Source organism: Streptomyces sp. CLV115, assembly GCF_038448545.1.
Lineage (GTDB): Bacteria > Actinomycetota > Actinomycetes > Streptomycetales > Streptomycetaceae > Streptomyces > Streptomyces sanglieri.
In genome coordinates, this window is sequence record NZ_JBCEWQ010000002.1 from 56,547 (window position 1) to 169,664 (window position 113,118).

Consider the following 113,118-nt stretch of genomic DNA (forward strand, 5'->3'; position numbering starts at 1 on the left):
CGTAGTCGATCCGCTCCCGCGGATTCACCGAGTCGTACGTGAATCCGTTTCCCTTCCCCGCGGTCGGCCAGGTGTCGGTCAGCCGCTTCGTCACCGAGGCGATCTCGTCGCTGTCCGGCGTCGCGTTGAGGTCGCCCACCAGCACGGTGGGAAGGCGGGAGCCGTTCACGATCGCGTTGATCGCCGCCACCTGCGTCCGCCGCTCGGCCTGCGAGGTGTCCTCCAGATGCGTGTTCAGGAAACGCATCTTCTTGCCCCGGACCATGAGATCGGCCTCCAGCAGTCCCCGCTGCTCGCCCGTCTCCGAACGGGGAAGGGGCGTATTGCGGGTGTTCACGATCGGGAAGCGTGAGAGGACCGCTGTTCCGTACCGGCGTCGCTGGTCGCCCGGCTTCTCCGGATCCAGGTCCAGGTTCGTGCCGTAGGCCAGGTGCAGGCCCAGCCGATTCGCGAGCCACTCCGCCTGATCGACGAAGTCGCTGCGCGAGCCGAAGTGCCGGTCCACCTCCTGCAGGCCGATCACATCTGCGTCCGACCGCCGTACCGCCTGGGCTACGTGATCCAGATTCAGTACATCGTCCGGATCCGCACCATGGTGAATGTTGAACGTCATCACCGTCACGTCACGTCCGGCCGCCGACGTCCGGGATGCCGCGGACGTCGCCGATGCCGTCCCGGTAGCGGCCAGAGCCGTCGCGGCGGTCAGGGCCGTCACCATGATCAACGCGCATCTGTTCCCTGCACGAGACACACCACACCTCCGAATCACACAGAAAGCGAACGCCAACTCACGGCGTTCCGAAGGTGGTTGAACATAACCGCGCTCAGTCAAACACTCAACTGGCGAATCGTTCAGAGATGACTGGTTCGCGGCCTAATGGCCCGATGGTCGGATATGAGTGGTACGGATTTTGTTCGCGCCGATCTCTTGACGGCGGGGCCCCTCACCCCGAACATATCCAAAGTCCTTTAATTAAAGGGTCTTTACTTACCCGGAGGCGAACTCTGTGTCCGAGCCGTTCCTGCCGTCCACCGACCCCCGCCGCCGCGCCGAGCGCGGGCTGGCGCGGGTGTCCGCGCGTCGGCAGCCGCCCGAGCGGACCAAGGCGAGCACGCTGGACAGCAGGGTCCACAACCGCGCGCTGGTCCTGGCGACGCTGTACCACCAGGGCGCGATGAGCAGATCGGAGATGGCGCGGACCCTGGGTCTCACGGCCCCCACGGTGTCCGCGCTCATCGCCGACCTCGAAGGCGACGGGCTCGTCGTCGACACCGGCCCCCGCAAGGACAGCCGACTGGGCAAGCCGGCGAGCGTGATGCGGATCGACGACGACGCCGCCCACATCCTCGCCCTGGACCTGTCCGGCAGCGAACACTTCAGCGGCGCGGTCCTCAACCTCCGGGGCGAGGTGGTGCATCGTGCCCGCGTCCAGTACGGGGACATCGTCGGCGAACGTGCCATCGGCCTGGTCCACGAGCTCGTCGGCGAGCTGGTGGACCTCGCACCACGTCGCATACTCGGCATCGGGGTCGGCTCGCCCGGCATCGTCGGCGACGCCGGAGTCATCCATCACGCCGCCCATCTCGGCTGGAGCGAACTGCCGCTCGCCACCCAGCTCTCCGAACGCTTCGGTGTGCCGGCCTACGTCGGCAACGACGTGAACATCGCCGCGCTCGCCGTACTGCGCTTCCGGAACGCCAAGACACAGAACCTCATGGTCATCACCATCGAGCACGGTGTGGGTGCGGGCCTGATCGTGGGCGGCGAACTCGTCGAGGGCGAGCAGTTCGCCGCCGGCGAGATCGGGCACGTGACCGTCGACGAGGACGGCGATCCGTGCATCTGCGGACATCGCGGATGCCTGGAACCACTGATCGACGCGGCCGAACTGCGCAAGCGCCTGGCCGGCCGCGACCCGTCCGAACACGACGGCGTACTCGCCGACGCGGGCCGGGCGCTGGGCACCGTACTCGCCCCGATCAGCAGTGTGCTCAACCTCAACGAGATCGCGCTGCTGGGCCCGCCGGATCTCGTGGAGGGCCCCTTCCTCGACTCCGCGGCCGCGGTGGTCCGGGCACGCACATACGCGCCCATCAGCGCCTCACTGGCGATGCGGTCACTCGCGGGCGACCCGGACCTCATCCTGCTCGGCGGAGCCAGCATCGTCCTCTCGGGCGAGCTCGGCGTGTGGTGAGACACGAACCTCTGACCGGCTGCCGGCCCCGCACCCGCTGTCCCTCCCGGAACGCCCTTCTCCCGGAACGCCGTCCTTCCGGAGCCTGCGATCCGGAGCCAGTTCCTCCCCGAGCCTGTTCTCCTCAGAGCACGCCCTTCTGAACCTGCCCTTCTCAGAACCTGCCCTCTCGGAACCCGCCCTTCTCGGGGCCCGTTCCCCAGGGCCATCTCCCCAGGAGTTTCCATGACGCATAAAGGCAAGCGGTACAGCGCACTTGTGGCCGTCACCCTGACCGCGGCCCTCGGCGCGAGCGCCTGTTCGGGGTCCGCGGGACGAGGTTCGGGTGGCGATACGAAGCCCCGGGCGGTCCCCGTGGTCAAGGGGGAGGGCAAGACCCTGACCGTGTGGGTGATGGACGGCGACTACTCCGACGCCACGCTCAAGGCGATGAACGAACAGTTCGCCCAGCAGACCGGCGCCAAGGTGAAGGTGGAGGTCCAGAACTGGGACGGCATCACCACCAAGATCACCACGGCGCTCGCGACCTCGACCCCGCCGGACGTCATCGACATAGGCAACACGCAGGTGGCGAGCTTCGCCGCCAGCGGAGGGCTGATGGACCTCACCCCGTACACCAAGGATCTCAAGCAGGGGCAGTCCTGGCTGGCAGGTCTCGAAGAGCCCGCGACGGTGGACGGCCGGCTGTACGCCGTGCCCTCGTTCGCGGGCGCCCGCGCGGTGATCTACAACAAGAAGATCTGGGACCGGGCGGGCGTGAAGTCCGCCCCCGCCACCTTCGACGAACTGACCGCTGCCCTGCGCAAGATACGCGCGGCCAACAGCGCCCCCGACTTCTCCCCCTTCTACCTGCCGGGCCGTTACTGGCACACCGGTGTGCAGTTCGTGTGGGACGCGGGCGGCGACATCGCGGCGAAGCAGGGCTCCGACTGGAAGGGGTCGCTCGGCTCCGAGGCGGCTCAGCGCGGCCTGAACGAGTACAAGCAGTTCCAGAACGAGTTCTCCGCACCGTCCACCCGTACCATCGACACGCTCAACCCCGACCAGACCCGGGTCTTCGCGGACGGCAAGGCGGCGGCGATGAGCGCCACCAACGCCACGATCGCTCTCATCAAGAAGGCCAACCCCGCCTTCAAGGAATCCGACCTCGGGACTTTCCCGTTCCCGGGCAGGTCCGGCAAGTCCCAGCCCGTGATGCTCGGCGGATCCGACTGGGGCATCGCTGCGAAGAGCGCCAACTCGGACCTCGCCCTGCAGTGGGTGAAGATCGCGACCGCACCCTCCGTACAGAAGCAGTGGGTCGCCGGCCACGACGGGTGGATCCCGAACAGCACGGGCGCGGTGAAGGCCGCCCGAGGCGAGGCCGACCCCCTGTTCCGGGGGTTCTTCGACGCGGCTCTGCGATCCAAGGCCACCCCGGCCGCCGCCGACTGGGCGGCAGTGGAGGGCAACAAGGACATCGACAAGGTGTTCTCCTCCATCGCCTCCGGCACCGGTAGCCCGGAGCAGGCCGCCGAAACCTTCGACAAGACGGTGGGCAAGGTACTCAATGCCCAGCACTGACCAGCCCGTCCGCGGCAACCCGAAGACGGCAGGCAACCCGAAGGTGTCCCTTCCGGACTCCACACCCGGGCCCGCCGCCGATGCGCTGCCGCGGCGCCGCGCCGGTGCCGGAACCCGCGCCGCGGCCGCACGGCACCGCGGACCGTGGGTCGCGTGGTGGCTGCTGACCCCCGCCGGGCTGGTGATGCTGGCCGTCACCGTCGCACCGATCGCCTTCCTCGTCTACGCGTCGTTCACCGACTACGACCAACGCTCCCTGTTCACCGGTGCGTTCGATGTCGTCGGCACCCGCCAGTACACCGACCTCCTGTCGCAGCCGGAGTTCTGGGACGCCCTGATCCGGACCGTTGTGTTCACCGCCGCGATGGTGGCGGGAAGCGTCGCCGTGGGAGCAGGCGTCGCCCAACTCCTCACCCGGCTGGGCACGGCCATGCGCATGACCGTCACCGTCGTCCTCATCCTGGCCTGGGCGATGCCGACAGTCGCTTCGTCCCTCGTATGGAAATGGCTCTTCCAGCCCGGCTACGGAGTGGTCAACTGGCTGCTCACCCAGACCGGCCTGTTCGGCGACATGACCAACACCGACTGGTCCAACAGCGCGCCCCTTGCCTATCTGTCCATCTGGCTGCTCATCGTCTGGCAGGCCGTACCCTTCATCGCGCTCACGCTGTACGCGGCCCTGAGCCAGATGCCGGGAGAGTTGCAGGAGGCCGCCCGGCTCGACGGGGCCGGTGAATGGCGCCTGTGGTGGTCGGTCACCCTCCCGTTCCTGCGCCCGACACTCACACTGGTCACCCTGATGTCGGTGATCTGGGACTTCAACGTCTTCAACCAGATCTGGCTCATCTCGGCCGGGGGGCCCGACTCCGCGACGACCACACTGGGCGTCTTCGCCTACAAGACCGCCTTCGTGGCATTCCGGGTCGGCCAGGGCGCGGCGCTGTCCGTCATCACGACCATCATGCTGCTTGCCGTCACCGCCCTGTACATCCGACGCCTGCTGCGTTCCGGGGAGGACCTGTGACCAAGCTCCGCACACGCGGCACCCGTTCCATCGCGACCCGGGGCCGGCTGCTCAGCAACAGCATCGCGATCGTGTTCTGTCTCGTGTGGATCTTCCCCGTCTACTGGATGGTCAACACCGCGCTCAAGCCCCGCGCCGAGGCGATGACGGCGACGCCGCACTTCTGGCCCGGCTCACCCACCCTGCACAACTTCGATGTCGCGCTCAACCGGACGGGGTTCTGGACGAACCTGTGGAACAGCCTGCTCGTGGTCGGCGGAACAGTGATCATCGCCGTCGTGCTCGGCCTGTTCGCGGCGGCCGCGGTCTCGCGGTTCCGGTTCCGGGGCCGGCGCACCGTCATGGTCGCGATCCTCGTGGCACAGATGCTGCCGGGCACAGCCCTGCTCATCCCCACCTTCCTGGTCTTCAACGAGGCCGGGCTGCTGGGCACTTACACCGGGCTGATACTCGCCTACCTCGCGCTGGCGCTGCCGTTCTCGATCTGGGTGATGCGGGGATTCTTCGCGGCCATTCCCGTAGAGATCGAGGAGGCCGCCCGCCTCGACGGAGCCTCGACCTGGCAGGTGCTCTGGAAGATCCTCTTCCCGCTGGTGCTGCCGGGCGTGATCGCGTCGAGCATCTTCGCGTTCATCGCCGCCTGGAACGACTACCTGATCGCCTACACGTTCATGAAGGACCGGGGCCAGTACACCCTGCCGGTGTGGCTGGCATCCTTCACCAACCCCGCCAGCGGAACCGACTACAGCGCGCAGATGGCCGGTTCGGTCATCTTCTCCCTCCCGGTGGTCGTGTTCTTCCTCCTCATTCAGCGCAAGTTGGTCTCCGGCATGTCGGCCGGAGCAGTGAAAGGATGATCCGCCCGATGTTCCTCCCTCGCCCCACATCAGTACAGACCGACAACGGCGAGTTCGTTCTCGACGCCTCCACCGCGATCACCGCCGCGCCGGAGCTGCGTTCCACAGCCCGCTGGCTGCAGTCGGTCCTGCGGCCCTCCACCGGCCTGGACCTGCCGTTCCTCCCGCACCCGCCCGAGGCTCAGCAGGCGATAGACCTGCGGCTGGGCGAGGGCCTCGGCCCGGAGGCGTACCGGCTCCGGGTGAGCTCCGACGGCATCGTCGTCGAAGGCGGCGACCGGGCCGGCGCCTTCTACGGATGCCAGAGCCTGCTGCAGTCGCTGCCCGCAGAGGTCCACCGCCGCTACGAGGTGGCCGGGGTGCGATGGGCGGTGCCCGCCGTACGTGTCGAGGACGCGCCGCGGTTCGCCTGGCGCGGCACGATGCTGGACGTGGCACGCCACTTCATGCCCAAGCACGACGTGCTGCGCTTCCTCGATCTGATGGCCATGCACCGCCTCAACACACTGCATCTGCACCTCACCGACGACCAGGGCTGGCGGGTGGAGATCCTGCGGCACCCGAGACTCACCGAGGTAGGTGCGTGGCGGCGAGAGTCCCCGCTCGGCGCGCCGCCCGAGGCGCCGGGGGACGGACGGCCGCACGGCGGCTTCTACACCCAGGACGACATCCGCGAGATCGTCGGATACGCGGCACAGCGGCACATCACCGTCGTCCCCGAGGTCGACATACCCGGGCACTCCCAGGCCGCGATCGCGGCCTATCCCGAACTGGGAGTCGGCGGCGAACCGGCGGAAGTGTGGACGCGTTGGGGCGTCAACCCCCGCGTCCTCAACACCGAGGAGTCGACCGTCGCCTTCTTCCGCGACGTCCTCGACGAGATCATGGACCTCTTCCCCGGCCCGGTCGTCGCAGTGGGCGGCGACGAGTGCCCCACGACCGAGTGGAGCGAGGACAGGCGCACCCAGGAGTTGATGCGCGAACGCGGGCTGCGCCACGAGAACGAGCTGCGGTCCTGGTTCGTACGGCAACTCGGCTCACACATCACATCGCGCGGACGCCGTCTGCTCGGCTGGGACGACCTGCTGGAGGACGAGGTGCCGGCCGGATCCGTCGTCGCCTCCTGGCGCGGCATGACCGGTGCCGTCACCGCGGCCCGCAGGGGCCTGTACGTGATCGCGTGCCCGGACGACCAGGTGTATCTCGACTACCGGCAGTCCGACCGGTCCGACGAGCCGATCCCCGTGGCGGTGCCCGTCACAGTGGAGACGACGTACGGATTCGACCCGGTTCCGCCCGAGCTGACGGACGCGGAACGCGAACACGTCCTGGGCGGCCAGGCCAACATCTGGACCGAGCACATGGACTCGCCACGGACCGTCGACTACTTCGCCTTCCCCCGGCTCTGTGCCGTCGCCGAGGCGCTGTGGACCACCGGCGAGCGTCGGTACGAGGAGTTCCGCGGCCGCCTGGACCACCATCTGGCCCGTCTGGACGCCGTCGGTGTGGAGTACCGCCGCGAGACCGGCCCCCTGCCGTGGCAGACCCGTCCGGGCATCGTGGGGCGGCCGTCGACGCTCGCCGAGCGGGAGGCGTTCATCGACGAACTCGTGGCCGACATCAAGTCCTGACCCCCGCGGTCCACAGGGCATCGACGATCCGACCGGCGGCTTCGGCAGAGAGGAGGCCGCCGGCAACGCCGGTACCGCCGAAATCACCGGTCGCCCCGGGCCCGGCTCCTTCACTCACGTCCGCGTTCCGCGTACGACCGGAGCCGGGCTCACACGGTGGTCCGGCCCACCGGGAGGCGGGCGGCGGCCAGGGCGGTCACCTCCTCCCGTGCCGAAGCCAGCGAATTCACCGCCAGCGGTTGCTGGTGGGCCAGATGCGGCACCACTGCGGCCATCGTCAGCTCGGCGCTGACGAAGTGGATGTTCTCCTCGGCCACGCCCTGCTTGCCGAAGTAGGCCCGGAGGTAGGGCGTCTGGAAGTCCCACGCCTCCTGCGGAGTACCCGGGCCGTAGGACCCGCCCCGCGTTGTGATCACCACAACCCTCGTGGCGTGCAACAGGCTTTTCCCGGTGTCCGGGTGCGTGAACACGCCGGGGAGTCCAACCCGGTCGATCCACGCCTTGAGCAGGGCGGAGACCGAGAAGTTGTACATCGGGGCACCGATCACGACGGTGTCGGCAGCCAGCAGCTCGGTGATCAGCGGGCGGGTCAGTGCCCATTCCCGTTCCTCCGCCGGGCTGCGGATCCATGCGTCGATGTCGGCCGGGGAAGGAAGACCGTTCCGCTCCAGTCGCCGCCCCAGCGTGCAGTAGGCCGTATCCAGTGGTGGGACCGGATCGGCGGCCAGGTCCCGGTAGCGACAACGGTCTCCGGCACGGCCGTGCTCAGCGCGCCAGGTCTCGGCGAACAACGCGGTCAGTTCCCTGCTGACCGAATCACCGGAGCGATCGGCACTGGAATCCAGATGCAGCAAGGACGTCATGGGAGTCTCCTGTCACCTCGGGCTGCTCGCATTCGTCATAGTGGTGACGAGTCGGGACGAGGAAAGGTGACCGGTGAACGAGTGCGACGGGCTGGCCGAACACTTCGAGGCGCAACGCGGCCGGCTTCAGGCGGTGGCCTACCGGTTGCTCGGCTCACCGAGCGAAGCCGAGGACGCCGTGCAGGAGGCGTGGCTGCGTCTGGGCCGGACAGACGTCGGCGCCGTGGACAATCTGGCCGGCTGGTTGCGGACAGTGGTGACCCGCATCTGCCTCGACATGCTGCGCGCCCGCACGGCACGGCGGGAGGACCTTGCCGAACAGCAGGTGCTCGATCAGATCTCGGAGCCCGTTCAGGGCAGCCGGCCGGAGGACAGCGCTCTGCTGGCCGACTCGGTGAGCCGTGCGCTGCTCGTCGTGCTGGACGCCCTTGAGCCCGCCGAACGTGTTGCCTTCGTGCTGCACGACATGTTCGCCGTTCCGTTCGGCCAGATCGCGCCCATCCTGGAGCGCACTCCCGTGGCCACCAAGAAGCTCGCCAGCCGCGCGCGCCACAAGGTGCGGGGCGTTCCCGCGGTCCCGGCGGATGAACTCGACCGTCACCGCCGGGTCGTCTCCGCATTCCTGTCGGCCGCTCGGGCCGGTGATCTCGACGCGATCCTCGCGGTGCTCGCACCCGACGTGGTGCGCCGCAGCGACCCCGCTGTGCTGCCCCCCGGCGCGGCCGCCGAGCTCCGTGGCGCGCGGGCCGTGGCGGAGGGGACCGTACTCCTCGCGCACAGGTCGCGTCTCGCGGAACCGGCCCTGGTCGACGGCAGGGTGGGGCTCGTGGTGGCTCCGGGTGGCCGGTTGCTGATCGCGATCACCTTCACCGTCGAGAAGGACAGGATCGCGGCGTACGAAGTGATTGCGGATCCCGACCGCCTCCGCCGCCTCGACCTGGCCGTTCTCACCGAGTGCGGTGTCGACGCCGAGCTCCGGCACCGCACCGGCCGCCGGTAGGGGGACGGCGGACCGGTCAGTGCGCGTTCTCGGTGGGCCGGATGCCACGGGGGATCCAGGCCCAGGCCGCCGCCGCGGCGACCAGGGCCAGAGCGGATCCGATGGCGAAGGCCGGTGTCATGCCGTGGGTGAAGGCGCGGGCCACCTGTTCCAGGAGCGAGGCACCCTGGGCGCCACCGATTTCCTGGGCGGCATGGGCTCCCTCACCCACCGAGTCGTGTGCCGCCGCCGGGGCGGAGGCCGGCAGGCTGCTTCGGTACAGGGCGCCGGCCAGGGAACCGAGCGAGGCCACCCCGAGGGCAGCGCCGAGCTCGTAGCAGGTCTCCTCGATCGCGGCCGCGCCACTGACGTGCTCGTTGGGTGTGGCGGCCATCAGGGTGACCGAAGCCACCGTGGTGGCGAGCCCGGCGCCGAAGCCGATGAGGGCGAGGGCGGCCGCCATGACGGGGTACCCGAGGTGATCGTCACCGTCCTGGGCCAGCCAGGGCAGGACCAGTCCCGTGGCCATCAGGACCAGGCCGGATGCCATCACATGACGGATCGGCAGGGCACGCATGAGTGCCGGGGCGAGCAGGGAGGTCACCACCAGGGCCAAGGGTGCGGGCAGCACCCGCAGTCCCGCCTGGAGAGGAGAGTAGCCCTGTGCGTACTGGAACCACTGCGTGAGCAGGAACAGGACTGCGCCGAGCGCGACCATGCCCAGGAAGAGGACCGTGGCCGAGACGCTGAAGGCACGGCTGGTGAACAGACGCACATGCAGCAGGGGGTGGGTCAGGCGTAGCTGACGGCGCACGAACAGGGTCAGGACGACGGCTGCGAGCGCCAGCAGCAGCCAGGGCAGGGGCGAGGCGAGCCCGCTCTTGCCGAGCTGCTTGATACCGGCGGCCAGGGCGATCATGCCGACGATGGACTGGGCGACGCCGGTCCAGTCCCAGCGTCCGGCGCGCGGCGCGAACGATTCGGGCAGGAACCAGGCACCGAGGGCGATGACGGTCAGCGCGATGGGCACGTTGAGCAGGAAGGCCGACTGCCAGCCGTAGTCCTCGACCAGTAGCCCTCCCACGACGGGGCCAAGCGCCATGCCGCCTCCCATGACCGCTGCCCACACCGCGTAGGCGAACGCCCGCTCGCGGGCGTCGGTGAAGACGTGCCGCAGGATCGACAGCGTGGTGGGCATGATCGCGGCGCCGCCGACGCCGAGCAGCGCGCGGGCTGCGATCACCTGCCACGCCTCGGTGGCTGCCACGGCACCCAGCGAGGCCGCCGCGAACAGTGCGAAGCCGACCAGCAGGAGTCGCTTGCGACCCCACCGGTCGCCCAGCGCACCGGCGGTCACCAGCAGTCCGGACAGGGCGAGCGCGTACACATCGATGATCCACAGCTGCTCCACGGCGCCGGGCTGAAGATCGGCGACGAGCGAGGGGAAGGCGACGTTGAGGATCGTGGTGTCCATCGCGATCAGCAGCAGGCTGCCGGAGAGGATCGCCAGGACTACCCAGCGGCGCGCGTGCACACGGTCTGCGACCGGGGTCACGGCGGGGCGGGACATTGAGACTCCAGAGGGTTGAGTAAGACTTGTGAGTCTTAATTGAGACATCAATGTATCACTGGCGCTGCGCTCGGACAATGGGCGGTGCTGCCGGACGCGGCTCCGGCCGGGCAGAAACCGCAGCAGCCGGCCGTGTGTGCGTCGAATCGCCCGCCTCGGCCGAACCGTCCGGTCGACCTCCAGGTAGGCTCGCCGGTCATGTCCCTATCAAGACTTGTATGGATCACCCCGCGCAGGGTGACGGCTGCCGCCGTCCTGGTCGCCGTATTCGCATCAGGCTGGTACCTGGGGCAACCGGTCCGGCTTCCGGCGTGTGACGCGCCGATGAAGACCGTGCGCTACAGCGACTACCTGGCGGCCGACGGTGTAGGGGACTGCGACGAGAAGCCGCGACTGCTGGCCTGGCTCACGGGGAATCTCCGCTGAGGGCAGGAGATGTGACGGCCGTGGTGGCGACCTGCGGGCGTCGGTGTCGGCGTTGGCCTCGGCAGTGGCAGTGGCAGTGGCAAGAGTTGGCCTGCCTGGGATCCAGCGGCCCTGGGGCGGCCCTCGTGCGGCCTGCCGGTCGGCCCGACGGCCTGGCGAACACACCGGACTCGCAGGAGGCCGGACGATCTGCGGGGCCTGTTCGACAACCTCGCAACGGGCGTCGTCCGGCCGACCGGCGGCGGAATCGTGCCGCCCGTGCTGGTGTCCACCGTCGGTGCCGACGAGGCGGTTCATGCGTTGGGCAGGACCGCGGCCGGTCGGCGCGGTCCTCCGGGAGCGGCACGCGGGCCAATGCGAAAGCAACCCGCTCAAGGGGCGCCGTGATGGGGCGGCCCGCCACGGCAAACCGGTCGTCCACTGCGAAGTGACCGGGCCGGTAGCAGTCGGCAATGAATGGCTGCGATCATTTGCCGTCCATGCGACTAACGGGCCTCACCGCTCTCCGCGTTGAATGCCTGAGCCACGGCGAGACTGTCTTCGTAGACATGGTGACGGGTGACCAGACCGTGCTCGACCGTGAGGTGCAGCGCGAACCGCGCACGATACGCGCGCCCGGTGGGCCGGGCGGTTTGGCGGATCTCGCCGAGCACGACCGCATCATTGCCATCGACGAGGATGCGCTCGACCTCGGTTGCCTCCTGCCCGGGCACATGGTGCTCCGCGAGTTCGCGATAGTGAGCCGCGGCGTCGCCGCGTGTGCGCCGATGCCGGATCCAGGGGGTCGCGGCGCGGCCGTGTTCGGACTCCGGCCAGTCCAGCTTCCAGTCGCCCCGCTCGGCATAGAGTTCGGCGATGCGATCGGGGTCGCCCTCGCCGATCCGACGCAGCAACTCCTCCACCACGGAGCGCGTGGTAGTGGGTGTGTCCAAGGGCATGGCCGTTCCTTCCGTTGCGGAACCGCGCATCGACGCGGAGAGATCACATTCTTTCCAGCCCTGAGGCCTTCGACGATTACCTCCCGGGTAATGGCCACCCCGTCCGATTTCTGCAACAGCCCTGGTGCCATGGCAGGTAAGGCCCGCTGCCGCCCAGTCTCCTGTGGCGGGCGCATCGGCCGATGTCCGCAGTCGACCGGCGAGGCCGAAGCCGACGGCAGGGAAGCCCGGCCCGCCGTCCGGCGCAGCGTGTCATCGCCACCCGTCCCGACCTGGTGAACAGCGATGCGGCGTTGGGCGAGCCGGCCTGGAACTGAGGCAAGGGCCACGCGGACGAGGCCGCGAGCCGGCGGGGTCGGAAAGGTGTTGTGATGCCGATTCGCTCGTTGATACGAATTGGGGATGCTTGCCACTGAAGCATTTGATCCCATGGACCGCCTGCTCGCCGAGCGAGCCTGCGAGCGTCTGATCATCGAGTTCGTGCACAGGCTCGACCTCGGCGACCCCGGTGAGGTGGCCGAGTTGTTCGTGGACGACGGGGTCTGGGAGTGGGCTGAGGGAGACCGCCGGATCCAGGGCCGTGACGCGCTTCGCTCGTATTTCGCCGGCCGGCCCGCCGGCCGTCTTTCACGCCGGATGTGCACGAACATCCTGGTGACCCTCACATCCGGGTCGACAGCAACGGCGATCACCTACTTCACGACCTACCGCGTCGACGGACATACCAACGGCTTCGAGCCTCCGCGGATCCCCACACAAGTGGGCCACTACGAGGACGCGTTCCTCAAGGTCGACGACGTTTGGCTGCTCCGTTCCCGTTCCTTGTTCCTGGCATTCGCCGGACCGACCGAGAGCCTTGAACCGGCCACCAAGTCGCAAGTTCAGCCTGGCGACGAGCGTGGGTGAACCGGCGGAGCCCGGGGGAGCACTCGAAACTTTACACATTTAGATGTGGGTGTTAATTTTGTAGCCATGCCGAAGGTTCCCTCCTCCCAGCTCGTCCTTGACGCCGCCTACCGCTGCTTCTGCCGCAACGGATACCGCCGCACCACGGTCTCCGACATCGTCGAAGAAGCGCAGATGTCGCGCCCGACGGTCTACAAGTACGTCGGGAGCAAGGAAGAAGCGATAGTCAAGGTCGTCCGGTCCCGGCTGGAGCAGGCAGGCGTTGCATCGCGCGCGGCCGCCGAGTCGGCGGGCACGCCCGAGGAGAAGGTTCTCGCCGTGCTCACGGTGAAGCTGGAGGTCGCCATCCGGCTCTGGCAGGACAGCCCCTCCCATGCCCACGAGCTGCTTCTTGCGGCCACCGCCCAGGCGCCCGACCTGGTCACCACCTACACCGACGGCCTGGCCGTACTCCTGACATCAGCCCTGGCGGAGGTCGTGCCGGACACCGCGCGGCAGGCCGCCGCCGTCCTGCTCACCTTCACCCGGGGCCTGGAGGACGACCTGCGCGACGCCGACGCCGTGCGCGGCGAACTCGCCGCCGGCGTGCAGATGATCACCCGCGGGGCGCTCACCCGCTCCACATCCACCCCGGCCTGACCTCACAGGTCGGACCCTGCCGAAAGGCGCCCCCCTCGTGAACACCACCCCTGCCCCCACGTACTACCGCGCCCAGCAGGCATGGCGCGACCTCCAGGAGTTCCTGCCCGAGCGGCTGCGTCTGACCGACGCCACCGCGCCCGAGGAGGAGTTCTGGGAGTGGCACGGCCACCGCGTCCACCTCGACCGCTACCGGAATCCCGACGCGAAGGCCAAGGTCGTCCTCCACCACGGGGTCGGAACCAACGGCCGCCAGATGTCCCTCATCCTCGGCGCCCCGCTCGCCGAGCGCGGCTTCGAGACCGTGGCCCTGGACAACCTCGGCTACGGCCTCACCCAGGTGAAGCCCGGAACCACCCCCTCCTACGACGACTGGGTCGACCTCGTCGTCGACTTCCTCGCCCACGAGCAGTCCCGCGACGACCGCCCCATCGTCCTGTACGGACTGAGCGCCGGCGGAATGCTCACCTACCACGTCGCCGCCAAGGCCCCCCGCGGCACCCTGCGCGGCATCGTCGGCATGACCTTCCTCGACCAGCGCAACCAGCAGGTCCGCAACGAGACCTCCCACGACAAGCTCACCGCCCGAGCGGGCGTCCCCCTCATGGGCCTGCTCGCGAAGACACCGGCCGCCTCCGCCAAGTACCCCATGAGCCTCGCGTCCAAGATGTCGGCGCTCGCCAACGACCCGGACGCCATGAAGGTCCTGATGAAGGACCGCACCTCGGCCGCCAACTGGGTCAGCGTCCGTTTCCTCGACAGCTACGCCACCTACACCCCCGCCGTCGAGCCGCCCTGCTTCGACGCCTGCCCCGTGCTCCTCACCCAGCCCGCCGAGGACCGCTGGACCCCACACCACCTCAGCGTGCCCGTCCTCTCCCGCATCACCAAGGTCCCTGTCGACACCGTCATGCTCGACAACGCCGGCCACTACCCCCTCGAAGATCCCGGTCTCCAGCAGATGGAGGACGCCGTCGCAGACTTCGTCACCGGAAACACCGCCTGACCCGAACGGCCCCGCCCGTCGGCCCCGAGCCATCGGCGGCTGAAATCCGCCGGGAACGTGCCCATCAGCAAGACGCCCCACACGCGCTCTGCCCCGCCGCCCTGCGCCGGTGAACGCGCCCTGCTGGAAGCATGGCTGGGTCTTCACAGTGCGGCCCTCGCCCCGAAGCGCTCGGGCCCGGGAGACGATCAGCTGCGACTCGCTGTGGTGTCACCGTCGTTGATGACACTGCTCAGTCAGGAGACACGGCCCAATGACCTGAGTCGGAGCCTCGTCGGCACTATGGCGACGACATCACGGACCTTGTCGAAGAACAGTGGCTCCGTGGACCCCTCGAAGGCCCGAGCCCGGTGCGGGACGAGTGTGAACGCCCGCCGGATCTGCGGGCCCGGCGACTGGGGCCTCCCCGTGGCCGCCACCATCGACCTGGTCGAGCGACGCTCTGACCAGGGGTGATCAGCGGCCGGCGCCGCGGTGTCGGTGGTATTTCGGGGCTTGTCGGTCGGATGTCGGTGGGGGCCGGCACCTTTCGAGAGGTCCGGCCGGATGCCCATCCGGCTGTGGGTCCGGGATCCAAGGAGCGCATATGACGATCACTGTCCGACCGGGCAGCACCATGATGTTCACCGGTGATTCGATCACCGACTGCCAACGGCTGGAGAGCGAGGACGGTCTCGGTTTCGGCTACCCGCTGCGCGTCGCGGGCGAGTGGGGACTGCGGCATCCCGATCGCCCGGTGACCTGGCTGAACACCGGGATCAGCGGCGACAAGGTGATGGACCTCGAAGCCCGCTGGCAGGCAGACGTACTCGACGCGCGTCCGGACGTGGTGTCGATCCTCGTCGGGGTCAACGACATGGGCTGGCACACGCTGGACCCGAAGGGGTACGTGATCCCCGTGGAGGAATTCGCGGCGGGCTACGACCGTCTCCTCGCGCCCCTTGCCGAGGCGGGCACGGAACTGATCCTCATCGAGCCGTTCCTCCTGCCGATTCACGGCGTCGTGGAGGCCGGTGCCATGCGCATCGGAGAGGAGGAGCGAAAGGAATGGCGTACCGATCTGGACCCGAAGATCCATGCCGTGCGCAGACTCGCCAGCACCTACGGCGCGCAACTGCTCGCCGCCGACGCCATGTTCGCCGACCTCGCCGCGACGACCGGACCGGAGCACTGGAGCGCGGACGGCGTGCACCCGACGCCGGCCGGCCACGCCGCACTCGCGGCGGCCTGGCTGCGCCTGGTCACGTGATCGGCCTCGTGACCACCCGCGAACCGCAGGTGTTCACGGCCCGCCCCGGCGGGCAACCGCAGTCCGGGGCCGTCGCGGTCCGATCGCCGGGAACCGTCCGGCGTACGGGCCGCGACGGACGCGGCCGGAACCGACCCGCGCACCCCGCGTCGCCGAGACGCATCCCCTTGCCCCGGCCGGCGAGCAGACCCATAGCATCCCCTGTCATGGCTACAGTGATCCTGACCGTCGGGCTGGCGTTCATCGGCTACCTGGCGACCTACCTGAACGGTCTGCGCCTTGCGCAGAGGCAGGCCCGACTCGCGCGCGTCAATCAGCAACTGAGCGACTTCTACGGGCCGTTGTTCGCCCTCATGGAAGCCAACAGCCGCACCTACGACACGTTCTCCGAGAGGTACGCCCGCCCGGACGGTCGTGACCCGTTCCGACACGACACGCCACCCACCGATCAGGAGCTCGCGCAGTGGCGCACCTGGGCCACCACCGTCTTCATACCGAACATCAAGACCATGCGGGACGTGGTGGTGACAAGGGCCGACCTTCTCATCGAGGAGGAGATGCCCCAGGCCCTCCTCCAGCTCTGCGCCCACGTGGCGGGCTACGAGATCACGGCTGCGCGATGGGCCCAGGGCAACTACGAAGAGCACCTGTCGCTCATACCCTTCCCGGGGCGGGACCTCAAGGAGTACACCTGCGACAGGTTCACACGGCTGAAGAGCGAGCAGGCGCAGTTGCTGGGACACACTCGTACCGGCGGCGGAAACCGGTGGACCCGCCTCGTCGGGCGATGAGACGCAACTTCCGTACCCGTATCCAGGGTGGGCGGGCGCCGTCTCGTGCAGCGCCGGACGACGCCCCACCCCGCTGTCCGGTCAGACGCTGCCGGTCCCGGCAACGAGTTCCTTTGTCATGAAGACTCGGCCGGCCCCCGGCGGATCGCAGGGAACCTCTCCCAGGAGCCTCCAGCCCTGTTTCCGATAGAAGCCGGGGGCCTGGAAAGTGATCGTGTAGAGCACGGCCGCGCGGCAGCCGCGGGCGCGGGCCTCGTTCTCGGCCTGTCGAAGGATCTCCCCACCCAGTCCGCCGCCACGAAGCCCAGGGGGCAGGAAGAAGAGGTCGACGAAGAACAGCCCGAGCGAGGTGCGCCCGGTCAGCCCGCCGATCACCTGATGTGTCTCGGGATCACGGACCAGCACGGCGAGCGGTCTGCGGTCGTCGATTCCCGTTCTCTCGGTGTTGAACCGGTCCAGTGCTTCGGAGATCACCGCGATGTCCGCAGGCATCGCGGAATCGGTGACCACGAGATCTGTCCGGGGCGCCGGGCACGGCGGCACGCTGACGGGCGGGTCGGACGCGGGCATGGTTCCTCCGGTGTGTGAGCGCAGGCGGCGCGCCTCCGGCCCAAGGGCGCCTCGGGCATCTGGTGACGCTAAGGCGTGGACGCTTCGACGGGCGTCGAACCGAGGTCAGCGACAATTGCCGGCATGGATACTCAGCGCGCAGGTCAGGACGTGGGCGTCGACCTGGCTGCCGTGGCCGGGCTGCTGGCCGACGGGACCAGGGCGGCCTTCTGCCTGGCCCTGCTCGACGGCCGGGCATGGACCGCGAACGAGCTGGCACGTCATGCCGGGGTCGCGCCCTCGACCGCGACGTCGCATCTCAACCTGCTCGTCAGCGGCGGACTCCTGGCCGAGGAGCGGCACGGACGCCATCGCTATGTGCGAGTGGCCGACCACCGGGTGGTCGAGCTGATCGAGGGCCTGGCCGCGCTTGCCCCGCAGCGGACCGCCCGACCGCGTTCACTGTCGGCCTCCGGCCGTCAGCAGGCACTGGCCCGTGCGCGACTGTGTTACGACCACCTCGCCGGAACCGTCGCGCTGGCGATCACCGACGCCATGGTCGGGCGTGGCCTGCTGGAGTGGGGGCCCGAGCCCGGGCTGACCAGCGGGGGAGTGTCCTGGCTGGCCGAGGTCGGCATCACGGGTCCGAGTGGCTCACGCCGCCCGCCGGTGCGTGCATGCCTGGACTGGACCGAGCGCCGGCCCCACCTGGGCGGCGCGGTGGGTGCCGCACTGTGCAGCCACGCCCTCGCCGTCGGCTGGGTCACAAGGATCGGAACGACGCGCGCGCTCGCCGTGACCTCCACCGGCCGCCGGGCATGGAACGACTACTTGGGCCTGCCGCCGGAGCAGCTCGGCGCAGCGGGCTGCTGAGCGAATTCACTCGGCCGGCGTGCCGATCCGCAGGCGGTTGCCGTCAAGGTCCTGAAGCTCGATCTCACGTGCCCACGGGGCGTCCTCCACGTGTACGCCGAACTCGGCGGCGACAGCTTCGACATTGTGGACACGCATGTACACCAGCGTGTCGGGGCGGGCGTCGCCCGTGTGTTCCGACAGGAACAGCCGGACCTGGCCCCGGGCGACCTCGACGAACGCGGGCAGTCCCGCTTCGAAGCGATGTTCCCACTGTTTGGTGAAGCCCAGACGGCCGTACCACTCGACCGCCGCCGCAGCGTCCTCGACGCGAAGAATGGGGATCACTTGCTCGTCCATGTGCCCATCGTCCCAGGCCGGTCCGGCGAGGCGGGCACCGCTCGGTCCGGCACCCGGCCACAGGTGGTCCGCCGGTCCGGGCGGCCGGCGGGCGTCAGCCGCCCGCCGGCGGAACCCGGTACTCCCGTTGCCCGGTCCGCGGTCGGAACTGTCGCGCCTCAGCCGTATGTGCACACCCGCATGGTGGCGGGGTGTCCTGAGCGAAGCTCCCGCGCAATGCCGTATTCACCGCACCCGGTCGAGCACTGTCTTGAGGCGAACACCCGGAATTCGCCCGGACTTTCTTGGTGTCGCCGCCCGTGATCTCTCACCGGAGCCGGAGCCGGATCCGGAGCCGGAGCCCGATGCGCGGATCAGTCCGTCCGATGACATGCCGCAGCGGAACGCGGTGCTGACCGAGCCTTCAGTGACGGGGTGTGATCGTGTCGACCCAGTCGTCGACGCTGACGACGTCCGCCCACTGTGGGAACAGCCTCTCGGTGAGGAACCGGTGCACCTCCGGGTCGGTGTCCAGACAGGCGTCGGCGAGGACAGTGAGGCCGAAGTCCAGGTCGTTGGCCTGGCACAAGGTGTGCAGCACCACGGCGCTGGTGGCGATGCCCGTGAGAACCAGGCTGTCGATGCCGTGCGCCCTGAGCACCACGTCGAGGTCGCTCCCCGAGAACGCGCTCGCTCGTCTCTTGGTGACCACCACCTCACCCGGCCGTGGCGCGACATCCGGGTGGATCTCGGTGCCGGCGTCGCCCTCGACATGGAGTCCGGCTCGCGCGACGGCGGTGAGAGCCCTGTTGCGCGGGCTGACGTCCGGAAAGCCGGGGCGCAACGCGATGACTACGTAGATGACGGGGACGTTCGCAGCCCGGGCGGCGTCGATTGCCCTGCGCAGACGAGGCAGGTACCCCGAGCCGTCGTCGGCAATGTCGACGACGGCTCGCTGGACATCCATCACGAGAAGGGCGCTGGTCATTCGATCTCCAGGAGCGACATCGGTTCGGCACTGAAGTGGGACGGGTCCACCATGCCCGGGTAGTGCGCGGTCGCGGGCATCGTGGCAGTCTGCCCGCCGGGGGCGCGTTACACCAGGCGGCCCGCCAGGGTGAGTTGGGCCGGCACGTCCGAGGGGTTGCTGGTCGCGCATACGGGGGATGGCGGCGCAGCAGGGGCCCCCGCCCCGGCCCTTCCGATGCGGTGATCCCGCCCGAGTGCTCGGGGCCGCCGTCGTCATCGGGATTGGGGACGATCGTTGCGGCGGCGGCGCCTTCTCCTGGCTCCGAACGCGCTCCACGAGAAGGTGGCGACATGTCCCCACCCTCCCTCGGGCGCGGCACAGGCCGGTCTTCAGTGATCGGTGCCGTGTCCCGTGCCATCAGTGCAACGCCACCCATCCGGGCCTCTAACTCACTTTCCGCCCAAGCCACTTGAAAAAATTTCTGCCGACGTCGAGCCGTTTCCGCAGTTCACTGGAGTGCAGATGGGTCTAGACCACTAACGAATCGGAAAACTATTTACCGGGCACGCGTTCTCGTGGCTCAATGTGTCGTGTTCGCGTCAAACGGACGCGCGTAGATCCCTCTGTGGGAAAGCGCACGGCCGACTCCTCCTGACCGGATGCACGCCGACCTTTCTGTTTGCCGCGTCGCACCGTACCCGCGCCGGCGCGCTGAGATCCACCGCACCGAAGGACCACTCGGAACCACTGAATCTCACCCCCCACCAAGCAGGAGGAAACCTTGTTCCCCAGGAACCGTTCCCCCAAGTCCATACAGCAAAGACTCACTGTGGCAGGTGTCCTCGGCACGAGTGCCGCGCTGACTCTCAGCCTCATGTCGGGTACCGCCTCCTCGGCACCACTGTCGTCGGACAGCGCAGTGCCGCAGGGCAAGGGCTACATGGGCGTGGGCTACGTCCAGGACCGCAAGGACTTCAAGCCGGACACCCGGCAGCTCAAGCTCGACACCACGCCGGATGCGAACCTCCTGGCGAACCCCGTGGGCATCGACATCTCCAGCTGGCAGGGCGGCATCAACTGGGGCTCCGTCCGTGGCGCGGGCATCGAGTTCGCCTGGATGAAGGCGACCGAGGGCACCACGTACAAGGACCCCACGTTCAGCGCCAACTACCTGGGCGCCTACAACGCCGGCGTGATCCGGGGCGCCTACCACTTCGCGCGGCCCGACGTGTCCGGCGGCGCGGCACAGGCGGACTTCTTCGCGAGCAACGGCGGCGCCTGGTCCCGCGACAATCTGACGCTCCCCGGCGTGCTGGACATCGAGGGAACCTGCTACGGCAAGACGCCCGCGGCCATGCAGTCCTGGATCCTCGACTTCTACAACAAGTACAAGGCCCGCACCGGCCGCGACATCGTGATCTACACCAGCGCGAGCTGGTGGAACTCCTGCACCGGTGGCTGGACGGGCATGTCCGCCAGGAGCCCGCTGTGGGTGGCCCACTGGACCTCCGCGGGCAGCCCCAGCATTCCGCAGGGCTTCCCGTTCTGGACCGTCTGGCAGTACACGTCCACCGGCTCGGTGAGCGGCATCTCCGGGAACGTCGACCGCGACCGCTTCAGTGGCGATCGCTCCCGCCTGCTGGCCCTGGCCAACAACACTCCGTGACGGCGGGCCCGAGCGCGCGGTGATCACCTCCGGGGACCGGTGACCCCGGCGTGTTCGGCACGGCGGGCCGGAGCAGACCGACCGACTGTCTGCTCCGGCCCGGATCGCCGGCCGATGGTCCGGGCCGGGCACAACGACAGTTCACGAAGGAGAAAGTCATGAGCTCCACACCACATCCCCTCAGCAGGCGCGGCGCTCTGCTCGCCGGAACAGCGGCCCTGGCCGGCGGGATGGGGCTGGCGGGCCGTTCGGACGCGGCCGTGCGCATTCCCGAAAGAACGCGTACCCCCCTGCCCGCTCCGACCCCGGAACAACGCGCCGGACAGTGCGTCATCCACTCCTACCCGGGGCTCACACCGCCGGCCGGGCTGATGGACGCGATCAGGCAGGGCCGTACGGCCGGGGTGATCTTCTTCGGGGAGAACATCGAGAGCCTGAGCCAGATCGAGGGCGTCGTCCGGGAGATGAACGAGGCGAACGCCTCCGCCCCCGTGAAGGCCCCGCTGCTCCTGATGACGGACCAGGAGGGCGGCATGGTGCGCCGCCTGCCCGGTGAGCCCGTGCTGTCGGCGAAGGACGTGGGCAGTGCCACCGACCCGGAGGGACAGGCGGAGTTCACAGGCAGCGGTGCGGGCATGAACCTCGCGGGCGTCGGGATGAACGTCAACCTGGCGCCGGTGCTCGATGTGTACCGGCGGGCCGGCGACTTCACCGACCAGTACGAGAGGTCGTACAGCAAGGACCAGGATGCGGTCGGCACATGTGGCTCGGCCTTCATCACCGCGCAGCAGAACGCCGGAGTCGCGGCCACCGCCAAGCACTTTCCCGGCCTCGGACCCGCCTCCGCGAACCAGAACACCGACCTGGGGCCCGTCACCCTCACCACGTCCGTGTCCACGCTGCGCAGCGTCGACGAGGTGCCGTACCGTGCGGCGATCTCGGCCGGGACCAAGCTGGTCATGCTCTCCTGGGCGGTCTACCGCGCGCTGGACGCCGACCGGCCCGCCGGCCTGTCCCCGACCGTGGTCGGCGAGCTACGGAACCGGCTCGGCTTCCCGGGCGTGACGGTCACCGACGCGCTGGAGGCCGGGGCGCTTCGGGACTACGGCAGCACGGCGGAGCGGGCTGTGCTGGCAGCCGCGGCCGGCATGGACCTGATCCTGTGCTCGGCCCGCGACGTCGCCCAGGGGGAGGAGGCGGTGACCGCACTGGGCGAGGCCCTGGCGGCCGGCACGCTCGACGGTGCGGCCTTTGACGCGGGAGCCGCGCGCGTCAACGCCCTTCGCGGCAGCCTGTCCTGAGCGGTACGACACCCTTGCCGGTCCGGTCCCCTCGGTGACTGGCTCCGGAAGCACCACGAACTCCTCGCACGAGGCCGTCGGAAAGCGGGGGCCGAGGGGAGCCGTGGGTCCGCCCGTGGGGGCCGGGTGGTCCGGCAACTGCCCACAGGGCCTAACGTTGGTCCATGCTCAAGATGCCGTCACGGGTCGAACTGCGCCCGCTCACCCTCGCCGACCAGGACGAGTTCTGCACGCTCGTGCGGGCCAGTTCCGAGCTGCACCTGCCGTGGATGCGGCTGCCCGCGACCGCGGAGGAGTTCCAGGCCTGGATGCGCCGCTTCGACGACGGCAGCAACCTGGGCTTTCTGGTCCGTGTCCGGGATTCCGGCGCAGCAGCCGGCATGGTCAACATCAACTCGATCATCCGGGGTCGCTACCAGGGCGCGTCCATCGGCTATGCGGCCTTCGCGCCGTCCGCGGGGTACGGGTACATGACCGAGGGGATCGCCGCCACCCTGGAACATGCTTTCACCGACCTGCGGCTCCACCGGCTGGAGGCCAACATCCGGCCGTCGAACAAGGCGTCCCTGGCCCTGGTCCAGCGGCTTGGCTTCCGCTACGAAGGGATCTCACCCGCATACCTCTACATCAACGGGGGCTGGCGGGACCATGAACGCTGGTCCATCACCGCACCGGACCCCTGGACTCCCGATCCGTCCCTTCCGGAGGTCTGAGCCGCACGGCGCTGCCCGCGAAACAGGCTGTGGCCACGAGCAGCGTCCTCGGAGCTGTTCCTGCCTTTCCCGCGCCGGCCAGACCCTCCGGGTGACCTGCACCTCCCGTGCCCCCCGGCTGCAACCCGGCTGCGAAGCAGGCGCATCATCGACCGGCCGAGTTCCAGCCGTGCGAGGCGGGGATCCCGTTTAATGCGTCTCTACTCGCAACGGGGAGGTACGGCCCATGAGTTCAGCAACGCCGCCCGACGACGGAGCGCCACCTCCGCCGCCACCGCCTCGGCCGCCCTCGCCACCAGATCCCGGGCCGCCGACGCCGGGACCGAGACGGATCGGTGAGATCGCCGCGCTTGTCTCGGCCATCACGGCTGTCATCGGTCTGCTGCTGGGGTTCTTCGGCCTGCCGACCGTGGTGAACTCTCCGACGGCCAGAACCGTGACAGTCACCAGAACCGTCACGGTCACCGCCACCCCCACCGTCGAGACACCGCCCGGGAAGCCGGCCGACGAAGACCCAGCACAGTCGCCCGCGCCCGCTCCGCTGCCGTCGGGTGAAGTCGCCCTGAGCGATCTCACCCCTCTCGGGGACTATCCCGACGACGAGTCCGGCCTCCGGACCGTGACGCTGGGAGGCAAGTCCTACTCCAACGCGATGGTTGTGAAATACCCCTGCCAGCCCGGCACCGAGTACAGCATCAACCAGAGGTACAAGAAGCTCGTCCTGACCGTGGGGCTCGACGACAACGCCGTTGCTGTGAGCGGGAAACTGGAGGTCATCGGGGACGGGAAGACCCGCAAGAACATCATGCTGGAGGTCAACAGGCCGCAGACCGTTTCGGTGGACATCGCCGGTGTGGTCAAGCTCGGCATAGAGGCCGACATCAGTGAGGGCAGCTCCTGCAACGACGAAGGAGTCGTGGTCGCGTTGGGGAAAGCGGTGCTGATGTCCTGATCCCGCCGGGGTGAACCGGGCGCAGCAGCTGCGCCGGGCGTCCCGTGCCGCCGTGACCTGACACCCCTTGCTCTGTCGCGGGAGCCGATTCGCCTGCGTCCGGAGGACGTGAAGGCGGCACTCGAAATCATCGACCTTGACGGCTAACACTGTTAGCCATATCGTGGCGCCACTTGGTGGACGGCGTTGGTCATGCCGGCCGGCCACGATATGAGGGGGACACAGTGAACACCGTGACAGTCAGCAGCACTTCGGGTGGCAACGTCTTACCCCCGACCCGCCGGGACGCAATGCGGATCGGCGGCCTTCCCCGCCGGGGCATCGGCGGCCGCCGGAGATGCGCGGGAGCCCTCGGCCGCCGCCGGTTGCGTGTTCCTTGCCGGGCCGGGCACATTCCGACGACATTGTGCGAAGCACACTGCGGGAATCGCGATCGAGAGGGTGGTCCGGCGTGACTGACCGCGCACAGCAGATCATGGCCGCTGCCCGGGAACTGCTCGACACCGAAGGCCCCGAGGCGTTGTCGATGCGACGCATCGCCGCGAGTGTCGGCGTCCGGGCGCCATCTCTGTACAAGCACTTTCCCGACAAGGCCGCTGTCGAGGCCGGGCTTCAGGCGCAGGGGATGACCCAGCTGGCGGAGGATCTGGAAGCGGCGGAAGCCGAGATCGGTGCTGAACCGCCGCTTCTCGTGCTCGCCCGCGCCTACCGGCAGCACGCACTCGACGGCCCGCATCTCTATCGCATCACCCACACCCAGCCGCTCGGCCGCACCGCCCTTCCCGACGGACTCGAAGACCGTGCGGCCATGCCGCTGGCCCGCGCGGTGCACGGCGACATCGACATCGCACGCTCGTTCTGGGCATTCGCGCACGGCATGGTCGTGCTGGAGCTCGACGGCCGCTTTCCGCCCGACGCGGACCTGGACGCGGCGTGGCGCACCGGCTGCGCTGCGTTCGCCCAGGCAATCCAGGACAAGACCAGAGGAGGGGCAGCATGACCACGGTCTCCCGACAGCCTGCTTCAGGCGTCACCGTCCGCGTCGCCGGATACACGCATGCCGCGGCCTGGATCCTCGGGCTCGTCGTCGCCTGGGGAGCCACACCCGAAGCCGGCGACACACGGGCCGCCATCGCGAGCGCGTATGCCGACAAGCCGGTCGAGGCCATGGCCCAGGCGCTGCTCGTTCACGGTGTGGCAGGGGTCGGCCTGGTGGTCGTCGCCACCGGACTGCTCGTCCGGTCCCGCCGTATCGGCAGTGCCGCGGCCCGCTTCGCCGGTTGGGCCGGAGGAGTCGCGGGGGTGCTCGCACTCGTACAGCTCGTCCTGGAACTGATAGCCGTGTCTGGAGCCGATCCGGCGTCACCGGGCAGAACCGGTGCACTGTTCGAGGCGGTCCAACGCGCGGACGGAGTCAAGATGTTCGCGCTCGCGGCGCTCGCGGCGGCCGCCTGCACGGCCTCGCGGCACGCCACGCAGCTGCGGCGTTGGGAAGCCGTCATCGGCTGGGTCCTCGCCGTTACGATCGCTGTGTCCGGCATCGGGTATCTGCTCCTTTCCACCGCCTTGACCCCGGTGGCGTACGTTTCACTGCCCCTGCTGCTGATCTGGATCGCCGCACTCGGCTCAGCCCTCGGGCGTCGGCCCTGAGACCGGAGTTGCGGTGCCGGGACCTGAGCCCGGGCCGGGCAGCGCAGTGGCCACCGAATTCGCCTGCCTTCCCAGTCCTTCGGCCGGGGTCCTTCACAGCGGCCCGGCTCCGCTGAGGCGGGTACGCCTTCCGCATCATCCGGGCAGTTCCATTCGGGCCCGCCGGTGGACGGCTGTACCACGTGATCGCCTGCCCCTATGCGTACTTCGGTGAACGCGGCAGCCGATCCGAGCCCTGTACGTGCGGGAGGGCGGGCCCGGCATCCGGGGCGCCATCGCCTTGGGCGGGATCGGTGCGTGATCGGCTGCCGCCGAGACTCTGCCCTCGGGGCAGGAGGACTACTTGAGTACGGTGTGCACCTGGTCCGCGACGGCTGGATCCGTCAGCAGCGCGTTGTGCTTGAGGCAGCCAGTCTCAACGTTGGCGGCCCCGTCCAGCATCGTGCTCGTGGTCGGAACGATCTGCTCGTCACAGCCGGAACGGAACGTCGTGTACCCCGTGGGTCCAGGTGTCGGGTCCGCTTCGTTGAGGTGCTGGACGACGTACGATCCGGGCGTCATGTCCCGGCACCCCTGGTCCCAGAGAGCGCAGAGATAGCCCAGGCTCGTGCCGTGATTGGGGCCGGCCAAAGACACCCAGTTCCGGACGGTGGTCCCGCCACCCCCGAACTTGATGTACCAGCGGGACGGGAGGCTGCCCAGGCTGTGCGCGACGATGTCGACCTGCTTCGCGCCGGTCTCGTCGAGCACGCGGCTGACGTAGTCGGCCAGTCGGGCACCCAGTACCTCGTTGGTCGACAGCGATGTGTCGTAGTCCCAGGCGAAGAAGCGGCTCTTCGGATCACCCGCGGACTCGAAGCGGCTGATCATCGTGGTCCAGACGCCCGAGTCGCTGTTGCGGCCGTGCACGAAGACGACCGGCGTTTCGGTGGACGCCGTCGGGGCTGCGACGGCCGGTGCAGACAGTGCGAGGGCGGCGACGAGCGCCGACGCGGCGGCGAGTGCTGGATGACGCATGAAGAAGTCTCCTGCTCTGAGCCGACCTCCTGGCCGGGCGGACTGCATGGTCACAACGAGTCGACATGATGGGGGATGCGGACTCCCGATGGAACCGTGATGCACGACCCGATGCGTCGGCACACCCTCGGCGAGGGCACTGTCCGGAACGGCCGGCGCTGTCGACGGAGACCCGGGCGCCCGCTCAGCGAAAGCCAGATCGCTCTGCGCTCACCCAAGATCGGCATCCGGCGTGAACAGGACCGATCCGCAGCCCTGTTCGCCCTCGCCGCCGAGCCTTCCGCCGCTATCCTCGCCCGGATGCTCGGCGGCCACATCCAAGTCGCCGTCCAGCGGCGGAAGGCATCCGGCGGCGACTGGGCTGCCTACGCAGACGAGATCAGCTGCCGAGAGAAGGACTGATGAAAGCCTCCATAGCAATCGCGCAATTTCCCATCACCTGGGACATCGAGCAAAACCTCGCAACCATCACCTCGCTCCTTGCAGACGTCCAAGCAGGTGAGATCGTCGTACTCCCCGAAGGTGCGCTGTCCGGCTACGGCGCCGACCTCTCAGCCCTCGAACGACTGCCGCTTTCGGTCCTCGCGCGCGCCATGGACCGCCTCGCAGAGCTGACGCAGCGCAGAGCCATCCACCTGTTCTGCGGCACGTTGCTGTTCGAACGTGGTGCTTGGAGCAATGCCGCCCTCTACTTCTCTCCGGACGGCACCCGCTGGACCTACCGGAAGATCAACCTGGCGATGAGCGAGCGAGGCCAACTCAGTGCCGGCTCCGAGCTTTCGACGCTCCCGATCCAGCTGGCGAGCGGGCCCATCACGCTCGGCGTCCAGATCTGCCGGGAGATCCGTTTCCCCGAGCAATGGCAGCATTTGGCCGACCGCGGAGCACAAGCTTTCATCTACCTCACCCATGCGGCCAACCCCTTTGAGCCCGCAGGGGTCTGGCGGAGCCACCTCATCAGCCGCGCAGCGGAGAACCAACGGTTCGTCCTGGCAGCCAACGTGGCAGATCCTCGCCAGCACTGCCCCAGCATGGTCATCTCACCGAGAGGGGAGGTCCTCGTCGAGGCGAACTCCGACGAGACCACCGTAATCAGAACCACGATCGACCTTGACGAGTCCGCCAATTGGTACCTCGGCCAGCGCCGACGAGACCTGTTCAAGTCGAGCTGTCCAGATCGGACAAACGTATAGCAACGCGACGGGGGATCCCTGCGGCCGGGCGTTCCGGGAGTTCCAATACCCGAATCCACCATTGGTCATCTGGCCCAAGGACGCCGGGGATGCCGGCCATTGCTGACAACGCCGTCCGCGCCACCGGCACACCCACGGAACGCACCAGCCCTGAATACCCGTGGTCGCCGCGAAGTTGCACCATCTATGCTCCAAGCCATGCGCACTGTGTTCGCATTTCCAGCAGGTGAGCGAGCTGAGACGGTCGCCTCACTCGATCGGCACCTGCCCCGGCAGCGCGATCCGTGGACTTGGGACGGCAACCTCTACATCGAGATCGACGACGAACAGACCGGCTGCCTCTTCTCCGACTGGGACCCCGACGATGTGGCGATCCTCGAATCGGCCCTCGGGCACCATCCCACCTGGGCAGTCCAGATCAACATCTCTGGGCGGATCGACGGCACCGCAGAACTTCGCCAACTTCTGGCGGTCCTGCTGAAGCACGGAGGCTTGGCGACCGACGACTACTCCGCCCACCCCTGGACACTGCAGGAAATCGAGTCCGGGGCAGTGAACGACGGTCTACGCTTCTTCGACTTTCGTGCCTACTACGAACTCAACCGCAAGTGACAACACTCCTGCGACTCCCTGCTCGAACAGTGGAGCGACATCGCCGCGGAGCTGGAGCAAGAAGGCTACTCGGACTGCGCACCCGAGTTCCACAACAGCATCTGGTGCCGAAGTGCCCTCGCCGAGGTCTGGCCGCTGCTGCCCCCGCGCGTCCGGTCGATCAGGCAGCCCGAACTCGACCGCATCGACGAGCAGTATCGCCAGTCCACAGTTCCCTGGCCCGGCCGGCCCGAGGAAGGGGCCGGGTGGTGGAACCGGCGGGTTCCCCGTCGCCCGGAGGTGGAGACCTCGGAGTACCGCGAGGGAGACTGGCCCCTGCAATCGTGTTGGCTGGCGGCACCGAACTGTCAGTATCACGGGCGTCCGCTCGGCCGTAACAGGGAGTTAAACGTGCAGGACATTGATGTCGACCCCGTTGCCCACAATCGGGCAGCCTGGGACAAGTGTGTCGAAGAGGGCAACGAGTGGTCGAGGCCGGTGAGTGCCGAGGACGTCGAGCGTGCCCGCCGGGGCGACTGGTCGATTGTTCTCATCGGGCGTGAGCCGGTCGACCGCTCCTGGCTGCCGACGGACCTGACCGGCAAGGACGTGTTGTGCCTGGCCTCCGGCGGTGGCCAGCAGGGTCCGATCCTCGCCGCCGCAGGGGCGCGGGTCACCGTATTCGACAACTCACCCCGCCAGCTCGGCCAGGACCGGATGGTGGCGGCGCGCGACGGACTTGAGCTGCGTACCGTGCTGGGCGACATGAGTGACCTCGGCGCTTTCGGCGACGCCGCATTCGATGTCGTATTCCATCCGGTCTCCAACCTGTTCGTACCAGACCTGGCACCGGTGTGGCGTGAGTGCTTCCGCGTCCTGCGACCGGGCGGAACCCTGCTCGTGGGCTTCCTCAACCCCGATGCGTACCTGTTCGACCACGAGGCGCTCGACGAGCGCGGCGAGCTGATCGTCGCGCACAGGCTGCCGTACAGCGATGTCACGCAGTACTCCGCCGAGGAACGCGCCACGAAGTTCGGCGCGGATGCCCCTCTTGAATACAGCCACACCCTCACCGACCAGATCGGCGGGCAACTCGCCGCGGGGTTCGTCCTCACCGGCTTCGCGGAAGCGCCGCACCAATCCAACGCATCCGCTCCATACATGTCGAGTTACTTTGCGACGCAGGCGGTCAAGCCGGGCTGACCCAGCCGTGGCGCCGGGCGGGACGCAGCAGTGTCTCCGAATGGCCGAGTGGAGCGCTGCGCGGGCCCGACCCCACTGACTTCGCCGAGCCACGATCGTTGGGCCGGACAATTCTCCGGGATCATCGACCAGGCCCCGGCCCTTCCCCCTGGAGCACCGGCGCGGCCCGCTCCCGCCCGGTGGCCGCTCCGTCGCCGGGCGGGAGCGAAGCGGCCACGCCGGGCCGGGCGCCGGGGGCGCTATTCGCCGTGTTTCTCCAGCAACTGCTCGGGCACGAAACCGGCCGCCGCGAGCCGTTGCCACAGCTCGCCCGGGATCGGGAAGCGGGCGGCCGCCGCGTTCGCCGTCACCTCGGCCGCCGAACGGCAGCCGAGTACGACCGAGCCGACGGCGTCGTGCAGCAGCGGGAACTGGATCGCGGCCGCGGGAAGCGGTACCTCGTACGCCTCGCACAGCGCCCGGCACTGCCGTGCCCGCTCCAGTGTCTCCGCGGGCACCGGGCGGTAGTTGAACATGGCGCCGGCGGACGGGTCGGCCAGCAACCCGGTGTTGAAGACGCCGCCGACGACCACCGCCGTGCCCGTTTCGGCGCACAACGGCAACAGGGTCGTCAGCGCCTCGTGGTCGAGAAGCGAGAAGCGGCCCGCGATGAGCACCACGTCGACCTCGAACTCCGCCACGTACGAGGCGAGCGGGGCGCTGTGGTTCATGCCGAATCCGATGGCCCGGACCAGCCCCTCGTCACGCAGCTTGCGCACCGCCGGATAGGCCGTGCGGCGTATCTCGTCCGGGTAGTCGTCCGGGTCGTGCAGATAGAGGATGTCGACGTCGGAGCGGCCCAGGCGGGTCAGGCTCGACTCCAGGGACTCGCGGATGCCGCGCTCCGTCCAGTCGGTGATCACCTCACCGGGTGAACCGTCCGGCCGGGGGCGCAGCAGCCAGCCCGTCTTGGTCGAGATCACCGGGCCGCTGCCGTCGGACGGCGGCAGCAGGCGGCCCAGGCGTTGTTCGGCGAGGCCGTGTCCGTAGCGGGGTGCGGTGTCGAAGTACGTGATCCCGGCCTCGGCGGCGGCCTTGAGGGTCGCGGCGGCGTCCTGCTCGCCGACCTCCTCGAAGAGCCCGCCCAGGGGGGCGGTGCCGATGCCGAGGCGGGGCAGGGCGAAGGGCAGCCGGCTTGTCGCGGCGGTGTCGGTCATGCCGTCTCCCACGGGGAGGAACAGGCCGCGCGGCTCGCGCGCAGCGCCATGGTCAGGGTCAGCCGGATCCTTGAGTCTCCGGGAAGGACGACGCGGCAGTACGGTCCGTCGACCGGCTGCTCGGGCCCGTCGTCCATGCGGACGGTGGCCACGTGGTGCTCGGCGAACGACCCCGCCTGCACCAGCAGAGAGCGTGCCGCACCGCCGAGGTTGACCAGCTCCACCACCGTGTGGTCCGGGTTGATGTCGGTGACCAGCGCGGCGACGTCCTGCGGCAGGCCGGGGCGGCGGGACTCCGCGTCGTGATAGCGCACATGCAGGTGGGCGAGGCCGCCGTTGTAGAGGACCTGCGGCGAACCGGTGGTCAGCTGCAGCAGCGCTTCCGTCACCACCGGGTTGAGGTGCTGCCAGTGGTGGATGTCCAGGGCGTCGGGGCCGACGGCCGGGTCGACGGTGTCGTTCTCGATGGCCTCGACCCGCTCGGCGCAGCTCGCGAGGGCGCTGCGCAGCATCCGCTCGGGGAAGTGCGGGTTCCGGCCGTGCAGGAATTCGTACCAGGGTTCCTCGTGCCCGGCCTCGTCCTTGATCCGCTGGGTGTGGACGGCGGTCCAGTCCCAGCGGGACTCGGCACGCAGGTGCTCGATCCGTTCCCGGTCGGCCTGATCGCGGCTGAAGTGCCACAAGGCGAGCGGGAGTTGGCCCGGCATGACGGTGAAGTCGAACCAGCCGGAGTCGTTGTGCCGCTGGGGCACCATGAGAGTGCGCTCGGCCGGCATCTCCCGCAGGTGCGGCTCCCAGCGTTCGCCGAGGGTGCCCATCTGACCGGCGCCGCGCTGCTCGGCGTGGCGCAGCACCGCGTCGAGCGGATTGCGGGCGAGGTCCAGGAAGCCCCGGTCTCCGGTGAGGAGCGTGGCGTTGGCGGCGCCGATGACGGTCGCGCTGCCTACCGGGGACAGCCCGTGCGGCCACGACCAGCCGTAGTGGCCGCCGTACCAGCGGCCCTCCATGTACTCGCCCACCACACCGCTCAGGCCGACGTTGTCGGGCACCACATCGCGGCCCGCGAGCCGCTCCTGCCACACGCCGACGTACTCGGCCACCCAGTCCGCGTAGCGCTGCTCGCCGCTGAGCAGGAAGGCGTTGGTGGCCAGGCCGGTGGCGGCGAGGTTCACGATCGTGTCACCCCGGCCCATCCGGTCCCACATCGCACGGCCGTACGCGCGGGCACGATCGGGCGAGGAGGCCAGATCGTCGAAGGACGTGACGTCGTCGAACCCGTCCAGCGGCAGGCCGTAGGGGCGCAGGGCCAGGCTCCACGGGAAGTACGCCTCCTCGTCGCTGAATCCGAAGCGCGGGCCCGCCGAACCGTTGTGCGGGGCGCGCAGGAGGCGGTGTTCGGAGTCGTAATTGGGACCGCCGGGAAGGTAGAAGTCGGCGAAGCGAACAGCCAGTTCACGCAGCTCCGGGTCCTGCGGGTCTGCCAGGCACAGACCGTAGAAGAGGAGCAGTCCCTCGCCCTGGTGGAACCAGTCGTAGCCGCGTTCCAGGCCCTGGTCGAGCATGCCCATCCCGGTGAGCTGGGCGGTGACTCCGCGCCAGTGGTGCCGGGCAGCGGTCAGCAGGTCCGCGCTGCCACCGAGGAGATAGAGCGTGGGCCAGTTGAAGAACGGCTCGTAGAAGTCATCGACGCCGTCCCGGCCGTCCATGCCCTGCCCGAGCGTGTCGCGGAAGACGAGGCGGCCGTCGCCCTCGGTGTAGCGGTCGGCGAAGAGCCGCCATGCCTTGTCCTGGAAGGCGAACAACTTCCTTTCCAAATAAGCCCACTCGGGGACCTCACCGACGCGCCGGGTCGCGGTCAGCAGAGGTCCGTGCGCCTCGCCCGTGCTGTGCGTGTCGCCGGTTCGTTCAGGCCTGAGCATCCAGAACACCTGCACCCTCGTCATGTACGGATTGAACAATCGCCCATCGATAGCCGATAGTTAGACTCATGGGAGGGGAGCCGAAGTGTCAATACTTCGGAGCGGCCCCGACAGGCCCGAGGAGGAGGCGCACCGTGATCGACTGCCATGTCCACCTGTGGGATCCGGCCCAGGGATTCCCGTGGATCCGACCGGGCGACGAGCACCATCGCGCCTTCGACGAGGACGACCTGGAACAGTCGGGCGCGGGTCTCGACCTCGCCGGAGCGGTACTGGTCGAGGCGTCGCGCGGCGATGCGGGCGAGACGCTCGCCCTGCGCGAACTGCGACGGCGCCGCCCGGACCTGGTCACCGGGTACGTGGCCAATCTCCACGTCCATGGCGCGGACGGGCCCGATGCCTTCCGTGCCACTCTTCAGCAGCTGGGCGACTCCCGCCCCAACGGGATGCGGATCGGCGGCTCCTCGTGGACGGATACCCCCGAGCCGGCCCGCGGGCTCGTCCCGGTGCTGGCCGAAGCGGGAGTCGCGCTGGAAGTCAATCTGCATCGGGGGGCGTTGACGGCGGCCGCCGACATCGGATCCCGGCATCCCGGGCTCACTCTCGTCGTCGACCACCTGGGCAACGCCCCGGACCTGCGCACACCGGAGGCTGGGGAGTGGTTCCGCGACGTCGAGCGCGCCGCCGCGAGCCCGAACGTGGTGGTGAAGATCTCCGGGCTGCTCACCCAGCAGCACGGACTCCCGCCGCAGCGCATCGCGCACATGGTGCGGCACGTCGTCGACACGCTCGGGGCCGACCGCTGCCTCATCGGCTCCGACTGGCCGATCTGCCTGCCACGCGGCTCACGGGCCGACTCGCTCGCCATGTCCCGGATCGGGCTGTCCCATCTGGCGGCCGATCAGCTCGATCGCGTACTGCATACGAACGCGGTCCGGGTGTACGGGCTCGGCGGCTGAGTCCCCGTGCTCGATGCGCGTGTGGCCGATCCGCATGTCGCCGATCTCCGGGTGGCTGATCTGCATGTGGTTGACGTCCGTGTGGTTGACAGTGCTCGAACGCCCCTGCTTCGATTCCCTCGATGATCGATAGGCGATGATCAGTGACCGACTTCATCTCGCCGAGACTCGGTCCCCACCTCCGCGGAGAGGCCCGATGGCACATTTCGAACCGGCCATGTGGCTGTCGATCGGTAACGGCCAAATGACTGGCAGCTGGAAACCTCGATGTGACTCCATCGAGAGAAGACGGGCGCGTATCATGTCGCAACTGACGTGCCCCAGTGCAGGATTGGGTATTCATGGCATCTAATGCGTCGGGTGGATTCGTCTCCACGCTGGCCACCAACAAGGACCGGTTCCGCAAGACCCTGATCTCGGACCAGGTGTACGAACTGCTCCGCCAGGCCGTCGTCGAGGGCGATCTCGCGCCGAACGACCGCGTGGTCGAATCGGAGATCGCCCGGCGGCTCGGCGTGAGCCAGGCTCCCGTGCGTGAGGCGGTCAAGCGGCTCGCGCGCGAGGGCCTGTTCACGCACGTCCCGCGACGCGGTCACTTCGTCGTCGAGATCTCCTCGCAGGACGCGGAGTACGCACGTCAGGTCCGCGAGCCGCTGGAGGGCCTGGCCGCCCGGCTCGCCACCGAGCACATCACCGAGGAACAGCTCACCGAGCTCGACGCACTGGTCGAGCGGATGCACGAGGCGGTCGCCGCCAACGACGTCAGCGGCTTCCGCGACGCCGACATAGAGTTCCACACCCTGGTCAGCCAGTACGCGGGCAATCCGTTCCTGGCCCGGATGTGGGAGGTCATCGAGCCGAGCCTGCGCACCCTGCGGGCCATCTCCGACCCGCTCTTCGAAGGCGACTGGTGCGCGATGGCCGACGAACACGGCCGGCTCGTCGGCCTGCTGCGCTCCGGGGAGCCCGACAAGGCGGCCGCGGCCTTCGCCGACCACGCCGCCGGGCGCGGACCCGTCCCGGATGCCCGGGAGGCCAAGAAGCCGCGCGGGAAGGCCACGGCGGCGAAGGGGACCGCGGCCGGCCGGACGGCTTCCGGTAAGACCGCGGCCAGGAAGAGCGCGGCCGTGAAAGCGGCGGCCAGGCCGAAGGCGGACTGACCGAGCGGCTGTGGGCCCGGTCCGGAATCCCGGACCGGGCCCACAGCCGTTTCGCGGTTCGGCTACCGACGGGCCCCGGCGGCCCATGCGGGTGCCCCGTACTGGTAGGCGCCCAGACTCGGAGTCGCGTCCGTGGAACCGTCGTTGATCCCCGGCAGCGGAATCGCCTGATTGCGTGCGGGCGACTCCGCGGTCAGCCGGTAGTCGTGGTTCGCCGCGTCCACGAACAGCGGATCGACGCCCGTGGGCAGATTGTTGGAGAGCACGAGCCCGCCGTCGGTGGCGCCGTCCAGGCCCCGGATCGTGCCGATGTTGTTGTAGATCCTGGTGCCGGTCGACTGCCCCGGCTCCTTCACATAGAACAGCGTCATTCCCCCGGTGTTGTTGTAGACGCTGTTGTCGTGCGAGCCGGTGCCCAGACCGTTGAGCATCACCGTGCCCTCCCGGTTGCCCCAGCCCACGTTGTTCGCGATGACCAGATCGCTCTGGCCGTTGTCCGCGTAGACACCGGAGATCCCGAACGTGGTGGAGGTCGTGGCCGGTGCCGGGTCGTGCAGTACGTTGTGGTCGATGGACGTGCCCATCATCCAGGCGCTGCAACAGGTGTAGATCGCGGCGACGTCCAGGCTCATGCGGGCGTAGCCGGAGATGTCGTTGTACGCGATGAGGTCCTTGCCCGGAGCGAGGCCGCTCACCTCGTTCCACTGGAGATTGATCCCGCTGCGGCCGACGCGGGAGATCGTGTTGTGCGTGACCGTCTGGCTGTTGCCCTGCACGGCGACGCCCGCCGCGTAGGTCCCCATGTAGTCGACGTCGTGGATCACGTTGTCCGTGGCGGTGTTGTTCTGTCCGCGGAGCGCGATGCCGTTCCCGGCGCTCAGCGCCAGATCACTGTTCACGATTCTGTTGTGGGTGCCGTCGAGGACGATGCCGCTGTCGCCGACGCCCCGTGTCACGGTGCTGCCGCAGTCCGTCGCACCCCGGGTGATGTCCGTGTAGTGCGACAGGTACCGGCCGTTGATGCCGTCCAGAGTGACGCCGGTGCTGGAGGGACCGGTCTGGACCGTGGTGGCGAACAGGCCGATGCCCGCGATCGTGGTGTGACTGGCGTTCGTCAGGTCGAAGCCCAGGGTGCGCCGCTTGGCCTCGACGGTGTGCGAGTCCGGGTCGTCGGTGCCGTACAGGTACAGGCGCTTCGCGGTCGGGTCGTAGAACCACTCGCCGGGACGGCCGAGTTCACCGATCTTCCCGGAGAGCGAGTACCGGGTCTCCTTGGGCACCACCTTGTGCACGCACGGGGGCGCCGCGTCCAGTGTCACCGAGCCGGCCGCGGAGCTCTTCACCGTGGTGGTGGCCGAGACGTACCAGTAGCCGGTGAGGGCCCGGGCACCGTCCCAGTACCCCGCCGGGCGGGTGAGGTCCGGGTCGGCGATGGTGGCGTCCGCGCTGCCCGCACCGGCGTACTGGCGCGCGGGGTCGAGCAGGTCGAGGCCGGGGTACGGCCACTGGGCCTCGATGTCCATCTTCTTGTCGGTGAACACCTGCACCGTGGTCACGTCCGTGCCGAGGTCGACGGCCGTGCTGTAGATGTGTCCGGCCGCCACCGCGTCGCTGAACTGCGACTTCGCGGCGAACGGGTCGGACTTGGCGATCTCGGTGACGTCGGCGGCGGTGACCGGCTCGAATCCGCCGATCCGGGAGGCACCGCTCACGGTGACTTCGGCCCCCGGAGCGGCGCGGTACGTGATCGGCAGTTCGGCGGTGCCGGAGCGGGCCGGCACCACGGTCTCCTCGTACGTGCCGGACAGGACCAGGCAGGTATCGCCCGGCACCATCACGTCCGCGCACTTCTGGATGTGCCGGAACGGTGCCCTGGGATTCTTGCCGCCGGCGGTGTCCTGACCGGACGGCGAGACGTAATACGTCTTGCCCGTCCGGAACTTGACCGGTTGTGCGGAGGCCGGCTGGCCGGCCACCACCACGGTCAGGGCGGCGAGCAGAGCGGCTGCGGACCACGGTCCCCTGCGGGAGCGTGGCATCCATCTACTCAGCACTGCGCGATCCTCTCTCTTGTCTCGGCTCTCTCGGACGGAATACACCGGGGCCGGCCGTTCCACCGCGACCGTGCACCGGCTGCTCATCCCTTCACCGCGCCGACGGTGAGACCACTGATGATGTGGCGCTGCATGTAGATGAAGAAGATGACGACGGGGGCCACGGCGAGCAGAAGGTTCGGGAACACCTTCGTCAGGTCGGTCGAGTACTGGCTGATGCCGGCGTAGATCGCCGTCGTGACCGTGTAGTGCCCGGAGGACGGGCTGAGCAGGATCTGCGGCGAGACGAAGTCGTTCCAGATCCCGATCGAGTTGAGGATCAGCACCGTGACGACCGCGGGGCGCATCAACGGGAAGATGATGGACCAGAACGTGCGGTACCGACCCGCGCCGTCGATCGTCGCCGCGTTGTCGATGTCCACCGGAATGGTGCGGATGAAGCCGACGAACAGGAAGATGCTCACCGGCAGCGTGGACGCCACGTCGTGGGCGACCAGACCGGTCACGGTATTGGCCAGACCCACCTCGCGCAGTACGTAGATCACCGGGATGATCACGGCGGCGCCCGGGATGAACGTGCCGGCCAGGAAGTACAGCAGCACCAGCTGTGTACGCCGCTTGAGGCTGCGCGCGATCGCGTACGCGGCCGGGCCCGCGAGCAGGATGCACAGCACGTCCACGACCACCACGAGGAACAGCGTGAAGCCGTAGCCACCGATGACGTTGAACTGCGGGCTGTTGATCGCCGCCGACATGTGCTCGAAGGTCAGCCCGCTCAGGGGGACCGAGAACGGGTTGTCGAGGATGTCCTGCTGCGACTTGAACGCGTTCACCACGAGCAGGTAGATCGGCACGATCATGACGAGGAACAGCACGCCGAGAAGGGCCCACCGCACGGGTGAGCGCGGTTCCTTGTGCTCCGAACGCCGCGAAGCGACACCGCCCCCGGTCGGCGCGGCCTTCGGCCTGTCGCGGACCTCTGCCTCTAGTACGACCACCACCGGCTCCTAACTAACCTGTCGCAGCTTGGTCTTGACGGTTGCGCAGCGCCGTCACGAGGAGGGCGAGCACGGCGGACACCACCATCAGGAACACTGCCTGCGCGGTCGCGTACCCGACCTTGGTGCCCTCGAAGGACCGGGCGAGAATGAGGTACGTGAACGTCTGGGTCGACCCGGCCGGCCCGCCACCGGTGAGACTGACCACGATGTCGTACGCCCGGATCAGCCCCACCAGGTTCAGCACCGTCGCCACGGTGACCACGGGGGCGATCATGGGGATCACGATCCGGAGATTGATCTGCCGCTTGGAGGCGCCGTCGATCGCGGCGGCCTCCAGCAGCTCGGCGGGCACCGTCTGCAGGGCGGCCACGAACAGGACGACGTTGAAGCCGAACCCGGCCCACACGATCACCGCGATCAGCGAGATCAGCGCGAATTTCTCGTCGAAGAGGAATCCGAGCGGTTCGATGCCGAACTTGGCGAGGGTGTTGTTGATGGCGCCGTTGGTGCCGAGGATCGCCGCCCACAGGTAGCCGAGGATCAGCGCGCTGATGACGTGCGGGAAGTAGGCGACGGCCCGGAAGAAGGAATTCGCGCGGGAGCGGCCCTTGAGGGCCAGCGCGTACACGAGCCCCAGGCCCACCATGAGGACCGTGCCGACCACGGAGATCAGACCCGTCACGTACCAGGCGTCCGACGAACTCGGGTCGTCGAACAGATGCTTGTAGTTGTCGAGCCCGGTGAACGCGGCGGTGGAGAAACCGTCCCAGTCGGTCAGGCTGAGATAGATCGCGACACCCACCGGCACCACGGTCATCAGGGTGTAGAGCAGTACGGCCGGGCCCATCATCCCGAGGGAGATCGCCGAGTCCCGCAGCCTCGCCCGGCGGCGCTGCTTCAGTCCTGCGTTCAGCTCTGCGAGTTCCACCACTTGTCCAATCCGTCGGCCGCGTCCGCGGGGGACGAGCCCGTGTACAGGGACTGGATCTGCTTGTTGAGCTCATCGCTGAACCCGGCGATCGGCTGGTTCTTCCCGGACTTCACGATCACCGACGGGGCCTTGTCCAGGACCTTCTGCACGGACGAGCCGAGGCTGGACATCGGGTATGTGAAGCCCTCGCGGAGATTGGCGTCGGAGGCGAGCTGGCTCTTGATGGCCTTCGGGTCGGTGGTCGCCCACTTCACGAACTCGATCGCCTCGGCCCGGTGGCGGGACTTGTTCACCACGACGTACGGGTTCGAGATGTTGCCGAACTGGCCGGACGGGTAGGCCCCGTCGGTCGGCATGGTGAACACACCGATCTCGTCGCTCTTCTTCGCGGCGTCGGCGGCCGGCACGAAGTACGAACCCATGATGTACATCGCGGACTTGCCGTTCAGGAACGCCGTCTGCCCGTCCGCGTAGGTGAGTCCGAGCCCGCTCTTCTCCAGATAGCCCTTGTCGATCCAGCTCTTGTAGTGCTCCAGGTAGGGCAGATAGTCGCTCTTGGCGAAGGACGCCTTGCCGTCGTTGCGCTTGGCCGTCCACCCGGGGTCGGCAGTGAGCACACCCGCGTCGGCCATCATCGAGAACTGCGCCCCGGTGACCCACTGTCCGGACGTCTGAAGCGGCTTGTAGCCGGCACCCTTCAAGCTGCCCATGGCAGCGGTGAACTGATCCATGGTCCGGATGCTCGTGGCGTCGATCCCGGCCTTCTCGAACGCGGCCTTGTTGTAGAAGACGAGCGACTGAATCTGTTCGCCCACACCGACCACGTATTGCTTGCCGTCGATGGCGTACTGGTCGGCCAGCGGAGTCTTGGCGGTCCACGGCTGGTCCGACAGGTCGGCGAAGAGCGACGCGGTGTCGGCCGTCGGTGTGATCTGCTGGGCGACGTCCGGTGGGTCGCCGGCGGCCAGGTCCTGCCTCAGCTTCGCGTCCGCCGAGATGGTGCCGGTCAGTTCGAGCTTGACCGTGACACCGGGGTGGGACTTCTCGTAGGTGTCGAAGAGATCGTTCCAGTACTTCTCCGTCAGGTTCGGCGTGATGTTCACGATGACGCGGAGGGTCGTGCCCTCCGAGGCCTGGTCGGACCCGTTGCCACAGGCGACGGCCGATGCCATCACCAGAGGGGCCAGGGCGAGTCCGCAGGTTCGACGCCACATTGCTTTCATAGGGACACGCTCCGTTGCGTAGTCGTGAATAATCGATAGCTGGTGTTCAGCCGCAGAGTTCCCGGTGGAGCAGTGGCGGGAGGGGGTGCGGGCGGTCATCGGTGCGGGCCGCCCGGCGGGGTGGTGCGATGCGGTGGAGGCGGGGAGAAGCCCTCGCCTCCGTGACTATCGTCTATCGATTGCTGATGCTAGGGGTGGCACTCCGCATCTTCAAGAGTGCTGCGCCAAACCTCTGAGTTCGTTCTTCCCGGACCTGCCGGCCTCGTCGGCGATCAACCACCTTACGGTCACGCTGCCTTGGGTGCCCGGATGGCGGACCGTGAGCGTGATCCGGGTGAGGTGGTCTCCCCAACTCGCGGCCAGCAGCGGGTCGTCCAGCTCCTTGCGTACGACGGAGGCGTCGGCGTCCCGGGGATTCCAGCACATCACCAGCCCGCTGCCGTCAGGTGCGGTGGCCGTGGCCCGGCCGTTCCCCAGCTCGACGAGCCCGGCCAGCACATGATGCAGGGCCACGTTCTCACCGCACCCTTCCCACCGGTCCTCGACGCTCACATGCGCGGGAGTGCTTCCGTCGGCCCGGACCAGGCGCACCGCTCGGTTCCATCCGGTGAGGCTTCCACCGGGATAGGCGCCGGCGAGGTCGGCGGTCATCCCGCTGACGTCGCGGCCGAGTTCGACGCGTACGTCCCGGGCCCGGTGCTCGGGACCGGGCTGCTGTGCCACGCCGGGCTCGGGCACGTTGTGCCAGCCGCTCTGGAACGGCCAGGCGGCGTAACGGTCGGGCCCGAAGGTCTGCGCCGTGTACGTGGGCCGGCCGACGTCCACCACCAGGGGCCGGCCGTCGGCCGCCACCCAGTACGAGCCGACGTCGAGGTGGTTGTGGTGTTCGCCGTTGTGACCCGCCTTCACCGCCAGGGTGAGCCCGTCGGTGCTGCCCGCCGTCTCGCGGGCGACCAGGATCTGCAGCCGCGGCAGCCAGGTCTCGTGGGCCAGCCAGGGCGTGGAGGTGTCCGGTGCGTCGGCCGTGAGGGCCCGGCACCAGTCCTCGTCCGACAGCGCGGCCAGCGCCCGCCCGAGCCCGGCACGCGGGGCTGCGGCGCTGTGCTGCCGGCGTGCTCCGGCCAGGGCATGCGCCACCGTCTCCGGCTGTCCGAGTCGCCTGCCCCAGCGGAACGGGACCTGCCAGGGCTGGTCGGCGGTCGGCCGGGCCGGAGCGTCGCCCACGTTCACGTACCAGTCGGCCCCGAAATGCATGCGCTGCGGATACCTCGACAACTCGCCCAGAAGCGGGAGCCGACGGGCATCGAGAGCGGAGCCGCCGACACCGGCGAGCAGATCGAGGATCTCCAGCAGCCGACAGGCCCCCACCCACCAGTAGGCGATGCCCTCGTCGATCCCGCCGTCGTCGGGAAGCGTGGCCACATAGTGGTCGAGTCCCTCGACGACCAGCCGTACGAGGCGGGCGCGCCGGGCGTCGTCCGGGCAGAGCAGCAGCGCGGCGGCGAGCACGGCACTGTGAATCCACGGGTTCCAGTTGTTGGCGCCGCCGTCCGCTCCGATCCAGCGCCAGTCCCGGCGTCGCTCGAAGGGCAGCAGCACCCGCCGCTCCACCTCGCGGCGCAGCCTGCGCCGCAGGCCCGGCATCCTGCGGTCGAGATGCGGCCCGAGGACGTGGTCCGCCCAGGCGAACAGCGAGGCGACCTCGGCGGCGCCCAGGTCGAGATACGGCTCGTCCGGATCGGGCACGAGTTCGCCGCGCTCCGCCGCGAAGCGCTCGTGCGGTGCCCAGCACCAGGTGCCGGCGTCGGCGAACGAAACGAGCCCGTCGATCGCGGCATCCAGATACGGGCAGGCCCCGGGGGCCTCCCCGGCATCGGCCGACTCGCCGGTGAGGACGGCTGACAGGGTCAGCAGCGACACCCGCTCCTGGAGACCCCAGGCCGCGTCCTCGTATGCGCTGCGGTCACCGTCCCGGAAGGCGCGGGCCCATGCCCCTGCCGTCAGCCGGGGCTCCGGCCGGACCGACTCCCGGGCCGCGTCCTCCAGCACCCGCTCCCGTACCGCCCCCGGGACCGCGTCCCACACGGCACGGCAGGTGACATCGGGCACCCCCACCCGCCCGGCCGGATCGACGAGCAGCCGCTCCAGCTCCCGGCCACCGTCCGGGCCCAGCACCGCCGAAAGGCGCTCGCTCAGCGGTTTCACCACCGGGATCACTCCTCCCCGTCCAGCACCAGCTCGATCACCGGGAGCAGCACGTCGGGCCGGGCGACGGGGAGGGTCAGGGTGAGCGTGCCCGCCGGCTGGTTCGGCGGCGCGAGGTTGTTGTGCTCGTGCCGCGCGCCGTCCATCTCGTGGAAGCGGATCTCCGAGCCGTCGTGCAGGAGCTGGGCGTACCGTACGCGCCCGGCCAGTCCCGGCAGATGGAGGTGTTTCAGGGGCCAGGCCAGCAGGTGCAGATAGAGACGGGTGCCCGACTGCGTGTACAGGGCGTTGGCGGGCGCCTCGAAGGCGCTCGGCCCCGCACCGTGCACGGACCGGGCGTGCAGCTCGGTCCACTCACCGATGGCGCGGAGCGTGGCCCGGGCCCGGGGGTCCAGGGCGCCACGACCGGTGGGCCCGACGTTCAGGATGAGGTTTCCGCCGCAGGCGACGGACTCCACCAGCATGCGGACCAGCAGCGCGGGGTCCTTGTAGTCGTGGTTGTCGCGGTCGTACCCCCAGGAGCCGTTGAGCGTGTGGCACGCCTCCCACATCACCCGCTCGCCGCCCCGCTCCAGTGGCCGGTCGGGCTGATACTGCTCCGGGGTCACATAGTCGCCCGGAATGCCGAGCCTGTCGTTGACCAGAATGCCCGGCTGCAACTCTCGTGCAAGGCCGAGAAGTTGCTCCGAGCCCCACTCCTGCGGACCCTTCTCCGGGTAGGTGAAGTCGAAGAAGAGCAGGTCGATACGGCCGTATCCGGTGAGGAGTTCGCGTATCTGCCCCTCCATGTACTTCCGGTAGCGCGCCATGTCACGGGGCTCCTGCCGGGCCTCGGTGTTCCGCAACGGGTGGTGCTCGTCGACCGTGAAGTCGGGGTGGTGCCAGTCGAGCAGCGAGTAGTACAGGCCGACCCGCAGACCCTCCGCGCGCATCGCGTCGACGAACTCGCGCACCAGGTCACGGCCGGTCGCGTGCATCGAGGTGTACTCGGAGAGCGCCGATCCGAACAGGCAGAATCCGTCGTGGTGTTTGGCGGTCAGCACCGCATAACGCATCCCGGACTCCCGTGCTGCACGAGCCAGTTGACGGGCGTCGAAGAGATCGGGATCGAACCGGTGCAGGTAACGGTCGTACTCCTGCTGCGACATGGCCTCCCGGCTGCGCACCCACTCGTGCCGCGCCGCCAGGCTGTACAGGCCGAAGTGGACGAAGAGCCCGAAGCGCGACGCCTCGAACCACCCGGTGCGGACAGTGGAACCAGCGGGATCGGCGGAAGCGTGGGTCACGGACGGCTCCTGACGCATTGACATCACTAATCGATTGGCTGTTATCTACCATCGATAGGCGATGATGTCACTGGCGTTGCGTGCTGCGTGCACGCGGAGAGGCAAGTGCATGAACCCGATTGGGGATCAGGAAGCACCGTCGACCGGGGCGACCCGCATCAACGAGACGGAGGAGACCCGTACTTATGAGTCGATGCGAGCGCCGGTCCACACCTCGGCCTACGTACGACCCACCTCACGGATGGTGGAGGCCCTCAAGGACGTGAGCGCGGCGACCGCCTGTGCGAAGCTGCACCAGATGGGCATCACCCGGACGTTCATCGACGGCCCCGTGCCCCTGCACCGTGAGCCGGATGTCAAGATCACCGGCGGAGCCGTGACGCTGGAGTTCCTGCCGCAGCGCGAGGACATCTTCAACGGCGCGGAGCAGGAAGACATCGAGCGCAAGACCCCGCTGTGGGGCGTCCTCGAATCCATCCGGCCCGGCGACGTGCTCGTGGTGTCGGCCCGCGGCAGTCACTTCACCGGCTGCCTCGGCGACATGCTCGTGCGCTACTTCAAGCTGCGCGGCGGCGCCGGGATCGTGGTGGACGGACGGGTGCGGGACGCGGCCCGGGTGCGCGCCCTCGGCGTACCCATCTGGTGCACCGGCGTGACCCCGCACTACGCCTCGCAGACCGAGCTGTTCCCCTCCGCGTTCAACGTGCCCGTCGGCGTCGGCGGTTCCCTCGTGATGCCGGGCGACCTGATCGTCGCCGACGAGGACGGCGCCGTCGTCGTCCCGCAGCAAAACGCGATCCCGCTCGCCGAGGACGCCCTGCTGCACCAGGACCGGGAGGAGTTCGCCCGCCGCCGCCTCGACGAGGGCGCACGGCTCTCCGACTACTACCCCCTCACCGGCGAGAGCCTGACCGAGTACCTGGCCGCCCGCCCCGCAGGCGACTGAGCCCCGGCCGGCCGCCCGGAACCGCTGCTCCCGCGGACGGTGCCGGGCGGCCGGGGTCGAGCGCCTCTGGCTGTGCTTCGATGGATCACCCGATCGACCAGGAGAAGCCGTGCCTCTGCGGATGAAGTTGGACGCGATAACGCTGGACTGCCCTGATCCGCCGGCCCTGGCGGCGTTCTGTCACCAGGCCACCGGCCTCGAACTGCATCCTGAGTCGAACGCCGATTTCGCCGGCCTCAGCCAAGCGGACGGACTTCTCCTCGGCTTCCAAAGAGTGGACGACCACCGAGCTCCGAGCCGGCCCGGCCAGGCCGTTCCCCAGCAGCTTCACATCTGCTTCAGCGTCGGGGAGGACCTGGACGAGGTCGAGGCCCGGCTGCTGGAACTGGGCGCGGGCAAGCCGGAGTTCCAGCCACACGACGAGGCCGGGGCGCGCGTCTTCACCGATCCGGCCGGGCATCCGTTCTGCCTGGTCAGAAGCTGAACCCTCGGGCTCGACGACCCTTCCCGGTGCGGGGTGGACGCACACGAGCGCAGAGGGCGAGGCAGTGGGCGGCCCGTGTTCCTGCCCGGCGGCGCGGGTCAGCGTCCGGTCGAGCCGTCGATCAGTTCGCGGAGGATGTCGGCGTGTCCGGTGTGGCGGCCGGTCTCCTCGATCATGTGGGCGAGTGCCCAGCGGACAGTGGGTGCGGGCCTGCCCGGCCGGGAGCGGGGGAGCGGTGCGCCGGGGTCGACGCACCTGTCGAGCACCTCGTTCGCCGCGGTGACCGATTCCCGGTAGCGGGTGACGACGTCCGCCGCGGTGTGCGAAGGGGAGGCGTGGAAGGTCGCCGGCCAGTCGGTGATCCGGGCTCCGAGGAACGTCGCTCGTTCGACGCACGTGAGGTGGTTGAGCAGGCCGAGAAGGTTCGTGCCCGACGGCACCGCGGCTGTTCGGACCTGGGGTTCGGGGGCGCCTTCGACCTTCGCGGCCAGCGAGTCCCGCAGGTAGTCGAGGAACCCGCGCAGAACCTCGGTCTCGGTGTTGCCGGTACGGGGCGGCGGTGTGTCGGGGCGGCGGATGCGCCGGGAGGAGGTGTCCATGAGGTCTGCCTTTCGAGGACCGCGCCCTGTTCAGACGGTGCGGCGGATGATCAGGACATGGTCGGTGACCTCGGCCGTACGGCCGTCCGGGCCGGTCGCGGTCCGTGTCCGTGCGTCGGCCATCTCGACCGCCCAGGTCTCCGGGTCCAGGGACAGGTCCGCAGCGACCTCCTGCGGGGCCGGGTACCGGACATCCGGGTCCTGGTCCCACGACCACGGGGCCGTCGATCCGTGGTCCACGACCAGCAGCCGGCCGCCCGGGCGCAGTGCGTGCGCTGCCGCACGCAGCAGGGCCGCCCTGTCCAGGTCCAGGGGAGTGTGGAGGTAGTGGGCACAGACGAGATCGAACGCGCCGTCGGGGAACGACCGTCGCAAGTCGTGCTGCTGCGCGGAGAGCCGGTCGTCGGACAGGCCGTTCGTGAGGGCGAGGCCGCGGAGTCGTTCGACCGCCACGGAGGAGACATCGACGGCGATGACACGCCATCCCAGGCGGGCGAGCCACAGCGCGTCGCCGCCGGCGCCGCACCCCAGGTCCAGCACATCACCGGGCGGCAGGCCGATGACTGTCTCGGTGAGGCATACGTTGGGCCGAGGATCGACGGCCGCCGGGCGGGCAGCGTAGACGTCATTCCAGAACTCGACCACGTCGGTGGTGCTCATCAGGGCTCCTTCTGCCGGGAACGAACGCTCGGCAGTCTTGCCGGGCATCCCCGAGCCGGCACGGAAACTTGCGGTTTCGGCAAGATGGTGTGATGGAACGTGAAACGGAGGACGTACTCGGCGCCGTCGGAGCCCGGTTGCGCGCGTTGCGCCGCGAACGCGGCATGACCCTCGCCGGTCTCGCCGAGGTGACTGCGGTGTCGCAGAGCACACTGTCCCGGCTGGAGAGCGGACAGCGCCGGCCGTCTCTGGACCTGCTGCTCCCGCTGGCCCGGCTCTACGGCGTGCCCCTCGACGACCTCGTCGGTGCGCCGCGCACCGGTGACCCCCGCATCCACCTGAAGCCGATCCGTCGCTTCGGGATGGTCTTCGTCCCGCTGTCACGGCGGCCCGGTGGCATGCAGGCGTTCAAAATGATCATTCCTGCCTCGCCGGCCCTCCGCGAACCGACGCCGCAGACCCACGAAGGCTTCGAATGGCTGTACATTCTCAGCGGCCGCCTGCGGCTGCTGCTCGGTGAGCGCGAACTGACCCTGACACCCGGTGAGGTCGCCGAGTTCGACACGACGCTCCCGCACTGGCTGGGCAGTGCCGACGGCGGTGCGGTCGAAGCCCTGATCCTCTTCGGACCACAGGGGGCGCGTGCGCACCTGCGCGTGACGCCCGACCGGACGCCCCAGTGCCGCGACGGGCAGTGAGCTCGGCGAGCGGACGGGCCTGTCCCCGACCAGCCCGCAGCCTCGCCCCGGGCCGAGGCCCACACCGATGCGAGAGGCAGCGGGCAGCCTTTGCCTTCATGGGCCCGACCGGGACGACATCGCCGCCGATCCTGAACGACGGTCCGACGCTCCGGACGGCGCGGCCCAGGTCCGTCTGTGTCTCACGGACCGGGGACCTGCTCGATCGATCCGCTGCCCGTGCGGGACGGCATGCGGTGTGTCACCGATCGTTGCCGATCCGCTGCTTCACAGCTGCCGGACGCGCAGCACGCAGGTCAGCATCGGAAGCGTGAACTCGCCGTCGGTGGTCTCCGGCCGGCTCGCGAGGTAGGCGCGGATCCGGCCCAGCACGGCCTCTCGTTCGGGGGCCGGCATGACGAGCATTCCCGCCCTCGTCGCGAGGGTCGCGACGAGTGTGTCGGCGGTGCGACGCTGCCCGTGCGGGAACCCGGCCTGTTCCGGCGAGCGGAACCGGGCCGCCGCGCCGGTCCTCGGAACGTGCATGCGAGCCGTTTCGGCGCGCCAGCCGGTGGGCGTGTCACGGGGGCCGATCGCCGCGCTCCCGCCGACCCGGGCGAGCCCGGCAACCCACTCGGCCCGGTCGTCCATGACGTTCCACAGGCCGGCGAGGACGCCGCCCGGTGCGAGGACCCTGGCGATCTCCGGGCCCGCGACCGCCATGTCGAACCAGTGCATGGCGTTGCCGGCCAGGACGGCATCGACGGAGCCGTCCGGCAGCGGAATCTCCTCCGCGCTACCCGGCAGCGCACGGACAGCGGGCAGCGAGCGGCGCAGCCCGGTCAGCATCTCCGGGTCGGGTTCGACCGCGACGACCTCTGCGCCCAGCGCGTCCAGCGTGGCGGTGAGCTTGCCGGTCCCGGCGCCGAGGTCAAGCACCCGCGGGCCGGGCGCGGGCCCGAGTGCCCAACGCACCGCGGCCCGGGCGTAATCCGGTCGGTGCTCGTCGTACGCGATCGCCGCCGCGCCGAACGACGAGGCGTGAAGGAGTCGTTCGTCGGCATCCATGCGACGACCGTATCGGTGCGGTCGTCGGCCCACTGCCCCGCCTCACCGGCCGCACTCACGCCGTCACTTGCTTCCCCGGCAACCGCACCCGGGACCGGACCCGGCCGGCGTGCTGCGGTGCCGGCGTCCGGGTGGTGCCCCTCGGGGACTGTCCAGGGTCGTGATCAGGGTGATCACCGATGGGCAAGGGCGGCCGCGCACAGCAGAGTTGGTGACGCAGTCGAGCCCCAGTGCCGCTCCGGAGGAATCTTTATGCGTATCCGTCTCGCCGTCACCACCCTCGCCCTGGCCACCGCGGTCACGGCGGGCGCGGTGCTGCCCTCGGTCGCCGCCGCGCCTGCGGCCGGCACCCCGGCGCCCGCGGACCCCACCGTCCAGGACGTCCTCGACCGCCTGCCCGACGGCGTCGTTGCGGGCGCGCTGATCAGGCGGGACGGCGTGGGGGCCACCGCCGGACCGGTCACCGCCGACGCGCATTTCCGGATCGGCAGTGTCACCAAGGCCTTCACCAACACGGTGGTGCTTCAACTCGTCGCCGAACACCGGATCGGCCTCGACACCCCGGCGCGGCGGTACGTCCCCGAGGTGCTGCCCAAGGCGTTCCACCGCGTCACCGTGCGCCAGCTCCTCGACCACACGAGTGGTCTGCCCAAGCCTGCCCCGACGCCCGGCCCGGCCGACGGACCCGGATGGCAGCTCAGGTCCGTGACGCCAAAGGACTTTCTGCGCGACTCGTTCGCCGAGGCCACCGGCGCGCCGCCCGCACCGGGATCCGTGCAGCAGTACAACGGGCTCAACTCGTTCGTTCTCGGCCTGATCGTCGAGAAGGTCACCGGCCGCTCCTACACCGACGAACTGGAACGCAGGATCATCGGGCCGCTGCGCCTGCGCCACACCGGGCTGCCCGCCCCCGACGACCCGACGATCCCCTCACCCCACGCCCAGGTGTACGTGGACGGGCAGGACGTGACCGAACAGAGTCCGTACCCGTGGGCGGAGGGCGGCATGATCTCCACCGCCGCCGACCAGGACCGCTTCGTCACCGCGTTGTTCCGGGGCCGCCTGCTCCCGCCCGCCCAGCAGAGGCTGGTGTTCGCCGTGCCGAGGGCGAAGAACGCCGCCACCAATGCCAACTGCCCCGGTCCGAAGGCCTGCTACAGCATCGGCGGGCTCATGCGCCACCGGCTCTCGGACGGCCGGGACGTCTGGGGAAAGACGGGTTCCCGACCCGGCTGGGACAACGGGTTCTTCGCCACCCGCGACCTAGGACACCGGTTGGTGTACTCCCTGAACCCGACGGGGGCCGGCAATGACCTCCCGTACATCAAGGCGCTCGTCGAGGCCGCTCTTGCCGACTGACGGCCCAACCGTCCGTCCGGACTGTGCGTCGATCAGCTCGCGCACCAGTTCCGCGTGCCATTCGACGTACTCGACACCCGCTCCGTCCGCATGGCGGGCGTAGAGGAACCGCCCTGTCGGCCCGGCGGTCGCGGGAGTGGTGATGGTGGCGCCGGCAGACTCCAGGGTCGCCTGGAGGGCGTCGAGATCATCGACGACCACGGTGGCGGAGGCGTGACTGTACTTCGCGCGTTCCCCGGCCGGCCCGGCGATGACGAGGAAGTCGCCGATCGCGCAGAGGCCGAGCGTGTGAAACGTCATCCGCAGGTGGGACCGCTCGCCGGTGAGCTGCTCCAGCAGTGGCAGCGCACGGTCGAGGTCGTCGGTCCACAGGCGTGCGTAGGTCTTGAGGATGGTCATGGTTGTGCCCCCATCGGTCTCTTCCGGTTACTCGGGAACCGTAGGTGAGTACGCTCTGACGTGGAAGAACGCACTTTTCGGTGAGAGAGGCACCTGATGGAGAGCGAGCAGATCAGGCGTGCGTCCGAGGACGCGAACGTGATGCGCGCCGATTCCCTGGCACGTGAGATCTTCTCGGGGGTGGCCAACAAATGGGCCCTGCTGATCATCAATGTCCTGGGGGCGCGGACGCTGCGGTTCACCGAACTGCGGACCGAGGTGGAGGGCATCAGCCACAAGATGCTCACGCAGACACTGCGCGGGCTGGAACGCGACGGGGTGGTGCACAGAACCGTGCATGCCACGGTGCCGCCCCGCGTGGAGTACCGACTCACCGAGGCGGGCGGGGCGCTGCGGGAAACGGTCAACGGGATGTGTGCCTGGACCCGCCGCTACCTGGACGAGATCGAGGCCGCACGGCGTCGCTTCGCCGGGCAGGACCGTGGTGACACTGGGGACCGGCCGTCTGCATGAGGCCACGCCTGCTGTCATGAGTGCCCGTCCGGCACGCCTGCCGTGGCCGCGGTCCCGCCCTTCGTCCGGGCCACGGGGGGTGTGCGGCCTCGCTGCAGGCCCTGGATACACTCGCTCGTATGGCCGAATCGTCCCGTAATGGCGCGAGCCCCGGGATGTGGCGGCGCGAAACGAGCACTGTGGTGCGCCGGGCCGCGGCGCGTCCGGGGCAGGCGGTGGCGCCCTTTGCCATCCTCGCCGAATCGCAGGTTCCTTCCGTTCCCACCGAGTGGGCTCCGCACGCGCACCAACTGCACGAGCTGGTCTGGGTGCGCGGAGGAACACTGACGTCCCGTGTGGAGGACCGTGTCTTCACCGTGTCCGAGGGATACGGGCTGTGGATGCCGGCCGGCGTGGTGCACGGGGGACGGGCGACGGCGGGTGTGCGGTTCCACGATGCCTTCTTCGCCCCCGAACGCACGCCGTTCACGTTCGAGGGGCCGACCGCGATCACGATGACGCCGGTGCTGGAGTCCTTGCTGGCCCATCTGGCCCGCACGGATCTCGAAGCCGCGGCCAGGGCGCGGGCGGAGGCGGTGGTGTTCGACGTGCTCCAGCCGGCGGAGCGCCAGTTCGCGTTGCAGCTGCCCGGCGACTCCCGGATCGACGCGATAGCCGAAGCCCTGCTGGACGATCCCGCCGACTGCCGCTCGCTGGACGAGTGGGCGCGCACCCTGGGGATCAGCGACCGTACGATCGCCCGCGCGTTCCGCCGGGCCACCGGGCTCTCCTTCGCGCAGTGGCGGCAGATGCTGCGCGCCCACCGGGCACTGACGCTGCTCTCCGAGGGCTTCGATGTGCAGACCGTCTCCGACGTGCTCGGCTACGCACAGCCCAGTACCTTCATCGCCGCCTTCCGGCGGGTCATGGGGGCCACACCGGGGGCGTTCTTCGTCGCGGCCGACGAATCCCAGGACGGTGTCCGGAATCCCGTATCGGGTGTCCAGAACTCCTGATTGCCGACACGGCGAGCGGAAGATAGCCTTCCCTTAGTTAGGTAACCCTTAGTTGTTGCTCGCCGTGTACGTCCGTTCCGGATGCCGGGGAGTCCGCGGCCCGGCCGGCAACGGCCGGACGGAGGGTGCCGCAGTCGTTGCCCCTCCAGTCACCCGGACCCACCGATGTTCACAAGCTCTTCCCGGCGCGCCGTTCGGCGTGCCGTCGACCCCGCGTCGCCCACGGCCACCCTCAACGGTCATGACCTGGTGCTGCGGTACGGCGGGACGCCGGTCGTCCACGGCGTCTCACTGACCCTGGAGCCCGGTCGTGCGACCGCTCTGGTGGGACCGAACGGCAGCGGAAAGTCCACACTGCTGCGCGCGCTCGCCCGACTGCACCCGGTGGAGGACGGCCGGGTGACGCTCGGCGCCCGTGACGGACACCCCGAACGCGCGGCGGCCCTGCTCAGCGCGCGCCGGTTCGCCCGCGAGGTCACCCTGTTCTCCCAGTCGAGGCCCGCGCCACAGGGGCTGACGGTCTCGGAGGTCGTGGCGTTCGGACGACACCCGTACCGACGCCGCTTCTCCGGTCTGTCGCCCGACGACCGGAGCGCCGTCGACCACGCCATGGATGTCACCGGCGTGCGCGACATGGCCGACCGGCCGGCCGGGGAACTCTCCGGCGGGGAGGTGCAGCGTGTCTGGCTCGCGGCCTGCCTGGCCCAGGACACCGGCGTCGTGCTGCTGGACGAGCCGACGAACCACCTGGACCTGCGCTATCAGATCGAGACGCTCGACCTGGTGCGTGACCTCGTGGAGGAACACGGCGTCGCGGTGGGCATCGTGCTGCACGACCTCGACCACGCCACCCGCGTCGCGGACACGCTGGTCCTCATGCGCTCCGGCCGCGTGTACGCGGCGGGCGCACCCGTCGATGTCCTCACCGCGCAGAACATCGGCGAGGTCTACGACATTCGCGTCGAGGTCGAAGCGGACCCCCGCACGGGCCGTCTCCGCATCGACCCGATCGGGCGGCACTCCGCACGGAGCGGCGCATCGGCCGCTCCGGCGAATCGCTAGAAGCCGCTCCACCGAATCAGCCGATCCACCGAATCGCCAGCAATCCGCTGAATCACCAGAAAGAGGATCCTCAATGAATCGTGCCCGTCGCCTGGCGGCAGCAGCCGCCACAGGGCTCGCCGTCGTACTCACCTCAACGGCCTGTGGCACGACCAGCGTCGAGAAGACGACGGCCGCCGGAACCGCGGCGTCGCCCTCCTCGAAGAGCTGCGCCGGGGACACCACCACGACGTCGACGAAGCCGGTGTCCTTCAAGGACGGCGTCGGCCGGCAGGTGAAGCTCGACAGGCCCGCCAAGCGGATCGCGGTCCTGGAATGGCAGCAGATCGAGGACGCGCTCACCCTGTGCGTGACCCCCACCGCGGTCTCCGACGCGAAGGGATACAGCACCTGGGTGAGCGCGGAGAAGCTGCCCGCAGGGGTGAAGGACATCGGCACCCGTGAGGAGCCCGACCTCGACACCCTCTTCGCGACGAAGCCCGACCTCGTCGTCGTGGAGGCGTTCAAGGCCGAGGACGAGATCATCAAGAAGCTGGAGAAGCGCGGCGTGCCGGTGCTGGCCACGCTGGGGGCGGACCCGGCCGACCCGATCAAGAACATGCAGAACGTGTTCAGCATGATCGGCAAGGCGACGGGGCGCACCGAACGGGCCGACCAGGTGCTCAAGGAGTTCGACGAGCACCTCGCCACGGCCAAGAAGCAGGTGACCGCCGCCGGTCTGCCGACCAAGGACTTCCTGTTCTTCGACGGATGGCTGCAGGGCGGCAACCTCACCGTCCGCCCCTACGGCAAGGGAGCCCTGTTCACCGCGATAGGCGAAGAGCTCGGTATGACCCCCGCATGGACCGACGACGTCAACAAGGCCCACGGGAACGGCGGTGTCGATCCCTCCTACGGCCTCGCGCAGACCGATGCCGAGGGACTCACCGCGATGGGGAAGGCCAACCTCTTCTACGCCAACGACGAAGGAGCGGGAGGATACGTCGCGGCGCTGGAGAAGAACCCGATCTGGAAGTCGCTCCCGGCCGTGAAGGAGGGCCGCGCGCACGCGTTCCCGGCACGGGTGTGGGGCGCGGGCGGTCCGCGCTCCTGTGAGCAGGCGATCGACGCGTACGTCGACGTGCTCGAAAAGAAGTGAACACAACACCCGAAGTGAACACAGAGCAAAAGGTGAACACACCACCAGCGGTGAACACACCACCAGCGCTGAGCACACCGCCGGCACCGGCCCCCGGACGGAAACCGCGCCCGCGCACCGGCCACGGCGCCGCCGGCGCGGCCGTCCTGGCGCTCCTCCTCGTCGCGGTGGCCCTGGTGGGCATGTGGCATCTGACTCAAGGGACTTCGGGCGTGGGCGTCCGGGATCTGGTGCGGTACTTCGCCGGGGACGGGGCGAACACCGGCGGGGCACCGGTCGGCGAGATCTTCACCGGATCACGCCTGCCGCGCCTCCTCGCGGGTGTGGCCGTGGGCTTCGCCCTCGGCTCCGCCGGCGCACTGCTGCAGTCCGTCACGCGCAACACGCTCGCCTCCCCGGACACCCTCGCCGTCACGGCCGGGGCCTACTTCACGCTCTCCCTCGTCGCGGCCTTCGGCCTCACCGTCCCCCTGTGGGCGTCGGGCGCCGTCGCCTTCGCCGGCGGCCTGCTCGCGGCGGCGCTCGTGCTGGCCCTCGCGGGCCGGGCCTCCGGCACCGCGGGCACGCGCCTCATCCTCGCCGGATCGGCGATGGCGATGGCCCTGGACTCGGCGACCGCGATGCTGCTCATCCTGTTCGAACAGAACACGACCGGCCTGTTCGCCTGGGGAAGCGGCTCGCTCGCGCAACTGAACATCGACGCGTCGGTACGCGCCTTCCCCCTCATGGCCGCGGTGCTCTGTGTCGCCCTGGCGTTGTCCAGGAAGCTGGACGTGATGGGTCTCGGCGACGACGCCGCGTCCTCCCTCGGCGTGCCGATCCGTACCACCCGGGTGATCGCCGTCTTCTGCGCGGTGCTCCTGACCAGCACGTCGGTGACGCTCGCGGGTCCGATCGCCTTCGTCGGACTCGGCGCCCCCGTCCTGGCCCGCCTGATCGCGGGGCGGGTGAGGGCGCTGCGCCGGCACCTCCTGATGGTGCCCGCGTCCGGGCTGCTCGGTGCACTGCTCATCCTGCTCGCGGACGCGTTCCTGCGCGCGGTGCAGGGTGCCGGCGAAGCCGCCTCCATCCCCACGGGCGTACCGACGGCGCTGCTCGGCGCCGTTGTGATCGTGGTCCTCGCGCTCCGCCTGCGCGACACGGGCGGGCTGCGGCAACCGCCGCGCGCACGGGTCGCCACACGGTCACGCCGGTCGTTCCTCCTCGTGGTGATCGGCGCCGTGGTGCTCCTGGCCGCGGCGGCCCTCGTGGCGACCCTCGCGGGGAGCCTCTGGCTGCGGACGGGGGACATCGTGCTCTGGGGCCGGGGGCTCGCCCCGGACCTGATCGGCCAGGCGCTCGACGACCGGGTTCCACGCGTGGTCGCCGCGGTGCTCGCCGGCGCGGCACTCGGACTGTCCGGATGCGCCGTGCAGAGCGCGGTCCGCAACCCGTTGGCGGAGCCGGGCGTGCTCGGCATCACGGCGGGTGCCGGTCTGGGGGCGGTGACCATCGTGACATCGGGACTGTCCGGCGGACGGCCGTTGCTCATCGCCGCGGCGGTGACGACGGGGCTCGCCACGTTCGCGGTGATCGCCCTGCTAGCCTGGCGCGGCGGCTTCCTGCCCGACCGGTTCGTACTCATCGGCATCGGCTGCGGGTACGGCCTCAGCTCCGTCACCACCTTCCTTCTGCTGCGCGCCGACCCGTGGAACACACCCCGGATCTTCACCTGGCTCTCCGGCACGACCTACGGGCGCACACTGCCCGATGTCGTACCGGTAGCGGCAGCGCTGGCGCTCGCGCTCCCCATGCTGCTCGGTATGAGACACCGGCTCGATCTGCTCGCCGTCGACGAGGACACCCCGCGCGTGGTCGGCGTCAGGCCGGAACGCACCCGTTTCGCCGCACTGGCGATCGCCGCGGTGCTCGCGGCGCTCAGCGTGATCGCCGTCGGAGTCGTCGGCTTCGTGGGGCTCGTGGCCCCGCATCTCGCCCGGTCGCTGGTGGGTTCCCGGCACGGCCGCGTGATCCCGGTCTCGATGCTGCTGGGCGGACTGCTGGTCTGCGTGGCCGACGCCCTCGGCCGCACTGTCGTCGCGCCTGCCCAGATGCCGGCGGGCCTCATGATCTCCCTGGTCGGGGCGCCGTACTTCATCTGGGTGCTCCGAAGGTCGCGCGCATGACACCGGGCGCCCAGCCCGGTGCCGGGGTGCCGACGCCCCGCCCCTCACCCCCTTCGCCCCGTCAAGGAGTGCCGGAATGCCGTCCCGTCAGGACACGCCCGTGAAGAGCACCGTCGTCCCCTTCGATCCCGCCGAGCCGCCGGACCGGTTGAAGCGGCTCGGACACCACGACGTACTGGAACGCTGGCGCGGGGTCGACCGTTCCGCCCACGCCCCCCGCATCGTGGCCGTCGTGGGCGACGACGAGGACTGGACTGCCGCCGCGCTCGTGACGGCCCGCCCGCACACGGCCTATCTGAAGATCGTCGATGCCGTCGGCGACGTGCCGGCAGCCGTACGGGCCGTGGTCGCCCACGCACACGACCGCGAGCTCGCACAGGTCAAATGGGAGGGGTGGACGGTGACTTCCGAGGTCGCCGCCGCTGCGGGCTTCGCCCCGTTGAGTCCGCCGCTCGCGCAGCCGGAGGCGGCGAGCGGGCCCGCTGCCGGCCATGTGCGCTGGCTGCACGACGAAGCGGTCGACGAACCCCCGTACTACGCGCAGACGACCCACTTCACCTGCGGCGCCGTCACAGCCCTGGTCGCGCAGGCGCACGCGGGGCGGCTGCCGCGGGAATCGCTCGACCGCCCTGCGGAGCTGACACTGTGGCGCGACGCGACGAACTTCCCCGCGTGCGAACCCGTCGGACTGGGCGTCGCCGTGCGCCGGGCATGGCCGTCGTCCCCGGTCACCGTCTCCCTCGACACGGACCGGCCCGTCCTGCTCGGCCACTACCCGCAGGACGAACAGGAGTGGCGTGCCGTGCTCCAGGAGACGTCGCGGGCGGAAGCCGGACGGGTCGGCGTCCCGATCGACTCGCGTCATCTGCCCATGACGGCGATCCGGAGCGCGCTCGGCCGACGAGAGCATGTGCTGCTCCTGGTCTCGCTCGCCGAGATGCAGGGCTTCGACGTACCGCACTGGGTGCTCTGCCACGGCGCGGTGCCGGGCGCCGTCGTGATCGAGGACCCATGGACCAACACCGCCGCGGGTGACACCTGGGTCGACGCCCACCTGCTGCCCGTCCCGCCCCCGTCGCTCGACGCGATGTCGACGATCTCGCCGGACGGCTTCCGGGGCGCCGTGATCATCCACGGCCCGGAGCGGCACACCACACTCCCTCCCGGGCAGGACGGCTGAGACGAAGGCCGCCACAGGGCCGGCGCCGACCCGTTCCGCTCCCCTTTCCCGCGTCCTCATGTGCGATCGATGTGCGGTCGACGACATGGACTTGTCGCGTACATCGGTTCCGAGCAGTCTTCCGTGTGACAGCGCGAACGCGTGTTTCTCCAGAGGAGAGGATCCATGGCTGCCCCCATGAGAAAGATCAGCCGCAGAACCGCACTCGGGCTGGGACTGGCGGTGGGAACGTCGGCCGTCGCGCTTCCCGGGGCCGCGGCCGCGAACCCGCACGGACCGGCCGGAGCCAGGCGCGCGCGGGCGGTGTCGACGAAGACGTTCACCGCCGACCACTCGACGGTGCTGCGCAATCCGCTCAACGGCTGGGTGCTCTACGGGGACACCTCGTTCCCCGACGACTACTGGACGGCACGCGACACCATCGACGTCCCCGGTGTCGAAGGCACCGTCCGCGCGTCGGACTACGCCTCGACGTTCTACCTGCGGATCGCCTGGTCGCGGCTGGAGCCGTCGGAGGGCGTATACGGCTGGGACACCGACGAGGACCTGAAGGCCGCGATCGCCACCGCCCGGAAGCGTGGGCTGCGGCTGGCGTTCCGGGTCGTCGTGGACAGCCGGGACAAGCCGTACGGTTTCACACCGGACTTCGTACGGGGCGCCGGCGCGGCCGGCTACGAGACACAGACGGGCAGCAGGACCGTGTGGTCCCCGTACCCGGACGACCCGGTGTTCCAGGCGAAGTACGCCGCTTTCGTGAAGGCGTTCGCGAAGCGGTTCGACGATCCCGCAACCGTCGACTTCATCGACGGCTACGGCCTGGGCAAGTGGGGCGAAGGCCACACCATGAGGTACGTCGACCACGCCAACCGCGAGTCGGCGCTGCGCTGGATCGTGGACCTGTACGCGGACGCGTTCACCCGCGTCCCGCTCGCCATCAACTACCACCGGCTCATCGGCGCCGAGAAGGACTGGGGCGTACCGGACGCGGACAGCGAGCGGCTGCTGGACATCGCCGTGGACCGGGGATTCATGCTGCGGCACGACGCGTTCGGCATGACCACCTACTACGGGGACTGGGAACGCGCCTACGCCGAGAAGTGGCGCCATCGGCGGCCGATCCTGATGGAGGGCGGCTGGGTGACGACACAGCACAACTACACCGTCGACCCGCGGGGGTACGAGACCGTCGCCGACGTCCGGAGGGGCGAGTTCGACGATTCCGCGGAGGCCCGCGTCAACGCGATGGACTTCCGGATCGGCGAGACCCTGTCCTGGTTCACCGGCAGCTTCGACCTGGTGAAGAAGGCCGTCGCCGAAGCCGGCTACCGCCTGTACCCGACGACGGTGAAGGCACCGGCGCACGTCGTCGCCGGCGCCACCGCCGAGCTGCGCCACGACTGGACCAACCTCGGCTGGGCCAACCTGCCCAACGACCTGCCCCAGTGGAAGAACAAGTACCGGCCCGCCCTGGCCCTGCTGAGATCGGACGGCACCGCCGCACACGTCTTCGTCGACGGCGGTTCGGATCCGTCCGCATGGCGCAAGGGAGCCGTGGCGAGCCACACGTTCCGGGCACGCCTGGCCGGGGTGGCCAAGGGCCGCTACCGCTGGGGCGCGGCGATCGTCGATACCACGCGCGGCAACGCCCCGGGCATCGAACTCGCCGCGAAGGAGGCCACCGAGGGCGGCTGGCTGGTGGTCGGGGACGTCACGGTCCACTGACCCGGGAACGCCGAACGGCCTCCGGACGACGCGCCGGAGGCCGTTGCGCGTGGCGAGCCGCCCCGTCCGGGCGTGCGGCTCAGGCCTGGACCGCGAACTCCTCCGGCCGGATCGGGTCGAGGAGCATACCGGTGGCCGTGAACGCGAGCGTCTCGCGGATCGCGTTCGCGGCCAGCCGCCGCAGCTCGTTGCCCATCGAGCCCGCGATGTGTGGCGTGATGAACGTGTTGGGCGTCGTGCGCAGCCGTGCGCCGGCGGGAAGGTGCTCGGGCTCGGTGACGTCCAGGACCGCGGCGATGTCCCCCCGTTCGAGACGGTCGGCGAGCGCCTCCTGGTCGACGATCGCGCCGCGTGCGGTGTTGATGAAGGTGGCTCCCGGCCGCAGGCGTTCGATCAGCGTACGGTCGATCAGGCCGCGGGTGGCGGGCAGTAGCGGCGCGTGCAGCGAGACGATGTCACTGCCCGCGAAGAGTTCGGCCAACTCCACACGCCGCACACCGAGTTCGGCGGCTTCGCCGTCGTCCAGGTACGGGTCTGCCACCACGATGCGTACGTCGTAGTCCCGCAGCCGCTCGATGACCGCTCGGCCGACCCGGGAGGCCCCGATCAGCCCGACCGTGATGCCGTGCAGGCCGACCTCGGGCCAGTCCTTCTCCAGGTCCACCGGCCCGTCGTCGCGGCGCAGCGACTCCGCCGCGGTGAACGTCCGCTTCGCGGCGAGCACGATCATCGCCACCGTGTACTCGGCGACCGGGACGGCGTTGGCCGCGGTGCTCGACGTGACCGCGACGCCCCGCGCCCACACCTCGTCGTCGACGACCGGGCGTACCGTGCCCGCCGAGTGCACCACCGCACGCAGACCGGGCAGCAGGTCGAGCCGCCGGGCGTCGAGCGGGGTGGTGCCCCAGCCGGTGAGCAACACCTCGACACCGCGCAGCAGTTCGCGGTCCTCGGGCACGTCCGGGTCCAGCGGACGGTCCGCGAGGAGCCGTACCGTGCCGGACTCGTGCAGTGCCGAGAGGTCGGCCGGGCCGAAGACCCGCCGGAAGGTCGCCTCGGGCATGGCGAACGCCACGGGGACGGCGCGGCGCGAACCGGATACGGGCGCGGGCTTCGGTGCCGATGTCATGGGGGTCCTACCCTTCGGGAGTGGTCTGTTCCGGCCGCTCACGGCGCTCATGAAACGCCGGGACCCGGACGACGGCTCGATCGGCAGCCGAGAACGGCCGGGCACGGCCCTCGTCACCTCGTTCGCGGGGCCCGTCGAAGAGAGACCTCCGGCGGACGGTGAGCAGCGCTGTCCATGCCAGCCCCTGGCCATGTTCGATGTCAAGATCCGCAGAGCGATCGCTCATCAAACGAACATGCCGGCGAGCGGAGTTCAGCGCGGCGGCGCGGACGAATCCCGCACGGTCAGCGTCGGGGCGAGGGTGATGTGCCGTTGCGCGAAGGGCCGCTGCCCCGCCGCCGAGATCCGTTCGAAACAGGCGGTCGCGGCGAACCGGCCGACATCGTGTTTCGGCGGTGCCACCGCCGTCAACGGCACCGCCGCGAGCTTCGCGACCTCGTCGTCGTAGGCCACGACGGAGAGGTCGCCGGGGATCTGGACACCCAGGTCCATGGCCGTGGCGACGAAGTCGAGCGCGTAGTGGTCGGAGTGCACCAGCACCGCCGTGGTGCCGGTGGCACGGCAGCGGTCCAGGAAGGCGCCGGTCTGCCCGGCGATGCCGGAGGCGGCGTCGATGATCTCCACCGGCGCGTCGTCGGCCAGCCCCAGATGCCGCACGGTCCGCCGGTGACCGCTGAAGAGCTGACCGGTCGTCGGGGTGTCGAAGGTGGCGACGCCGATACGCCGGTGGCCGAGGCCCGCCAGATGACGGACGGCCGTCGCGGCACCGGCGTCGTGGTCGCTGCGCACGGACTCCAGGGTGTAGCCGACGGGCGCCTCGGCCACGGCCCGCTCCACCGCGATGACCGGCATCGGCGCCGCCTCCAGTCGTTCGAACGTCCGGTAGGCGTCCGCGACGGTCGTGGTGACGAGCAGACCGTCGACCCCGCCGGCGATCAGGCTCTCGATCTGCTGCCGTTCGTGGTCCGCGTCGTAACCGGACACCCGCAGCACCACGCGTCCGCCCAGCGCGGTCGTCCGCTCCACCACGCCGCCGACGATGTTCGGGTAGTAGTAGCCGGGGTCGGGAACGATCAGGCCGAGCGTGTACAGGGCGCGGCCGTCGTCGGCGACCGTCCGCGGGACCGGCCGGGAGACCATCCCCCCGGTGGGGTCGGTCTCCACCGTCACCGCGCCGCCGTGCACGCGCCGCAGCAGTCCGCGATCGGCGAGTTCGGTCAGGTCACGACGGACCGTCATGGCGGAGATGTTCTCGCGCGCCGCGAAGTCGGTCACCAGCAGACTGCCGTGTATGCGCAGCTCCGCCAGGATGCGGTCGTGGCGTGGGTGCAGGTGCATCGTCGCCCCAATGTTTGATTGATGTTCGGATGATCGCTCACACTTGACCGTCATCGTAGGGCCAACTCAGGATGACCAGACCGCTCGCGACGAGCACCGGCCGGCGCTGTACGGGACAGCCGGCCCATCCCGACTCCGCCCACCGCAACAGTGCGTGGAGCCACGTCTGTCAGAGGCGAAGGAGCCACATGGGCACGACGCTCGAAGCATCTGCTTCAGCCGCGGGGAGCAGACCGTCCGGGAAAGTGAAGACGACACGGAAGACGTCGTTCGTCGCTCGGCTGCGTCGTGACAGCCCGCTGCTGTTCATGGTGATGCCCGCGGTCCTGCTGCTGCTGTCGTTCATGTACCTGCCGTTGCTGGGCAACGTCATCGCGTTCATGGACTACCAGCCGTACATGTCCGTCGGCGACAGCCCCTGGGTCGGCCTCCACAACTTCCAGGTGCTCTTCGAGGACCCGGCGTTCTGGCGGGCGACGGGGAACACCCTGCAGATCACGTTCCTGCAGATCGTGCTGTACTTCCCGGTGCCCATCGCCCTCGCCCTGCTGATCCACTCGCTCACCCGGCCGTGGCTGCGGGCAGCGGTGCAGTCGGTGCTGTACCTGCCGCACTTCCTGTCATGGGTCATCGTCGTCGGCTTCTTCCAGCAGTCCCTCGGCTCGGGCGGCGTACTCAACCAGACACTGCGGCAGCTCGACCTGACGACGATCGACGTGATGTCCGACCCCTCCACCTTCAAGCTCCTGCTCACCGCGCAGGTCGTCTGGAAGGACGCGGGCTGGGGCGCGATCATCTTCCTCGCCGCGCTCGCGGCGATCGACGACTCGCTGTACGAGGCGGCGGCCATCGACGGCGCCGGAACATGGCGGCGCTTCTGGCACATCACACTCCCCGGGATCCGGCCGATCATCGTCCTCCTGCTGATCCTGCGGCTCGGCGAGGCACTCAACGTCGGATTCGAGCAGATCCTGCTCCAGCGCAACGCCGTGGGCGCCGACACGGCGGAAGTACTCGACACCTACGTGTACTTCCACGGCGTGATCGACGGCAACTGGAGCGTGGGAATCGCGGTCGGCCTGATCAAGGGAGCCGTCGGATTCCTCCTCGTACTCGCGGCGAACAAGGCCGCGCACCGCCTCGGCGAGCAAGGAGTGTATTCACGGTCATGAGCACCATCGTCCGCCCCGCCTGGCAGGGCAAGCCGAAGCCCGTCGCACTCGCGCTGAAAGCACTCGCGGTCGTGCTGGCGTTGGCCGTGGTCCTCTTCCCCTTTCTGATCGTCTTCTCGACCAGTGTGTCCGACAGCGAGTCCATCACCGAAGCCGGCGGATTCGTGCTCTGGCCCGACTCCTTCACGCTCGACGCGTACACCCAGGTCTTCGAGGGCGGCGTCGTCACCCGGGCCGTCGTGGTGTCGACGCTGGTCACCCTGGTCGGCACGGCGATCAGCCTGACGACGACCGTGCTCGCGGCGTACGCGCTGAGCCGCCGCGGCGCGCTCTTCCAGCGACCGCTGCTGACCTTCGTCCTCGTCACGTTCCTCTTCACCCCCGGGATGATCCCGCTGTATCTGGCGGTGAAGGAACTCGGCCTGCTGGACAGCTACTGGGCACTCGTACTGCCCACCGCCTTCAGCGTGTTCAACATGATCGTCGTCCGCGGCTTCATGATGGGCATCCCGCAGGAACTCGTCGACAGCGCGAAGATCGACGGCGCGGGGGAGTTCCGCATCCTGTGGAACATCAGCCTGCCGCTGTCCCGCGCGGTGGTCGCCGTGGTCGGCCTGTTCTACGCGGTGAGCTACTGGAACGCCTTCTTCAACGCTCTGATCTATCTGAACGACAGCACGAAGTGGCCCCTGCAACTGGTGCTGCGCACCTACGTTCTCCAGGGCTCGGCCCTCGTCGACTCCGGCGGTGACCAGACGGCCCCGCCCGCGCAGTCCGTGCAGATGGCCGTGGTGCTGATCGCGATCGTCCCGATTCTGCTGGCCTACCCCCTTGTGCAACGCCATCTCACCAAGGGCGTCCTCACCGGCGCCGTGAAGGGCTGAGACAGCACCGCCCGGGCGCGCACATCACCGGTACACGTCGAAGGAGACGCACGATGAACCGTTCCACCCCGCCCGGACCGAGCCGGCGCCATCTGCTCAGAGGCGCGGCCCTCGGGATCGCCGCCCTCGGCACGGGGCAGGCGCTCGCCGGCTGCTCGGGCTCCGGCGCGGACGCCGCGGTGTCCACCGACATCGCGAAGCTGCCCGCCTACGTCCCCATCACCAAGGGGCCCGTCCCCGACCTCAAGGGCAACGGCACCGTGCAGCCGGTGTACTACCGCTCACCCGCCGAGAGTGCGCTCTTCCGGTCGGTGACGGGGAAACCGGGTTCCGGCGGGAAGACCTCGGCGTTCGTCGTCACCTACTACTCCCCGCCGCCCGCGGCCAACAGCTACCTGTCGTACATGGGCGAGCAGGTGAACACCACCTTCGACATCCAGCTCGTGCCGGGGGACTCCTACGCGTCCAAGTTCGCGACGATGACGGCCGGCGGCGACCTCCCCGACCTGGTGCAGTTCCTCACCTTCGCGCCGCCGCAGGGATACCCGCAGCTGCTGCAGGCGAAGTTCCAGGATCTGTCCGAGCACCTGTCGGGCGACAAGGTCAGGAAATACCCCAACCTGGCCAACCTCCCCGAGGCTTCGTGGGCGAGCGCCCGCATCAACGGCCGCATCTACGGAGTACCCGAACCGCGCCCGCCGTTCGGCAGCATCCTCGTCTGCCGCCCGGACATCATCGAGGAACTCACCGGGCAGGAACCCGCACCGAAGAACGAGGCCGACTTCACCGCGCTGTGCAAGGAGGTCACCGACGCCAAGGCCAACCGGTACGCGATCTGCGGGCAGGGCGGCGCCAACGGCGTCGAGTGGGGCTTCGACATCATCGGCGCCGTGTTCGGCGTACCGAACGGCTGGAAGCTCGACGGGGGAAGGCTCGTCAACAAGTACGAGACGGACGAGTGGATCCGGACCATCAGCTACATCAAGAAGCTCCGCGCGGCCGGCTACTACCACCCGGACACCCCCAGCCTGGAGAACTCGCAGGCCAAGACCTACCTCGCCAACGGGACCGTCCTGATGCACATGGACGGCATCTCCTCGCTGCTGGACACGACCCTGCCCAGGGGCGTGGTGCTGGGCGCCGTCGTCCCGTTCGGCTCGGACGGCGGCAAGGGCGCCAATTACCAGGGCACGTCGAGTTTCGGCTTCACCGCCTTCAGGAAGGCGGGCCGGAAGAAGATCGAGGAACAGCTCGGCATCCTCGACTACCTTGCCGCGCCCTACGGTTCCCAGGAGTACTTCAAGATCCGCAACGGCAAGGAAGGCGTCCACTTCACCCGCGACGGCGACGACGTGGAACTCACCAGGGCGGGCCGGACGACGGTCGAACCCAGCGGCCTCTTCCGCGTCACCGAGGGCCCCCAGGTGCTGACCAACCCCATCCGGATCGACGAACAGCTCCGGCGCTCCCACGCCTGGCAGGTCGCCACCCAGGACATGCTGGTCGAGAACCCCGTCCAGGGGCTCTACTCGCCGGCCGCGTCGCGCTCGGGCTCGGCGACGAGCACCCTCAACGACACCGTCAACAGCTACATCCTCGGGCGCGCGGACCTGAACGCGGTACGGTCCGCGATCTCCTCCTGGAAATCCGCCGTCGGGAACACCGTCCGCAGGGAGTACACGCGACAGCTCGACAAGCAGGGAAGCCGCACATGACCTCCGCACCCTCCTTCCGCTCCCGGCTCACCCCGGACGCACGGGCCGCGCTGCGCGTCCGGGCGTGGTCCCCGGCACCGCCGGTGGACGACCGCCGCGCCTGGGCACACCTCGGCGAGCGCGACCGCGCGGCGCTGGCCCGCGCCGCGGCCGACTGGCGCGACAGGGCGGCACGGGACGTGCCGAGTCTCAGCGCCTGGGCGGCCTACAGCCGGGACGGCGACCGCCGCCCCCACGAAAGGACCGAGCACGCCCTTCTGGGACACCTCGCCTCCACGGCGCTGCTGCTTGCGGCGGACGACAGGGACGAGGACGCCGTCGCGCTCGGCGACGCCGTCTGGCGCCTGTGCGAACTGTCCGCCTGGTGCCTGCCCTCCCACTACGCGCTCCCCGGTACGGGGCACCGCCCTTTCCTCCCGGAGCCGGGCCGTGACGTTCTCGACCTCGCCGACGCCTACACCGGCGCGCTGCTCGCCTCGGTGGACGCCTTCGCGGGGGCACGTCTGGAGGGTCTCTTTCCCGGTATCCGCGGCCGCGTCCACCACGAGATCCGGCGGCGTGTACTCGGCCCCTGGGAGAGCGAGACGTACTTCTGGCACGGCGTCGACGCGCCGCCGAACAACTGGGCCCCCTGGATCGTGTCGAACGTCCTGGTGTGCGCGGCGGTGACCGAGCCTGACCGCGACCGGCTGGAGCGGACCGTCGAGCGTGCGCTGGTGATCCTCGACCGGTTCCGCGCCGGCTACGACGAGGACGGGAGCTGCGACGAGGGCGCCACGTACTGGTGGTGGGCCGGCGCGACCCTCTTCGAGGCCCTGGACCTGCTGGAGGAGATCACCGACGGCGCCTTCGAAGGCTTCACCGTGCCCCCGGTCGCGGCGATGGCGTCGTTCCCGGTGGACATGCAGATCGGCCCCGACACACAGGTCAACTACTCCGACGGCTCGCCCGCGCTGCCGGAGAACGCCAACTGGCACCTGCTGGCCCGGTTCGCGGCCCGTGTCGGTGACCAGGACGCCGTGCGCCACGCGCGGTGGATGGGACGCCGCCACCCTCTGCGGTTCGACGGCCAGCTCGCGCCCCTGTTCCGAAGGACCCTCGCCGAACTCCGGTCCCCGGACTGGGCGTCGGCGGGAGAGGCGGCACCGGGCATGCCGGCCTCGCGGTATCTGCCGGGCACCGAGATCGCCGTCGTCCGGGAACACGGGGCGTCCGCCACCGGTCTGTTCGCCGCCGCGAAGGGCGGCCACAACGACGTGAGCCACAACCACAACGACGCCGGCGGCGTCATCGTCTCCCTCGACGGCGAGCCGGTACTCATCGACGTCGGCGTGGGCGTCTACCGGCGCGAGACCTTCCAGCCCGACACCCGCTACACGATCTGGACGATGCGCAGCCCCTGGCACAACGTGCCGCTGCCGGACGGCGTCGAGCAACGGCACGGCAAGGAGTTCCGGGCGAGGGGCGTCACCTTCGGGGACGACGGCACCGTGGCCCGGCTGCGGATGGACCTCGCCCCCGCCTACCCGCCGCAGAGCGCACTGGTGCGCTGCGAGCGGTCCGTCGAGCTCGACCGCGGGCAGGGCGCCGTACTGCTCCGCGACGACTGGACCTTCGAGGCGCCCCGCACGATGACCCTCGTCCTCATGACGGCGCATCCGCCCGTCCCGCACCCGCGCGGGCTCCGGGTCGAAGCCGCCCTGCTGCGGGCCGACACCCAGAACTTCGAGGTCCGCACCGAGGCGATCGACCTGGACGACGACAGACTCCGACGGGTGTGGGGCGACCGGGTGTACCGCACCCTCCTCGTCCAGCGGGAACCGTCCACCCGCGCCGGTCACGTACTGCGCATCGAACGAGCAGAGGCGGCATGAACCACACGGCAACCGGTGCGATCGAACCCGGACGGCTCTTCCACGACCAGCACGGCCGGACCGCACAGCTCCACGGCATCGGAATACTGCGCCTGGGCGACCGCTTCTGGGCCTGGGGCGAGGACAAGCGCCGCGGCGGCACCTTCTCCGCGATCGCCTGCTACTCGTCGCCCGACCTGGCCACCTGGCGGTACGAGGGAGACTCCCTGACGGCCGGCCCGGGCGACCTCGCCCCCGACCGGGTGGTCGAGCGGCCGAAGGTACTGCACCACGCGGCCACCGGCCGGTACGTGATGCTTGTGCACATCGACTCCGCGGACTACACCGACGCCCGGGTCGGCTTCGCCGTCGGCGACCGTCCCGCCGGACCGTACGAGTACCGGGGCAGTGTGCGGCCGCTCGGCCGGCTCAGCCGCGACATCGGTGTACACACCGAGGAAGGCGTCGGCTACCTGCTGTCCGAGGACCGGGACCACGGGCTGCACATCTACCGGCTCACCGACGACTACCTCGCCGTGGACTCCCTCGTGTCGACGACCCTCGCGGACCACGGCCGGCACGGCTACGAATCACCCGCCCTGGTACGCGTGGACGGCACCTACTACCTGTTCGGCTCCGACCTCACGGGCTGGACCACCAACGACAACCGGTACACGACCGCCCCCGCGCTCACCGGCCCCTGGGAGCCCTGGCGGCTGTTCGCCCCCGAGGGCTCGGCGACCCACGACTCGCAGATCAGCGCGATCGCGACGGTGCACGGCACCGAACGCACCAGCCACGTCTACCTCGGCGACCGGTGGCTGCCGGACCGGCTGGCCGACTCGCCCCCCGTCTGGCTGCCGCTGCACATCGGCGGCGGCCGAGCACACCTGGAATGGAGCGACCGTTGGAGCATCGACACCACGACCGGCAACATTTCCGGGCAGGACGGACCGGCCCGCCCGCGCCGGAGCACCGCCACATGACCGGGGCACCGCCCCCGCCCCCCTTCGCCCTGCCGCCCCACGACCACGCCCGCTCGCCGCTCACCGGCTGGACCCGCACCCACTGGGAGACCACCGGCCTGTGCTGGCTCGACCACGTCCGACGCCACGACAGCCCCGGCGGAGCCCTGCCGCGGCTGCCCGGCCGGGTCACCCCGGACGGTGAACGCCGCGAGAGCATGGAGACCGTCGGCCGCTCCTTCCTCCTCGCCGCACCCCTGCTCACCGGCACCGACGAGAGGACCGCTGAACCGCTCGCCGAGCGCTACGCCCGCGCCCTGCTCGCCGGCACCGAGCCGGAAGGCCCCGAAGCGTGGCCGCGCGGCGTCACCTGCCGCGCACCCGTCACCGGCGTCACCAACTCCATCGTCGAGGCCGCAAACATCGCGTTCAGCCTGTACGTCAGCCGCGACCGCCTCTGGGACCGGTTCACCGCGCCCGAGCGCCACCGCGTCGCCGACTGGCTCAGGCACCACGCCCGCCTGGAGGTGTGGCACAACAACTGGCAGCTCTTCCCCGCGATGGCCGAGGCGTTCCTGCGTTCGGTGGGGGAGGACACCTCCGGCTGCACGGGCGAACGCAATGTGCGCCGCGTCGAGTCCTGGTACCTGGAGCAGGGCTGGTACACCGACGGCCCCGAGCACGCCATCGACTACTACAACGCCTGGGCCATCCACCCCTACCTGTGGGCCTGGTACCGGATGACGGACCGGGTCACCACCCCCGAGGGCGACCGCCACCTCGAACGCCTCGGCGCGTTCGTCACCTCCTGGGCGCGGACCGTCGCCCCCGACGGGTCGATGTTGCACATGGGACGGTCGCTCAGCTACCGCACCGCCGCGCTCGCCGCCCTGTGGTGCGCGGAGATCTCCGGCGTCAACCCGCTCCGGCCGGGCGCCACGCGGCGCCTCGCCTCCGGGGTCCTCGCCCGGTTCGTCGCCCACGGCGTCGGCATCGACCGCCCCCTCGACCTGGGCTGGTACCGGCCCTACGAGCCGATCGCGCAGAGCTACAGCGGCTTCGGGTCGGCCTACCTGGCCGGGATCGGCTTCCTCGGTCTCGCCCTCGCCCCGGACGCCCCGGTGTGGACGGCCGCGGAGGAGCCACAGCCCACCGAGACCGACCGCGGCACCCATGCGATGCCCTCGCTCGGCTGGCTGCTCACCACACAGCGGGACGGCATCGTCCGGCTCACCAACCACGGCAGCGACCACTGCGAGATCCCCGTCGAACCGACCCGCCCGGACCCCGACGACCCGCACTACGCCAAGCTGGCGTTCTCCTCCCACACCGCCCCCGGCACCGGCGCCGCCTGGCAGGAGAACATCGACTCCCACCTCGCCCTCGTCGATGCCGACGGCCGGGCCAGCCGCCGCGGGGCGATCAGGGCGATGCGGGTCGACGGCACGATCGCGGGGTCGGTGCACCTGCCTCAGATCGACGGACGGCAACTGCCCGGCTGCGCGGTCGTCTCCGTCTCGCTGCCGGACGGCGAACACGAGGTACGCGCCCACCTCGTGCGCTCGCCCGGCGGACGGACGGTCCGCGAGGGCGGCTGGGCCGTCGCCGACGACGTACCACCGACCGCGCAACTCGATCCGGAGGCCCCGTCGGCGACCGTGACGACCACCGGGGGCCTCACCGCACGCGTCACCGGTCTCCACGGCTACGACGACGCCCGCGCGTTCGGCTACCGGGACGCCGACGCACTGGGCCGCTGCGCCGCCGTCCCGGCCCTCTTCGCCTCCGCCCGCGCCGGCGACACCGTGCTGGTGAGCCTGCACACCCTCACCCGTACCGCCACGGCAGCCCCGCCCGAACCGCCCGCCGTGCGCGTCGACGGAACCCTCGTGACGGTGACCCGGCCCGACGGCATCCGGAAATCCGTCGATCTCGCGGCCTTCGTCCCCTGGGACGGACGCCTTCCCGGGGTATGACCCCCGACGCGACCCCGCACCCCGGCCGATCGCAGACCGGGACAGACCGTACGGAAGGCATCATGCGCTCCGAACCGACCGCCTCGATCGTCCATCTGCGCGCCAGGACGGTGAGCGTCGTCGTCGACCTCGGCGACGGCCGCCTCCCGGAGATCGTCCACTGGGGCGCCCCCCTCGGTGACCTCGACGACGCCACCCTCACCGCCCTCGTACGCGGGGCCGTCCGCGGCGTCGCCCCGAACGGCCCCGACCGGCCGGTACGACTCGCGGTCCTGCCCGAGGCCGGCGAGGCATGGCTGGGCCGACCCGGCATCAGCGGCAGCCGCTCCGGCGCCGACTGGTCACCCCTGTTCACCACGGAACCCCCCGAGACGACCGAACGCTCCCTGCGCGTCCGGGGCACGGACACCGCCGCCGGACTCTCCGTCCTCGTGGAACTCGAACTCGACGAGGAAGGACTGCTGCGCACCCGCGCGACCCTGGGCAACACCGGCACCGACGACTTCCAACTGGACGACCTGAGCCTCGCGTTGCCCCTGCCCGCACGCGCCCGGGAAATACTCGACCTCGCGGGCCGCTGGACCATGGAACGCACTCCGCAGCGGGCACCCCTGCGGGTCGGCGCCTGGGTCAGGGAGAACCGGCGAGGCCGCACCGGCGCCGAATCGCCCCTGGTGCTCTCCGTCGGCACACCCGGGTTCGGCTTCGCCGCCGGCGAGGTCTGGGGCGTGCACGTCGGCCACAGCGGCAACCAGCGGCACTACGCGGAACGCCTCGCCACCGGCGACCAGGTCGTGGGCGGAGGCGAACTCCTGCTGCCGGGCGAGATCGTCCTGCCGCCCGCCGGGAGCTACACCAGCCCCTGGCTGTACGGGGCCTACGGGGACGGGCTCGACGCACAGGCCGCTCTGTTCCACCGCCATCTGCGGGCATCGCCCGCACACCCCGGCTCCGCGCGGCCCGTCACACTCAACGTGTGGGAAGCCGTCTACTTCGCGCACGATCTCGGCGTACTCACCGAACTGGCCGACATCGCCGCGTCCGTGGGCGTCGAGCGGTACGTCCTGGACGACGGCTGGTTCCGCGGGCGCCGCTCCGACCGCGCCGGACTCGGGGACTGGACCGTCGACCCCGAGGTGTGGCCCGACGGACTGCACCCACTGATCGATCATGTCCGTTCCCTCGGTATGGAGTTCGGCCTGTGGTTCGAACCCGAGATGGTCAGCACCGACTCCGAGCTGGCCCGCGCCCACCCGGAGTGGATGCTCGGCACCGGAGGCCGGCTGCCACTGCCCTCCCGCCACCAGCAGGTCCTCGACCTCACCCACCCCGGAGCCTTCGCCCACGTCCTGGACGGCATGACCGCGATCCTCACGGAGTACGACATCGCGGCCGTCAAGTGGGATCACAACCGCGACCTCGTGGATGCCGGGCACGGGGAATCCCGGCGGCCCGGCGTACACGCCCAGACCCTCGCCGCGTACCGGCTCATGGACGAACTGCGCCGCCGATTCCCGGCGTTGGAGATCGAGTCGTGCTCGTCCGGCGGATCGCGCATCGACCTGGGCGTGCTCGAACGCACCCAGCGGGTCTGGCCGTCGGACTGCAGCGACCCCCTGGACCGCCAGCGGATCAACCGCTGGACCACACAGCTCGTACCGCTCGAACTCCTCGGCACCCACATCGCCTCGCCCCGCTCCCACACCACCGCCCGGACCCACGACCTGTCGTTCCGGGCGGCGACCGCCCTCTTCGGACACATGGGCGTCGAGTGGGACCTGCGGGCGGCCGACGAGCGGGAACGCGATGAGTTGCGGGAGTGGTTCGCGCTGTACCGCGCCCGTCGCGGCCTGCTGCACACCGGGCGGCTCGTACGGGAGGACCCGTGGGACGACAGCCTGCAGCTGACCGGCGTGGTCGCCCCCGACCGGAGCCGCGCCCTGCTCTCCCTCGCGGTGACCGGACGCTCGGAGGTGGTCCGGCCCGGCCGGTTCACCTTCCGCGGCCTCGACCCGGCCCGCCGGTACCGGATCAGCCCGGTGCGAGCGGAGACGAGCGGGCCACCGGAATCCGGGCCGGAGTGGTTCGGCACCGATGCCCGGGGCGTCGTCCTCACCGGCGCGGCACTTGCCCACGTCGGACTCCAGTGCCCGCCCTCGCCCCCCGAACAGGTTCATCTGTTCGACGTCACGGCCGTGGACGCCGCGACGGACACGACCGCGTGACGCCAACGGGCCGGCGGCGAAAACGCCCCGGCCCGGAGCCGAGGAGCCCCGGCCCGGAACACCGCACGCGCTGCCGGACCCCACCGCCCCGGCAGACCTGCCGTCCCGTGATGTGCGGATCCGCCAGCTGTGCACCACCGGCCGGGCCGGTCACCGTCCGGCCCGCAACCCACCGTTGAACCCGAAGGGACACCGAATGCCCACATCCCGGTTGTCACTCCAGCTCTACTCCATGCGCGACGCGCTCCACGCCGACGAGGACGGCACCCTGGCCCGCCTCGCGGAGATCGGGCTGCGCAACGTCGAAGTGTTCGACTTCGTCCACCGCCCACGGGAACTCGCGGACGCCCTCGCCCGGCACGGGCTGACCGCGCGCACGGGGCACGCCGCCATCGCATCCCCCGACCAGAGCCCGGACACACTGCGGCGGACGTTCGACGCAGCCCAAGTGCTGGGCCTGGAAACGGTGTTCGAGCCGATGGTGCCCGCCGCCCGATGGGCCGAGGCACGGGAGATCGACAGGACCGCGTCGCTCCTCAACGAAGCGGCCGCCGTCGCCGCCGGCCACGGGCTGAGCGTCGGCTACCACAACCACTCGCAGGAGTTCACCCCCACCGTCGACGGTGTGAACGCCTACGACCGCTTCGTGGACCGGCTGGACGCCGAAGTGGGGCTGGAGGTGGACGTGTACTGGGCCTCGGCCGGCGGCAGGGACGCGGTCGGGCTGCTGCGCCGGCTCGGCCCCCGGGTGCGTGCGCTGCACATCAAGGACGGCGCCGTCATCGACGACCCGCACACGTCCGGCGCCCCGTTCGACGTGGCGCTGACCCGGCAGGTGCCGGCGGGGCAGGGCGAGATACCGGTGGCCGCCGCCCTGGCCGCCGCTCCCGGCACCGCGTGGGCGGTCGTGGAGTTCGACCACTACGCCGGCGACATGTTCGAGGGCGTGGCGGGCTCCGTGGCGTACCTCAACGAGAAGGGAATCGTCTGATGAGCCCCCGTACCGGTCCGGTCGGTGTCGGCATCATCGGCGCCGGCAACATCAGCGAGCAGTACCTCGCCACGCTCGGCCGGTTCCCCGACACGGACGTGCGGATCGTCGGCGATGTCGCACTCGACCGCGCCGAGGCCCAGGCCCGGCGGCACGGTGTCGGTGCGTGGGGGAGCGCAACGGACGTACTCGCCCACGACGGCGTGGAACTGGTCGTCAACCTGACCGTTCCCGCCGCTCACGCCGACGTCAGCACGGCGGCCGTCGCAGCGGGCAGGCATGTGTGGTCGGAGAAGCCCCTCGCCGTCGACCCGCTCGAAGCACGTACTCTCCTCGACCGGGCGGCGGCGGCCGGACTGCGGGTGGGAGTCGCTCCCGACACCGTCCTCGGTCCGGGTGTGCAGACGGCGCGCCGGGTGATCGCCCGCGGGGACATCGGCGCCGTGCTGTCGGCGCAGACCTTCATGCAGACCCCCGGCCCCGACGCCTGGCACCCCGACCCGGAGTTCCTCTTCGCCGAGGGGGCCGGTCCGCTGTTCGACATGGGCCCCTACTACCTGACGATGCTGGTCTCCCTGCTCGGGTCCGTCACCCGGGTGTCCGCCGTGGGCTCCACCGGGCGCGGGATCCGCACCATCAGGACGGGAGACCGCGCCGGTACGGAGTTCGCCGTCGCCGTCCCCACCCATGTCTCGGCACTCGCCACGTTCGAGAGCGGGGCGAGCAGCCAGAGCGTCTACAGTTTCGACTCCCATCTGGTCCGCAGCGGCGTCGTGGAGATCACCGGGACGGAGGGCACCCTGGTCGTACCCGACCCCAACACGTTCGCCGGGGACGTGCGGATCACCCGGGGACACTCCGCGGACGGCGAGCCACAGTGGGAGACGGCCGAGACCGTCGGCACCGGGTCGGGCCGCGGACTGGGGGTACTGGACATGGCCCGGGCCATCCGCACCGGTGAGCCGCACATCGCCACCGGAGACCTCGGCCACCACGTCCTGGACGTGCTCACCGCCATCGACCGGTCCATCGTCTCCGGAGAGACGGAACACATCGGCAGCCGGGCCGGAACCGTCCCGCTCGTCCCGCCGGACCGCGACCCGTACGCGGCCACTCTCTGACCCGCACGGCCCGCGCCGCCCGCCGGCGCGGGCCACGGCCACCGTCCGACGGCTCGACCGGTGAACGGGTTCGGGAGCGGGCGGAGTGAGGAGCGCACGACGGCGTACGGCAGAATCCCACTGTGGCGTCTTCGGAGGGCTTGGCCGGACTGGAAGCGAGCACGGCGGCGCTGTCCACGCCGATGAGGGTGTACGTGCGGGCCGGGCGGTTCGCCGAGCCCGACCCCGACCTGCCGGAGCTGGCGGCCCGGATCCGCGGGCTCCTGGCCGCGGTAGCGGCGGACGAGCCCTGGCAGCGCTTCCTGACCGGATACACCCCGCCGTCCGCTCCGGAAATCTGCGCCGCTCTGGAGCCGCTGGAGACGCACGGTGCCGCCCCGTTCCTGGCCCGGGTCGCGACCGTCGACCTGGTCTGGCCGAGCCACCGGCACCTGCCCGCGGAGACCGCCGAGCACGCGGCGGCCCAAGTGGTCTCCCTGCTCGGACCGGAGGCCGACTGGTGGACCAACCACGACGTCGGCTGCGGCGCCGTGAACGGGCTCACCCCGCTGTTCGACAGCCTGCTCGCAGGGACGAACGGTGAACACTTCGTGCTGGCCCTGCAGATCGCCGACGACTGAGGCCCCGTCGAGCAGCAGTCGTGCGGCAGCCGTTCGGCGTCCTGCGGCCCAACCGTGCGCAGCGACGGCGGTGGCGCCGCGGACCCCGGACTTCGAGGGTTCAGGACATCCGCTCCACGAGGTCGCCCATGAACCGTTTGCCGCCGCCGACCACCTCCGCCGATCAGCTCTGCGCAGTGGGCCGGATCACGATCTCGTTCACGTCCACGTCGGCGGGCTGCCCGATCGCGTAGGCGATGGCCCGCGCCACCGCCACGGGGGCGATCGCGACCTCGTCCCGCATGCGTGTGATGTCGCCGCGGACCCGGTCGTTGCTGGACGCCTCGGCGAAATCGGTGGCGATCAGACCGGGCGAGACGGTGGTGACCCGAAGGCCGGCCCCGCCTCCTGCCGCAGACCTTCGCAAATGGCCCGCACCGCGGCCTTCGTGCCGGCGTAGACGGCCATCGCCGGCACGACGCGGTACGCGGCCGTGGACGCCGTTGTGACGAAGTGGCCGCCGCCCTGAGCGCGGAACACGGGGAGGGCCGCGCCGATGCCGTTCAACACGCCCTTCACGTTGACGTCGACCATGTGGTTCCACTCGTCGGTGCGCAGGTCGTCCAGCGGCGAGATGGTGCCCACCCCGGCGTTGCCGACCAGAACGTCGAGCCGCCCGAAACGCTCGCCCGCCAGGGCGACCAGCGCATGGAGATCGTCGATCCGGGTCACGTCCGTACAGAGATGAACGGCCTCACCACCCGCCCTCTCGATCCGCGCGGTCAGCTCCGCCAACCGCTCGGTGCGACGTGCACCCAGAACCAACCGGGCACCGCGCTTGGCCAGCAGCAGGGCGGTCGCCTCGCCGATCCCGCTGCTCGCCCCGGTGACGGCCACGACCTTGCCGGTGACACCTGACATGACGGCTCCTTCCACACTGCCGCTGATGTATCCCTGCCGTTCCTGTCGACGGCAAGAGCCAGTGTGAGCCGGCGTTAATCTGGTATCCAGAGTCGGCTTATTCTGGAATCAAAGGTGGTAGTGCCATGGCGGAGAGCGCCCCGCCCGACCCTCAGGAGCGGCGTCGCGAGCTCGCGGCCTTCCTGCGCAGCCGCCGTGAGCGCATCACCCCGCGCGAGGCGGGCCTGCCGTCGACAGGCCGGCGCCGCACCCCGGGGCTGCGCCGCGAGGAGCTGGCCCTGCTCGCCGGGATGAGCGCCACTTGGTACACGTATCTGGAGCAGGGCCGGGACATCCGCGCCTCGGACCAGGTCCTGGACGCCCTCGCCGACGCCCTGCGCCTCGACGCGCACGAGCGCGACCACCTCTTCCGGCTCGCCGGACGCTCACCGGCCGCCGGGGAACCGGGGCCCGAGCCACTTCAGCCGGGAGTGGCCGCCGTCCCGCTGCTGTTGCAGCCACATCCCGCGTACGTGATCGACGGCACGTACGACGTGCTGAGCCGCAACCCGGCCACGGAAAAGGTGTTCCCGGGGCTCGTCACCGAGGACGGGCGGCTGCCCAACTTCGCGCGCTGGGTGTTCTTCGAGCCGCGCGCACGGGAGGTCCTGGTCGACTGGGAGCCCGAGGCACGGGGGCTGCTCGCGCGGGTACGCACCCTGGCCGGCGCCCGTCCCGGGGATCCGCGCTTCGGGCGGCTGGTCGACGAACTGCACGAAGGCAGCCCCGAGGTGCGGGCATGGTGGCCGCAGTTCGAGGTCGAGCCACGCAGGGGCGGGCACAAGCGGCTCCGGTCGCCGGACGGCGACGTGGTCACGTATGCCTACACGGCGTTCCATGTGGCTGGACGGCCGGAACAGACGCTCGTGATCTACGTGGCGCCGGAGCCCGGGCCATGACGAATTCCCGCGCAAGGGGCCGGACATGACACCAGAACCGTCCGGTGCCCACAGCAGTCACCGAACTCAAGTCGATCGGACGAGCAGTTGAGCCGCTGCTTCTGTTCTTCTGCCGACAGGTATCAGTCCTGCTCGGCCAGGTCCTGCTCCAGCGCGTGCGCCGCGGCATCCAGCGTGGCGACCAGGGGCCGGAGACTGCGCGCGTCGTAGCGCACGCTGGGCAGCGACACCGACAGGCCGGCCAGCGCGGTGCCGTCCTGGCCGCGCACCGGCACTCCGACGGCGACCAGACCCCGCTCGGACCGTTCCCGGTTGACGGCGAACCCGTTGCGCCGCAGTCGTTTCAGCTCCGTGCGCAGGCGGGCGAGGTCCGGGCGGTCGGCCGGACGGTCGCGGTAGCGCCCGGGGGCGTACACCTCGTCCAGTTCCTCGTCGGAGAGGTCGGCGAGCAGGAGCAGACCTGCCGTGGTGCGGTGCGCCGGGAACACCATGCCCTCACGGGAGCCGACCCGCAGGGCCTGCCGGCATTCGACGCTGGCGATGAACCGGGCCGTGTCCCCGGTGCGCACGACCAGGTTCGAGGTCTCCTCCAGCAGGTCGACGACCCGGTGCAGATGGGGGACACCCCTCGCGCGCAGCCGCGAGACCGAGGACTGTGAGTGCGCGGCGAGCTCAAGCACCGGTCCGGCGCGGTAGACACGGTCCTCGTCCTGCATGGCGAAGTCCCGGTAGACCAGCATCGCCAGGATCCGGTGGGCCGTGGACCGGGCGACACCGAGACGCTCGGCGATCTGCGAGACGGTCGCGCCGCCCTCCATCTGCAACATGGCCGCCGCCCGCAGCGCGTGATCCACGCTGGCGATCGGGTAGGGCGGCGGGGTCTTGAGCGGCTTGTCCATGGTGTCCCTCCGATTCTGCTCTCCAGAATCCTCATGTTCTCCCATCGGAAGCGGACGCACGCTGATGCCGTGACTGAGACCTCCATGACCCAAGACACCGACACGGGTTCCCCGGTCCGGCTCCAGGCCGTATCAGCGAAGGGGCAGCCCGAGGTCACTCCGGCACTCGAAGAGCTCTACCGGGGCTTCGAACAGGAACTGCTCGTCCCGCTGTGGACCGAGATCGGCGACCTGATGCCGGCCCACCCGCGCACGCGTGCCGTGCCGCACCTGTGGCGCTGGGAGCGGCTGCGGCAGCTGGCGGACCGGGCCGGCGGCCTGGTCCCGTTGGGCCGCGGCGGCGAGCGCCGGGCCATCGCACTGGCCAACCCCTCCCTCGGCGGCAGCCCCTTCGCCACCCCGACGCTGTGGGCGGCCATCCAGTACCTCATGCCGGGTGAGGACGCCCCCGAGCACCGGCACACCCAGCACGCCTTCCGCTTCGTCGTCGAGGGCTCGGGCGTGTGGACGGTCGTGGGCGGCGATCCGGTGCCCATGAACCGTGGCGACTTCCTCCCGCAGGCGGGCTGGAACTGGCACGCCCACCACAACGCCACCTCCGAGCCGATGGCCTGGATCGACGGTCTGGACATCCCCTTCCAGTACGCCACCGAGGCGCAGTTCTTCGAATTCGGCCGCGACGAGATCAGCGCCGCCGAGCGGATCACCCCTGAGCGGTCGCGCTCCGAGCGCCTCTGGGGCCACCCCGGTCTGCGCCCGCTGTCGGCCGCCCCGCCCACGCCCGGCAGCCCGCTGCTGTCGTACAAGTGGGAGTACACCAACGCCGCCCTGGCCGACCAGCTTTCGCTGGAGAAGGAGGGCTGCGGCGGCACGGTCGAGCCCGGCCACGCCGCGGTGCGCTACTCCAACCCGCACGACGGCACCGACGTCCTGCCCACGCTCCGCGCCGAGTTCCATCGCATCGCCCGCGGCGCCGCGACCGCGCCGGTGCGCGAGACCGGTTCCTCGGTGTACCAGGTCTTCGACGGGTCCGGGGTGGTGACCGTCGGCGACAGGTCCTGGACGGTGACCCGCGGAGACCTGTTCGTCGTCCCGTCCTGGGAGCCGTTCACCGCCCGGTCCGAGGCCAGCACTACCGACTCCGACGAGGGCGCCCTCGACCTCTTCCGTTTCTCCGACGCGCCTGTGTTCGAGGCGCTCCGGCTCAACCGCACCCAGAAGGACGCCTGACCATGAAGCTCGCCACCATCCGCACCTCCGCCGGCACCCGGGCGGTCCGTCTCGACGGCGATCGCCTCGTCGACCTCGGGTACGCCGACCTCGGTGAGCTGTTCGCCGAGGCCGACTGGCAGGCCAGGGCTGCCGCTGCCGCCGGCCCCACCCACCCCGTCGAGGGGGCCGACTTCGCGCCCGTCGTGCCCGCCCCGTCGAAGATCATCTGCGTCGGCCACAACTACACGAACCACATCAAGGAGATGGGCCGGGAGCTTCCGAACCACCCGACCCTCTTCCCGAAGTTCGCCGAGACCCTGCTGGGCGCGGGCGACGACATCGTCAAGCCGGCCGAGACCGATGCGTTCGACTGGGAGGTCGAGCTGGCCGTCGTGATCGGCGAGCGGGTACGCCGCGCCGACGAGCAGCAGGCCGTCGCCGCCATCGCCGGCTTCACCGTCATGAACGACATCTCGGTGCGCGACTGGCAGTTCCGCACCATCGAGTGGACCCAGGGCAAGATCTGGGAGGCCACCACCCCGGTCGGCCCCTACGTCGTCACCCCCGACGAAGTCGGCGGTGTCCGTCCCTGCCTCAAGGTGAGGACGGTCGTCGACGGGCAGGTCATGCAGCAGGACGACACCGGCACGCTGCTGTTCGACCCGGTGTTCCTGGTGCAGTACATCTCCACGGTCATCACCCTGAACCCGGGGGACATCATCGCCACCGGCACCCCGGCCGGCGTCGGCAACGCCCGCGACCCCAAGGTCTTCCTCCTCCCCGGCAACACCGTGGTCACCGAGATCTCCGGCCTGGGCGCCTGCACCAACAAGGTGGTCGGGGCATGACGGACACCGCACGGACCCTCGCCGACTCCCGAGCGTGGGCCCGCACCGGCACGAAGCTGGTGCTCGCTGCCGTGGCAGACCTGGACGAGGCCGGCTTCTCGGCCGACAGCGCGCTGCCCGGATGGACCCGCAAGCACCTCGCCGCACACGTCGCCGCCAACGCCGACGCCCTGTGCAACCTCGTCCACTGGGCGGCCACCGGCGAGCGGACACCGATGTACGCCTCCGCCGGGGAACGCGCGGCAGGCATCGCCAAGGGCACTGCCCTGTCGGCCGGCCAGCTGCGGTCCTGGCTGACCGCATCCGCGCACCGGCTCGCCGACGGGCTCGACCGGCTCACCGACGAGCAGTGGCAGCACCGGGTCGTCACCGCCCAGGGACGTACCGTCCCGGCGACCGAGCTGCCGTGGATGCGCTCCCGCGAGGTGTGCGTCCACGCCGTCGACTTCGCCACCGGTACCGCCTTCACCGACCTGCCGGACGGCTTTCTGGCCGCACTGGCCGACGAGATCCGGGACAGGCGCGGACTTGCCGGCCTGCCCGACGGACCACTGCCGGAGGTCACGGCCTGGCTGGCCGGTCGCCCGCACTCCCTCGCCGACGCTCCCGAGCTCGGCCCGTGGCTCTGAGGAGTTGAGTCATGTCCCATCCCGAACCTGATGTGATCGTCGTCGGCGGTGGCATCGGCGGCCTCGGCGCCGCCCTCGCGCTGACCCGCCAGGACCTGAGCGTCCTCCTGCTGGAACGCGCCCCTGCCTTCGGCGAGGTCGGCGCCGGCATCCAGCTCGCGCCCAACTGCACCCGCATCCTCGACGACTACGGTCTCCTGCAGGAGGCCAAGGGCCTCGGCGTCGTGCCGGACTCCATGGTCATGCGCGACGCCGTGGACGGCGAAGAGCTGACCCGCCTCGACCTGCGGGACCTGGAGAAGCGGTACGGCTACCCGTACCTGGTCATCCACCGCAGCGACCTGCACGGCCTGCTGCTGCGCGCGTGTGAACGCGCCGGTGTCGAGCTGATCACCGACGCGCAGGTGACCGCGTACGAGAACACCGAACGCGGCGCGTGCGTGACCCTTGCCTCGGGCCGGACCCACGAGGCCGGTGTGGTGATCGCGGGCGACGGGCTGCACTCCGTCGCCCGCAAGCTGCTCGTCGACGACGAGCCCGTCTCCTCGGCGTACGTCGCCTACCGCGGCACCGTGCCCGGCGAACTGCCGCAGGTGCGGTCCCTCGACCTGAGCGAGGTCGTGGTGCATGTCGGCCCCGCCTGCCACTTCGTGCACTACGGCCTGCGCGGCGGCGAACTGCTCAACCAGGTGGCCGTCTTCGAGTCGCCCAAGGCGCTGGCCGGGCAGGAGGACTGGGGCACACCCGACGAGCTCGACGCCGCCTTCGCCGGGACCTGCGACTTCGTCCGGGACGGCCTGCCGTTCATGTGGCGGGACAAATGGTGGCGGATGTTCGACCGCGATCCGCTCATGAACTGGGTCCACGGCCGGATCGCACTGCTCGGCGACTCCGCGCACCCACCGCTGCAGTACATCGCGCAAGGCGCGATCATGGCGATCGAGGACGGCTGGGTGCTGGGCGAGCACGTCGCCCGCAATCGGGCCGCCGACGGTACCGTCGACTGGGGCACCGCCCTCGCCGCCTACGAGGCGGTCCGCCCGGAGCACTGCCGCCGCGTGCTGAGCACCTCCCGCGCATGGGGCGAGCTGTGGCACCTCGACGGGACGGCTCGTGAGCAGCGCAACGTACTGCTGCGCGCACGCGACACCTACGACTACTCCTTCGTCGACTGGCTGTACGGCCCGACCGCGCTGACGCCGGACGAGGAGCCGGAGATGTTCACGCCGATCCCGCTGTCCTCGGCGGACGTCGCGGCCCCGTCGTCGGCCGCGGGGGGCGGTGAGGCATGAGCGACGCCTGCCTGTCCGCGTCCGGCCCACCGGCGAGCACGCCGGCCACGACCGTCGACCGGCCGGGCGGCTTCGGCCCGGCCGCGGCGATCGCCGCCCCGCGCGCCCGGGACGACGGCTTCGATGCCGACCTCGTCCTGCCCGCCGACGGTCCCGCCCGCGACGAGGGGATACGCCCCGGCACCGGCCCCGGGAATCCGGCGGCCCCGGAGCCGTCGTTCCGCCCGGACACGACGATCACTGCGGGCAACGCCGCCCCGCCGGGCGACGCGGTGGACCTGCTCGACTGACTCGACCGGGCTGAGGCCGGTGCCGTGGGCGAAAGACACACGGCACCGGCCTTCCGGCTTTCCGGCCCGACAAGAATTCACGCGATGCGTGTGCTCGCGACTCGGTACGTGCGTCGGTCGAGCGGTGGCACATCAGGGTCGCGGCACGGCGGCTCTTCGGCAGGCGCAGAAAGAGATGACGTGCCGCTCGCGTCCGGCGTCCGGACGTGAGCCGGCGTCCGGCCGGCACCCGTCGGCGCCGCTCTTGGGGCGCGCCGGCCATGGCGGAACCCGACGGCGTCGCCCAGCACGGGGGAGCTGCCGGCCGGCAGCCCGGGCGCGAGCACACGGCAGAACGCCCTGCGCAAGCTGTGGGAAAGGCCCGCGCGGCCCCGTGTCATGGGGGCTGCGCGGGCCGTCGTAGTGGCACAGGGCCCGTCGAGCTCGGTGGCCGGTCGGTTCCGTTGCCGCAGGGTCAGTTGTTCACGATGAAATCCGCGACGAGCCGGTTGAACTCGTCGGCGTGCTCGATCATCGCCCAGTGTCCGCAGTGGTTGAGCAGCACCAGCCGGCTGTCCGGGATGTTCGCCAGCAGGTAGAGCGAGGTCTCGAACGAGACGACACGGTCGTCGCGTCCGTGGATGAGCAGCGTCGGCACCCGGATCGCCGGCAGCAGCTCCGGGTCGACCCACTTCGGGAGGGGCGAGCCCTTCGGCAGGCCCTCCACGTAGTTGCGCAGGTGCTCCGGGCGGGCGAGTGCCGCGTCCGAACGGGCCTGGCACAGCTCGGGGGTGGCGAACCGGGCTTTGTCGTAGACCATGATCTCGACGAGTCGGCGCATGTTCTCCGGACCGGCGTCACGGTAGGCCTCGATCAGCACCTTGAGCCCCTCCGAAGGGCCGCCGCCGGCGCCGAAGAGCGTCGGGATCCGGCCCACCGGCGGGCCCATCGTGACCAGGTGCGAGATGCGGTCCGGGTGCTCCGTGGCGAGCCGCAGCGAGGTCTGACCGCCCATCGAGTTGCCGACGAAGGCGGCCTTCTCGATGCCGAGGGCATCCAGGAACTGGACCGCCGTCGCGACATGGTCGAGCTGGTCGACGACCGCGGGGTCCGACTCCCCCCAGCCGGGCATGTCGACGGCGTACACGTGGAAGTGCTCGGCCAGCGCCTCGATGTTGCCGGCGAAGTTGCTCCATCCGGTCGCGCCCGGCCCGCTGCCGTGCAGCAGGACGACGGGGTGGCCGGAGCCCGCCTCGTAGTAGCGGAGTTTCCACTCGCCGGCCTGGACGGTGCGTGCGATGGAGTTGGGGTCGAGGGTCATCAGTGGGCCTCTCCGTGCGGGTCGGGTGCGGCGGCGAGCAGCTGGGCCACAGCTCCTGGGGCACGGTGGCCCCAGCTGTTCAGCCGGTCGAGCGTCTTCACTTCCCACGTCCGGTCGTCGATGATCAGCCCGCCCCAGCCGAACTCGACGCTGAAGCCCGAGGGCGTGAAGACGTAGAAGCTGAACATCTGGTCATTGGGATGCATGCCGAGGGTCATCTCGAACGGCTGCTTGGCGTCCATGCACCGGTCGTAGGCGACGCCGACGTCGTGGATGTCGGTCACCTCCACCATGAAGTGGTGGGTCTTCTTCGGCGATGGCAGCTCCCCGAAGGCAACGCTGTGGTGGCGGCCGTTGCAGTGCAGGAAGATGAGGTCGGCGAACACACCCGGCGACATTTCCTCGATGATGATGTCGCTGATCTTGAAGCCGAGCAGATCCAGGTAGAAGTGCAGGTAGGTCTCCCGCGGTACACCGTGCGCGAGGAGTACCTGGTGGCCCGCGCCGCCGGCGCCGGTCACGAAGGTGCCGAGCAGTTTCCCGGACTCGAACGGCGTCGCAGCGTCGGCCAGACCCGTGACCAGTTCGATCCGGTTGCCCATCGGGTCCGCGGTGACGAAGATCCGCTCCACCTTGCGGGCGGCGGCGAGATCGGCGTCGCCCTCGGCGACCTCGATCCCGGCGGCGCGCACCTTCGTCACCAGCGCGTCGAGCGCGACCGGGTCCGACACCTCGTAGCCGGTGACCGCCAGGTCGTCGGCGGGCCCCTCCGTGATGATCCAGCGGTGCGCCTTCTCGTCGGTGCGCAGTGTGAAACCGTCGCGGGTCTTCTCGCCGATCTGCATGCCGAGCAGTTCGATGCCGAAATGCTCCCATTCTGTGGTGTTGCTGACTTCGTAGACGACGTAACCGAGTTCCTTGACCCCGGACATGTGTCTCCTCCTCATCCTCTTCCGGCTTCTTCCCAGACCGGCGGGCGCGGTCCGAGCTGTCTCAGGCGGGTACTGCAAGGCCGCTGGTGTCGGCCGCGGCGACGAACCTGTCCGGGCGCAGCGCCACGGCGCGGGCGCCGTACCGGCGCAGCCACGTGAGGAGGACCTCGTCGAGGTCGACCAGTTCGTCGGCCCCCTGCGTGTGTGCCGCCCGTGGGCGCACCGCGACATAGCGGGCGCCGAGGGCGTCCCAGCCGGCCTTCTCGCCGGCCGTCAGCAGGCTCGCGGGGTCGAAGTCGTCCCCGAGCAGGACGAAGCCGTGTCCGAGCAGGTCGTCCAGGCGTGTCATCCGGCCCCGGGCGTCGCCGACGACCGGCTGCGGGACCATCCGGCCGACGATGCTGCTGTCGCCCACCGGGCCCCTGAGCCATCCGCCCATGAGTGACGGCGGGGCGTTGAGATCCGACGCCATCCCGGTCTTCTCCTGCTTGATGACCCGGCCCAGGTCGACTGCGAGGTCGGTGTAGAACGTGGCGTTGGGCCGCCGCTCCGCCTCGTAGGTGTCGAGCCAGCTCTCGGGCAGCTCGCCCTTGACGACGCGGGCGAGTTTCCAGCCCAGGTCGTGGGCGTCACGTATTCCGGTCTGCATCCCGGCGCCGGCCCACGGCGGCATCAGATGGGCCGCGTCGCCGGCCAGGAACACCCGGCCCCTGCGCCAGGTGTCGGCCATCCGGACATGGTGCTTGTAGAAGGCGTGCTGGTGGATCTCGACGTCGTCCGGTGTGACGCCGAGGGCTTCGAGCAGCGGCCACACGTCGGCGCCGGTCGTGTAGTCCTCCGGGGTCTCGTCGGGCTTGAGCGGGATCTCCCACCGGTGGTTGCCCGCGGAGAGCGCGATGTCGACGACCGGGCGCTCCTTGTCGGACCAGAAGGTCAGGACGTCGCGGTCCGGCCACCAGCGCTTGACCCGGCAGTCGATGACCACCCAGGTGACGTTGCCGGTGTCGCCCAGCAGCGTGCAGCCCACCCGGCCGCGGGTCGCGCTGCTGCCGCCGTCGGCGCCGATCGCGTACCGGGCACGTACGGTACGGGTCTTCCCCGTGGTGGTGTCCGTCGAGGTCACGGTGACCCCGTGGGTGTCCTGCTCGACGGCGGTGACCTCGGCGCCGTAGTGCACGGTGATGCGGTCGCCGTACTCCCGGGCCGCCTCGCGCAGCTCGGCCTCCATCGTCGGCTGATAGATGTTGTAGGCGCGGGCACTACGGCCCATCACCGACTCCGGGTGATCGACCCGCATGATCTCGGTGCCGTCGTAGGTGACCCAGCGCAGTGCCCGCTGGGGGTCGATCTTCTTCTCGATCCGCTCGTCGATGCCGATGTTCTGGAAGATCCGCATCGTCCAGTCGTCGACGGTGACGGCACGGGCCCGGGTGTAGAGATCCCGGTCCCGTTCGAGGGCCACGGCGGAGACGCCGTTGCTGGCGAGAGTGAGTGCGGCGATCACGCCGGTCGGGCCGTACCCGACGATCGCGACATCCGCGTCGTAGCTGTGGGTCATGTGATGACTCCGTTGTCCCATCCGCACTGCGGTGCGGAAGTTTTGGACCGATCGGTCGGTCAATATCTGGCGAGGTTAACAACGTTTTGCGGCGATGTGTCAAGGGTCGAATGCGTGACGGAATGCCCTCGGCCCGTGGGAGGAGCCGCAGGACGGGCCGGCTTCAGCGACCGTCCCGGGACGGTTCCGGCCGGGCCGGCGGGGAGCCCTTAGACTTCCGTGGGTGCAGACGTCCGCGCAGCAGGCGCACACCGGAAACCGACGTGGCCGCCGTTCGCGGCAGGAGATCCTCGAATCGGCTGCCCGGGTGATGGCCGCCCGGGGGTACGCCGGCACATCGATGTCGGCGCTCGTCAAGGAATCGGGCCTGCCGAAGAGTGCGTTCTACTACCACTTCGACTCCAAGGCGGGGTTGCTGTCGGCCGTCATGGAACAGGGGGCGCACGGCTTCTTCGAGGCCATGCGCGAAGCCCACCGAAACCCTCCGCAGGGCGGCACCCCACGCGAGCGGCTCGGCTGGTACTTGGACAGAACCGGCGAGGTCCTGGAGAACCGGGAGGACTTCCTGCGCCTTCTCCTGGTGCTGGTGATGAGCCACGAGGCGGCCGAGGCGCCGGAGGCGCTGCGGACCGTGACATCCGTCCGCGACGAAGGGCGCGCCTACATGCGCCTCATGATCCGCTCGTCGTTCATCGACGAGGGCGAGGACATCGCCGACACCGTCGGGGGCGCCCTCTCCCACTTCGGCATGGCCGGGTTCGACGGTTCCTTCGTCTCCCTCCAGTCGAAGGACGGCAAGCCGGTACGGGAGTACATGAGGGAGCTCGCCGATGCGCTGGCGGCGCTGGGCGAGGCCCTGATCGCCTCCCGCTGAACGAGGGGCCCGGCCCCCGCCGCACGGTCAGGCCGGCCGGGCCGGGCGCCCGGCCGCCAGCGTGAGCGCGATGTCGACGATCATGTCCTCCTGACCACCCACCAGCCGGCGCCGCCCGCACTCCGTCAAGAGGTCGCGGACATCGACGCCGTACCGTGCGGAGGCCGCCTCGGCGTGGCGGAGGAACGAGGAGTAGACGCCTGCGTACCCCAGGGTGAGGGTCTCCCGGTCGACGCGCACCGGGCGGTCCCGGAGGGGGCGGACGATGTCGTCCGCCGCGTCCTGGAGCCGGAACAGGTCGCAGCCGTGCTCGATGTCCGAGAGGTTCGCGACCGCGATGAACGCTTCCAGCGGGCAGTTGCCCGCCCCCGCGCCGTGACCGGCCAGCGAGGCGTCGACTCGACGGACGCCGTTCTCGACCGCGACAACGGAGTTGGCGACCGACAGTGACAGGTTCTCGTGGGCATGGATACCGATCTCGGTGCCGTCGTCGAGGACGTCCCGGTAGGCGCGTACGCGCGCGGCCACGTCGCGCATCGTGAGCCGGCCGCCGGAGTCGGTGACGTAGACGCAGTGCGCGCCGTAGGACTCCATGAGCTTCGCCTGCCGGGCCAGTACCTCGGGAGACGCCATGTGGGAGAGCATCAGGAACCCGGACACATCCATGCCGAGTTCGCGCGCCGCGGCGATGTGCTGTGCCGAGATGTCCGCCTCGGTGCAGTGCGTCGCGACCCGGACGGAGCGGACTCCGAGGTCGTGGGCGCGCTTCAACTCGTGGAGGGTTCCGACGCCCGGCAGCAGCAGCGTGGTCAGACGGGCACGCTCCAGCACGGAGGCCGCGGCCTCGATCCACTCCCAGTCGGTGTGCGACCCGGGGCCGTAGTTGACGGACCCTCCGGCGAGGCCGTCGCCGTGCGCGACCTCGATCGCGTCGACACCGGCGCGGTCCAGCGCGGTGACGATGCGCTTGACGTCCTCCGGGGCGATCCGGTGGCGTACGGCGTGCATTCCGTCGCGCAACGTAACGTCCTGGACGAAAATCGGGGTGCCCATCAGCGGCCCGCCTTCCCTGCTGCGATGCGCTCCGCGACCTGAAGGCCGGCGGAGGTCATGATGTCGAGGTTGCCGGCATAGGCCGGGAGGTAGTGGGCGGCGCCTTCGACCTCCAGGAAGACCGACACCTGATGGGTGGGCGGGGGAGTGCCGGCGGTGGCCAGGAGCGTGCCGACCGGCTGGTCCGCGGGTATCTCGGTGATCTGGACCTGTTGCTTGAGCCGGTATCCGGGTACGTACGCGGCGACGTCGGCGGTCATCTTCGTGACCGAGCGCCTGATCTCCTCCTGAACCGCCGGCTCCGGGGCCGTGACGAGGCAGAACACCGTGTCCCGCATCATCAGCGGCGGCTCCGCCGGGTTGAGGATGATGATCGCCTTGCCGCGGCGCGCCCCGCCGACCCGCTCGATGGCGGCCGACGTGGTCTCGGTGAACTCGTCGATGTTGGCGCGGGTGCCTGGGCCGGCCGACTTCGACGCGATCGACGCGACGATCTCGGCGTACTCGACGGGTACGACGCGGCTGACCGCCGCGACGACCGGGATCGTGGCCTGGCCACCGCAGGTGACCATGTTGACGTCGGGCGCATCGAGGTGCTCGTCGAGGTTGACGGCGGGCACCACGTACGGCCCGACGGCCGCCGGGGTGAGGTCGATCAACCGCTTTCCGAAAGGGGCCAGCTTGTTCGCGTGCGCCTCGTGCGCCTTGGCCGAGGTCGCGTCGAAAACGATGTCGATCTCGTCGAAACCGGGCATCGCGATCAACCCGTCCACACCCTCGTGCGTGGTCGGGACGCCGAGCCGCGCGGCGCGGGCCAGGCCGTCGGAGGCGGGGTCGATCCCGACCATGGCACCCATCTCAAGGTGCTTCGCCCTCCGCAGCACCTTGATCATCAGGTCGGTGCCGATGTTGCCCGACCCGACGATCGCGACCTTGGTCCTGCTCATGAGTCCTCTTTCCCACTGAAGCCGACCGTCACGGCACCGAAGCCGGACAGGGTGGCGGTGACGGTGTCGCCGGGGGACACCTGCCGCATCGGACCGAGCGCGCCCGACAGGACGACCTGCCCCGCGCGCAGCGGATCACCGAGGTCGCGGGCCTTACGGGCCAGCCAGACAACGGCCTCGACCGGGTCACCAAGACAGGCCGCGCCGGTCCCGGCGGACACCTCCCTGCCGCCGACGCTCATCGACATCACGACGTCCACCGGCTCGGTCTCGTCGAGGGTGCGCCGGCGGGCCCCGAGCACGTAGGCGCCCGCGGAGGCGTTGTCGGCCACCGTGTCGCCGAGGCTGATGTCCCAGCCGGCGATCCGGCTGCCGCAGATCTCCAGCGCGGCAACGCCGTACTCGATAGCGTCCCGGACCTGAGCGGTGTCGAGCGGGCCGTCGGCCAGGTCGGCGCGGAGCACGAACGCGATCTCCGCCTCCACCCGGGGCTGAAGGATCCGCCCGGCCGGGATCGTGCCGCCGTCCGCGTATGCCATGTCGTCGAAGAGGACTCCGAAGTCGGGCTGGTCGACGCCGAGCTGTCGCTGCACCGCCTCGGAGGTCAGGCCGATCTTGCGGCCGGTGATCCGGGCGCCGCCGGCGAGGCGGCGTTCGGTCAGCGCGGCCTGGACGGCGTACGCGGCAGCCGGATCATCCCGGCCGATCAGGTCCCGCACGGGCGCACAGGGCTTGCCGGAGGCGGACGCCCCGGCAAGCCGCGCGGCCGCGGCGGTGATGTCGGACTGGCTCGCAGCGGCGAGCCCTTGGTTCTCGGTCACGGCTTCACTGTGTCCCCGGGGCACGCACCCGAACCAGCGTTTCGTCTCACTCAGCGATACGCTGGCGGCATGGCGGAAACAACCGGTCTGGACACCGTGCTCGGCAAGGCGGTGACGATCCTGCGGGCGTTCCGGCCCGATGACCGGGCGGTCAGCCTCGCTGAACTCGTACGACGCACGGGCCTGCACAAGGCGACCGTGCACCGCCTGTCCGGGGCCCTGGTCGCCAACCGTCTGCTCGACCGGACCGACGGCGGCTACCGCCCCAGCGGCGGCCTCTTCGAACTGGGCATGCTCGCGGCGCCCGAGCGGAGCCTGCTGGAAGTGGCGATGCCGTTCCTCCAAGACCTGTACGAGCGCACCCACGAGACCGTCCACCTCGGAGTGCGCGAAGGGCACGACGTCGTCTACGTCGCCAAGATCGGCGGGCACCGCCAGGCCAGGGCCCCCTCGCGCACCGGGGGAAGGATGCCGCTGCACTGCACCGCCGTCGGCAAGGCACTGCTCGCTCACGCCGACGGCGAGCTGCGTCAGGAAGTCCTGGCCGGGCCGCTGGAGCGACGCACCCCGCACACCGTCGTGGCACCGGGCGCCCTGCGCCGCCAGCTTCGGCAGATCACCGAGACGGGCGTCGCGTTCGAGCGGGAGGAGTCGACACCCGGGCTCGTCTGTGTGGCCGCGCCGGTGCTGGGGCTCGGCAACGAGGCGCTCGCCGCGATCAGTGTGGCCGGGCCCACCGGGAGATTCCGGCCCGACCGGTTCACGACGCAAGTGCGGGCGGCGGCCACCGGGCTCAGCAGCACACTGATCCGGCGCAACATGCTGAGCTGAGTCAGCACGGCTCACTCACCCGGTGAACCCCCGGCACTGCACCACGCGTGTTGTGCCGGTTCGCGGGTCGGCGTGGACCGCCGCACCATCACGACGGGCGCCCGCCCGCCGAATCGAGCGCTGCGGGGAACACTCCACCCACGGGCTCGCCGTCACCTCCCCAACACCTATGAGACGCGGCTGAACACGAACTTCGGCAAGCACCGTCCGAACCAGGGTGGCGCCACCGCCACCGCCACCGCCACCGCCACCGCCACCGCGACCGCGATGGCTGCGGCCATGGCCATGTGCGTGGTCGTCGGAGGGGGCCTGCCCACTCGGGTCGGGCCTCTTCAACGTGTCTGTTGCGCCTTCATCGTGGTTCTGCTGTTCCGGCAACTCTGCGGGCACAGTGTGCCATTGAGCCCGCGTCGCACCACCGAATCGAACGCCCGTCTGGTGAAAGCCGTGTGGCGGTCCGCCACTTCAGGTTTACTCGCGTCATGAACAATCGGACATCCTCAGCGCACAGCACCGGCCTGCTGACCGACAGGACCGTGATGATCACCGGAGCGTCGAGCGGCATAGGCGAGGCCGCAGCGCGGCTCTTCGCCTCCGAAGGCGCGGCCGTCGTCCTCATGGCCCGACGCGAAGACCGGCTCAAGGACCTCGCCCACGAGATCGAGGCATCCGGCGGACAAGCGGCCTGCAGTGTCGGCGACGTGACGCGGGCCGACGACGTCGAGCGCGCCGTCGCGACGGCCGTCGAACGCTTCGGCAGCCTCGACGGAGCCTTCAACAACGCCGGCTACGCCGGATCCACCTTCGGCCGATCGCACGAACTGCCGGAAGAGGACTTCGACCGCATCATGGATGTCAACGTACGCGGGACATGGAACTGCCTGCGCCGTCAGATCCCCGTCATGCTGGACGCCGGCCACGGGACGATCGTCAACACCGCCAGCTCGGCAGGGCTCATCGCCACCGGCGCACCATCCCCCTACGTCGCGGCGAAGCACGCCGTCCTGGGCCTGACGAAGGCCACGGCCGCCGAATACGGGGCATACGGCATTCGCGTCAACTCCCTTGTTGTGGGCACCACCCGGACCGAAATGATCAACGCGGCGGTGACGGCCGACCCGGCCCTGGAGGAGGCATTCGTCGCACGCCAGATACAGAAGCGGATGGCCGAGCCGCAAGAGGTGGCGGAAGCGGCCCTGTGGCTGCTGAGCGACCGCTCCTCATTTGCCACCGGCAGCCATGTGGCGGTGGACGGCGGCATTCTGGCCATCTGAGCGGCGCAAGGGGTCCGGGGCAGCCGACGCCGCCGGGTTCTGGCTCAACTCGGTGTTTGCGCCGTGAGGCGCCGTGACATTCAGGTCGCGAACACGTGCCGCACCGGGTTCGAAGAACGGGAAGCGTGCGACCGCTCGCGGCTGCGGCCGTCTTTCTGCCCGGCCCGCCCCACCCCGGCCGGGAGCAGGAGCGGCGCCGCGGTTAGGGTGCGCGGGTAGGCCAATCACCCCGTCCTGGAGGCCCCGCACCATGGAGCCGATCCTCCCGAACCCGGTGATCCGCCGTCACCGCCGAGCCCTGCAACTCTGCTTCGCGATACCCGGGCTGTCGCTCGCCACGTGGGTGACCCGGACTCCCGACGTCCGGGACCGGCTGGGGGCCTCCACCGCGGAGATGGGCCTGGTGCTGTTCGGCATGTCGATCGGCTCGATGCTCGGCATCCTGGTGGCCGGCGCCCTGGTGGCGCGGTTCACCACCCGGCCGGTGATCCTGGCCGGCATGGGCCTGGTGCTGGCCGGCGTGGGGACGGCCGCGCTGGGCGCGGCGGCCGCCTCAGCCCCGACGGTGGCTGCCGGTCTGCTGTTCATCGGCGCAGGCATCGGCCTTTCCGAGGTCGCCAGCAACGTCGACGGGGCCGTGGTGGAGGGGGAGTTCGGCCGACCGGTGCTCCCGGCGCTGCACGGCTGCTACAGCCTCGGCACTGTGATCGGCGCCTGCCTGGGGGTGGCCGGTGCCACCGCCGGCCTACCGGTGTCCTGGCACCTGGCCGCGGTGCTGCTGTTGGCGGCCGGTCTGTTCGCCCGCGCGGTGCCGGGTCTCCGCCCCGGCCTGGGCCGCCCGGAGCCGATCTCCTCGGGGTTCCCGGCGTCCCCCGGGGCGGGGCCGGCACCGGTCGGCGGTTCCCGGAAGCGCGGGCTGCTGCTGGACCCGCGGCTGCTGATGATCGGCGGCGTGGTGTTCGCCGTGACCCTTGCCGAGGGCGCCGCCACCGACTGGCTGCCACTGCTGATGGTCGACGGTCACGGCATGCCGGCCGGCCTCGGGTCGGCGGTCTGCGCGGGGTTCGCCGCCACCATGGCGGTCGGCCGCTTCGCCGGCGGGCCCGTGGTCACCCTGTTCGGGCGGCCCGCGGTGCTCGGCGGCGGCGCGCTTCTGACCGCCGTGGGCATCGCCCTGGTGTCCTTCGCCGATGCCCCGGCAGCCGCAGCGTGCGCCGTGCTGCTCTGGGGGCTCGGCACCTCGCTCGGGTTCCCGCTGGCGCTCTCCGCGGCCGGCGAGTCCGGCCCGGACACCACCGCCCGGATCGCCCTCACCTCCCGGATCGGATACGTGGCACTGCTGACCGGCCCGCCGCTGCTGGGCTTCCTCGGCGAGCACCACGGTCTGCGCGCCGCGATGTTGCCCGTCCTGCTGCTGATGCTGATCGCGGCCGTACTCTCGCCCGCCACCGCCGCTGGTGCCACTGTCCGCGGGCGCGCCGGCCGTACGGCCTGACCTGCCCGCGGACGGGGCGTCGGCCGGTCGTCGGGCAGAGCGCCCCGTTCGGGCGCAGCGGCCGGGTTCGGGACACGCTCGCCCTGCGGTGGCTGAAGCCCGGGGGCGTGCGGTACGGGCGGGCCTGACGGCTTTCGCCGTCCCCGCCGGTCTCACCGCGGGCGCTCTTGCATCGGCACCTTTGCCGGCCGCCGACCATTTGACGGAATGCACTGGCAAGGGCTCGGCGCGTGGGCGGCCGCAGCGGAGTTGAACATGCTGGTATCGCTTCCGCTGTTCTTCGGCGAGGAAGTGGGCCGGCAGGGCCACCTCTTTCCACCCCTCGCGCAGGACGGCACGGGTCTCAAGCCGATACGGGCGTACGTAATCACCGGCGCGGCGTTCGCCCTGTGGCACCTGCCCGCGCTGCTGACGGGCGGACAGTACCCAGGTCGCCCCTGGTATGTGTCGGTGCTGCCATGCTGGTGAGGTGCCTTCTCGTCCTGCCGGTCTTCACATGGCTGCGACCGCGCTCCGACTCGGTCGTACCCGCCACTATCGGCCATGCGTTCGTGAGTTCGGTGAGTGTCGATATGGTCGCGAGGTTCGCCGATTCCAAGGCAGCGCTGGATCCCCCGCACAGGAGCATGGCGGGTAGGCCCGGCTGCATTGTCACAGGCGCATTCGTCGCCTTCCTGGTGTCGACCGGTCGACACCGGCCGTCCTTCTACCCGGCGCGTGAGATGTCCCGGTCAGGGAATCCATCACTGCCCGCCCGCCGAAAAGCTCTTCGGGCTCGCCGTCCTGAGAGAACCGCAGGACGGTGTTCTGGCTCACGCCGAGTTGCCGGACCTCCCGGGGGCGATCCATCCCAAAGCCTCTGACCTGCAGCTTTCTGAAGCCGAATCGATGACGCCGGAGGAATCACCGCGAGATGATCCGGGGGCGAGAGCCGCTCCGCCTGCCGCCTCGGTACTGTGACTTCGTATGACCGACACCGAGATCGAGATCACCCCAGACCTGGTCCGCGACCTGCTGCGGGAGCAACACCCGGACCTCGCAGGGCTGGCCATCCGCGAGGTCGCGGGAGGCTGGGGCAACCAGATGTGGCGCCTCGGGGACGAGTTGGCCGTGCGCATGCAGCGCATGGACCCTACCCCGGAACTCCAGCTCAACGAGCGGCGGTGGCTACCCGTGCTGGCCCCGCGCCTGCCGCTCCCGGTGCCGACCCCGGTGCGGCTCGGTGAACCGTCCGAGCGCTTCCCCAAGCACTGGACCGTGATGACGTGGGTTCCCGGCGAGCCGCTGGACCACGGCTCGATCAGCCGCGGCGCCCACGCGGCCGACACGCTGGCGGGCTTCCTCCGGGCGCTCCATGTGGAGGCGCCCGCCGAGGCGCCGATCACCACGGACCGCGGTGCCCATCCCAGGAACTGCACCAACGACTTCGAGAGCTTCTTCCAGGCCGTTGCCCCCGACGACCTCGCTGCCGACGTCCGGGCCGTCTGGGACGACGCCGTCGCGGCCCCCGCGTGGGAAGGCCCGCCGGTGTGGGTGCACGGAGACCTCCATCCCGCGAACGTCGTCGTCTCGGACGGAACACTCTCGGGCGTCGTCGACTTCGGCTGCCTGTTCGCCGGTGATCCGGCGTGGGACCTCGCCGCCGCATGGGTGCTGCTCCCCGAAGGAGCCGCCTCACGGTTCTTCGACACGTACGCCCGTGCAGACGAGGCGGCGATCCGACGCGCTCGCGGACTGGCCGCTTTGAAGAGCCTCTTCCTGATGCTCATGGGGCAGAACGGAGACCGGGGCCTTCCCGGGGGCAAGCCGAACTGGGGGCCTGCCGGCCGGGCGGCACTTGACCGTGTTCTGAAGGGCGTCTGATGCCTGCCTCTTCGCCCGAGCCCTGCATCCGCCCGGACACCAGGACGCGCTGGGCGGAGTGAACGGCCACGAGCAGGGCCTGCTGTGGTGGACCAGGAGCGGGCCGGCTCGGTGACGACCGCCCGCCGGCGGAGCCCCGCGCCGGGGCCCGACAGCGAGTGGGTTCAGGGGGACCGGCTGACGTCGTCGAAGTCGGTGGACGCCGACAACCCGGTCCACGCCGACACGTCGCGCTCGAAGGCCTCGCGTCCGGCCCGGACGAGCCGCGGCGCGTCGGTGCCCAGCAGCAGGCGCGTCGGCGGCTGGTCGGCCGCCACGATGCGCAGGACCCCGGCCGCGGCCTTGTCCGGGTCGCCCGGCTGGTGCCCGCTGCCGTTGATACGCCGGGCGCGCAGCGGTTCGAACCGCTCGTCGTAGTCGACGATCACACGGGGTACGCGGATCATCGAGCGGCCGGACCAGCCGGTCCGGAGACTGCCCGGCAGCGCCTTCGCCCGGCGGATTCCACGGATTGCCCCGAACTCTCCAGCCGATCATGGTTGATAGCCTCCCGGGATGACTGCGCCTTTCGAAGAAGCCGTCCGCACCCGACTGCAAGCCCCCAACATCTGGTACGTCGGCACCGTGTTCGCCGACGGAGCTCCGCAGGTCAGCCCGATGTGGGTGGACCTGGAGGGGGAAGGGGAGCTGACGTTCAACACCTCGGTGGGGCGGGTGAAGGAGGAAAACCTGCGCCGTGACCCCCGCGTCTATCTCTCGCACGCGGACGCCGCCGACCCCTTCGACCGAGTGCAGATCAGTGGTGTGGTGGCGCGCTTCATCGAGGGCGAGGAGGCACACGACCGGATGGACCGGCTGGCCCGCAAGTACCTGGGCGTCGATCGCTTCGAGTGGATCATGCCGGAGGAACAGCGGGTCGCGGTGATCGTGCGCCCCGTCAAGGTGCGGCACATCGTCGGGGTGGAGCGGTTCCGCCCCGGCGGCCCCGTCCCCGCGCCCGGACCGGCGTACCCCTCGTGACAATCGCCACCGGTACGACGGCTATGCCCCGAGAGAGTCGGGCTGTTCCGCCCACCGAATGAACCGTTCAGGCCCCGACCACCGCCACTACGCGGCCCCGGCCGGATGGCTGCCGGGCGTACGAAGATCCGCCCCCGACCGGCCGGAGCCCACCTCCCCGAGCGCGAGGCGCCGAGCCTTCCGATGGAGAAAGCCCGATCAGCGCGTCCCTGCCAGTGCTTCCGCGATCGGGCGGAGGAGGTCGGGAGGTCGGGTCAGCCGACCGGGTCCGGACCAGGAGCGAGCGGGGGGAGCCCGTGGGCGGCGAGGACGCGGTCGGCGAAGTCCGGCTCGGCGAGGGGGACACCGTGGGTGGCGAGCAGGGTGAACAGGTCTGCGAGGCGGCGCGGTTCGGTGCCCCGGAGCTGATGCCCGGGGGCGAGACCGAGGACGCCGACGAGCGGTCCGCGACCGGTGGCGGGGGTCGTGGTCAGGCGCAGACGCATCGTGAGGCGGGCCGCGTCCGAATCGGGGTCCTCGCCGAAGGCCATGTCCAGGCCCGTGATGTCGTGCCAGCGGTAGCGACGGCGCAGCAGCGCCCTGGAGAGGGTGAGGCCCTCGCTGTCGGCGCGTAGCCAGAAGCTGATGGGCGCGGGCAGGGCCACGACGGGGACGGCCGCGGCGACGATCAGCAGGCTGGCACCAACGCCCAACCGATTCACCGCGCCGCTCGTGCTGAGGGCGACGGCTGTCAGAAGGCCCAGAAGGCATCCGGGCCCCACGCCTGAGAAACGCCACAGGAAGCCCAGCCGCACGGTCCGGAATCGGTTCGTCGTGTCCACAGGCTCAATTCTGGAGCCCCGATGTCACCGTTCCGCCACGCTTCCAGAGACCTTGTGCCACAGATCCACGCGGCTGCACGCTGTCGGAGCCGGGAGGTCCGCCGCGGTCGCCGGCCCACCTGCCCGTTCACCCAGGACTCCGTTCGCAGATCCGATGACGGTGCACCCTGCGGCAATTGCATTCGTTCGGAGGGATTGACGCCCCGGAGGGATTGGGAGCACCGTCCCCGCGCATGATGCCGACACCGGACGATCACCTGCTTTGGAGGATCCGAAGTGACTGCGGAGGAACACGGCACCATCGAGCCGGACGTAGGACTGCTGGACCTGACCGATCAGGCGTTGGTCAGCGATCCGTTCACCGCCTACGCGCCCGTCCGTGAAAGGGAACAGATGGTGCGCGGACGCGTGCAAGGAGTCGACCCGATGTGGGTGGCCACCCGCCACGACGACATCCGCATGGTCATGAGCGACCCCCGCTTCACCATGGACGCCGCGACCGTCCCCGGCGCACCGGTGGCCCACCGCACCGAACAGACCTGGCAGGCCCGTGGCATGTACCCAGGGCACGAGAAATACCTGCGTGCCGGAATCTTCGACGCGGACGGCGCCGATCACCGACGCCTCCGCGGTCTGGTCACCGCCGCTTTCTCTCCGGGCCGCGTGGCCGCTTTGCGCCCCAGGATCGAGGAGATCGCCGGCCAACTGCTCGACCGCCTGCCGGACCACGCGGAGAACGGAGTCGTTGACCTCATCGAGCACTTCGCCCGGCCGCTGCCCATCACCGTCATCTGTGAGCTCATCGCAGTCCCTGAAGCCGACCGGGACCGCTGGCGCACACGGAGCGCCACATTGACCGCCGGTATCTGCGGTGACGAACTGGGCGCCGCGCTCGCCGGCATGGTCGAGGACGCGCACGCCCTCGTCGACCACCACGCCGATCACCCCGGCGGCGACCTCATCTCCGAACTGCTCGCGCCCCATCACCATGACCGGCTGAGCATCGACGAGTTGGTCGCCCTCATCACCAACCTCGTCGTCGCCGGACACATCACCACCGTCAACCTCATCGCCAACAGCACCGAAGCGCTACTCACCCACCCGGACCAGCTCGCTCTGCTGCGCGAGGACGCGGCCCTCATGCCGCACGCCGTCAACGAACTCCTGCGCTACTGCGGCCCCGTCGTGCGCGCGCTGCCCCGCTACGCCACCTGCGACACCACTGTCGGCAGCACCCCCGTACGTACCGGGGAGGCCGTCCTCCCGATCGTTTCCGCGGCCAACCGCGACCCGGGCGCCTTCACCGACCCGGACCGCCTCGATCTCGGCCGCACCCGCAGCAGCAAGGAATCCCACCTCGCATTCGGGCACGGTGCACACCGCTGCCTGGGCGCGCACCTCGCCCAGGAAGAGACCGCCGTGGCTCTGGCCGCGCTGCTCAGCCGTTTCCCCGACCTGCGGCTCACCACCGACCCGAAACACCTGCAACGCGGCACCAACCCTGTCAACTGGCATCTAAAAGCCCTTCCCGTACGCCTGCGACCCCAGCCCTAGGCAGGGGTTCTCCGCTGGAACAGGGCGCGGCCGGCTGCAGAAGCCGTCATCGGGACACCTCCTCCGACGGCGGAACGCCGACCTTCGACAGGGTTGACGGGCGAGGGCTGCGGGCAACCTTGTGGCGTCATCCAGCAACTCGCGTCGAAGGAGACATACGTCGTGTTGCGCCGATCTGCTCTCACCCTTCTCGCCGCGGCGGGCCTGCTCATGTCCACGGCGTCGACCGCGCCGGCCGTTGCATCGGCCCCGGTTTCGGCAGCCGCCTACCCCACCACCCCGGTCAAAGTCTCCGACGGCGCCGGAAGTTATATCTCGGGCACCCTGACCTGGTACAACCGGTCGGTGGACTTCACCGGGACGTTGAAGTCGGTCGGCTGCCGCAGAGCGTGGTACAGCGTGTTCGACGACTATGCCAACCCGCTCGGCGCCAGGAGCAGCAGTACGCACTGCAACACGGTGACTTCGGTGCCCGCCACACTTCCCGCGGATGTTGTCGGCGGCGGCTCGTACGTCGGGGTCTGCCTCGACGATGCGAACGGCAAACCGGTGACGTCGTGCGGTGTCTATTTTCGTCCCTGACCGATCTACGGCCTCTGCCGACCACGCGAGTCGCCCTCCGCCGGCGGGTGCGCGACGCAGGGGCGCCGAGCAACAGCACGGCGAATACGCGGATTCCCCGCCCCGCTCTGCCCAGCTCCGCTCCGCCCCGCTCCGCGCGGAGCGGACAGCGTTGGCCCCCTCCGCAGGGCCCGGGCAGGGGTTTCCCGCTCGGCCGGTGACCCGGCCGGGCGTCACGGGGCGGTCTCCACCGAGATGGCTACGCGTCCCCGTTGTTTCGCAGGGCCTGGACGAGCCACGGATAGACCGGGATCAGGTTCGGCACCACCTGCCAACCGTTGACGATCCACACCAGCCGCCAGTACCGATCCACCCCGGGATCGTGCGCTGCTTCGAACTGCTGGGCCATCCATTCCCGGAACTCCGTGTCAGGCGTGCGCCGGAACACTTCGGCGAAGCGGTGCACAAGGTCGTCGATGACGAGCACGGCCCGGTTGCCGAGTGGGTCGATGCCCGATTTCATGGCCTCGGCCACCTTCTGACGGGTGAACCGAACCAGTTCCTCGCCGGCCCCGCTCTCGATGTCGAGCATGCGCCCTCCGGCCTGGCACGTGGCCGTCCGGCGCATCCGGGCCCGGAAGCCCTCGTCGCCCATCAGCTCGACGAGTTCCACCCATGCCGCTACCTGCTCGCTGGACGGATCGCCGGGGAGGCCGGGAGCGGCAGCGCGCACCATGGCCACCGCGGCCGGGTCGGCATCCGCTGTGCCGAAGGTGCCCTCGATGAACTCGTCGATCAGGCGCCGGTGTTCCTCGCCGGACAACTGCGTGAGCCTGTGCATGAGCTTGGTCTCCTCGGGGTCGGACCCGCGTCCGGCTGCGACCCGCAGAACGCTCCGGCGCAGCTGCAGCGTCCGGATCTGGACGTCGATGGCGTCGGCGTGCGCTGCGGCGACTTCCGCCACCGAGAGCTCACGGTCCAGTACCCGTCGAATCGTGGCGAGGTCGATGCCCAGCTCGCGCAGAGTACGGAGGAGTTCCAGACGAAGCAGCGCGTCGCGGTCGTAGAGCCGATAGCCGGCGGGGCTTCGGGTGGTCGGAGTCACCACCCCCGAATCGGAGTAGAACCGGATGGTCCTCACGGACAGGCCGGTCCGCCGGGAGAGATCCCCGATCGAGTGGAGGGTTGTGACGTCCATGTCCTCAACTCTGCTGTCTCCAGTCACTGGAGACTCAAGTCTGTCGACCGGATGGGTTCGGCCGGGATGTCCTCCGGCTCCGAGTCGTCAGTTCCAGGTGCCTCCTCGCCCAGGGCACGAGCTGTCCGGCAAGGTGCGGTCCGCCCACGCGACGGTGATCTCCGGCTGCATCGGCCGGAGGCGGAAGAAGGCTCGCGGAGGAAAGCGTGCTGGAGGGTCCTTTACGTGATCGGTACTCGGCGCAGGCTGTGCAGCTTCGTTCTCGAAGCCCATCTGGTGCCGCCGCCACGGGATGGACCAAGCTGGCCCGCATGGACTGGTTGCCACTGCTCTCCACTCTGGCCGGGGCCGCGATCGGCATCGTCGCCACGCTAGTCGCCGATCGCAATCGGTGGAAGCGCGAGGATGCCAAAGAAGCCCTTCGGCTGCGGCTCGACATCTACACGCAGTACACCACCACCGTGAAGGTCCTCGGTGAGACCCTGCGGGCCCTGGCCGAGCGAGAACACTCCTCCGACGGCGAGCGGGCGCTCGCGCTGCGCCAGGCCTTTCGGGACTCGGGCATGGGCACCGCGTCGGAACGTATGTGGCTCATAGCGCCCCAACCCGTCGTCCAGGCCTCCAACAGCGTGTTCCACTGTCTGCGACGCATCTGCGACGGCTACGTCGGCGGCACTGCTGTCAGCAGTCCAGAGGATCGCGCCCGCTGGGAGGCGCGCGGCAAGGCAGCCGCCGAGATGCGCAAGCTCATGCGTGAAGATCTCGGCGTCGGCCCACTCACCGAACGCCACAGCCCCCTTCCCGACGACTGGAACAACCCCGCCGCGCAGTGATCGTGACTCTGGCATCCGCGTCATGGGATGGCACCCCCGGACCATGGCCAGAAGGTGATCCGTGGGGGTGTACTGGATCTTCCGGTCGGTATGGATCCCGCAGAGTCGACGGCTCGTCGTGGTCGCCACCGCCGTGGCCAAGGCGTCCGCGCCGGCAGAGCTCCGCAGGGGGCACGGGCGCCGCCGCACCGGCTGGAGGCGTGGCGGCTCCCGCAGCCAATCGGCCTCCCGGCGGCGATGGGGTTACTTGCTGTCGGAGGAGCGCGGATTCTCCATCTGTGAGATCCAGGTGGTGAGCAGTCCTTCAAGTGCCTTGCTCTCGGCGGGCGTCAGCAGGCTCAGCAGGCGGCGTTCGTTGTGCATGTGGTCGGTGAATGCCTGGTCGATCAGTTCGCGACCGGGCTGGGTGAGGGCCACGATCCGGCCGCGCTGATCGTCGTCGGAACGGCGGCGGGTGACGAGTCCGGCCCGCTCCAGGCGGTCGATTCGCTTCGTCATCGCGCCGGTGGTGACCATGGTGTGTGCGGCGAGTTCGCCGGGAGCGCGCTCATAGGGCTCACCGGCGCGGCGCAGTGCGCACAGGACGTCGAACTCGCCCTCGCTGAGTCCGTAGCGCGCGTAGACGAGGCAGAGTTCCTCGGTGAGATGGTCGGCCAGGCGGTGCAGTCGGCCGATCACGCCCTGCGGGGAGATGTCGAGGTCGGGCCGCTCACGGCGCCAGTCGGCCTGGAAGCGGGCCACGCGGTCCAGCGGTTGCGGATCGTCCATGTTCACCATGATAGCTTCCTGGGAAGTTATATTGTCTTCCATGGAAGCTAATTTGCGGTGGGTGGCCCTGACCGCTGTCGCGCCGGTGGCCTGGGGCGCCAACTATTACGTCACCCATGAATTCCTGCCGCCCGACAGCCCCCTCTACGGGGCGGCCCTGCGAGCGCTGCCCGCCGGTCTCGTTCTGCTGGGTCTGCGCAGGCAGCGACCGCGCGGTGCGTGGTGGTGGCGGTCCGCGGTGCTCGGGCTGCTCAATGTGAGCGTGTTCTTCGTGCTCGTCTACGCCGCCTCCCAACTGCTGCCGACGAGCATCGCCTCGACCGTCATGGCGGTGTCCCCGCTGGCGATGATGCTCATAGCCCGGGTCCTCGTCGCCGAGCGGCCCGGCATCGCACACCTGGTCGGCGCCGCGATCGGGCTCGGCGGGGTCTGTCTCATGCTGCTCACGGGAACGGGAGGAGTGAGCATGCCGGGGATCCTCGCCTCGGTCGCGGCCATGCTCGTGTCGTCCTTCGGTCACATCCTGGCCAAGCGGTGGAACGCCGGTACCGACGTGCTTGCCTCGACCGCCTGGCAGCTCACCGCCGGAGGGTTGTTCCTGCTGCCGGTCGCCGCAGCCGTGGAGGGCCCTGCGCCCTCACTCTCCACACCCGCGCTTCTCGCGTTCGGCTACGTCAGCTTCGTTGCCACCGCGCTGGCCTTCGCCGCCTGGTTCATCGGGCTGCGGCACCTGCCCGCAGGAACCGTGGGCCTGGTCGGGCTGCTCAACCCGGTCACAGGGGTACTGCTCGGCACAGCAGTGGCCGGAGAGGTGCTGACGGTCCAGCAACTGTGCGGGCTGGCACTCGTTCTGGCTGGAGTCGTCCTGGGGCGACCTGCGAGCGCAGGACGACGCGGCGGCAGTCGCACTCCGCTCCGGCCGGCACCCGACAAGCGCCCCGCCCGTGAGTTCCCCACCCGCAATCCGCTGTGAGGACCAGGGGGGACAAGGGAGTCGGGAGCGACGCCGACGGCCTGCCGCGACGAGTGGGCCGACGACGGCAGCGACCGGACCGTCCATGATCTGCTGCGCCGGCGGGTGCGGGAGAAGAGGGGCCGGTCGGCCGGTCGTAGCCCGTGGTGCTCGACGCCCGGAGCCTGCACGCCGCCGCCGGTGTGCCCGCCGGAACGACGGGGCGGGACGCGGCCAAGGAGGTGCCGGGCCGGGCCACAAGCGGGGACTGGCCGTTGACGTCCTGCGGCCTGGTGATTGCGGTGGTGGTACTCGTCGCCTCTGTCCACGACAATGCCTTCGGTGCCGGCCTGCCCGACGAGGTCGCGACAGGCACGGAGAAATCCCGTTGCGAGTGACCCGCGTCGGATGTCTGATTGGTCGGTCGCCGATCAAGTGAGGGAACATGAGGACGTCGCTGCCCACCCCCTCGTTGCACACCGCTCGTCTTCGACTGCGTGCCTTCGAAGACGCGGATGCGAACGACCTCTTCGCGCTGCACAGCAGCGCATATGTGCTGCGTTACTGGGACTCCCCGCCGTGGAGCGATCGCGTGCGCGCCGAGAAGTTCATCACGGCTTGCCGGCAGATGGCACAAGAGGGCACCGGGGCGCGACTGGCCGTGGACCGTGCCTCCGACGGTGCGTTCATCGGCTGGTGCACTCTGAGCGGGTGGAATCCGGACTTCCGCAGCGCGTCGCTCGGCTACTGCTTCGACGATGCGGCGTGGGGTCACGGCTACGCGACCGAGGCCGCGCGCGCTCTGCTGCGGTGGGCATTCGACACGCTGGATCTGAATCGCGTCCAGGCTGAGGCCGATACACGCAACGTGGCTTCTGCCCGCGTGCTGGAGAAGCTCGGCTTCGTACGTGAAGGGACGTTGCGGGAAGAGTGCGTCGTCAACGGCGAGGTCTCCGACACGTGGGTCTACGGGCTGATCAGGCGGGAGTGGCAGCCGTCGTCCGAGCCGGCTCCCGCCCGCTGAGTCCCTTCGCCCGGCACAGGGTGTCGGTCAACTCCAGGCAGCTGATCACTGCACCTCATCCACACGCAACGGCGAACTGGAGAGAGAGCCGCATAGGGCGAACCGGATCGAGGGTTGCATATCGCCTCCTGAATCCGCGACACCCCGTCCAGCTCTTGCGGCCCGAGCGTTGCGCGCGCGGTGGTGGGTGGGTCCTGTCGAGACGACGGTGCCGTACGAGGACGTGTCGGTGTCCGTCGGCCTCTTCGCGGTGGGGCGCGGTGGCGGTACCGGAGAATCGTGGGGATCCTGGTAGGGGATCGTGGCTGTCTTCGCACGGGCCGTGTGCGTCGGTGGCCGCACCGAAACAGGAAGGCTACGGCCATGACAGCGACGCCGAACAAGACAGCGCCCGGGCCCACGGGGTCCGGCGCGGGGATCGACGGTGCGTCCCAGGTGGCCGGGGCCCTGATGATGCTCAGCGGGCCGCTCAGCATCCTCGTGGGCGCATCCGGTATCGCAGAGGACAACCTGTTCGCCGTCTCGACCCGGTACGTCTACCGGTTCGATCTCACCGCCTGGGGGGTGATTCACCTCGTGGTCGGCGTGGCGCTCGTCGTTGCCGGGCTGGCGATCCTGACGAACAAGAGCTGGGGTCGCGGGGCCGGTGTGGCGGTGGCGGGGATCAGCCTGATCACGCAGTTCATGTTCGTTCCGTACTATCCGGCGTGGGCCATCCCGGTCATGGCACTCGACCTCGTGATCCTTTTTGCACTGACGAGGTTCCACGTGGGGGCCGACGGAGGACGGTGAACCGAGGCTGTCACGATCTCGATCTGGAGCAGCTCCGAGACTGCCTCGGTGGCAAGCACTGCGCCGGCAGTGCCGGATTCCGGGGTGTGCTGAACTTCAGCGGTTCCCGTGCGGGCGCAGTCGGCCCTTCACCCGGCTTCACTCACCAGGCACGTTCACCCATTCTCACGAGGTCGGCCATCGACCACGCGCATCGCTGAAAGCAACGGAATCAGGAGTCTGTCCCGGAGTTCCGCCGACACGGAATCGGATACGGCAGCGCAATCCGGCCAACAGCCCCTGATGCCCTGTGCACTTGCCGCGCAGGCGCTGATAATCGCCGGGGCCAGCATCCGAGACAACACGGGAGCCACCGTGCGCTTACGCATCGCTGCGACAGCACTGACCGGGGTTGCAGCCCTCACCGTTGCCCTGGCCGGATCCGCCCAGGCGGCTGACGGTTCGATCTTCGGAGGGGAGTCGACCAATCACGCTTCCTATGCGTCTGTGCGCTACCACTACGAGAAAGTCGGCAGCAGCTACACCGCCTACCTGGAAGACATCAAGGTGGGGGACCTGGTCGACGGCGACGGCTGGGGCTCCAGCCTCGTCGTAAACAGCGACCAGGGCGTTCTCCGGGAGTACCGCGTCCACGACAGTCAGTTCTATTCGTTCGGCAACGAACCCTTCTACCGTGTGAGCGGGGTGTGGTTCTCCATCTGCAACTGGAACGAGAACACCGGCGCCCTCAACTCCTGCGAACGCCTGACCAAGGGCGGCTGACAGAAACCGCCATCGCGCCAATGGCCGCGCCCCTTCGTGAGGGCGCGGCCATTGGCATGTCGGGGTGCCGGCAGGAGCCGCACCGCCTCGGACATCGCGTCCAGCGGTGCCGTCCGGCCCTTGATGCAGTGGTGGATCGGCATCGGGTCGACCTCAAGTCCCTGCGCGAGCCGTCGTACCCCGAAGCGCTCCAGGCCGTCGCAGTCGACCAGTGTCAAGGCGGCGGCGATGCGCCGGCGGTCGAGTCCCGCTGAAGTGCCCTGGGCGCGTATAGACACGTTCACTCCTCCCTTGCAAACCTACGCCGTAGAAATTACCGTACGGGGACGCAAACCTACGGCGAAGGTTCCGGATCGTCGGTCCACAAACTCGACCAAGGGGGAGAGATGGGCGAGGCCACTGACACGGAGCGGCCGACGGAGCCGGAATTCTCGGCGACAACGGACGAGGAACTGCTCACCTGCCGCACTGCGGAGAACCGCTCCTGGGCCTCCAGCGCGATGCGGGCGATCACGGGGGAGCCGGACCCCGGCGCCGCGATCGACCGGCAGCCCTGTACGACCACCCGTCGATGGCCGAGTACGCAGCCGCCCCGCCCCGCCCCGCGCCCTGCCGCAACTCTGGCTCCACCAGTGGCTCGCCGTTCCGCCGGAAACCGATGCCGGCGCACTTTCGCCCCTGTACGCGGACAACCTGAGAGGCCTCGCCCCGGTGCTCGCGGTGGTGCCCACCCAGGACGCGGTCGCCGCACCCCACCACTCTGAAGACGGAGATCCTCAAGCATGCGAACGACCGAGCCGCGAAACGACGGGCTGGCCAAAAACGACCTGGTGGAGGGGTGGCGCAAGGTCGGAGTCCGGGAAGGCATGTCCGTGATCGTGCACTCGTCTCTGTCCAGCATCGGCCGCGTCCACGGTGGAGCCGCCACCGTGATCGGCAGCCTGCGCACCGTACTCGGCCCGGCCGGAACGCTGGTTGCCCCCACCTTCACCTGGCAGGTCACCGACCCCGACCCCGATCACGTCGGCATCCCCGATGCCGCGGTGATCGAACGGCGCGCGGCCGTCCCCACCTTCCATCCCGACCTGCCGTCCACCGGCATGGGCGCCGTCCCCGAATTTCTGCGTTCCTTGCCCGAGAGTGTGCGCAGCCCGCATCCGCAGGCGTCCGTTGCCGCAGTCGGCGCTCAGGCGGCCGAGATCGTTTGCCGTCAGACCCTTGGATTCGCGGTCGGCCGCACGTCGCCGTTCGGCCGTCTGGACGACCTTGAGGGCCACATCCTCCTCGTAGGGGTCGGCCACGACCGCAACACCTTCCTGCACTACGCCGAAACCCTCACACCCGAACCACGTCTGAAGGTCCGTCGCTTCCCACGGGACCTCGACGGTGAGCGGGTGTGGGTCGAGACGCTCGACGTCGGCAACGACAACGGGAGGTACTTCCCCGCCATCGGCCGCGAATTCGAGGAGCAGGCCGGCATTGAGGAGGTGTTGGTCGGCAACGCCCCATGCCGACTGATCCCGGTGCGGCCGCTGGTCTCCTTCGCTGTCCGCCGCCTCACCGAACTGCTCGACGCGGACCAACAGAGCCAATAGCCGAACTCATCCGATCCACAGGCCTCGGTGATTGCTCCCTGGCAGCTCCCACCGCCCGCACCTGCGCGACAACCTGACTGCCCTCGACCTGCGCCTGACCGCGACGGATCTCGGAGGCGTCGAAATCGACCAAGAAGGGGGAAGCACCCTGGCAACGAAGCCACCTGGCAATGAAGCCACCTGGCAACGAAGCCACCCTGGGCACGGGGCGACCGCCCGTCGAACGCGGTGTCGCCTGGTTCGCTGCCCACGGCAACGGGGCGGCCTGTCTCTGGGTCGCTGCCTCCCGCGCCCTCCTCAGCTCGACCTGCCCGGTCGTCAGCCCGGTCGGAGCAGTCGCTGAAGCACACTGAACAGATCGGACGGACCGGCAGCGGGGAACGCCGACACCAGGTCAGGCACGGTGTGACGGTGCCAGGCCGGCCTCGTACGCGACGATGGCCGCCTCCACCCGGTTGCGTGCGCCCAGCTTCGAGAGCACCGCGCTGACGTGGGCCTTCACCGTTCCTTCGACCAGGTGCAGACTGCTCGCGATCTCTGCGTTGGACTGCCCAGCCCCGAGTCCGGCCAGCACCTGGCGCTCCCGTTCCGTGAGCCGCCCCAGTGAGCGGCGGGGATGTGCCGCCCGATGGGCGCGCATCCCGGTGATGACGCGCCCGGCGACTCTGGGCGACAGGTAGGCGCCACCGGCGCCCACCGCCCGTACACCGTTGAGCAGTTCCCTCGGGTCGTCGGCCTTCAGCAGGAAGCCGTCGGCACCTTCCTCCAGGGCGCGGGTGATGTACTCGTCCTGGCCGAAGGTGGTCAGCATGATCACACCCACCGTCGCCGGTTCCTGGCGGAGCCGTGCGACCGCCGTCAGCCCGTCCATGCCGGGCATCTGGATGTCCAACAGGACCACATCAGGCCGGTGCAGGTGGGTGAGCGAGAGGGCCTCGTGCCCGTTGCTCGCCTCGGCGACCACTTCGATGTGCGGATCCCTGGCCAGGACGGCCAGCACTCCGGCTCGGACCATCGCCTCGTCGTCGGCCACCAGGACCCGGACCCGTCGGCTGCTGGGTGTCGTCTCTTCCACCCGGCGAGCCTACGGCCGGTGCACCACCGTGCGGACGCCGAGTGCCGCAGATCCTCCCGGGGGTGGAGGGCACCCCTGACGAAAGGCAGGGCGCCGCTGCCGTTCGACCGATGGGAGTGGGCGCCGCGGACTCCTAGCGTCGTTTCCGTACAGGAAACGAGGCAGCCGCTCCGGGCCGGCCGCACGTCGATCTGCGCCCCCGTCACCTTTCGCCGGCTGTACTCCGCGGTCCGTATCCGACACGAAGGAATTGCGTGATCACCCTCCGAGGACTGACCAAACGCTACGGCGACACCCTCGCCGTGGACGAGCTGGCATTCGATGTCCGGGCCGGTCGCGTGACCGGCTTCCTCGGCCCCAACGGGGCCGGGAAGTCCACCACCATGCGCATGATCCTGGGCCTGGACCGCCCCACGTGCGGGCAGGCCCTGATCGCCGGGCGTCCCTACGCGGATCTGCGCAGACCACTGCGCGCGGTCGGTGCGATGCTGGATGCCCGGGCCGTCCACCCGGCTCGTTCCGGGCGCACGCACCTGGTGACTCAGGCCCGGTCGAACGGCATCCCGCTGCGCCGTGTGGACGAGGTGCTGGAGCGGGTGGGCCTGGCCAAGGCGGCCCGTCGGCCTGCGGGCACGTACTCACTCGGAATGAGTGGGCGGCTCGGGGTGGCGGGCGCCCTGCTCGGCGATCCGCCAGTGCTCGTCCTGGACGAGCCGGTCAACGGCCTCGACCCGGACGGTGTGCGGTGGATTCGCGGGCTCGTCCGGGAGCAGGCGGCGGAGGGACGCACCGTGTTCCTCTCCAGCCACCTGATGAGCGAGATGCAGCTGACGGCCGACCATCTCGTCGTCATCGGACGCGGGCGGCTGCTGAGCGACACCTCCATGACCGAGTTCCTGGCCGCTGCCTCTCCCGCGTCGGCTCGCGCCGTGGTGCCCGACCCCGAGGAGAGGGCGACGCTGGTCCGCCGCCTCATGACGGCCGACGGGGTGACCACCGAGGCCTCCGAGTCCGGTGAACTCACCGTCGTGGGCCGCACCGCGGCCGAGATCGGCGACCTGGCCCACCACTGCCGAATCCGATTGCACCAACTGAGCGACGTCCGGGTCTCGTTGGAGCAGGCGTACATGGACCTGACCGCACGCAGCGTCGAATACACGACGGACAGCAGCGCCACGGACACGACCGCCGCGTCCACCGCGTCCGCGGTTGCGAACGAAGGGGGACGACCGTGACCGTTCCGACAGCACCCGACAGGCGAACGGGCCCGCCACGGGCCGTCCCCGACACTCCTGGCCGGGACACGCCCGGCGGCTTCGCCGGGGCCGTCGCCGCCGAGTGGACCAAACTGTGGTCCGTCCGAGGCCCCTATCTGTGCCTTCTGGCGGGCCTTGCGATCACCGGTGTCTTCACCTACTACTACGCCTCGATCGCCCGCATCAACGAGCATCCGGTGCAGCCTGCAGTGAACGCGGCGGCCTCCTCCGCCGTCCTCGTCCAGTTCACCGTCGTCGTCCTGGCCACGGTCGCGGTCACCTCCGAGTACTCGACGGGCAGTGTGCGGGCTTCCCTGCTGTCGGTGCCCCGCCGGTATCGGGTCCAGGGCGCGAAGGCGCTGGTGGTGGCCGTGGTCGCGTTCGTCGCCGGCACCACGTTCGCCGTCGTGGGTACGGCGGTTGCCTGGGTGGGGTTCGACGGGCGGGCCACGTTCGCGCTCGGCCCGAGCCTCCTGCAGGTTGTCGCGGTCGGCCTCTACGAGGCGTTGATCGCCGTGCTGAGCGTCGGGGTGGCGTTCGCCACGCGTCATCCGGCAGGCGCGCTCTCGATCCTCGTCACACTCCTGTGGGCACTGCCGAGCATTCTCCTGGGACTGGGAGGCCCGGCACTCATGGACGTCAACGATCGTCTGCCGCACGGTGCCGGGAACCACTTCATGCGCCTCGGGACCGAGGCCCCGTACCCGCCGGTGACGGCGGTCCTGATCGTGGTGGGGTGGGCCGCGACCGCGCACTTGATCGGCCTGTACGTGCTGCGTCGACGGGACGCCTGACTCTGCCGCCGGTGGCCGCACGAGACCCTCGCCGGGCCCGCTCTCCCACCGGGCGTCCGGGCCCGTCCCACAGAATCGACCCGGAAAGGTGAGGACATGCACCAGAAGGACGGTCGACGCACCATGCCATACATACACATGCCCCCGGTCCGACTCGTGTGCGGTGATGTGGCCCTGTGGGCCGTACTCGCCGCTGCCACCGGCTACGGGTTCCGGGACGCCGGCGCAGCGGCCTCGCCGGTCGAGGACCTGTGTCTCCCGTTGGCCGTCCTGGCGGTGGCCGTGCCGCTGTCCCGCCGCCGGCCCGGGACCGCGGTCGTCCTGGTCAACGGACTGTGCGCGCTGGGCATGGCCGACCCCGCGACCCCCGCCAACGCCCATGTCCTCTCGCTGGCCGCCCTGAGCTGTCTGCTGGGGGCCCGGGTCGCCGCTGCACGACGACCGCTCCTGGTGCTGGCCGGCTGCCTTGCCGTCGATCTCGCGACGTGCGCGATTCTGCGGACGGAGGCCGTGTGGTGGTTCTATGCGCTGGGTGTGCTGCCCGCCGCTCTCCTGCTGCCCTGGCTGGCCGGACGGCACTGGCGCGGCCGGCGCGAACTGGTGCGCGAGGGCTGGCGGCTGGCCCGAAGCCTGGAGGAGCGCCAGCACCTGGTTGCGGAGCGGGCGCGACTGACCGAACGCGCGGACATCGCGGCCGACATGCACGACTCTCTCGGTCATGCGCTGAGCCTGGTCGCCCTGCGGGCCGGCGCACTGGAACTCTCTCCCGACCTCACCGAACGCGACCGCGCCGATCTCGCGGAGCTCCGCGGGACGATCGCGGACGCCGTGGAGCAACTGCGCGAGACCGTCGCAGTTCTGCACGACCCGGCCGGAACGGAACCGGGTGCGGGTCTGCCCGTCACCGACACCGTCGAGGACCTACTCGGGCGGGCGGTCGCCTCCGGGGTGCCGGTGCGCTGGGAGCAGCACGGGGCGATGCCCGTACTGTCCCCCTTGGTCCAACGGGGCATGTACCGGGCGGTGCAGGAGTCACTCACCAACGCGGTGAAGCACGCGCCGGACGGTGAGATCAGGGTGCGTATCTCACACGAGGCCGACCGTACCCGCGTGAGCGTCGTGAACGCCGCTGCTCCGGCCGACCGGCCGGCGTTCGCGGCCGAAGGCCCGACGGCCGGCGCCGGCGGCCGAGGCCTGACGGGGCTTCGGGAGCGGGTGACGGTCCTCGGCGGCTCCTTGTGGGCCGGCCCGTACCAGGGCGGATTCCGCGTCACCGCGGTCCTCCCGCACCAGGTCGCGTCCTGCCCGGGAACGTCGACATCGCGACCGGGGGCGGCGCCCGTACTCCGCAGGCTGCACGCCGGGGCCGCGCGCCGGGCCCCGGCCACGGACACCGTCGTACCGGAGTCCGTGAAACGGCTCGCCTCCGTACGGAACGCCGCCCACCGTCGCTCCGTCGCCGCCTTCGCGGCCCCTGTCGTGGCAGCCGCCTTCTTCGTACCCTCGGCCGTCTACCTGGCCTGGCAGTTGACAACCAGCGTGCTGCCGCCGTCCCGGTTCGACGAGCTGACCGTCGGTCGCCCGCGTACCGAAATCGCCGCTTTGCTGCCGGCCCACGCCTACCCCTATCCGCCCGACCATGCCCGTTTCGTACCTCGGCCACCCGGCGTCCGTTGCGAGTTCTACCGGTCCGGCCGCGATCTGTTGACCGAGGTCGACCTTTACCGGCTCTGCTGGTCGGGCACCACGCTGGCGACGAAGGACACTGTGCCCGCCAGGCCGCCGACAGCCCCGCGGTCACCTTCCACATCGCTGAGGAGAGGCTGAACCGAAATGATGCAGGACTGGCGAAGACCGTGACCGACCGGCAGGTGGAGCCACGTCGAGCGAGAGGACGAGAACTACGCGGATGCGTACGAAGCCGTGGACGGTCGCAGGGGCATCCCGGGAGCGCCGTCCCCGGTCAGGGCACCCACGCCATGGGGGCGTGAGGAGCTCGATGTGCTCGTACGGGGGCCAGGGCGGGCTGTCAGTCTTCTGTGGCCGCGCCGAGCATGCGGAGCACGCTGGTGCGAAGCGCGTGCTCCGCCTCCTGACTGGACATCCGGCCGGCCTCCTGTTCCTCACTCGCGCTGTGGGCGAGCTTGACGATGACGGTGACCAGCCAGTCGGGTGGGAGCCGGTCATCGAACTCTCCGGATTTCTGGCCACGCCGAATCACCGGTCCGATTCGGTCGGCGACAGAAGTGTGCCGGTCGTGGTCGAGCTGCGGGCTGACCGGCAGTGTGCTGATCTTCTGCAGCAGTACGGGGTAACGACGGGCCGTTTGCCTGCCGGCGTCGAGCAGGCGTAGCAGAGCGTCAGCGGCCGGTCCGGTATGGAGGTCGGCGGCATCCATCGCGGCGACGGTCTCCTCGGTGATCCGGTCGACGATCGCCAGCAGCAACTGCTGTCGCGAACGGAAGTGGGCGTAGACGGTCTGGCGGGTCACGCCCGCGGCAGTGGCAATTGCTTCCATGCCGGCGTCGGGCTGGACGTCGAGGATCCGGACGGCGGCATCCAGGATGGCGGCCTTGCTGCGGCGGGCATCGGCGCGACGGTTGCGATCCGGGGGCACGGACATCTCTTACACCTTGTCAAAGTTGATGGGCCACGCATATCTTACAACGTGTAAGAGATCGTCTGTGCTCACTGGCAGGAGCCCCATGCGTCCACTTGCCGACACCGACCCGAAGCAGTTCATCGCCGACTTCTTCATGTCTTTCCATGAGGAGTTGGTGCAGAGCGACGAGGATCCGGCCCTGATCTGCGACCGGTACCACACCCCGGACATCGTCCAGGTTGCCGACGGGCATCGGATGGACCGCGACAAGCTCATCGCGCACACCCGCCCGGTGCGCAAGACCCGGCCCGGCAACCGGACAGAGGTGCACGAGGCCGTCGCGAACGGTGACCGGATCGCCGCCCGCTACACCCTGCACGTCCAGCGGCGCGGCAGGTACCTCGCGATCGAGGTCTGTTTCTTCGGACGGTTCGCCGCCGACGGGCGGATGCGCGAAGCGCACATGCTCACCCGTACCCTCCCCGCCGTCGACGGGAAGGAAGTGTCGGAATGACCCGGAGCAGCTACACCGTCACCGGCATGGCCTGCGGACACTGCGCGGCCTTCGTGACCGAGGAGATCGAGGGCATCGCCGGCGTCACCGCCGTGACGGTGGACGTCGAGACCGGCAGGGTCTCGGTCACCAGCGACAAGGAGCTCGACACCGCAGAGGTGGGCGCCGCAGTCGAAGAAGCGGGCTACGGGCTCGCCGTCGCGGACGAGTAGCGCAGGGCTTCCACAGTCTTCGTGCGGTTCGCCGATCCGGCCCGGCCTCTTCGGCTGCCGCGAATGCTTCGTGACGGTCGGCGATGGTCAGCACAGACCGGTTCGCGGTCCTCCATGTGAGAGAGCCTGGTGAGGGAACCCCATGGCGGCGAGGCGACGTTCCACGTGATGCTCCGGTCGTGATCGAACGGGATGACGCGGTACTACGCATCGTCGATGAAGAGCTGGAGCGCAGCCACCGGGCGTGGGTTGCCGCCGGTGTCGAGCAGTTCCCGCGCAGCGTGGTCGTGCGCGTGGTCGAGCACG

Annotated in this window: 108 protein-coding genes and 3 pseudogenes (2 of these 111 running past the window's edge); 75 read left to right on the forward strand and 36 right to left on the reverse strand. The window is 69.9% G+C overall.

The genetic code is table 11. The features are described from left to right. A protein-coding gene (locus AADR41_RS00940; protein WP_342279425.1) for an endonuclease/exonuclease/phosphatase family protein crosses the window boundary here: on the reverse strand, positions 1-613 show its 5' portion. The gene continues 98 nt to the left of window position 1, outside the view; only the first 613 of its 711 coding nucleotides appear in the window; its start codon is at positions 611-613; the stop codon falls past the left edge of the window. A gap of 394 nt (positions 614-1,007) precedes the next feature. Here AADR41_RS00940 and AADR41_RS00945 point away from each other — a divergent pair, with 394 nt between their 5' ends. The 5 genes from AADR41_RS00945 to AADR41_RS00965 all read left to right on the forward strand — a co-directional run bounded on the left by AADR41_RS00945 (position 1,008) and on the right by AADR41_RS00965 (position 7,270). Beyond that, the gene (locus AADR41_RS00945; protein ID WP_342279426.1) at positions 1,008-2,195 is read left to right on the forward strand and encodes an ROK family transcriptional regulator; all 1,188 of its coding nucleotides are present in this window, start codon (positions 1,008-1,010) and stop codon (positions 2,193-2,195) included. A 225-nt stretch (positions 2,196-2,420) separates the two neighbouring features. Further along, positions 2,421-3,758 carry an extracellular solute-binding protein gene (locus AADR41_RS00950; protein ID WP_342279427.1) on the forward strand — a complete coding sequence of 446 codons (1,338 nt, stop codon included), beginning with the start codon at positions 2,421-2,423 and terminating at the stop codon, positions 3,756-3,758. Beyond that, a complete protein-coding gene (locus AADR41_RS00955; RefSeq protein WP_342279428.1) occupies positions 3,745-4,782 on the forward strand; it encodes a carbohydrate ABC transporter permease in 1,038 nt (345 codons plus the stop codon). The genes AADR41_RS00950 and AADR41_RS00955 overlap by 14 nt, the downstream gene beginning before the upstream one ends. After that, positions 4,779-5,639: a carbohydrate ABC transporter permease gene (locus AADR41_RS00960; protein ID WP_342279429.1), complete on the forward strand. Its 861-nt coding sequence runs from the start codon at positions 4,779-4,781 to the stop codon at positions 5,637-5,639. Before AADR41_RS00955 ends, AADR41_RS00960 begins: the two co-directional genes overlap by 4 nt. Positions 5,640-5,647: 8 nt before the next feature. Beyond that, positions 5,648-7,270, forward strand: a complete 1,623-nt coding sequence (locus AADR41_RS00965; RefSeq protein WP_342279430.1) for a beta-N-acetylhexosaminidase — start codon at positions 5,648-5,650, stop codon at positions 7,268-7,270. Positions 7,271-7,419: 149 nt separating this feature from the next. Here the strand turns inward: AADR41_RS00965 and AADR41_RS00970 are convergent, their stop codons facing one another. Continuing rightward, on the reverse strand, positions 7,420-8,133 hold the full coding sequence (locus AADR41_RS00970) for an FMN-dependent NADH-azoreductase (RefSeq protein WP_342279431.1): 714 nt from the start codon (positions 8,131-8,133) through the stop codon (positions 7,420-7,422). Positions 8,134-8,206: 73 nt separating this feature from the next. On the opposite strand from AADR41_RS00970, the gene AADR41_RS00975 reads away from it, so the two are divergent. Next, positions 8,207-9,133, forward strand: coding sequence for a sigma-70 family RNA polymerase sigma factor (locus tag AADR41_RS00975; RefSeq protein ID WP_342279432.1), 927 nt, complete (start codon positions 8,207-8,209; stop codon positions 9,131-9,133). Positions 9,134-9,149: 16 nt separating this feature from the next. Here AADR41_RS00975 and AADR41_RS00980 read toward each other — a convergent pair whose 3' ends face one another. Continuing rightward, positions 9,150-10,682: an MFS transporter gene (locus AADR41_RS00980; RefSeq protein WP_342279433.1), complete on the reverse strand. Its 1,533-nt coding sequence runs from the start codon at positions 10,680-10,682 to the stop codon at positions 9,150-9,152. A 198-nt stretch (positions 10,683-10,880) separates the two neighbouring features. Here AADR41_RS00980 and AADR41_RS00985 point away from each other — a divergent pair, with 198 nt between their 5' ends. After that, positions 10,881-11,108, forward strand: a complete 228-nt coding sequence (locus AADR41_RS00985; protein ID WP_342279434.1) for a hypothetical protein — start codon at positions 10,881-10,883, stop codon at positions 11,106-11,108. A 485-nt stretch (positions 11,109-11,593) separates the two neighbouring features. Here AADR41_RS00985 and AADR41_RS00990 read toward each other — a convergent pair whose 3' ends face one another. Next, a complete protein-coding gene (locus AADR41_RS00990) occupies positions 11,594-12,046 on the reverse strand; it encodes a nuclear transport factor 2 family protein (RefSeq protein ID WP_342279435.1) in 453 nt (150 codons plus the stop codon). A 402-nt stretch (positions 12,047-12,448) separates the two neighbouring features. On the opposite strand from AADR41_RS00990, the gene AADR41_RS00995 reads away from it, so the two are divergent. The 5 genes from AADR41_RS00995 to AADR41_RS01015 all read left to right on the forward strand — a co-directional run bounded on the left by AADR41_RS00995 (position 12,449) and on the right by AADR41_RS01015 (position 16,637). Then, positions 12,449-12,952, forward strand: coding sequence for a nuclear transport factor 2 family protein (locus AADR41_RS00995; RefSeq protein ID WP_342279436.1), 504 nt, complete (start codon positions 12,449-12,451; stop codon positions 12,950-12,952). A gap of 66 nt (positions 12,953-13,018) precedes the next feature. Continuing rightward, complete coding sequence (locus AADR41_RS01000; RefSeq protein WP_342279437.1) at positions 13,019-13,591, forward strand: TetR/AcrR family transcriptional regulator; 573 nt, start codon at positions 13,019-13,021, stop codon at positions 13,589-13,591. Positions 13,592-13,628: 37 nt separating this feature from the next. After that, on the forward strand, positions 13,629-14,597 hold the full coding sequence (locus AADR41_RS01005; RefSeq protein ID WP_342279438.1) for an alpha/beta hydrolase: 969 nt from the start codon (positions 13,629-13,631) through the stop codon (positions 14,595-14,597). A 586-nt stretch (positions 14,598-15,183) separates the two neighbouring features. Continuing rightward, positions 15,184-15,846, forward strand: coding sequence for an SGNH/GDSL hydrolase family protein (locus AADR41_RS01010; RefSeq protein WP_342279439.1), 663 nt, complete (start codon positions 15,184-15,186; stop codon positions 15,844-15,846). A gap of 206 nt (positions 15,847-16,052) precedes the next feature. Then, positions 16,053-16,637 (forward strand): hypothetical protein, encoded by a 585-nt coding sequence (locus AADR41_RS01015; RefSeq protein WP_342279440.1) that lies wholly within the window; start codon positions 16,053-16,055, stop codon positions 16,635-16,637. 81 nt (positions 16,638-16,718) lie between these two features. Here the strand turns inward: AADR41_RS01015 and AADR41_RS01020 are convergent, their stop codons facing one another. Then, positions 16,719-17,129 (reverse strand): GNAT family N-acetyltransferase, encoded by a 411-nt coding sequence (locus AADR41_RS01020; RefSeq protein WP_342279441.1) that lies wholly within the window; start codon positions 17,127-17,129, stop codon positions 16,719-16,721. A gap of 201 nt (positions 17,130-17,330) precedes the next feature. Here AADR41_RS01020 and AADR41_RS01025 point away from each other — a divergent pair, with 201 nt between their 5' ends. Continuing rightward, positions 17,331-18,059, forward strand: a complete 729-nt coding sequence (locus AADR41_RS01025; RefSeq protein ID WP_342279442.1) for an ArsR/SmtB family transcription factor — start codon at positions 17,331-17,333, stop codon at positions 18,057-18,059. Positions 18,060-18,065: 6 nt separating this feature from the next. Here the strand turns inward: AADR41_RS01025 and AADR41_RS01030 are convergent, their stop codons facing one another. Beyond that, complete coding sequence (locus tag AADR41_RS01030; protein WP_342279443.1) at positions 18,066-18,398, reverse strand: glyoxalase superfamily protein; 333 nt, start codon at positions 18,396-18,398, stop codon at positions 18,066-18,068. Positions 18,399-18,801: 403 nt separating this feature from the next. Beyond that, positions 18,802-19,365 carry a cysteine hydrolase family protein gene (locus tag AADR41_RS01035; protein WP_342279444.1) on the reverse strand — a complete coding sequence of 188 codons (564 nt, stop codon included), beginning with the start codon at positions 19,363-19,365 and terminating at the stop codon, positions 18,802-18,804. Positions 19,366-20,221: 856 nt separating this feature from the next. Here AADR41_RS01035 and AADR41_RS01040 point away from each other — a divergent pair. The 7 genes and pseudogenes from AADR41_RS01040 to AADR41_RS01070 all read left to right on the forward strand — a co-directional run. Next, positions 20,222-21,013, forward strand: coding sequence for a GH25 family lysozyme (locus AADR41_RS01040; RefSeq protein WP_342279445.1), 792 nt, complete (start codon positions 20,222-20,224; stop codon positions 21,011-21,013). Between the two features lie 158 nt (positions 21,014-21,171). Then, positions 21,172-22,314 carry a glycoside hydrolase family 3 N-terminal domain-containing protein gene (locus tag AADR41_RS01045; RefSeq protein ID WP_342279446.1) on the forward strand — a complete coding sequence of 381 codons (1,143 nt, stop codon included), beginning with the start codon at positions 21,172-21,174 and terminating at the stop codon, positions 22,312-22,314. A 164-nt stretch (positions 22,315-22,478) separates the two neighbouring features. Continuing rightward, complete coding sequence (locus AADR41_RS01050; protein WP_342279447.1) at positions 22,479-23,027, forward strand: GNAT family N-acetyltransferase; 549 nt, start codon at positions 22,479-22,481, stop codon at positions 23,025-23,027. A 436-nt stretch (positions 23,028-23,463) separates the two neighbouring features. Beyond that, entirely contained in the window at positions 23,464-23,979 is a 516-nt protein-coding gene (locus tag AADR41_RS01055; RefSeq protein WP_342279448.1) for an NPCBM/NEW2 domain-containing protein, read from the forward strand. Between the two features lie 451 nt (positions 23,980-24,430). Then, on the forward strand, positions 24,431-24,979 hold the full coding sequence (locus AADR41_RS01060; protein WP_342279449.1) for a TetR/AcrR family transcriptional regulator: 549 nt from the start codon (positions 24,431-24,433) through the stop codon (positions 24,977-24,979). Continuing rightward, positions 24,976-25,629 (forward strand): hypothetical protein, encoded by a 654-nt coding sequence (locus AADR41_RS01065; protein WP_342279450.1) that lies wholly within the window; start codon positions 24,976-24,978, stop codon positions 25,627-25,629. The genes AADR41_RS01060 and AADR41_RS01065 overlap by 4 nt, the downstream gene beginning before the upstream one ends. A gap of 46 nt (positions 25,630-25,675) precedes the next feature. Then, positions 25,676-25,944: pseudogene (locus tag AADR41_RS01070) on the forward strand (prolipoprotein diacylglyceryl transferase); the annotation flags it as partial. Between the two features lie 24 nt (positions 25,945-25,968). Here AADR41_RS01070 and AADR41_RS01075 read toward each other — a convergent pair. Further along, the gene (locus AADR41_RS01075) at positions 25,969-26,646 is read right to left on the reverse strand and encodes an esterase/lipase family protein (RefSeq protein ID WP_342279451.1); all 678 of its coding nucleotides are present in this window, start codon (positions 26,644-26,646) and stop codon (positions 25,969-25,971) included. 99 nt (positions 26,647-26,745) lie between these two features. Between AADR41_RS01075 and AADR41_RS01080 the strand changes: the two genes are divergently transcribed. From AADR41_RS01080 to AADR41_RS01095, 4 genes are all read left to right on the forward strand, one after another. After that, complete coding sequence (locus AADR41_RS01080; protein WP_342279452.1) at positions 26,746-27,048, forward strand: hypothetical protein; 303 nt, start codon at positions 26,746-26,748, stop codon at positions 27,046-27,048. Beyond that, the gene (locus AADR41_RS01085; protein WP_342279453.1) at positions 27,048-27,839 is read left to right on the forward strand and encodes a carbon-nitrogen hydrolase family protein; all 792 of its coding nucleotides are present in this window, start codon (positions 27,048-27,050) and stop codon (positions 27,837-27,839) included. Before AADR41_RS01080 ends, AADR41_RS01085 begins: the two co-directional genes overlap by 1 nt. A gap of 198 nt (positions 27,840-28,037) precedes the next feature. Further along, a complete protein-coding gene (locus AADR41_RS01090; protein ID WP_342279454.1) occupies positions 28,038-28,451 on the forward strand; it encodes a hypothetical protein in 414 nt (137 codons plus the stop codon). Positions 28,452-28,730: 279 nt separating this feature from the next. After that, on the forward strand, positions 28,731-29,633 hold the full coding sequence (locus AADR41_RS01095) for a class I SAM-dependent methyltransferase (RefSeq protein ID WP_342279455.1): 903 nt from the start codon (positions 28,731-28,733) through the stop codon (positions 29,631-29,633). 239 nt (positions 29,634-29,872) lie between these two features. Here the strand turns inward: AADR41_RS01095 and AADR41_RS01100 are convergent, their stop codons facing one another. After that, positions 29,873-30,829, reverse strand: a complete 957-nt coding sequence (locus AADR41_RS01100; RefSeq protein WP_342279456.1) for an aldo/keto reductase — start codon at positions 30,827-30,829, stop codon at positions 29,873-29,875. Beyond that, positions 30,826-32,772 carry a hypothetical protein gene (locus AADR41_RS01105; protein ID WP_342279457.1) on the reverse strand — a complete coding sequence of 649 codons (1,947 nt, stop codon included), beginning with the start codon at positions 32,770-32,772 and terminating at the stop codon, positions 30,826-30,828. The genes AADR41_RS01100 and AADR41_RS01105 overlap by 4 nt, the downstream gene beginning before the upstream one ends. Before the next feature lie 110 nt (positions 32,773-32,882). Between AADR41_RS01105 and AADR41_RS01110 the strand changes: the two genes are divergently transcribed. After that, on the forward strand, positions 32,883-33,707 hold the full coding sequence (locus tag AADR41_RS01110; protein WP_342279458.1) for an amidohydrolase family protein: 825 nt from the start codon (positions 32,883-32,885) through the stop codon (positions 33,705-33,707). Positions 33,708-34,048: 341 nt separating this feature from the next. Continuing rightward, positions 34,049-34,867 carry a GntR family transcriptional regulator gene (locus AADR41_RS01115; protein WP_342279459.1) on the forward strand — a complete coding sequence of 273 codons (819 nt, stop codon included), beginning with the start codon at positions 34,049-34,051 and terminating at the stop codon, positions 34,865-34,867. A 62-nt stretch (positions 34,868-34,929) separates the two neighbouring features. On the opposite strand, the gene AADR41_RS01120 is transcribed toward AADR41_RS01115, so the two are convergent. From AADR41_RS01120 to AADR41_RS01145, 6 genes are all read right to left on the reverse strand, one after another. Continuing rightward, positions 34,930-36,906, reverse strand: a complete 1,977-nt coding sequence (locus AADR41_RS01120; protein ID WP_342279460.1) for a right-handed parallel beta-helix repeat-containing protein — start codon at positions 36,904-36,906, stop codon at positions 34,930-34,932. Between the two features lie 98 nt (positions 36,907-37,004). Next, complete coding sequence (locus tag AADR41_RS01125; RefSeq protein WP_342279461.1) at positions 37,005-37,817, reverse strand: carbohydrate ABC transporter permease; 813 nt, start codon at positions 37,815-37,817, stop codon at positions 37,005-37,007. 115 nt (positions 37,818-37,932) lie between these two features. Next, entirely contained in the window at positions 37,933-38,853 is a 921-nt protein-coding gene (locus AADR41_RS01130) for a carbohydrate ABC transporter permease (protein ID WP_342279462.1), read from the reverse strand. Next, positions 38,832-40,067 carry an ABC transporter substrate-binding protein gene (locus AADR41_RS01135; protein ID WP_342279463.1) on the reverse strand — a complete coding sequence of 412 codons (1,236 nt, stop codon included), beginning with the start codon at positions 40,065-40,067 and terminating at the stop codon, positions 38,832-38,834. Before AADR41_RS01135 ends, AADR41_RS01130 begins: the two co-directional genes overlap by 22 nt. A gap of 219 nt (positions 40,068-40,286) precedes the next feature. After that, complete coding sequence (locus AADR41_RS01140) at positions 40,287-42,284, reverse strand: heparinase II/III family protein (protein WP_342279464.1); 1,998 nt, start codon at positions 42,282-42,284, stop codon at positions 40,287-40,289. A 5-nt stretch (positions 42,285-42,289) separates the two neighbouring features. Beyond that, complete coding sequence (locus tag AADR41_RS01145; RefSeq protein WP_446750968.1) at positions 42,290-43,585, reverse strand: alpha-L-fucosidase; 1,296 nt, start codon at positions 43,583-43,585, stop codon at positions 42,290-42,292. Positions 43,586-43,676: 91 nt separating this feature from the next. Here AADR41_RS01145 and AADR41_RS01150 point away from each other — a divergent pair, with 91 nt between their 5' ends. After that, on the forward strand, positions 43,677-44,513 hold the full coding sequence (locus tag AADR41_RS01150; RefSeq protein ID WP_342279466.1) for an RraA family protein: 837 nt from the start codon (positions 43,677-43,679) through the stop codon (positions 44,511-44,513). A gap of 109 nt (positions 44,514-44,622) precedes the next feature. After that, positions 44,623-44,997: a VOC family protein gene (locus tag AADR41_RS01155; RefSeq protein WP_342279467.1), complete on the forward strand. Its 375-nt coding sequence runs from the start codon at positions 44,623-44,625 to the stop codon at positions 44,995-44,997. 98 nt (positions 44,998-45,095) lie between these two features. Here the strand turns inward: AADR41_RS01155 and AADR41_RS01160 are convergent, their stop codons facing one another. Both AADR41_RS01160 and AADR41_RS01165 read right to left on the reverse strand, forming a co-directional pair. Next, positions 45,096-45,596, reverse strand: a complete 501-nt coding sequence (locus AADR41_RS01160) for a DinB family protein (RefSeq protein WP_342279468.1) — start codon at positions 45,594-45,596, stop codon at positions 45,096-45,098. Positions 45,597-45,626: 30 nt separating this feature from the next. Beyond that, on the reverse strand, positions 45,627-46,256 hold the full coding sequence (locus tag AADR41_RS01165) for a class I SAM-dependent methyltransferase (RefSeq protein WP_342279469.1): 630 nt from the start codon (positions 46,254-46,256) through the stop codon (positions 45,627-45,629). 92 nt (positions 46,257-46,348) lie between these two features. Between AADR41_RS01165 and AADR41_RS01170 the strand changes: the two genes are divergently transcribed. Next, complete coding sequence (locus AADR41_RS01170) at positions 46,349-46,954, forward strand: helix-turn-helix domain-containing protein (RefSeq protein WP_342279470.1); 606 nt, start codon at positions 46,349-46,351, stop codon at positions 46,952-46,954. A gap of 267 nt (positions 46,955-47,221) precedes the next feature. On the opposite strand, the gene AADR41_RS01175 is transcribed toward AADR41_RS01170, so the two are convergent. Further along, on the reverse strand, positions 47,222-48,001 hold the full coding sequence (locus tag AADR41_RS01175; protein ID WP_342279471.1) for a class I SAM-dependent methyltransferase: 780 nt from the start codon (positions 47,999-48,001) through the stop codon (positions 47,222-47,224). A gap of 252 nt (positions 48,002-48,253) precedes the next feature. On the opposite strand from AADR41_RS01175, the gene AADR41_RS01180 reads away from it, so the two are divergent. Further along, positions 48,254-49,360 carry a serine hydrolase domain-containing protein gene (locus tag AADR41_RS01180; protein WP_342279472.1) on the forward strand — a complete coding sequence of 369 codons (1,107 nt, stop codon included), beginning with the start codon at positions 48,254-48,256 and terminating at the stop codon, positions 49,358-49,360. 30 nt (positions 49,361-49,390) lie between these two features. Here the strand turns inward: AADR41_RS01180 and AADR41_RS01185 are convergent. Next, positions 49,391-49,759, reverse strand: a pseudogene (locus AADR41_RS01185) (VOC family protein); the annotation flags it as partial. A 96-nt stretch (positions 49,760-49,855) separates the two neighbouring features. On the opposite strand from AADR41_RS01185, the gene AADR41_RS01190 reads away from it, so the two are divergent. From AADR41_RS01190 to AADR41_RS01220, 7 genes are all read left to right on the forward strand, one after another. After that, on the forward strand, positions 49,856-50,272 hold the full coding sequence (locus AADR41_RS01190) for a winged helix-turn-helix transcriptional regulator (RefSeq protein WP_342279473.1): 417 nt from the start codon (positions 49,856-49,858) through the stop codon (positions 50,270-50,272). A gap of 155 nt (positions 50,273-50,427) precedes the next feature. Further along, positions 50,428-51,267: a helix-turn-helix domain-containing protein gene (locus AADR41_RS01195; RefSeq protein ID WP_342279533.1), complete on the forward strand. Its 840-nt coding sequence runs from the start codon at positions 50,428-50,430 to the stop codon at positions 51,265-51,267. Between the two features lie 165 nt (positions 51,268-51,432). Further along, complete coding sequence (locus tag AADR41_RS01200) at positions 51,433-52,329, forward strand: ABC transporter ATP-binding protein (protein WP_342279474.1); 897 nt, start codon at positions 51,433-51,435, stop codon at positions 52,327-52,329. Positions 52,330-52,402: 73 nt separating this feature from the next. Further along, positions 52,403-53,467: an iron-siderophore ABC transporter substrate-binding protein gene (locus AADR41_RS01205; RefSeq protein ID WP_342279475.1), complete on the forward strand. Its 1,065-nt coding sequence runs from the start codon at positions 52,403-52,405 to the stop codon at positions 53,465-53,467. 68 nt (positions 53,468-53,535) lie between these two features. Next, on the forward strand, positions 53,536-55,632 hold the full coding sequence (locus AADR41_RS01210) for an iron ABC transporter permease (protein WP_342279534.1): 2,097 nt from the start codon (positions 53,536-53,538) through the stop codon (positions 55,630-55,632). Positions 55,633-55,708: 76 nt separating this feature from the next. Further along, positions 55,709-56,812: a peptidase C39 family protein gene (locus tag AADR41_RS01215; RefSeq protein WP_342279476.1), complete on the forward strand. Its 1,104-nt coding sequence runs from the start codon at positions 55,709-55,711 to the stop codon at positions 56,810-56,812. 165 nt (positions 56,813-56,977) lie between these two features. Then, on the forward strand, positions 56,978-58,534 hold the full coding sequence (locus AADR41_RS01220; protein WP_342279477.1) for a DUF4832 domain-containing protein: 1,557 nt from the start codon (positions 56,978-56,980) through the stop codon (positions 58,532-58,534). Between the two features lie 79 nt (positions 58,535-58,613). On the opposite strand, the gene AADR41_RS01225 is transcribed toward AADR41_RS01220, so the two are convergent. Continuing rightward, positions 58,614-59,663 carry a hydroxyacid dehydrogenase gene (locus AADR41_RS01225; protein WP_342279478.1) on the reverse strand — a complete coding sequence of 350 codons (1,050 nt, stop codon included), beginning with the start codon at positions 59,661-59,663 and terminating at the stop codon, positions 58,614-58,616. A 252-nt stretch (positions 59,664-59,915) separates the two neighbouring features. Beyond that, positions 59,916-61,001, reverse strand: coding sequence for a substrate-binding domain-containing protein (locus tag AADR41_RS01230; protein ID WP_342279479.1), 1,086 nt, complete (start codon positions 60,999-61,001; stop codon positions 59,916-59,918). A 245-nt stretch (positions 61,002-61,246) separates the two neighbouring features. On the opposite strand from AADR41_RS01230, the gene AADR41_RS01235 reads away from it, so the two are divergent. From AADR41_RS01235 to AADR41_RS01280, 10 genes are all read left to right on the forward strand, one after another. Beyond that, positions 61,247-62,173 carry an ABC transporter permease gene (locus AADR41_RS01235; RefSeq protein ID WP_342279480.1) on the forward strand — a complete coding sequence of 309 codons (927 nt, stop codon included), beginning with the start codon at positions 61,247-61,249 and terminating at the stop codon, positions 62,171-62,173. Then, positions 62,170-63,057 carry a carbohydrate ABC transporter permease gene (locus AADR41_RS01240; RefSeq protein WP_342279481.1) on the forward strand — a complete coding sequence of 296 codons (888 nt, stop codon included), beginning with the start codon at positions 62,170-62,172 and terminating at the stop codon, positions 63,055-63,057. Before AADR41_RS01235 ends, AADR41_RS01240 begins: the two co-directional genes overlap by 4 nt. A 53-nt stretch (positions 63,058-63,110) precedes the next feature. Next, a complete protein-coding gene (locus AADR41_RS01245) occupies positions 63,111-64,772 on the forward strand; it encodes an extracellular solute-binding protein (protein WP_342279482.1) in 1,662 nt (553 codons plus the stop codon). Beyond that, positions 64,769-66,646 carry a heparinase II/III family protein gene (locus tag AADR41_RS01250; protein WP_342279483.1) on the forward strand — a complete coding sequence of 626 codons (1,878 nt, stop codon included), beginning with the start codon at positions 64,769-64,771 and terminating at the stop codon, positions 66,644-66,646. The genes AADR41_RS01245 and AADR41_RS01250 overlap by 4 nt, the downstream gene beginning before the upstream one ends. Further along, the gene (locus AADR41_RS01255; RefSeq protein ID WP_342279484.1) at positions 66,643-67,611 is read left to right on the forward strand and encodes a family 43 glycosylhydrolase; all 969 of its coding nucleotides are present in this window, start codon (positions 66,643-66,645) and stop codon (positions 67,609-67,611) included. The genes AADR41_RS01250 and AADR41_RS01255 overlap by 4 nt, the downstream gene beginning before the upstream one ends. Further along, entirely contained in the window at positions 67,608-69,566 is a 1,959-nt protein-coding gene (locus AADR41_RS01260) for a DUF2264 domain-containing protein (RefSeq protein WP_342279485.1), read from the forward strand. Before AADR41_RS01255 ends, AADR41_RS01260 begins: the two co-directional genes overlap by 4 nt. 62 nt (positions 69,567-69,628) lie before the next feature. Then, positions 69,629-71,791, forward strand: coding sequence for an alpha-galactosidase (locus tag AADR41_RS01265; RefSeq protein ID WP_342279486.1), 2,163 nt, complete (start codon positions 69,629-69,631; stop codon positions 71,789-71,791). Positions 71,792-71,987: 196 nt separating this feature from the next. After that, a complete protein-coding gene (locus AADR41_RS01270) occupies positions 71,988-72,782 on the forward strand; it encodes a sugar phosphate isomerase/epimerase family protein (protein WP_342279487.1) in 795 nt (264 codons plus the stop codon). Then, a complete protein-coding gene (locus AADR41_RS01275; protein ID WP_342279488.1) occupies positions 72,782-73,903 on the forward strand; it encodes a Gfo/Idh/MocA family protein in 1,122 nt (373 codons plus the stop codon). Before AADR41_RS01270 ends, AADR41_RS01275 begins: the two co-directional genes overlap by 1 nt. Positions 73,904-74,025: 122 nt before the next feature. Beyond that, a complete protein-coding gene (locus AADR41_RS01280) occupies positions 74,026-74,523 on the forward strand; it encodes a hypothetical protein (protein ID WP_342279489.1) in 498 nt (165 codons plus the stop codon). A gap of 163 nt (positions 74,524-74,686) precedes the next feature. On the opposite strand, the pseudogene AADR41_RS01285 reads toward AADR41_RS01280, so the two are convergent. Further along, positions 74,687-75,423 (reverse strand): annotated as a pseudogene (locus tag AADR41_RS01285) (SDR family oxidoreductase). 125 nt (positions 75,424-75,548) lie between these two features. Between AADR41_RS01285 and AADR41_RS01290 the strand changes: the two are divergent. Then, positions 75,549-76,361 (forward strand): helix-turn-helix transcriptional regulator, encoded by an 813-nt coding sequence (locus tag AADR41_RS01290; protein WP_342279490.1) that lies wholly within the window; start codon positions 75,549-75,551, stop codon positions 76,359-76,361. 122 nt (positions 76,362-76,483) lie between these two features. On the opposite strand, the gene AADR41_RS01295 is transcribed toward AADR41_RS01290, so the two are convergent. Next, the gene (locus tag AADR41_RS01295) at positions 76,484-77,260 is read right to left on the reverse strand and encodes an IclR family transcriptional regulator (protein WP_342279491.1); all 777 of its coding nucleotides are present in this window, start codon (positions 77,258-77,260) and stop codon (positions 76,484-76,486) included. Positions 77,261-77,344: 84 nt separating this feature from the next. On the opposite strand from AADR41_RS01295, the gene AADR41_RS01300 reads away from it, so the two are divergent. From AADR41_RS01300 to AADR41_RS01320, 5 genes are read left to right on the forward strand one after another with little or no spacing between them, the layout of a single operon-like run. Next, positions 77,345-78,490, forward strand: coding sequence for a cupin domain-containing protein (locus AADR41_RS01300; RefSeq protein ID WP_446750966.1), 1,146 nt, complete (start codon positions 77,345-77,347; stop codon positions 78,488-78,490). A 2-nt stretch (positions 78,491-78,492) separates the two neighbouring features. Beyond that, on the forward strand, positions 78,493-79,320 hold the full coding sequence (locus AADR41_RS01305) for a fumarylacetoacetate hydrolase family protein (protein WP_342279493.1): 828 nt from the start codon (positions 78,493-78,495) through the stop codon (positions 79,318-79,320). Next, the gene (locus AADR41_RS01310; RefSeq protein ID WP_342279494.1) at positions 79,317-79,949 is read left to right on the forward strand and encodes a maleylpyruvate isomerase family mycothiol-dependent enzyme; all 633 of its coding nucleotides are present in this window, start codon (positions 79,317-79,319) and stop codon (positions 79,947-79,949) included. The genes AADR41_RS01305 and AADR41_RS01310 overlap by 4 nt, the downstream gene beginning before the upstream one ends. A 32-nt stretch (positions 79,950-79,981) precedes the next feature. Beyond that, entirely contained in the window at positions 79,982-81,241 is a 1,260-nt protein-coding gene (locus tag AADR41_RS01315; RefSeq protein ID WP_342279535.1) for an FAD-dependent monooxygenase, read from the forward strand. Continuing rightward, positions 81,238-81,531, forward strand: a complete 294-nt coding sequence (locus tag AADR41_RS01320; protein ID WP_342279495.1) for a hypothetical protein — start codon at positions 81,238-81,240, stop codon at positions 81,529-81,531. The genes AADR41_RS01315 and AADR41_RS01320 overlap by 4 nt, the downstream gene beginning before the upstream one ends. A gap of 454 nt (positions 81,532-81,985) precedes the next feature. On the opposite strand, the gene AADR41_RS01325 is transcribed toward AADR41_RS01320, so the two are convergent. The 3 genes from AADR41_RS01325 to AADR41_RS01335 form a co-directional block, all read right to left on the reverse strand. Then, complete coding sequence (locus tag AADR41_RS01325) at positions 81,986-82,831, reverse strand: alpha/beta fold hydrolase (protein WP_342279496.1); 846 nt, start codon at positions 82,829-82,831, stop codon at positions 81,986-81,988. Next, positions 82,831-83,763 (reverse strand): VOC family protein, encoded by a 933-nt coding sequence (locus tag AADR41_RS01330; protein WP_342279497.1) that lies wholly within the window; start codon positions 83,761-83,763, stop codon positions 82,831-82,833. Before AADR41_RS01330 ends, AADR41_RS01325 begins: the two co-directional genes overlap by 1 nt. A gap of 61 nt (positions 83,764-83,824) precedes the next feature. Next, the gene (locus AADR41_RS01335) at positions 83,825-85,321 is read right to left on the reverse strand and encodes a bifunctional 3-(3-hydroxy-phenyl)propionate/3-hydroxycinnamic acid hydroxylase (RefSeq protein WP_342279498.1); all 1,497 of its coding nucleotides are present in this window, start codon (positions 85,319-85,321) and stop codon (positions 83,825-83,827) included. A gap of 223 nt (positions 85,322-85,544) precedes the next feature. On the opposite strand from AADR41_RS01335, the gene AADR41_RS01340 reads away from it, so the two are divergent. Next, complete coding sequence (locus AADR41_RS01340) at positions 85,545-86,195, forward strand: TetR/AcrR family transcriptional regulator (protein WP_342279499.1); 651 nt, start codon at positions 85,545-85,547, stop codon at positions 86,193-86,195. A 27-nt stretch (positions 86,196-86,222) separates the two neighbouring features. Here the strand turns inward: AADR41_RS01340 and dmpG are convergent, their stop codons facing one another. From dmpG to AADR41_RS01355, 3 genes are read right to left on the reverse strand one after another with little or no spacing between them, the layout of a single operon-like run. Beyond that, a complete protein-coding gene (gene dmpG / locus AADR41_RS01345) occupies positions 86,223-87,248 on the reverse strand; it encodes a 4-hydroxy-2-oxovalerate aldolase (RefSeq protein WP_342279500.1) in 1,026 nt (341 codons plus the stop codon). Continuing rightward, complete coding sequence (locus AADR41_RS01350; protein WP_342279501.1) at positions 87,248-88,195, reverse strand: acetaldehyde dehydrogenase (acetylating); 948 nt, start codon at positions 88,193-88,195, stop codon at positions 87,248-87,250. Before AADR41_RS01350 ends, dmpG begins: the two co-directional genes overlap by 1 nt. Continuing rightward, positions 88,192-89,016: a 2-keto-4-pentenoate hydratase gene (locus AADR41_RS01355; RefSeq protein WP_342279502.1), complete on the reverse strand. Its 825-nt coding sequence runs from the start codon at positions 89,014-89,016 to the stop codon at positions 88,192-88,194. The genes AADR41_RS01350 and AADR41_RS01355 overlap by 4 nt, the downstream gene beginning before the upstream one ends. A gap of 69 nt (positions 89,017-89,085) precedes the next feature. On the opposite strand from AADR41_RS01355, the gene AADR41_RS01360 reads away from it, so the two are divergent. The 5 genes from AADR41_RS01360 to AADR41_RS01380 all read left to right on the forward strand — a co-directional run bounded on the left by AADR41_RS01360 (position 89,086) and on the right by AADR41_RS01380 (position 94,479). Then, positions 89,086-89,847, forward strand: a complete 762-nt coding sequence (locus AADR41_RS01360; RefSeq protein WP_342279503.1) for an IclR family transcriptional regulator — start codon at positions 89,086-89,088, stop codon at positions 89,845-89,847. A gap of 482 nt (positions 89,848-90,329) precedes the next feature. Further along, positions 90,330-91,121 (forward strand): SDR family NAD(P)-dependent oxidoreductase, encoded by a 792-nt coding sequence (locus AADR41_RS01365; RefSeq protein WP_342279536.1) that lies wholly within the window; start codon positions 90,330-90,332, stop codon positions 91,119-91,121. A 250-nt stretch (positions 91,122-91,371) separates the two neighbouring features. Further along, positions 91,372-92,616, forward strand: coding sequence for an MFS transporter (locus AADR41_RS01370; RefSeq protein WP_342279504.1), 1,245 nt, complete (start codon positions 91,372-91,374; stop codon positions 92,614-92,616). 207 nt (positions 92,617-92,823) lie between these two features. Then, positions 92,824-93,084, forward strand: coding sequence for a CPBP family glutamic-type intramembrane protease (locus tag AADR41_RS01375; protein ID WP_342279505.1), 261 nt, complete (start codon positions 92,824-92,826; stop codon positions 93,082-93,084). Positions 93,085-93,582: 498 nt separating this feature from the next. Further along, positions 93,583-94,479: an aminoglycoside phosphotransferase family protein gene (locus AADR41_RS01380; RefSeq protein WP_342279506.1), complete on the forward strand. Its 897-nt coding sequence runs from the start codon at positions 93,583-93,585 to the stop codon at positions 94,477-94,479. 164 nt (positions 94,480-94,643) lie between these two features. On the opposite strand, the gene AADR41_RS01385 is transcribed toward AADR41_RS01380, so the two are convergent. Next, positions 94,644-94,925 carry a hypothetical protein gene (locus AADR41_RS01385; RefSeq protein ID WP_342279507.1) on the reverse strand — a complete coding sequence of 94 codons (282 nt, stop codon included), beginning with the start codon at positions 94,923-94,925 and terminating at the stop codon, positions 94,644-94,646. Between the two features lie 109 nt (positions 94,926-95,034). Between AADR41_RS01385 and AADR41_RS01390 the strand changes: the two genes are divergently transcribed. After that, the gene (locus AADR41_RS01390) at positions 95,035-95,499 is read left to right on the forward strand and encodes a TIGR03618 family F420-dependent PPOX class oxidoreductase (protein ID WP_342279508.1); all 465 of its coding nucleotides are present in this window, start codon (positions 95,035-95,037) and stop codon (positions 95,497-95,499) included. 254 nt (positions 95,500-95,753) lie between these two features. On the opposite strand, the gene AADR41_RS01395 is transcribed toward AADR41_RS01390, so the two are convergent. Then, entirely contained in the window at positions 95,754-96,191 is a 438-nt protein-coding gene (locus tag AADR41_RS01395) for a hypothetical protein (protein WP_342279509.1), read from the reverse strand. A gap of 405 nt (positions 96,192-96,596) precedes the next feature. Between AADR41_RS01395 and AADR41_RS01400 the strand changes: the two genes are divergently transcribed. Then, positions 96,597-97,874, forward strand: a complete 1,278-nt coding sequence (locus tag AADR41_RS01400; RefSeq protein WP_342279510.1) for a cytochrome P450 family protein — start codon at positions 96,597-96,599, stop codon at positions 97,872-97,874. Positions 97,875-98,036: 162 nt separating this feature from the next. Beyond that, on the forward strand, positions 98,037-98,456 hold the full coding sequence (locus AADR41_RS01405) for a hypothetical protein (protein WP_342279511.1): 420 nt from the start codon (positions 98,037-98,039) through the stop codon (positions 98,454-98,456). Positions 98,457-98,694: 238 nt separating this feature from the next. Here AADR41_RS01405 and AADR41_RS01410 read toward each other — a convergent pair whose 3' ends face one another. Then, complete coding sequence (locus tag AADR41_RS01410) at positions 98,695-99,633, reverse strand: helix-turn-helix domain-containing protein (RefSeq protein WP_342279512.1); 939 nt, start codon at positions 99,631-99,633, stop codon at positions 98,695-98,697. Between the two features lie 311 nt (positions 99,634-99,944). Here AADR41_RS01410 and AADR41_RS01415 point away from each other — a divergent pair, with 311 nt between their 5' ends. Then, a complete protein-coding gene (locus AADR41_RS01415) occupies positions 99,945-100,466 on the forward strand; it encodes a hypothetical protein (protein ID WP_342279513.1) in 522 nt (173 codons plus the stop codon). A gap of 243 nt (positions 100,467-100,709) precedes the next feature. Here the strand turns inward: AADR41_RS01415 and AADR41_RS01420 are convergent, their stop codons facing one another. Continuing rightward, entirely contained in the window at positions 100,710-101,234 is a 525-nt protein-coding gene (locus AADR41_RS01420; protein ID WP_342279514.1) for a MarR family winged helix-turn-helix transcriptional regulator, read from the reverse strand. Between the two features lie 40 nt (positions 101,235-101,274). Here AADR41_RS01420 and AADR41_RS01425 point away from each other — a divergent pair, with 40 nt between their 5' ends. From AADR41_RS01425 to AADR41_RS01450, 6 genes are all read left to right on the forward strand, one after another. Continuing rightward, positions 101,275-102,207 (forward strand): DMT family transporter, encoded by a 933-nt coding sequence (locus tag AADR41_RS01425; RefSeq protein ID WP_342279515.1) that lies wholly within the window; start codon positions 101,275-101,277, stop codon positions 102,205-102,207. A gap of 143 nt (positions 102,208-102,350) precedes the next feature. Beyond that, positions 102,351-102,584: a hypothetical protein gene (locus AADR41_RS01430; RefSeq protein ID WP_342279516.1), complete on the forward strand. Its 234-nt coding sequence runs from the start codon at positions 102,351-102,353 to the stop codon at positions 102,582-102,584. A 47-nt stretch (positions 102,585-102,631) separates the two neighbouring features. Then, the gene (locus tag AADR41_RS01435; RefSeq protein WP_342279517.1) at positions 102,632-103,210 is read left to right on the forward strand and encodes a GNAT family N-acetyltransferase; all 579 of its coding nucleotides are present in this window, start codon (positions 102,632-102,634) and stop codon (positions 103,208-103,210) included. 363 nt (positions 103,211-103,573) lie between these two features. Further along, the gene (locus AADR41_RS01440; RefSeq protein WP_342279518.1) at positions 103,574-104,002 is read left to right on the forward strand and encodes a DUF7144 family membrane protein; all 429 of its coding nucleotides are present in this window, start codon (positions 103,574-103,576) and stop codon (positions 104,000-104,002) included. 354 nt (positions 104,003-104,356) lie between these two features. Continuing rightward, positions 104,357-104,764, forward strand: a complete 408-nt coding sequence (locus tag AADR41_RS01445; RefSeq protein WP_342279519.1) for a hypothetical protein — start codon at positions 104,357-104,359, stop codon at positions 104,762-104,764. 866 nt (positions 104,765-105,630) lie between these two features. Then, positions 105,631-106,359: an aminoglycoside N(3)-acetyltransferase gene (locus tag AADR41_RS01450; RefSeq protein WP_342279537.1), complete on the forward strand. Its 729-nt coding sequence runs from the start codon at positions 105,631-105,633 to the stop codon at positions 106,357-106,359. A gap of 394 nt (positions 106,360-106,753) precedes the next feature. On the opposite strand, the gene AADR41_RS01455 is transcribed toward AADR41_RS01450, so the two are convergent. Then, positions 106,754-107,434 (reverse strand): response regulator transcription factor, encoded by a 681-nt coding sequence (locus AADR41_RS01455; protein ID WP_342279520.1) that lies wholly within the window; start codon positions 107,432-107,434, stop codon positions 106,754-106,756. Positions 107,435-107,688: 254 nt separating this feature from the next. Between AADR41_RS01455 and AADR41_RS01460 the strand changes: the two genes are divergently transcribed. The 3 genes from AADR41_RS01460 (at position 107,689) to AADR41_RS01470 (ending at position 111,311) form a co-directional block, all read left to right on the forward strand. Further along, the gene (locus AADR41_RS01460) at positions 107,689-108,669 is read left to right on the forward strand and encodes an ATP-binding cassette domain-containing protein (RefSeq protein WP_342279521.1); all 981 of its coding nucleotides are present in this window, start codon (positions 107,689-107,691) and stop codon (positions 108,667-108,669) included. Continuing rightward, positions 108,666-109,484, forward strand: coding sequence for an ABC transporter permease (locus tag AADR41_RS01465; RefSeq protein WP_342279522.1), 819 nt, complete (start codon positions 108,666-108,668; stop codon positions 109,482-109,484). Before AADR41_RS01460 ends, AADR41_RS01465 begins: the two co-directional genes overlap by 4 nt. A gap of 123 nt (positions 109,485-109,607) precedes the next feature. Beyond that, positions 109,608-111,311 carry a sensor histidine kinase gene (locus AADR41_RS01470; RefSeq protein WP_342279523.1) on the forward strand — a complete coding sequence of 568 codons (1,704 nt, stop codon included), beginning with the start codon at positions 109,608-109,610 and terminating at the stop codon, positions 111,309-111,311. Positions 111,312-111,513: 202 nt separating this feature from the next. On the opposite strand, the gene AADR41_RS01475 is transcribed toward AADR41_RS01470, so the two are convergent. Then, on the reverse strand, positions 111,514-112,107 hold the full coding sequence (locus tag AADR41_RS01475; protein ID WP_342279524.1) for a TetR/AcrR family transcriptional regulator: 594 nt from the start codon (positions 112,105-112,107) through the stop codon (positions 111,514-111,516). Positions 112,108-112,189: 82 nt separating this feature from the next. Here AADR41_RS01475 and AADR41_RS01480 point away from each other — a divergent pair, with 82 nt between their 5' ends. The 3 genes from AADR41_RS01480 to AADR41_RS01490 form a co-directional block, all read left to right on the forward strand. Beyond that, a complete protein-coding gene (locus tag AADR41_RS01480) occupies positions 112,190-112,600 on the forward strand; it encodes a nuclear transport factor 2 family protein (protein WP_342279525.1) in 411 nt (136 codons plus the stop codon). Then, positions 112,597-112,812: a heavy-metal-associated domain-containing protein gene (locus tag AADR41_RS01485; RefSeq protein ID WP_342279526.1), complete on the forward strand. Its 216-nt coding sequence runs from the start codon at positions 112,597-112,599 to the stop codon at positions 112,810-112,812. The genes AADR41_RS01480 and AADR41_RS01485 overlap by 4 nt, the downstream gene beginning before the upstream one ends. An 83-nt stretch (positions 112,813-112,895) precedes the next feature. Beyond that, positions 112,896-113,118, forward strand: partial view of a YrhB domain-containing protein gene (locus tag AADR41_RS01490; RefSeq protein ID WP_342279527.1) — the 5' end (the start) only. It continues 290 nt past the right edge of the window; the window shows 223 of its 513 coding nt (coding positions 1-223); the start codon lies at positions 112,896-112,898; the stop codon falls past the right edge of the window.

Bases quoted from the DNA above. Each gene is read 5' to 3' on its own strand.
- AADR41_RS01040 (WP_342279445.1), top strand. From the start codon at position 20,222: ATGTCGGGTACCGCCTCCTCGGCACCACTGTCGTCGGACAGCGCAGTG.
- AADR41_RS01245 (WP_342279482.1), top strand. From the start codon at position 63,111: ATGAACCGTTCCACCCCGCCCGGACCGAGCCGGCGCCATCTGCTCAGA.
- AADR41_RS00995 (WP_342279436.1), top strand. From the start codon at position 12,449: ATGCTTGCCACTGAAGCATTTGATCCCATGGACCGCCTGCTCGCCGAG.
- AADR41_RS01200 (WP_342279474.1), top strand. From the start codon at position 51,433: ATGTTCACAAGCTCTTCCCGGCGCGCCGTTCGGCGTGCCGTCGACCCC.
- AADR41_RS01335 (WP_342279498.1), bottom strand. From the start codon at position 85,321: ATGACCCACAGCTACGACGCGGATGTCGCGATCGTCGGGTACGGCCCG.
- AADR41_RS00955 (WP_342279428.1), top strand. From the start codon at position 3,745: ATGCCCAGCACTGACCAGCCCGTCCGCGGCAACCCGAAGACGGCAGGC.
- AADR41_RS01150 (WP_342279466.1), top strand. From the start codon at position 43,677: ATGAACCCGATTGGGGATCAGGAAGCACCGTCGACCGGGGCGACCCGC.
- dmpG (WP_342279500.1), bottom strand. From the start codon at position 87,248: ATGGGCACCCCGATTTTCGTCCAGGACGTTACGTTGCGCGACGGAATG.
- AADR41_RS01295 (WP_342279491.1), bottom strand. From the start codon at position 77,260: ATGGACAAGCCGCTCAAGACCCCGCCGCCCTACCCGATCGCCAGCGTG.
- AADR41_RS01470 (WP_342279523.1), top strand. From the start codon at position 109,608: ATGCCATACATACACATGCCCCCGGTCCGACTCGTGTGCGGTGATGTG.
- AADR41_RS01115 (WP_342279459.1), top strand. From the start codon at position 34,049: ATGGCATCTAATGCGTCGGGTGGATTCGTCTCCACGCTGGCCACCAAC.
- AADR41_RS01220 (WP_342279477.1), top strand. From the start codon at position 56,978: ATGGCTGCCCCCATGAGAAAGATCAGCCGCAGAACCGCACTCGGGCTG.
- AADR41_RS01160 (WP_342279468.1), bottom strand. From the start codon at position 45,596: ATGGACACCTCCTCCCGGCGCATCCGCCGCCCCGACACACCGCCGCCC.
- AADR41_RS01485 (WP_342279526.1), top strand. From the start codon at position 112,597: ATGACCCGGAGCAGCTACACCGTCACCGGCATGGCCTGCGGACACTGC.
- AADR41_RS01230 (WP_342279479.1), bottom strand. From the start codon at position 61,001: ATGCACCTGCACCCACGCCACGACCGCATCCTGGCGGAGCTGCGCATA.
- AADR41_RS00980 (WP_342279433.1), bottom strand. From the start codon at position 10,682: ATGTCCCGCCCCGCCGTGACCCCGGTCGCAGACCGTGTGCACGCGCGC.
- AADR41_RS01330 (WP_342279497.1), bottom strand. From the start codon at position 83,763: ATGTCCGGGGTCAAGGAACTCGGTTACGTCGTCTACGAAGTCAGCAAC.
- AADR41_RS01360 (WP_342279503.1), top strand. From the start codon at position 89,086: ATGGCGGAAACAACCGGTCTGGACACCGTGCTCGGCAAGGCGGTGACG.
- AADR41_RS01225 (WP_342279478.1), bottom strand. From the start codon at position 59,663: ATGACATCGGCACCGAAGCCCGCGCCCGTATCCGGTTCGCGCCGCGCC.
- AADR41_RS01250 (WP_342279483.1), top strand. From the start codon at position 64,769: ATGACCTCCGCACCCTCCTTCCGCTCCCGGCTCACCCCGGACGCACGG.
- AADR41_RS01105 (WP_342279457.1), bottom strand. From the start codon at position 32,772: ATGACGAGGGTGCAGGTGTTCTGGATGCTCAGGCCTGAACGAACCGGC.
- AADR41_RS01325 (WP_342279496.1), bottom strand. From the start codon at position 82,831: ATGACCCTCGACCCCAACTCCATCGCACGCACCGTCCAGGCCGGCGAG.
- AADR41_RS00950 (WP_342279427.1), top strand. From the start codon at position 2,421: ATGACGCATAAAGGCAAGCGGTACAGCGCACTTGTGGCCGTCACCCTG.
- AADR41_RS01180 (WP_342279472.1), top strand. From the start codon at position 48,254: ATGCGTATCCGTCTCGCCGTCACCACCCTCGCCCTGGCCACCGCGGTC.
- AADR41_RS01425 (WP_342279515.1), top strand. From the start codon at position 101,275: ATGGAAGCTAATTTGCGGTGGGTGGCCCTGACCGCTGTCGCGCCGGTG.
- AADR41_RS01265 (WP_342279486.1), top strand. From the start codon at position 69,629: ATGCGCTCCGAACCGACCGCCTCGATCGTCCATCTGCGCGCCAGGACG.
- AADR41_RS01135 (WP_342279463.1), bottom strand. From the start codon at position 40,067: ATGTGGCGTCGAACCTGCGGACTCGCCCTGGCCCCTCTGGTGATGGCA.
- AADR41_RS00965 (WP_342279430.1), top strand. From the start codon at position 5,648: ATGTTCCTCCCTCGCCCCACATCAGTACAGACCGACAACGGCGAGTTC.
- AADR41_RS01375 (WP_342279505.1), top strand. From the start codon at position 92,824: ATGCACTGGCAAGGGCTCGGCGCGTGGGCGGCCGCAGCGGAGTTGAAC.
- AADR41_RS01310 (WP_342279494.1), top strand. From the start codon at position 79,317: ATGACGGACACCGCACGGACCCTCGCCGACTCCCGAGCGTGGGCCCGC.
- AADR41_RS01390 (WP_342279508.1), top strand. From the start codon at position 95,035: ATGACTGCGCCTTTCGAAGAAGCCGTCCGCACCCGACTGCAAGCCCCC.
- AADR41_RS01350 (WP_342279501.1), bottom strand. From the start codon at position 88,195: ATGAGCAGGACCAAGGTCGCGATCGTCGGGTCGGGCAACATCGGCACC.
- AADR41_RS01000 (WP_342279437.1), top strand. From the start codon at position 13,019: ATGCCGAAGGTTCCCTCCTCCCAGCTCGTCCTTGACGCCGCCTACCGC.
- AADR41_RS01030 (WP_342279443.1), bottom strand. From the start codon at position 18,398: ATGGACGAGCAAGTGATCCCCATTCTTCGCGTCGAGGACGCTGCGGCG.
- AADR41_RS01075 (WP_342279451.1), bottom strand. From the start codon at position 26,646: ATGCGTCATCCAGCACTCGCCGCCGCGTCGGCGCTCGTCGCCGCCCTC.
- AADR41_RS01035 (WP_342279444.1), bottom strand. From the start codon at position 19,365: ATGACCAGCGCCCTTCTCGTGATGGATGTCCAGCGAGCCGTCGTCGAC.
- AADR41_RS01270 (WP_342279487.1), top strand. From the start codon at position 71,988: ATGCCCACATCCCGGTTGTCACTCCAGCTCTACTCCATGCGCGACGCG.
- AADR41_RS01015 (WP_342279440.1), top strand. From the start codon at position 16,053: ATGGCTACAGTGATCCTGACCGTCGGGCTGGCGTTCATCGGCTACCTG.
- AADR41_RS01380 (WP_342279506.1), top strand. From the start codon at position 93,583: ATGACCGACACCGAGATCGAGATCACCCCAGACCTGGTCCGCGACCTG.
- AADR41_RS01450 (WP_342279537.1), top strand. From the start codon at position 105,631: ATGTCCGTGATCGTGCACTCGTCTCTGTCCAGCATCGGCCGCGTCCAC.
- AADR41_RS01475 (WP_342279524.1), bottom strand. From the start codon at position 112,107: ATGTCCGTGCCCCCGGATCGCAACCGTCGCGCCGATGCCCGCCGCAGC.
- AADR41_RS01370 (WP_342279504.1), top strand. From the start codon at position 91,372: ATGGAGCCGATCCTCCCGAACCCGGTGATCCGCCGTCACCGCCGAGCC.
- AADR41_RS01420 (WP_342279514.1), bottom strand. From the start codon at position 101,234: ATGGACGATCCGCAACCGCTGGACCGCGTGGCCCGCTTCCAGGCCGAC.
- AADR41_RS01480 (WP_342279525.1), top strand. From the start codon at position 112,190: ATGCGTCCACTTGCCGACACCGACCCGAAGCAGTTCATCGCCGACTTC.
- AADR41_RS01290 (WP_342279490.1), top strand. From the start codon at position 75,549: ATGGCGGAGAGCGCCCCGCCCGACCCTCAGGAGCGGCGTCGCGAGCTC.
- AADR41_RS01025 (WP_342279442.1), top strand. From the start codon at position 17,331: ATGGATACTCAGCGCGCAGGTCAGGACGTGGGCGTCGACCTGGCTGCC.
- AADR41_RS01100 (WP_342279456.1), bottom strand. From the start codon at position 30,829: ATGACCGACACCGCCGCGACAAGCCGGCTGCCCTTCGCCCTGCCCCGC.
- AADR41_RS01435 (WP_342279517.1), top strand. From the start codon at position 102,632: ATGAGGACGTCGCTGCCCACCCCCTCGTTGCACACCGCTCGTCTTCGA.
- AADR41_RS00990 (WP_342279435.1), bottom strand. From the start codon at position 12,046: ATGCCCTTGGACACACCCACTACCACGCGCTCCGTGGTGGAGGAGTTG.
- AADR41_RS01190 (WP_342279473.1), top strand. From the start codon at position 49,856: ATGGAGAGCGAGCAGATCAGGCGTGCGTCCGAGGACGCGAACGTGATG.
- AADR41_RS01320 (WP_342279495.1), top strand. From the start codon at position 81,238: ATGAGCGACGCCTGCCTGTCCGCGTCCGGCCCACCGGCGAGCACGCCG.
- AADR41_RS01090 (WP_342279454.1), top strand. From the start codon at position 28,038: ATGCGCACTGTGTTCGCATTTCCAGCAGGTGAGCGAGCTGAGACGGTC.
- AADR41_RS01300 (WP_446750966.1), top strand. From the start codon at position 77,345: ATGACCCAAGACACCGACACGGGTTCCCCGGTCCGGCTCCAGGCCGTA.
- AADR41_RS01305 (WP_342279493.1), top strand. From the start codon at position 78,493: ATGAAGCTCGCCACCATCCGCACCTCCGCCGGCACCCGGGCGGTCCGT.
- AADR41_RS01010 (WP_342279439.1), top strand. From the start codon at position 15,184: ATGACGATCACTGTCCGACCGGGCAGCACCATGATGTTCACCGGTGAT.
- AADR41_RS01080 (WP_342279452.1), top strand. From the start codon at position 26,746: ATGCACGACCCGATGCGTCGGCACACCCTCGGCGAGGGCACTGTCCGG.
- AADR41_RS01170 (WP_342279470.1), top strand. From the start codon at position 46,349: ATGGAACGTGAAACGGAGGACGTACTCGGCGCCGTCGGAGCCCGGTTG.
- AADR41_RS01145 (WP_446750968.1), bottom strand. From the start codon at position 43,585: ATGCGTCAGGAGCCGTCCGTGACCCACGCTTCCGCCGATCCCGCTGGT.
- AADR41_RS01255 (WP_342279484.1), top strand. From the start codon at position 66,643: ATGAACCACACGGCAACCGGTGCGATCGAACCCGGACGGCTCTTCCAC.
- AADR41_RS01120 (WP_342279460.1), bottom strand. From the start codon at position 36,906: ATGCCACGCTCCCGCAGGGGACCGTGGTCCGCAGCCGCTCTGCTCGCC.
- AADR41_RS01085 (WP_342279453.1), top strand. From the start codon at position 27,048: ATGAAAGCCTCCATAGCAATCGCGCAATTTCCCATCACCTGGGACATC.
- AADR41_RS01385 (WP_342279507.1), bottom strand. From the start codon at position 94,925: ATGATCCGCGTACCCCGTGTGATCGTCGACTACGACGAGCGGTTCGAA.
- AADR41_RS01065 (WP_342279450.1), top strand. From the start codon at position 24,976: ATGACCACGGTCTCCCGACAGCCTGCTTCAGGCGTCACCGTCCGCGTC.
- AADR41_RS01240 (WP_342279481.1), top strand. From the start codon at position 62,170: ATGAGCACCATCGTCCGCCCCGCCTGGCAGGGCAAGCCGAAGCCCGTC.
- AADR41_RS01050 (WP_342279447.1), top strand. From the start codon at position 22,479: ATGCTCAAGATGCCGTCACGGGTCGAACTGCGCCCGCTCACCCTCGCC.
- AADR41_RS01410 (WP_342279512.1), bottom strand. From the start codon at position 99,633: ATGGACGTCACAACCCTCCACTCGATCGGGGATCTCTCCCGGCGGACC.
- AADR41_RS01415 (WP_342279513.1), top strand. From the start codon at position 99,945: ATGGACTGGTTGCCACTGCTCTCCACTCTGGCCGGGGCCGCGATCGGC.
- AADR41_RS01045 (WP_342279446.1), top strand. From the start codon at position 21,172: ATGAGCTCCACACCACATCCCCTCAGCAGGCGCGGCGCTCTGCTCGCC.
- AADR41_RS01165 (WP_342279469.1), bottom strand. From the start codon at position 46,256: ATGAGCACCACCGACGTGGTCGAGTTCTGGAATGACGTCTACGCTGCC.
- AADR41_RS01215 (WP_342279476.1), top strand. From the start codon at position 55,709: ATGCCGTCCCGTCAGGACACGCCCGTGAAGAGCACCGTCGTCCCCTTC.
- AADR41_RS00985 (WP_342279434.1), top strand. From the start codon at position 10,881: ATGTCCCTATCAAGACTTGTATGGATCACCCCGCGCAGGGTGACGGCT.
- AADR41_RS01365 (WP_342279536.1), top strand. From the start codon at position 90,330: ATGAACAATCGGACATCCTCAGCGCACAGCACCGGCCTGCTGACCGAC.
- AADR41_RS01440 (WP_342279518.1), top strand. From the start codon at position 103,574: ATGACAGCGACGCCGAACAAGACAGCGCCCGGGCCCACGGGGTCCGGC.
- AADR41_RS00970 (WP_342279431.1), bottom strand. From the start codon at position 8,133: ATGACGTCCTTGCTGCATCTGGATTCCAGTGCCGATCGCTCCGGTGAT.
- AADR41_RS01195 (WP_342279533.1), top strand. From the start codon at position 50,428: ATGTGGCGGCGCGAAACGAGCACTGTGGTGCGCCGGGCCGCGGCGCGT.
- AADR41_RS01205 (WP_342279475.1), top strand. From the start codon at position 52,403: ATGAATCGTGCCCGTCGCCTGGCGGCAGCAGCCGCCACAGGGCTCGCC.
- AADR41_RS01020 (WP_342279441.1), bottom strand. From the start codon at position 17,129: ATGCCTGCGGACATCGCGGTGATCTCCGAAGCACTGGACCGGTTCAAC.
- AADR41_RS01275 (WP_342279488.1), top strand. From the start codon at position 72,782: ATGAGCCCCCGTACCGGTCCGGTCGGTGTCGGCATCATCGGCGCCGGC.
- AADR41_RS01175 (WP_342279471.1), bottom strand. From the start codon at position 48,001: ATGGATGCCGACGAACGACTCCTTCACGCCTCGTCGTTCGGCGCGGCG.
- AADR41_RS01260 (WP_342279485.1), top strand. From the start codon at position 67,608: ATGACCGGGGCACCGCCCCCGCCCCCCTTCGCCCTGCCGCCCCACGAC.